The following is a 115343-nucleotide window of genomic DNA, read 5'->3' as shown; positions in this document are numbered from 1 at the left end:
AAAATAGCTAAAAAGTACAATGCAAATGTTAAGTTAGTAGAGGTTCCACCTGGACCACCAGTATTATCTACGATTGTTGCTGAGGTTTATGGTCCTGATTATGAAAAGCAAATTGAAATTGCCAATAATGTTCAAGATATTCTTAAAAATACAGATGATGTTGTAGATATAGATTGGATGGTAGAAGATGATCAAAAAGAATATCAATTTGAAATAAACAAAGAAAAAGCAATGTTATATGGTGTTGCTCCACAACAAATTGCTTATACAATGAATATGGCTTTGTCTAACAGAGCAATTACAACTTTATATGATGAAGCAGCTGTAAATCAGGTTGGTTTGGTGTTGAGTTTAGATGAAAAAGAAAAATCTACTATTTCTGATATTTCTCAATTAAAAGTAAAATCTAAAAAGGGAACAATGATTCCGATTGCAGATTTAGTAGAAATTAAAGAATCAATTGCAGCTAAAAGTATCTTTAGAAAAAACCAAAAACGTGTGGTTTATGTAATGGCAGATATGGCTGGAAAATTAGAAAGTCCTGCTTATGCAATTTTAGGAATGGAAGAAAAATTGAACAAAATTGAACTTCCAGAAGGTTATAAAATTAACGAAATGTATTTAGGTCAGCCAGATTTTGAAGACGATTATACTGTAAAATGGGATGGAGAATGGCAAATTACTCTAGAGGTTTTTAGAGATTTAGGAATCGCGTTTTTAGGAGCCATTATCTTAATTTATATTTTAATTGTAGGTTGGTTTCAAAACTTTAAAGCACCAGTGGTAATGATGGTTGCTATACCATTATCGTTAATAGGAATTATTTTAGGACACTGGATGATGGGGGCTTTCTTCACAGCAACATCCTTTATTGGAATGATTGCATTAGCAGGAATTATGGTAAGAAATTCGGTTTTATTAATTGATTTTATCAACTTAAGAACCTCTGAAGGAGTGCCATTAAAACAAGCAGCAATAGAAGCAGGTGCTGTTAGAACAACTCCAATTTTATTAACAGCAGGTACTGTTGTAATTGGTGCCTTTGTAATTTTATTTGATCCTATTTTTCAAGGATTGGCAATCTCATTAATGGGCGGAACTATTGTGTCAACAGTATTTACATTGTTAGTTGTGCCTTTGGTGTATTATATGATTGAAAAGAAAAATTATAAATAGTTTTTGGTTACACTTAAAATAATTCAAAAAATTAAACAATGAAATTAGTTTTAGTTACTGTAGTAGAAGAGTATGAAAAAGAGGTTTTAGAAATATTTAAAAAAGCAAATATTGAAAACTTTAGTAGTTCAGATATTGATGGATATAAGAATGTTCCTTCAGTTTTAATGGCTTCTAATTGGTTTTCTGCAGGAAAAAGTGGAAACGAATCTACGATGTTTTTTTCATTTACTAATAAAGAAAAGATTGATGGTTTGTTTGTTTTGATTGAAGAATTCAATAATAATTTAGAAACTAACAATCCGTTAAAAGCAATTGTAGTTCCAATAGAAAGATATATATAAACTTAAAAAATAAATAAAGATGTTAAATACATATTTTAGAGTAATTGTAGGAGTAATGGTTCTGTTAAGCGTTGTTTTAACGTATTATGTAAACATAAATTGGTTATGGTTTGGTGTGTTTATTGGTTTAAATATGTTACAATCTGCCTTTACAAAATGGTGTTTGTTAGAAGTTATTTTGATAAAATTAGGAGTTAAAAAATAATAATTGTTCTTAAAAAAAGAGGATGTCTTTTTAAAAAAAGCAACCTCTTTTGATATTTTAAAATATCACCTTTTTTATTTTTATTTATTCTAAATAAACAATTATATTTGCAAAATATTTTTTATAAATGATTGTTTTTTATACAAATACAAAACCCACTATTTCTCTATCAGACGTTTCTGTTTGTGATAGTGTTTGTAATTCAAATTGTATAAAACCTAAAAGTAAATGTTGTAATAAATACAAGAAAAAAGGCATCAACTGTAAGCGATGCCCAAATATTTTGCTTCAAAAAGCTTCTTAATGTTTTTTAGTCTAATGAAAAAACTGATATAAATGAAAATTTATATCAGCTTTCATCATATTTAAACTTACTATTCTACTAAATTATGTTATTCAATAATTTTCTAATTTATTTGAGATTACACTTTTTTAAATAATGGATCTGCACCAATTGTACCAATTAAGCTTTTTAAATAAGTTTCAGAAGCAACTTCTTTGTAATGTGTTTTAACTTCGTCTAAACGCTTATTAATATCCATTTCATTAACCAATTCTATATTGTTTGGTTTGCTAATAAAGTCTTCTAAATAGTTAATTTGAGCATCATAGAAAGCCAAATCTTTCTGTTGTTTAAGTTTTAAACGCTCTTGATACCAATCGCTATTTAATACATAGTCTCTATTAAAATACTTTCTTAACTCAGGTTCACTAATTTCTTTACCTTCAAACTCTCCGTAAGCCATGATATGTAGTAATATTTTTAATGGAGGTATGGCACCTTCTACACTACCATCTTCAAAATAATTTAAGGCTACTTTTTGTTGTGCTTCTACAATATTATTAATACCATCTACATAGTCTTCTAAACCTTGTAATTCAGGTTTTAACATTCGCTCGCTAAATACTGCAGTTGGTTCGTCAAAAATTCTATTTAAGCAGTATAAATCGAATTTTTTTGTTATTCTGTACCCTAATCTACTTGCTAAAACTTTTTGCCCTTCATACTCAAAATCTTCTAATTTTTCAAGAGAACCATTGGCAATTAAGTTTTTAGGGTCTCTATCTTCTGGAGTCATTCTTGCCCATATTTCAGGAATCAATAAACTTACATCATGGTCAATTTTATTTTCAGCACCAACATAGCCTGCTGCAGTGCTAAAACCGTTAGATTCTGTTAAAATATGTGACAATAAAGCGTTATTTAAATCTGATGTTGGCGTTAACATATTAAATGGTGCTTTTGTTAAAGCTCCTTCAGTACCTGCCCCAGTTGTTGATGGTGATTTACCAGTTAAACTGCATACAAAGTCCATAAATAATTCTGGAGCTTCTTGATAATGGATAGGATTATAAACCGCTAAAGGTCTAATTCCGTTTGCTTTATCTACAGGATTATTTCTTCTTCCTGGTAAAACCGCATTCACTACATGAATTACAGGGTTTTCTGGTTGAATCTTTCTACGTAATCGAACTCCAATATCAGAGATGTAAGAAGCTTCTATTTCTCTGTGGAACCTGTTTGGTTCTAAATAACGCGGGTTTTTGGTAGGTAAACCATCTTCAATAATTCTTGGATGGGATGGTAAAACAAACTGAATATTGTCATCATCACTATTAATTATTTCTAAAATAAAATCTTTAACAGGTTCTGTGTATTTATCAAAATTGATGGTATCTTCATAAATGTCAATTGCATCTTGTTTGGTTAACATTTCATAGTTGGTTAAGAATCTTCCATCAGAAATAATATCTAATTCTGCCCCTTTATCATACCCTCTTACAATAGCTTCATCCGGTCTTTGAAATAAATGCGCTTCACAGTTTGTCAATACTTTTACACTTGGATTGTTAAATTCAGGATTTAAATTTTTAAATTGATTTCTTGGTAAAGTAATAGACGCGGTAATATCATCTTCTGTCTGGATTTTTTCACTTGCAGAAAAATCGGAACGTAATTTGTTCAACATCCAATTTCCTTTTTGGTTGAACCCAATACGAACATAACTTCCCACTACTGGGTTGTTATTATATCTTAAAGAAGTACCCTCAACTCCATTTATAATTTCTACAGACATCATATCTTTCCAATTCAAATTTGCTCCATGAGCTTGTCTAAACATACGTTTTACAAGTAGTACCAAAGAACGAACGTGAACAGGAATATTACTGACAAATTCATTAAATTCATCTGAATTTTCTTCTGATGGGGTTAATAATTTAACAACAGAACCTAAAGTTCTTTTTTCACTTAAAAATGATCTAGATTCAGGTCTGTCAATTGTTTTATCTTTCCATCTAGTAGAGTAATTAAACTCTATAATTTCATCAGCTTTCTTAAAATCTTCTTCTAAATTATGAATGTTAAAATTGCTGTATGTAATTGCATTTTGCATCGATTTAGAAATCTCAGATTTACCACCACCAGAAACGGTACATGGTTTATGACAGAAAACTCCTTCCGGAAATGTTTCTACAATTCGCCATAATTTATTTTGAGGATGTTTTTCTAATCTTAATTTGTTTCCTGATGGATGGATATAAGTTTTAAAAGGAGATAAGATTAATTTTTGTTCTTTCCCATTAAAATCCCAAGAAATACAGTTTTTATTGATATCAAAATATGCAGTTTCTGGAATATAGACCACATTAGGATATTTTTTATCTACTGCATAATTTTCTGGTTTTACATCAATTTTATCAGCTAGTAAAGATTTTACTTCTTCAAAAGTGTGATCTAAACCATAGTATCTAAAGTAATCTTTACCATTAACAGTATCACCCATTACACGTCTTGCATAAGCAATAGCTCCACCAGCATGTTCCTCTTCCACTAAACCAAATAGATTAGCAGAGTAACTGATTTGTGTTTTGATTTCTTTTTTAGAGTATCCGTAGTAATTGTCTGCGATTAAAGTTATTACAACCCCACGCTCATCCCTACATGTAATTTTAAATGCGCCACCATCATTGTATAATTCGTTTTCATTTTTCCAACACATTCCGTCTTTACGTTGACGTTCTGTAGCATCATCAAAATGTGGTAAACCAACCTCTTTTTTCTTTAATTCTTTTAGATGAGGAGCTAAAATAATACATCCTGTATGACCTGTCCAATGATCTGTATCAAGAGCTGCATCATTTTGAGCAATTGTAGGATCGCCAGCATTACCAAAAATATTTTCTACAAAATCTAAATTACTAACTAAATTTCCTGGAGCAAAGAAGCGAACTTCTAGAGATTTTTTTGGTATAATTCCTTTTACTTCCGGACAAACTGTTGGTCTTAATAACATAGAAACCATTACTTTGGCTTTGTCTGTTTGACTATCTGTAAAAGGGAGGACTTTTAAATCGTCAGGAGCATTAAAAGCAGCATGAATAAAATGTGCTAATACAATTTTAGGAACTTCTTTTTTATCTAATGGTACTGGTAAACTACCCTCTACAATATGAAAAGTACCTTTAGTAGTTCTCTTATCATGTAAAGGATTGTTTAGGATACCTTGTTTTAATCGTTTTGAGTTTACCAAATCGCTTTTGAAAGAATTTCCATCTGGCGGTAAACTTGTTTCTCGAGCTTGCCCTTTTTTTGATAATATTAATGTGTTATTAGGAATTCTATAGGATTTATTAAAATCGATATCTTTTAAATAATCATTAATAAAATTTTGAATTCTTTTATCGGCAGGACAATGATGGTCTGCCAATAAACGAGATTTTTCTTGAATACTTTTTATTAATCCACCAGTAAGCTCTTGAAATTTAGGATTACAAAACTGGGTTTTACTTTGTGCTTTGTCTTTAAAAGTTGGTTCACCTAATGCTGCTAGTTGCAGGTTGGTAAACTGTATTATGTCTTTTCTTGATTCTTGCATGACGCTTCGCTTAATGTTAATAGAATAATTTCTACTACAAAACTATTACACAGAGCTTGTAAAAAAGCTGTCAAATGTCATGTTATTAAAGAATCTACGAATACGATTTAGAAGATTAATTTATTGTTAATCAGTGTTTAAAGGTGTGTTTTATTTAAATGCATTTAAACCAGTAACATCAAATCCTGTAATTAATAAATGAATATCATGAGTACCTTCGTAAGTAATAACGCTTTCTAAATTCATCATATGACGCATAATTGAATATTCTCCAGATATACCCATTCCCCCTAACATTTGTCTAGCTTCTCTAGCAATGTTTATTGCCATGTTTACATTATTACGTTTCGCCATAGAAATTTGAGCAGAGGTTGCTTTTCCTTCATTTCTTAAAACACCTAATCTCCAAGCTAACAATTGTGCTTTTGTAATTTCGGTAATCATTTCTGCTAATTTTTTCTGTTGCAATTGAAACTGACCAATGGGTTTACCAAACTGTTTACGTTCTTTACAGTAACGCAAGGCGGTATCATAACAATCCATAGCCGCACCAATAGCACCCCAAGCAATTCCAAAACGTGCAGAATCTAAACACCCTAAAGGTGCTCCAAGGCCAGATTTATTAGGTAATAAGTTTTCTTTAGGCACTTTTACATTGTCAAAAATAAGTTCTCCAGTAGCAGAAGCTCGCAAAGACCATTTATTGTGTGTTTCCGGAGTAGAAAAACCTTTCATACCACGTTCTACAATTAAACCGTGAATTCTTCCTTCTTCATTTTTGGCCCAAACTACGGCAATTTGTGCGAATGGTGCATTAGAAATCCACATTTTTGCCCCATTTAAAAGATAATGGTCTCCCATATCTTTAAACTTGGTTTCCATTCCTCCAGGATTAGAACCGTGATTAGGTTCAGTTAAACCAAAGCAACCCATCCATTCTCCAGAAGCTAATTTTGGTAAATATTTTTTGCGTTGTTCTTCTGTTCCGTATTTAAAAATAGGATACATTACTAATGATGATTGAACAGAAGCAGTAGATCTTACTCCAGAATCTCCTCGTTCGATTTCTTGCATAATTAATCCGTAAGAAATTTGATCTAAACCTGCCCCTCCATATTCCTCAGGAATATAGGGCCCAAAAGCACCAATTTCTGCCAAACAATTTATAATTTGTGTTGGGAATTCTGCTTTTTGGGCATATTCTTCGATAATTGGTGAAACATCACGTTTTACCCAATCTCGAGCAGCATCTCTAACCAACTTGTGTTCTTCAGTTAATAAATCATCTAAATTATAATAATCTGGCGCTTGGAATAAATCTTGCTTCATTAAAATAGTTTTATTTTAAACAAAAATAAATATAATTGTTTGTAATTAAACAATTATAACAATTAAAAATAAGGAACTTTTTTAAAGTTATGCTTTAGAAAACGTTAAAAAGTAATAGTTTTCTGTTAAGTTTGTAATAATGAAGCATACTTTAGGAAAAGAGGAACGTTTAAAGAGTAGAAAACTCATTGAAAAATTATATCAAGAAGGGAATTCTGTAAAAGCTTTTCCGTTAAGAATGATTTTTTTGCAGACAGAACATACTTCAAAATTCCCCGCTCAAGTTGGTGTTTCTGTTCCTAAAAGAAACTTTAAACTGGCGGTTCATAGAAATCGAATTAAAAGATTAATGCGAGAGTGTTATCGTTTGCAGAAAGCAATTGTTTATCATAATCTAGATAAACCTTATGTTTTTATGATTTCGTATATTGGGAAAGAAGAGTGGAACTATGATGAGCTTTTTTTAAAAATGGAAAAACTATTGACCTTATTTATAATGGAAACAAAACATACTAAAGATGAAAATTAATATTTCTAAAAAAACGATATTGGTTCTTTTGGTCGGAACAATTTTTTTATCGTTTTCTTTCAAATCTAAATTCTTTGAAGTTGCAAAACAAATTGAGATTTATAATACATTATTCAAAGAATTGAATATGTATTATGTGGATGAAATTAATCCAGCAGAATTGACTGATAAAGCGATTAAAAACACCTTAAAAGACCTAGATCCATATACCAATTTTTATAATGAACAAGATGTAGAAGATGCACGAATTCGAAGAGAAGGTGAGTATGGAGGTATCGGTGTTTCTGTGTATTACACAAAAAAAGGAATTCAAATTAGAGAGGTTTATAAAGGTTTTTCTGCAGATAAAGCTGGTTTAAAAGCTGGTGATATGGTGATTTCTATAGATGGACAATCTATTAAAAATATGGAGAGAGAGCAGCTTTCAATGTATTTAAAAGGGACACCAAATAGTAAGTTTTCTGTTGATGTTGATAGACAGGGTAAAATCCTAAAGAAAGAAATTACTAGAGATAAAGTAGTTGTAAATCCAGTTCCTTTTGCAGAAATGATAGATGAAGAAACAGGATATATCGTTTTAACACGTTTTAATAATAAAGCGTCATCTCAAGTAAAAAAAGCTTTTAAAAAACTTAAAAAAAAAGGTATGAAAAAGTTGGTGTTTGATTTACGTTCAAACCCAGGAGGATCCTTATTAGAGTCTATTAATATTTCTAATTTTTTCTTACCAAGAGGAAAAAAAATAGTGAGTACAAAAGCGAAAGTAAAAAAATGGAGCAATACTTATAGGAGTACCAATAAGCCTTTAGATTTAGAAATTCCGATTGTGGTTTTAGTGAACGGTCGTTCTGCGTCAGCTTCAGAAATCGTAAGTGGTTCTTTGCAAGATTACGATAGAGCTGTAATTATGGGGAAACGTTCTTTTGGTAAGGGGTTGGTTCAGCGCTACCGAGAATTAACTTATGGAACTCAATTAAAAATAACCATTTCTAAATATTATACACCAAGTGGAAGATGTATTCAAGAATTGGATTATGCAAATAGAAAAAAAGATGGAACAGTCCCTAAGTTTTCTGATCAAGGAATTCATGAATTTAAAACTGCTAACGGAAGAACAGTTTACGATGGTGGAGGTGTTTTACCTGATGTAATTATCAATGAATCTAAAAGAACAAAAGCTACAAGTAAATTACTGCAGTCAAAGGCTATTTTTAATTTTGTAACACAGTATTTTTACTCGAATTCAGAATTAGGTTCTCCAGAAAATTTTAAGTTTCAAGATTCAGATTTTAAAAAGTTTACTAATTATTTAAAAACAGACACCACTTTTGTAACCCAACAAGAAAAAATGTTTAAAGAAGCTTATAAAATTTCTAAAACTGAAAAAATCTCAAAAGAGTATAAGAAAATACAAGAGAAATTATTTGATATAAAAATTGAGGAAATTTCAAAAAATAAGGATATTATATACAAGGCTATAGAAGAAGAGATTTTAAAAAGATATTTTTATAAAGAAGGGGTTTATAAACATAATATAAAGAATGATAATACGATAAAAGAAGCCTTAAAATTACTACAGAATCAGGCTAAATATAAAGATTTGCTATCTGCTAAATAGTTTTATCTTTGTAACCCAAATTTTAGAATGGCTAAACTTAAAAAAATTGATAGAACTCGAGCTCAAGAATCGAGAAATTCCATAGAAAAACTATACATTTCTATGCGACATTTATTTAGTAGAGGGTTTTATAAGCCTATGGGAGTTTCAGGAGAAACTTTAAGAAAATCTTTATTATTACTTCGACCAGAAATTTATGGTTCTATTGCAGAGGACAAAATAGAATTAAACGGTTTAATTTATGTTATAGAAAGGCTACCTAGAGGTATTGAAGAATGTCAGTTTATTAGTTTAACTACAGATGAGGGATATAAAAATTCTCATTTCGAGACTATTATTCCGCCTAAAAGAAGAAGAAATTGTTACAGAATTGACAAAGACCAAATGAATATTGAGATTACAAGAGGTCGTTCTGAAATCTATGATATTCTCACACATTTAACGTTCTTATTTATCGAATCACACAAAATTCAGAAAAGAGTAACTGTTAGTGACGGTTGCGATTTTATAAGAGAATGGAAATATTTAGAAGATATTGTTATTCATCACAAAGAAATTTCTGAAGAAGAGAGAGAAATTGCCATTGCTCATCTAAGTAATATTTTAGGAAGAACTTTTGATGAAGTTTTAAATATTCATAAGGCGTTTTCTACTAAAGATAATCAAGATCGATTTTTCCAATTAATTTATTGGTTAGGTAAATTAGCGATTAATGAAGTTTTAGAGAATAAAAAACGTAAAATAACGTTCAGCTCAGTTTTAATTGAAGAAATTGGACATCATATTTATGGTGATATTTGGGCGCATAATATTAAAAAATCTTTAAAAGAGCATAAGCTTTTAAAAAGACCAATTCATATTATTAGTGCTAATATGCATAGTGTTTTAAATTCTATTTATGCACATAATGCATTACCAAAAGAGGCAGAAACAAATAAGGGTTTTGAACTGTATCAACTATTAAGCAATTCAGACAGTAAACCATTGCAAAAAGCAGTTAAAGAGTATGCGTCAGAAAATGGTTTGATTTACATTAAAGATACTTCAGGGACAAATATTAATGTTCAAATAATTGATACAGATAAAATTAATTTCGAAAAATCTCCATTTGAGAAAATAAATTCTGTGAAAGAAAACCCAGTTATTATTGTAATGGATTACGCTTTTGGAGAGCAAGCTTATGAGACAATGGACGAGTTGCTTAAACCTTATAAGAACAGTAAGAAAAAGAATCATTTAGATGTGAAATCTATTTCTATAATGGGTAAAGCAGGTATTTTAGAAGGTGGAAAAGGAGATATAATGATTCCTTCTTCGCATATTTTTGAGGGTACTGCAGACAATTATCCTTTCAAAAATGAGTTATCTAAAGAAGATTTAGAAGGTTTTGGTGTGCAAGTTTTTGATGGATCTATGATTTCTGTTTTAGGAACATCGCTTCAAAATAAAGATTTATTGAAGTTTTTCCATGATTCTACTTGGAATGTTATTGGATTAGAAATGGAAGGAGCTCATTACCAAAAAGCCATACAATCTGCTTCTAAAATTAGAGGAAATATTTCTGAAGATGTAAAAGTAAGATATGCGTATTACGCTTCAGATAACCCTTTAGAAACTGGAGCAACATTAGCTTCAGGCGGGTTAGGGATGACAGGAGTAACGCCAACTTATGCCATTACTCAAAAAATATTAGAGCAAATTTTAACAGTTTAAAACAGATTTTATAACCAAACTATAACCAATGTCAACAAAACAAAAAAACAACGAAGAAGAAGTAGAATTAGGCTCTATATTTGTAATTATTGGTAAAGGATTTAAGAATTTTTTTAACTTTATTGGAAATGTTTTTAAAAGTGTTTTTCACTTCATAATTTCAATTTTAATTTTTTTAAGAGCAAATATTATTAAAATTGGGATTGCTGCAGTTATTGGTGCAGGAATTGGTTTATTCTTAGAAATAAGAACTAATGATACTTTTGGATCTGATTTACTAGTAAGTCCAAATTTTAAGAGCGCAAGACAGTTATATAATAACATAAATTATTATAATGATTTAGTTAAACAAAAAAGAACTTTAGAGCTTGCAACTACTTTTAAACTAGATACTTTAACAGCAAAAAGCTTAAAGAAATTTACTATCGAGCCAATAGCAACAGAAAATGATATAATTAATTCTTACAATGATTTTATTTTAGAAGTAGACACTACAACTGTGAAAAGTTATAATTACGATGATTTTAAGTCTTCATTTTCTGAATATGATTATAAAGTTCATAAAATCACTGTCATTGCAGAGAAAAATGATATTTTTAAAAGTTTAGATGAGGTTATTATATCATCAGTAGTTCAGAATTCATACTTTAACAGAATTAAGGAATTAACAAATGAAAACCTTAATAGAACAGATTCTTTATTAAGAGTAAATCTAACTCAAATAGATTCTTTAAGAAAAGTCTATATGCAAGTCATGATTGAGGAGGCAAAAAAAGAATCTAACGGAACAAGTATTGATTTAGGAGGTGAAAAAAGAACAACCAAAGAATTAGAGTTATTTAAAACAAACAAAGATATCAATGATGACATCGAAGAAATTGTAGAAGATAAATCAGAAAAATATGAAGTAATTAATATAATATCTAACTTTCAACCTATTGGTTATGAAATAAAAGGAGTTACAAAAAACTATAGTTTTTTATTAGCTTTTTTAGGGGCAGGTTTAATTATTTTATTCTTGTTGCTTAAAAAATTAAATAATTACTTGAATAATTATAAGAATTAAGAATGCAAACAATTCTTATCACCGGAGGAGCTGGTTTTATAGGTTCTAATTTTATCCCTTTTTTCTTAGAAAAGAATAGAGATTGCAAGATTGTTAATTTAGATGCCCTAACTTATGCAGGAGATTTGAATAACTTAAAAGAAATTGTAACGAATTCTAATTATAGTTTTGTTAAAGGAGATATTTGTGATAGAGAGTTGTTAGAAGATATATTCCAAAAAAATAGTATATCTGGAGTAATCCATTTTGCTGCTGAATCTCATGTTGATAATTCGATTAAAAATCCAGATGCATTTATAAAAACTAACGTTTTTGGAACATTTAATCTTTTAGACGTAGCAAAAAAATATTGGATGAGTGCCCCAAATATCTTCAAAAAAGGATTTGAAAAATCGAGATTTCTTCATGTATCAACAGACGAAGTTTATGGAACTTTAGGAAAGACGGGGTTGTTTACCGAAACAACACCCTATGCACCAAATAGTCCTTATAGCGCTTCAAAAGCTTCTTCAGATTTTATGGTGAGAAGTTATTTTCATACCTACGGGTTAAATGTAATAACTACAAATTGTTCTAATAACTATGGGCCAAAACAACATAACGAGAAGTTAATACCAACTATTATTAGAAAAGCGATTTCTGGAAAAGAGATACCCATTTATGGTGATGGAAAAAACATTAGAGATTGGTTGTATGTATTAGACCATTGCAAAGGGATTGAGTTAGTTTACCAAAAAGGCGAATTAGGAGAAACGTATAATATTGGAGGTGAAAACGAAAGAGATAATTTATATATTGCTAATAAAGTTTGTGAAATTTTAGATAAAATACTTCCAAAAGAAAATTCGTATAAAAATCAAATTTCTTTTGTTAAAGATAGACCGGGACATGATTTTAGATATGCTATTAATGCTTCTAAAATTCAAAAAGAATTAAGTTGGAGGGCAGATGAAAATTTTGAAACTGGAATATTAAAAACCATTCAGTGGTATTTAAATAAATACAAAAGTATATGAAAGGAATAGTATTAGCAGGAGGTTCTGGAACAAGGTTGCATCCTCTTACTTTAGCAGTAAGTAAGCAATTGATGCCAGTTTATGACAAACCAATGATTTATTATCCTATTTCAGTTTTAATATTGGCAGGAATAAATGAAATATTAATTATTTCAACACCACAAGATTTACCTTTGTTTAAAAGGTTATTAGGAGATGGAGAAAAATTTGGATGTAGCTTTGAATATGCGCAACAAAAAGAACCTAAAGGTTTAGCAGAAGCATTTTTAATTGGAGAAAAATTTATTGGAAAAGATGATGTTGCTTTGATACTTGGAGATAATATTTTTTATGGATCTGGACTACCACGATTACTAAGAAATAATCTTAAACCGAAAGGTGGTGTTGTTTATGCTTATCATGTAACAGATCCAGAAAGGTATGGAGTTGTTGAATTTGATGTGGATTTTAAAGCTATTTCTATTGAAGAAAAGCCTACAAAACCAAAATCGAACTATGCGGTTCCTGGAATTTATTTTTATGAAAATTCTGTTATCGAAATAGCAAAAAATATTAAACCTAGTGATAGAGGTGAACTAGAAATAACAGACATAAATAAAGAATATCTAAAAAAAGGCGAATTAAAAGTTACCATTTTAGATAGGGGAATAGCTTGGTTAGATACAGGTACATTTGATTCGTTAATGCAGGCTGGTCAGTTTGTACAAGCGATTGAACAAAGACAAGGACTAAAAATAGGTTCACTAGAAGAAGCTGCCTACAGATCAGGATTTATTCCAAAAAAACAAATGCAAGGTTTGGCAAAAAAGTTGTTAAAAAGTGGTTATGGAAATAATTTATTAGAGATTTAATGTTAATAAAAAAAACATCATTAGAAGGTTGCTACTTACTGCAGCCAAAAAAAATTGAAGATCATAGAGGTGCGTTTATTTTAAATTTTAATAAGAAAGAATTTGAAGAAGCCATCAAACAAAAGGTAGATTTTGTTTTAGAAAATGAATCTATTTCCAATTACGGTGTTGTTAGAGGATTACATATGCAAAAAGGACAATTTAGTCAAGCCAAGTTAGTTAGAGTTGTACATGGTGCGATATTAGATGTTGTTGTAGATGCTCGAATTGATTCTCCTACTTTTGGTGAAACTTTTTCTCAAATTTTATCAGCAGAAAACAATTATCAGCTTTTTATACCAAGAGGTTTTCTTCATGGTTTTTCTGTTTTACAAGATAAAACGAAAGTAAATTATAAGTGCGATAATTATTACTTTCCAGCGGCTGAAGATGGGGTGGTTTTTAATGATTCTGATTTAAAAATTGATTGGAAAATTGTTGAAAATGATGTTATTTTATCTGAAAAGGATAAGAAACTACCATCTTTTAAAGATTTTAATTTTCAAATTAAATAAAATTTAGAGTTCAATAATGTTTATGAGAGAAAAAAATATTTAGTTTGATGAAATTTAAATTAATTAACTTATTAAAATCAAAATCTTTACGAAACTCTTTTTTTACAATATCAGAGGCTTCTAGTACACTTTTATTTGTAATAATATCTTATCCAATATTTTTAAATCTTTTAGGAGCAGAGAAATATGGTATTTATATTTTAATACAGAGTTTTTCTGTATTAGTTAGTATGTTTAATTTGGGAGGTAATTTTACAGTTACCAAGTTTATTTCTGGTTATAGAGGAGAAAATAAAACAGAAAAAATAAAAGAGTTTACAAGTACTATTTTTTTATTTCAACTTACAGTATCTATAATTCTTATCATTATAATTTTTCCATTTTTAAATAGTATAACTTCTTATTTTACTGAGAATGTTAATTATGAGATTTTTAAAAATGTTGTTTATTTTGCGATTCCTGTCTTTTTAATAGATTTATTTGAACAAAATTTTAATGGACTTCATAAAGGTTATGAAAGGTTTGATAGAGCCTTAAAAATGACACTATTTTCTAAATTAATTAAGTATTCTGTTCAAATAGTTGTTGTAATCTACTTAAAAGACTTAATAGAGGTTTATAAATTTACTTTACTATTTTCTTTGTTTTATTTTGTTTTCCATTCATTTATGTGTAAAAAATGGTATAATGATATATCTTTTTTTGTGCATAGTAAATGGAGTTGTTTAAAAGATTTTTTTAAATTTAGTATGTGGGTTTGGGCAATGAGTATTGTAACCCTTTTAACTTCACAAGCAGATAAATGGATTGTAGTTGGGTTATTTGATTTAAAAACATTAGCCTATTATGGTATTGGTGTTAGCATCTTTAATCAATTGCATATGTTGGTGTCATCGTCAGTTTCTTGGTTATTTCCAAAAATATCGTTTAATGGTATTTCTGATAAAATGTTGTTAGTTTATAAAAAAAGTTCTTTTGTATTATTATTTATTAGTGCTGTATTAACAGTTTTGCTACTAATAACTAGCGATTTTATATTTGAATTATGGTTAGGAGAAGAAGAGTATAGAAAAGCAGAAAAGTATATAAAGCTGTTTATATGTATTTTACCAGTTATTTCAACAACAATTATTCCTTATTATTTTCTTTTAGGATTAGGTAAAATAAAAGAATTATTTCTTTTAGGGTGCTTAACTTCTTGCATTTTAATTTCTAGTATATACATACTTTCTTCCAATACTAATTTGTATTTAGTAATTTCTTCTTTTTTAATTGTATATTTAATAATGTCTTTTATTTATCATTATAGAACCCAAAAATTACTTCGATTGACTAATAATTATAAAAATTACGCAATTATTTTTATATCTGGAGTTATATCTTTTTCTTTGTTTTATAATATATTGTAAAAGGTTATGAAAGCGAGTGCAAAAAAAATTATCAATTCATTAGGGTTTAATCTATCTAATGCTACCTCTAAAGAAGAAGTTATAAGTTTAATAAAAAAACTTAAACCTCACTATGTAGGAATAGATTTGATTAGACTTGGTGCAGAAGGAGATAGTGGTTATTTAGTGCCCAATGATTTAGAAAATATAGAAGCCTGTTTTTCTCCAGGTTGCGATAATAAGCTTCAATTTGAAGAAGATTGTTATCAAAAAGGAATGAAAATATTTGTTGCAGATAAAACAGTAGAAGCTAAAGATATACCAGATAAATTTTCTTTTTTAGATAAATTTGTAGGTGCAATTTCTAATGATGATTTAATTACAATGGAAGAATGGGTTTCTAAAAGTAATTTAAAAGAAGATTCAGATTTGTTGCTTCAGATGGATATTGAAGGTGATGAATTTATTAATATTTTAAGTATGTCTAAAAACCTATTAGACAAGTGTAGAATAATTGTTATTGAATTTCATGATTTAGATAAATTATTTAATAAGTTTTATTATAATGTAGCTTCTTCAGTTTTTAATAAATTATTGGAAAATCATATTTGCGTTCATATTCATCCTAATAATACAGCAAAGAACATAAGTGTATCTGGTGTAGAGATCCCTCCGTTAGCAGAATTTACTTTTATAAGAAAAGATAGAATACGTTCTAAATTAAAAGCTGTAAATAGTTTTCCTCATAAGTTAGATTCAGACTGTGTACCAGAAAATCAAACACAAGTATTACCAAAGATATGGTTTGAGTAAATTTTAATGTTTTAGGCTAAATTGAAATGATAAATAGTGATTTATTATCTGTAGTAACAGTTAGTTATAATAGTTCTAAAACAATTGGAAAGACGATTAAATCTGTTCTAAATCAATCAATTAAAAATTTCGAGTATATTATTGTTTATGGTAACTCAACAGATAACACATTAGAAATTATTAAATCTTTTAATGATAAGTTTAAACAAAAAGGAATTGAAGTTGAAATGTCCATAGAAGAATTGTATCAAGACGAAATGTTATATTTAGATATGTTGCTGTATATGAAAAAATTAGGATTTGAGTTATGTAGTTTAGAAAATGGTTTTTATGATCAGAATAGTGGTAAATTACTTCAAGTAGATGGTATTTTTTTTAAAACTAATACCAGTTTAAATGGATAAAACACTGTTTAGTGTTATTACTGTATCTTTCAATTCAGAAAAGACAATTAAAAGAACTATAGAGTCTCTTTTAAATCAATCTTTTCAAAATTTTGAATATATTATTATAGATGGAAAATCGACAGATAAAACTCTAGAGATTATAAAATCTTTTGAAAAAGAATTTAAAAGAAAAGAAATTTATTTTACATGGATTTCAGAAAAAGACAAAGGTATTTATCATGCTTTTAATAAAGGAGTCAAAAAAGCAACTGGAAAATGGGTTTCCTTTTTAGGTTCTGATGATTTTTATCTTTCAAATGCTTTGGAAAATTATTCAAAAGAAATTTTTAAAATAAAACAAGATATAGACTTAGTTTATTCTAATGTAGAGGTTAAAGATAGAAAAATAATAAGAGATATTTGGACTTGGAAAACTTTTAGGAAAAAAATGAATATAGCCCATGTTGGAGCTTTTCACAATATAAAGTATTTTAAAAAATATGGGTTGTTCAACGAAAATTATAAAATTGCTGGAGATTACGAGTTATTACTAAGAGCTAATAAAAAATTAAAAAGCCATTGGTTTGATAAAGTTACTGCCGTTATGGGAGATGGTGGTATAAGTAATGATAATATTATCGAAGTATATAAAGAAACCACAAACGTAAAAATTGATACTAAATCGCAAAGTAAGATTACTTCTAAAATAGATTTTTATATTTGGATAGTTAAGTACAGAATAAAAACTATAATTAATGAAATTACTCGATAAATATTTAATTACTAGCAGTGTTTTTGCAATATTTACTGAAGATTTTAGTTTTCATTATATTATAGATTTAAAACTTTTTTATTTAATTCTTATTTCCAATTTCTTTCTAATTTCATACAAATACAAAGTAACTGTAAATAAAAATATAATTGTCTTATTTTCCTTTTTTATAGCTCACGGACTTTTTTGTTACTTAGTATTTCAGAATCCAATTCAATCATTAATTGCTCAAGTTTTAGGTATTAGTATTAGTAGTGTCTATTTTTATAATCTTATTAAAATTTTTAAAGTTAATGTTCTTGTAGATGAATATTTAAAACTTTCTTTTTTCATTGCTATTATCTCAATACCAATGTTTTATTTGGGGATAAATGTTTTTACCTATAATAGATTAAATGGTATTTTATCAGAACCAGCTCACTATGCCGCAATTATGTTGCCTGCTACATATTTTTTCTTGAGAAAAAGAGAGTATTTAAAATTAGGAGTAATTGTTATTACAATTTTTTTGTCTAAGTCTTCAGTTGGTTTTATTGGATTGTTTTTAATTTTAATCATTCCTTTGATAAAAATTAAATATTTTTTAAAGTATTCTATTTTAGTAGTAGTTATAGTATTAACAGGTGCTTTTTATTTAAGTTCAAAATGGAATAATAAAATAACAGAAAATGAGAGTAACACTGTAGTTCGAAGATTAAAACAGACTCAAGAATCTTTTAAGGCTACTTATACAGGGAAATTTAAAAATTACACTAACTTAAGTACGTATGCTTTTTTAAGTAATTTTTTTATAGCCCAACAGATATTTATTCATAAACCTATTGGTACAGGATTAGGATCTTATAAACATGAGTATGATAAATATTATGAAAAACTATCACCTCCAAAATATTTAATTAAATTAAAACAATCTAAGATTAATAGAACAGATGCAAATTCTTTATTTTTAAGAATGATTGCAGATTTTGGATTCTTCGGAATTTTAATGATTTTCTATTTTATTAGGAGAAGTTATAATATTTTTAGGGATGATAAAAAGATATTTCAACAGAGTAGTTTCTTTTATCTATTTTCAAAATTATTAAGAGAAGGTCATTATTTTCCACCTGAGTTTTATTTTTTTTTAATAATTTTTATAAAAAACACAAATGAAGATATTACATGTAGTTGAGGATTTTTCTCTTGAAAGTGGAGGTCTAAGAACAGTTATTAAAGATTTAAATTATTATTTAAATAAAGAAAACTTTACTTCATATATATTGTCTGCTAAAGAAGAGTTAGGCGATAATATCTTTATTGTAAATACTAATAATAGTCCGTGGCTGTATTCGAAAGAATGGGAGGTTAAATTAAATTCTTTAAAAGAAAAATATAATTTTGATGTTGTTCACATACACGGAGTTTGGATGTATCCTCAATATATAGCATCAAAGTTTTGTATAAAAAACGATATACCATTTATAGTAAGTATTCATGGTATGTATGAACCATGGTTATGGGAAAAAGGGAAATTGAAAAAAAAATTGTATTTTAATCTTCTTACCAAAAAAGTATTTTCAAGAGCAAAATTATTACATGCAATTACTCCTTTAGAGAAAACGAATCTACAATCATTATTTAAAAATAATAATGTTATTGAAATTCCTAATTTAATAGAAGAGATTTCTTGTGAAGAAAAGGAACAGTTTAATATAAAAGATGATGTAAATTACATTCTATATTTAGGGAGGTTAGATGAAAAGAAAGGAATTGATTTACTTTTAAAGTCTTTTTCTAAATTGAATAATAGCGATTTTAAAATAGTTATTGCCGGAAAGTTGAATGATTATCAAAAAAGTTTAAAATTATTAATTAATAGTTTAAAACTAGAAGGTAAAGTTGAATTTTTAGGAATGGTAAAAGGAAAAGAAAAAATAGATTTAATAAAAAATGCTTTCGTTTTAGTTGCTCCTTCCTATTCAGAAGTAATAGGAATGGTTAATCTAGAGGCTGGAATATTAAAAACTCCAGTAATAACAACTTTTCAAACAGGTCTTAAAATGGATTGGAATTCAAATGGTGGTAGATTAATTAACCCTAATGTTAATGAATTATCAGATGTGCTTAAAGAAGTTCTAAGCTGGTCAATTAGTCAAAGAAATAAAAACGGGGAAAAGCTTTATAATTTTGTTGTTAAGAATTATTCATGGTCATTAAGATTTAAAGATTGGAAAAAACTTTACAAAAAATGTATACATGAGTAAACTCTATAAAAAAATAATAATTTTTCTTTTTTATTTAATAATGACCTTACCATTATTAAAACCTAATATAAGTTCTATTGCTGTAATAATTTTTACGATTTTTAGTATTCCAGCTATTTACAAAAGTAAATTTAAAATTAAAGACTTAAGAAAATATTTATTTTTAACGATACCCTTTTTTTTATTCTTATTCCATGAAGTTTTTTCTAAAAGTTTTAACGAAAAAACAGTTTTATTAGGGGTGCCGTTTCTTGTTTTTCCATTAATTATTTTTTTTAAACCCTATTTCATTACAATAAAGAATATACTTAAAAGTCTGGTTGTGTTTCAGATATCTACATTATTACAATGTATAATTTACTTGGTAGTTTTTTTAAAAAGCAATCACATTATTAGGTTATTAGATATAAGTAATGAGAATATTCCATTTTTTAGAGAGTTTGTAACTGCTAATTATTTAAAGGAAATGCACCCTACTTATTTTAGTTCTTTTTTATTATTTAGCATTACTATCTCACTTTTTAACTATTCTAAAAACAGAGTATTACATACTATTAACTTTTCTTTATCAATCTTTTTTATTTTACTTTTTAGCTCTAGGGTTATAATTATTATTATGTTATTAACACTATTTTCTTTTATTATTCTTAGCTTAAATAAAAGAATAGAAAAAAAAATATACAAAACATTAATCTTTGTTGTAATATCTTTAAGCTTTCTTTATGTTTTTAAGTTAGATGTTGTAAATAAAAGATTTATAGAGATTAAAAATCATATTAATAAACCCATTGTGGGAAATTATTACAACTCAACGAATACAAGAGTAGCTATATACAAGTGCAATGTCTTTTTAATGGAAAAATTGCCTTTTTGGGGTTACGGTGATTCTTTGCAAAAAGAATTAAATGATTGTTATGAAGAAACAAACGATAGTAATTTTTACAAATTAAATATTTATAACACTCATAACTATTATTTTCATATGCTTCTATACGGGGGCTGGATTTATCTGTTAATTTTTTTTATTTTTTTATTTTATCTTTTTATTAAGATAAAAAGTACTTTACTGTATTTATTTATCTTTATTCAGTTTATACTTGTTAATTTAACTGAAAATTACTTGTCTAGGCATTATGGTGTGTTTTTATTTTGTTATTTTACAGCAATTTTTATTTTTATAAATGAGCAAAGAAATACAAGAATTAAACAAATTTAATTTACCCACTAATTTCAGAGGTAGAAATGCTTTTGTAGTTCAATTATGGTGGATTATACAAGGTGTTTTTTTTAGAAATTCACCTCAGTTTATGTATGGTTTTAGAAATTTCTTACTCAGGCTTTTTGGTGCAAAAATTGGCAAAAATGTTATTATTAGACCCACAGTTAGAGTAACATATCCTTGGAAAATTTCTATTGGAGATTTTTCTTGGATTGGAGATGAGGTTAATTTATATTCTTTAGGAGAAATAGAAATAGGTAAAAACGTAGTTATTTCCCAAAAGTCTTATTTATGTACAGGTTCTCATGATTATTTAAAACCTAATTTCCCTATTTTTGTAAAAAAAATAACAATTCAAGATCAATGCTGGTTGGCAACAGATGTTTTTGTTGCTCCGGGTGTTACCATTAAAGAAGGTACTGTTGTTGGTTCGAGAAGTAGCGTTTACAAAGATTTGCCATCTAACAAAGTTTGTATAGGAACTCCGGCTAAAATTATAAGAGAAAGAATTAGTGAGTAGAAAAAAAAATATTTTAATAATTTCCCCTTTTTTTTATCCAGAACCAATATCCACAGGTAAGTTTAATACAGATTTTGCTACTGCATTATCTAGAAATGGACATTGTGTAACTATTTTATGTTATCATCCTTTTTACCCAAACTGGAAAATTAAAAAGAGTAACGATACAATAAAAGGAATTAAAATAATACGTGGAGGAAATTTCTTGTCTTTTACCAAAAAAAGCTTGATAAGAAGAATTATTTTAGAATTTAGTTTTACTTTTTTTATCTTAAGAAAAATTGCAAAGTACCAAAAAGGCGTAGATATTGTTATACCTGTTTTTCCTCCAAGTTTTGCTTTTTTTACCGTTTTACCTTTTCTAAATAAAAGTATTCGTAAAACAGGTTTGGTTCATGATTTACAAGAAATTTATTCCGAGAATCAAACAGGTTTTATTAATAAAATTGTTCATTATTTTATTCACATAATAGAAAAAAAGTGTTACCGTAATTGTGATAAGTTAATTTTTCTTTCAAAAGAAATGAAGGATAAAGCGAAGCACCTTTATGATTTAACAGAAGAGAAATTAGAGGTTCAATACCCTTTTATAACAATTAAAGATAAAATTACTGAAGATATAAGTGCACTTTTTAATAAGAATAGGAAAAGTATCGTATATTCAGGAGCTTTAGGTGAAAAACAAAATCCTGAAAAGTTATTGTTATTTTTTAATGAAGCTTCTAAAAAGATTAATAATTTAGATTTTTACTTTTTTTCTAATGGAGAAGAAATAAAGAAACTAAAAAAAATCAATAATAATCCTAAAATATTTTTCCATTCTCTTGTTAAAAGAGAAAACCTAGAAGAATTATATAAAAGAAGTGATGTTCAAATAGTACCTCAAAAAGAAGGCACCTCTGCAGGGTCATTACCATCTAAACTTCCTAATTTATTAGCTTCAGATTGTAAAGTTTTTTTAATTACAGATAAAAATAGTGAACTCCACAAGTTGTTTAAAAAACATAAGTTAGATTTTGTAACTACATCTTGGAATATAACAGATATGGTTTTTAAATTACAAGAAATTTTAGAAAAAGACATAGATTTTAAACATCAAAAAAAGATTGCTAAAAAAATATTTACAATTGAAGAAATGGTTAATAAAGTTTTGAAATAACTGTTTTCTTTAAATAAACAAGTATGTATTTAATTTTAAAGTTAATACCTTTGTTTTAAATTTAATATTGGATTGAAAAAAAGATATTCTCATTTTATAAGACCTCTTCAAGTAATTTTAGATCTTCTTTTAATAAACTTAATTGTTTATTTAATATATGATAAACAATATCTTAATATTTCATTTTTATCTTACATTTCTATTTTTTGGCTAATTACTTCCTATACTTTTGGTTTCTATAAAGTATACAGGTATACTCGGTTCTTAAGACTTTTTACACTTTTAGGAAAACAGTTCTTAATATTTATCTTAGGTTATTTTGCTTATTTTGGGATTTTTAGAGAAGGAGATATTGTTCATAACCAGTTTTTAATTCTATCGCTAATTATTATGAGTATTAGCTTTTTAAAATTCATTTCTTTTTTCTTATTAAAGACTTACAGGTCTTTAGGTAATAATTTTAGGACAACTATTGTAGTTGGTTTCGGGGATTCTTCAAAAAAAATCATTAACCTTTTTCAGAGTAAATCTAACTTAGGATATAAATATTTAGGTTTTTTTTCAGATAGAACAAGCAGAAATAAGCACTATTTAGGTACTGTTAAAGATGTATATAACTTTACAGAAGAAACTATTGTAGATGAAATATATTGTTCATTATCTGTGTTAAGTAAAGAACAAATAAAAAAAATAAATAAGTTTGCTATAGAAAAAAATATTGCATTAAAATTGATTCCAAATACCAATGAGTTGTATAGTAAAAATCAAAGTGTTGAGTTTTACGATGATGCTCTAATGGTATTGAATGTCAATAAACTGCCTTTTGAATTTGCTGAAAATTTCTATATAAAAAGAGTTTTTGATATCGTTTTTTCAATACTTGTAATTCTTTTTATTTTATCTTGGCTAATTCCTGTTATTTGGGTTTTAATAAAGCTAGAATCTAAAGGACCTTTAATTTTTAAACAAAAAAGAGAAGGTTTAAATGGAGAAGAGTTTGTTTGTTATAAGTTCAGGTCTATGAAAATTAATGACATGTCGGACAAAGTCCATGCTACAAAAAATGATAGTAGAGTTACTAAAGTTGGTGCTTTCTTAAGAAAAACAAGTATGGATGAATTACCACAGTTTTTTAATGTTTTAAAGGGAGATATGAGTGTAGTAGGACCTAGACCACATTTAGAAAGTTTATCTCTTGAATATCAAAAAGATGTAGAAGATTATTTAAAAAGACATATTGTTAAACCAGGAATTACAGGTTTAGCTCAAATTAGTGGTTATAGAGGTGAAATAAAAAAGAAGTCCGACATAAAGAATAGAGTTCGATTTGATATCTTTTATATAGAAAATTGGTCATTTTTTTTAGACATTAAAATTATTATTCAAACTGTTTTAAACGTTTTTAAAGGAGAAGAAAAAGCTTATTAAAATGATAACTGCTTCCATAGTATTATTTAATAATGACATAGAAATACTTAGAAAAACTATTGATTCTTTTTTAAAAATACAACATCAAAAAAAATTATACTTAATAGACAATTCCAAAACAAATGTTCTAAAAGATATTTATGTAAATGATGATGTTGAATATATTTTTGTCGGAAAAAATATAGGTTTCGGTAGTGCACATAATTTGATTTTAAATAAAATAAATTCAAAATTTCATTTAATTTTAAATCCTGATGTTGAGTTTTCTGTTAATGTGATTCCAGATTTAATACTTGAACTAGAAAATAAACCTGATGTTTCTTTTATTTCACCAAAAGTAATTTATCCAAACAAAGAATTGCAACATATTTGCAGAAGACATCCTTCTTTTTTTGACCTAATCAATAGAAGGTTAAATATATTTAAAATACAAGTTTTTAAAAACGAGTATAGAAATAAAAATTTAGAACAACCGTTTTATCCTGATTTTATTCACGGTTGTTTTATGTTATTTAAAACAAAAGATTTACAAAATTTAAAAGGTTTTGATGAGCGCTATTTTCTATATATGGAAGACGCTGATATTTGCAGAAAAATAGACAAATTAGGAAAAAAGAAGTTGTATTTTCCTAAAGTTAAAATTATTCATCAACATCAAAAAGGTTCTTCAAAACATTTAAAACTATTTTTTTATCACCTTTCTTCTGCAATAAAGTATTTTTTAAAGTGGGGATTCTAATATCAAGATAAATTAAAATATATTTGCAGTCATAACAAGAAATCACAATGAATGTACTTATTTTAGGCTCTGGAGGTAGAGAACATGCTTTTACTTTAAAATTAACTGAAAGCAAAAAAATAAACCAACTTTTTGTAGCACCAGGAAATGCTGGAACAGCTAAAATAGCGACCAATATTAATATCAACCCAACTGATTTTAATGCTGTTAAATCAACAGTCTTAGAAAAAAGAATAGATATGGTTGTTGTTGGGCCAGAAGCACCCTTAGTGGCAGGTGTTCATGATTTCTTTTTGGCAGATGATGATTTAAAAAACATTCCTGTAATTGGTCCTAAAAAAGATGGAGCAACTTTAGAAGGAAGTAAAGATTTTTCGAAACAATTTATGCAAAAGCATAATGTGCCAACAGCGAAATACAAATCCTTTACAAAAGAGAACTTAACTGAAGGCTTTGCATTCTTAGAAACTTTAGAACCTCCTTATGTTTTAAAAGCAGATGGTTTAGCAGCTGGTAAAGGAGTACTAATTTTAAATTCTTTGAAAGAGGCTAAAGCAGAATTAAAAGAAATGGTTTCCAATCAAAAATTTGGAGATGCATCGTCAACGGTAGTTATCGAAGAGTTTTTAAAAGGAATTGAGTTGTCTGTTTTTGTGTTAACCGACGGTAAAAATTATAAAATTTTACCTTCAGCTAAAGATTATAAAAGAATTGGCGAAGGAGATACTGGTTTAAATACTGGAGGAATGGGAGCCATTTCTCCTGTACCATTTGCAGATGATGCTTTTTTAAATAAAGTAGAAGAATTGGTGGTAAAACCTACTATTGAAGGATTAAGAAAAGACGGAATTGATTATAGAGGTTTTATTTTTATTGGGTTAATGAACGATAATGGTAATCCATCTGTGGTAGAGTATAACGTAAGAATGGGAGATCCAGAGACCGAAGTTGTGTTGCCAAGAATAGAATCAGATTTATTTGAGTTGTTTGATGGAGTTGCAAATCAAAATTTAGATGAAAAAAGTTTTAAAGTTACTTCTAAAACTGCAACAACAGTAATGTTAGTTTCTGGAGGGTATCCAGAGGCATATCAGAAACATAAAGAAATTACAGGCTTAGAAAACGTAAAAGAATCTTCTGTTTTTCATGCAGGAACTACAATTTTAGATAACAAGGTAGTTTCAAATGGGGGTAGAGTTATGGCAATTACCTCTTTTGGTGATACTATAGAAGAGGCTTTAGAAAAATCATATAGAAGTATTGATAAGATTCATTTTGATAAAATGAATTATAGAAAAGATATTGGTTTTGATTTAACATAATTGTATTTTTATTTGGGCGTTTTAATGGGCTTTCCATTATATCTTTTTTTTCAGAAAAAGAAAAAAAGGATGTCATTGCAATCCTTAACACGCTTATTTAACAACCAATTTTTTGCCCTTATTGTAAAAGTTATTATTTAAAAAATAGGTAGATTTAAATTGAAATAAAAATGAAACCTATCAGCAAAAAAATAATAATCGCACCTTTAAACTGGGGTTTAGGTCACGCAACACGTTGCGTGCCACTTATTAATGCGTTATTAGAAAACGGTTTTCAACCAATAATAGCTTCAGATGGGCAGGCTTTAAAGTTCTTAAAACAGGAATTTCCTAATTTAGAGTCTTTAGAACTTCCATCATATCAAATTTCTTATGGAAAAAATTTAAAGTTAAAATTACTTTTAAAATTTCCAAGAATTTATAAAGTTGTTCAACAAGAAAAAAAACGTATTCAAAATTTTATTGATAAAAATAACGATGTCGTTGGTATAATTTCTGATAACAGATTTGGGGTTTTCAGTAATAAAGTTCCATCCATTTATTTAACTCACCAAATAAAAGTATTCTCAGGTTTTTCGACTTTTATTACAAGTTATTTCCACCAAAAAATTATTAGAAATTTTGATGAGTGTTGGGTACCCGACAATATAAGATCTGAGTTTTCTGGTAGATTAACATCAATAAATAAATATAAGAACGTAAGATTCATAGGTGTCTTAAGTCGATTTCAAAAAGAATACTTCAAGAAAGAAATCGATATTTTGGTTTTATTATCTGGTCCAGAACCTAACAGAACTCTAATAGAAAGCAGATTAATTTCAGAATTCAGAAATGATACCAGAACTATCGTTTTTGTTTTAGGAAAAGTAGAAGATGAGCAAAAAAAATGGGTTTCAGAAAATATTACTTTTTACAATTATTTACTTTCCAACCAACTTGAAAAAATACTTAATTTAAGTAAAATTATAGTTTGTAGATCTGGTTATTCGTCAATCATGGATTTAGCTGTTTTGGAAAAAAAAGTATTCTTTATTCCAACCAAAAATCAACCAGAACAAGAATATTTAGCTAAGCATTTGGAAAATAAGAAGATCGCACCTTTTTCTACTCTAAAAGGTTTTTCAAAAGAAAAACTTTTAGAGGTTGATAATTATGATGGATTAAAATCTGAAGAAACAAAATTAAGTAAAGATTTATTTAGCCTTTTCAAGCGTAAAAGAAAACTCTGACCCTTTTCCAAAAGTACTTTTTAAAAGTATGGTTTCATTATGAGCTTCTACAATGTGTTTTACAATAGATAATCCTAAACCAGAGCCCCCTTGTTCTCTAGACCTACTTTGATCTACCCTGTAAAATCGTTCAAATAAACGTGATAAGTATTGTTGTTTAATTCCTTCACCATTATCAATTACTTTGATAATGAATTTATTTTGATTATAAGTATCGACGGCAATTGTTGTAGTGCCATTAGGCTTACCATATTTAATTGAGTTAACGACTAAGTTAATTATTACTTGTTCTATTTTTTCAATATCGCCTCTTACAAAAACTGGGAATTCATAAATTCTATCAAACTTCAAAGTAATGTTTCTTTTTTTTGCTCTCATTTCAAACAAATCAAAAACATTTTGAATAATTTCTAAAATATTAAAAACTTCGATATTTAATTTCATACCATCGGTTTCTAACTTGGCTATCATATCTAAATCTTTAATAACAGCAACTAATCGTTCAACACCTTTGTTAGCTCTTTGTAAATATTTGGCTCTTATATGTTTATCATTAATAGCTCCTTCCAATAAAGTTAATATATATCCTTGAACAGTAAATAAAGGAGTTTTGAGCTCGTGTGCAACGTTTCCTAAAAAATCTCTTCTAAAAGAATCTCTTTCAGTTAAACTTTTTATTTCTAATCTTTTACCCTCAACAAATTTTTGCATTTTTTTAGAGAGTTTATCAATGTCTGTTGTCACAGAATCGCTTCGCAAGTCTTTGGTATCTAAAAAAGAAACATCGTCATAAATCTTTTTTAAACGTCTGTAAATGAAATGCTCTGCTCTATATTGAATTATAAAAAAAGATATAATAAATAAAGCTATAATAGAAATAATTACTACACCAATTCCTGAATGTTTAGCAATAAAAAAATAAGATACTCCTGCAATTATAATTGATAAAAGAGTTAAATAAGCTGCAGACCAAATTGCATATGAATATGTTTTTCTAAATTTCATTGAAGTAAATCTATTAATCAGCTCCTTCTATGACAAATTTATACCCTACACCTTTAATAGTTTTAAAGTGATTATCGCCAATTTTTTCTCTAAGTTTTCTAATATGAACATCAATTGTTCTTCCACCAACTACAACTTCATTGCCCCAAACCGTATCTAAAATTACCTCTCTTTTAAATACTTTACCAGGTTTAGAGGTTAAAAGAGAAAAAAGTTCAAATTCTTTTCTAGGGAGTGATATTTTTTTGTCAGCTTTATAAACAACATATTCATCTCTATCGATAACTATATCACCAATTTTAAAAATTTCTTCACCTTCTTTTTTAGTTTTTAACCTTCGTAAAAGAGATTTTACTTTACTAACTAAAACCTTTGGTTTAATAGGTTTGGTAATATAATCATCTGCACCAGCTTCAAAACCAGCTACTTGAGAGTAGTCTTCTCCTCTTGCAGTTAAAAATGCAATAATAACATTCTCTAAAGATTTTATTTTTCTAATTTTTTCGCAGGCCTCAATCCCGTCCATCTCTGGCATCATAATATCTAATAAAATTAGATGAGGAATATTTTTTTTAGCAGATTTAATAGCTTTTTGTCCATTGTTAGCTGTAAAAATTTGATAACCTTCACTTTTCAGGTTATAGCCTACAATTTCTAAGATATCTGGTTCGTCATCTACTAATAGTATTTTAATATCTCTTTTATTCATAAACAGATTAAAATATGATTAACATCAAAAATAGTAATAATTATACTATCAAAACAACTCCTTAACAATCATTTAATCATTATAGTCTTTGGTTAACATTAATATAACTTAATTTTTTGGCAATTAACCATTTGTTAATCAGATATCAATAAGAAATCAACTCAAAAATTACTTATATTTACCTATATAATCAACTTAAATTCTTTTTTATGAAAAAAAAATACTTTTTTACTTTATTATTAACGCTTAGTTTTTTTTCAATTTCTTTTGCACAGCAAGTATTTTTAACAGGATATGTAGATGCTACTTGTACTGGTGCTAAACCTAGAGCGGTTGAAATTTATGTAAGCGGAACTGTAAATCTTACAGATTGGAAGCTTCAAAGGCAGTCTAATGGTGGTGGATATACCTCTAATATTAGCTTAACAAATTTAGGAACAATAACAGACGCTTTTGCTTATGTTACTAACGATAGTACATTATTTGATTTTGAATTTGGAATTAATACCAATGTAATTCAGAATAGTGGTATTAGCAGTAATGGTGATGATGCTTTTCAAATAGTCAATGCGTCAAATACAGTTGTAGATCGATTTGGTGAAGAAAATGTTGATGGTTCTGGTAAACCATGGGAACACGAAGACACTTACTACTATAGAAAAGATGGTGCAACTCCAAATGCCGGTACATTTGATGTTTCTAATTGGATAATAGGAGCTAAAAACCTTTTAGATAATACTTGCGGAACAACCTTAAAATCTTTAGTTCCTTTTGGTACTTTTAAAATGACAGCAACATCAAAACCATCATTAAAAATAGCTTCTCCTCTTGATGGTACTAAATTATCAGCAACTACTAATGTTAGTCTTTTAATTGGGGTATCAAATTTTAATGTTGCAGCAAATGGATCAGGAGATGGGTATATCAAGTGGAAAATTGATGGAGTTGCTCAAGCAGATAAGTTTAATGTAGCTGATGAAGTTATTACAGTTGTACCAGGTAATTCTTATACAGTATTTATGGAGTTGGTTGACAATTCTGGAAACCCATTGAGTTCTCCAGTATCAGATTCTGTTACTTTTACTGTCGAACTTCCGTGTCTTATTCAATTAGGGGATTCAACAGCATCATGCGATTTATCAACTAAAGAAACTGATACATATTCAGTTTCAATGAGTTTTAATGATGGAAACACAGGTACCAACTATACAATTACGGCAAAAGATGATAAAGATAATAATGTGGGTGTAATTGCTGGTGATAATCCGAATTCTTCTTCTTCAGGATCTATAATTATAAGCGGAATACCTGAAGGTACAAATATAACTGTAAAAGTTATAGGTGATGCAAGTAAAAGTAGTTGTGATTTTACAAGAAATATTACTAGTCCAATATGTAATCCGCTTCCGATATTCGAAACATTTTCCTATTCAGAGAATCAAAATTTAATTTCTAATTCTTTATGGAAAGACGCGAGTACATCAAATCCAACAAATGATATTCAAGTTATAAAGAATGATGATGGATTTGGCAATCCAATTTTAGGAAATTATTATGGATCTAATGATTTACCTGATCCTACAGGTAATTTTGTTAGGTTAGATGGTAAAGGAAGTGATCCTTTTATTGGTTTTGAAAGCAAAGCAAGCGGAGTTGTCTATGCTTCTTTCTTGTTTCACATAACCAATATGGATGGTTTTAAATCAAATGCAAATGGTGGCTATTTTGCTGTTTTAACTGAAGCATCTGGAAGTTTTAAAACGAGACTTTGGGTTAAAGATCCAACAGCAGGAGGAACAAACGAAGGTTTAACTTTTCAATTAGGAGTTAGCGTTAACGGAACAGCAAGCACTGTGGCATATAGCAGAAATTTTACAGCAAATTTAGCTGAACCGGTTTTTGCAGTTATTTCTTATGATTTTAGTAATCACGTTGCAAGTTTATGGGTAGTTCCTGATGCAAGTTCTTTTGGAACAAATACACCTCCAGCAAAAAGCGCTAGTGTCACAGCTACAGGAAATGAAATGGCATCAAATATAGGTAGGTTTCTTTTAAGACAAGATTCAGATTCTGAAACACCAACTATAGATTTTGATGAATTAAGGATTGGAACTTCGTGGAAAGAGGTTACTTCTAATGCAACAGTATCAATTAATAATAATGTTACATATGGATTCGCATTATACCCTAACCCTGTAACAGATAATATACTTACCCTAAAAAGTTTAAGTTCTAATTCTAAAGAAGTTCATATTTTTAATGTTTTAGGAAAAAGAATATTGTCTTCAATTTTTACTGGAACAAAGAAATATATTGATGTCTCTGAGTTAGATTCTGGAGTATATATTTTACAAGTAAAGGAAAATGGTAAAACTGCTACTAAAAAATTAGTAATTCAATAAATTATTAAAATTAAATAGATTTAAAAGAGCTTCGATAATTTCGAGGCTCTTTAATTTTTATTATCTTACCTCAAAAAAAGAAATAATAATGCTATGAACCTATCATTAAATCTCAGTGATGTCCTTTTTTTGGATATTGAAACAGTACCTGAAATAGAAAATTGGAATCAACTTTCTAAAGAAACTCAACAACTTTTTAGCAAAAAAACACAATATCAACGTAAGGACGATATTTCTGCTGAAGATTTTTATAATCGAGCAGGAATTTGGGCAGAGTTTGGAAAAATTATTTGCATTTCTGTTGGCTATTTTGTTACGATTAAAGACAAAAAACAATTAAGAATTACTTCCTTTTTTGGTGATGACGAGCGCAAAATTCTTACAGATTTTAAAATTTTATTAGATAAACATTTTGTAAAGAAAAGTAATGTTCTTTGTGCTCATAATGGAAAAGAATTTGATTTTCCATTCATAGCCAGAAGAATGATTATTCATCAAATAGACCTGCCTAAAAAACTTAATTTAATTGGTAAAAAACCTTGGGAAGTTCCTCATATTGATACTTTAGAGCTATGGAAGTTTGGAGATTATAAACACTATACATCGCTTAAATTATTAACTTCTATTTTAGGGATTCCGTCACCAAAAGATGATATAGATGGCAGTGAAGTTGCAATGGTGTACTATGAAGAAAAAAACTTAGAGAGAATCGTTAATTATTGTGAAAAAGATACAATTGCGGTAGCTCAAATTTTATTGCGCTTTAATAATCAAGAATTGTTAGAAGAAAAAGATATAGTTAGGGTTTAAAAGGTGATTTTTTAATTATTTTTTTTACAATAAGAATCAAACTAATACTTATAAGAAAGATGATATAGAACAAAATAAAAATCTTCCCAGTTACTCTACCATCTTTTAATTCTTCATTAAAAAACCAATCAATTTTGAAAAAAACTAAAGAGGAGAAATATATTAAGTTAGAAATAGTAAAATTTTTATTATTGATCTTAGTTTTGATAGAAAAAGGAAAACTAAAATTAAACCAATTAATAGATAAAGTGCAAAAAAATCCATTTTACTCTTCCATTTTCATTGAAAGCTCAAACCAACGCTCTTCTTTTTGTTCTAAATTATTAATAATTTCTTGTAATTCTTCAGATTTTTTGGCAATGTCATCAGGAGCGATTTCAACATTTAAAAATTGAGTTTCAATAGTTAGTTTCTTTTTTTGAAGTCTTTCTATTTCGGCTTCTAAAGCACCAAACTCCCTTTTTTCATTATAGCTTAGTTTAGATTTAGAAGTTTTCTTTTCTTCTTTTTCAATTTTGACTTCGCTTACAGTTTCTTTTTCATAAGGATAAGAGCTTTCATAAGTTCTAAAATCAGAATAATTTCCTGGAAAGTTTTCTACAACTCCATTACCTCTAAAAACAAAAAGAGCATCGACAATTTTATCCATAAAATAACGGTCGTGAGAAACAACAATTAAGTTTCCTGGATAATCTAACAAGAAGTTTTCTAGTACATTTAGTGTAACAACATCTAAATCGTTAGTGGGCTCATCAAGAATCAAGAAATTTGGATTTTGTATGAGAACGGCACACAAGTATAATCTTTTTTGTTCACCGCCAGAGAGTTTTTCAACAAAATCATATTGTTTTTTTTTGTCAAATAGAAAACGTTCTAAAAGTTGTGATGCAGATATTCTTCTCCCTTTTGTTAAAGGTATTTCTTCTCCAAATTCTTTTATGACTTCAATTACTTTTTGTCCTTCTTTTATTTCTATTCCTGCTTGAGTATAGTATCCAAATTTTACAGTTTCACCTAAAATTACTTTTCCAGCATCTATAGGAGAGGTTTGTGTAATAATGTTTAAAAATGATGATTTTCCTGTTCCGTTTTTACCAATAATTCCAATACGTTCTCCACGTTTAAAAACATAGTCAAAACCATCCAAAATTTTTAAATCACCAAAAGATTTATGGACTTTATGAAGCTCTAAAATTTTGCTTCCTAAACGTTCCATATTAATTTCTAGTTGAACTTGGTGGTCTTTTCTACGTTGATGTGCTTTTTCTTTAATCTTGTAAAAATCATCTGTTCTAGATTTAGATTTTGTTGTTCTTGCTTTAGGTTGCTTTCGCATCCAATCCAATTCTTTTTTAAACAAACTTTTAACTTTACCTAAATTTGTTGCTTCTAAAGCTAAACGCTCTTCTTTATTTTGAAGGTAATACGAGTAATTTCCTTTATACTTATATATTTTTCCTTCATCTAATTCTAAAATTTCATTACAAACACGTTCTAAGAAATAACGATCGTGAGTAACCATAAAAAGGGTGATTTTTTCTTTGGCAAAAAATGCTTCCAACCATTCTATCATTTCTAAATCTAAATGATTTGTAGGTTCATCAAGAATTAATAAATCGGGTTTATTAATTAAGACGATGGCTAAAGAAAGACGTTTTCTTTGTCCACCAGATAGTTTTCCTACTTTTAAAGTTAGGTCTTCTAATTTTAATTTTGATAAAATTTGTTTGTACTGCGTTTCAAAATCCCAAGCATTGTATTGATCCATCAAATCAAAAGCAACTTGATAAGCATCTGCATCATCAGGGTTTTTAAGTGCTTTTTCATATTGATTAACAATAGAGAGAATTTTATTATCAGTAGCAAAAATGGTTTCTTCGATGGTTAAATTTGGGTTTATATCATCTTTTTGAGCTAAATAAGCAATAGAAATACCCTTTCTACTAACAACTTGTCCAGAGTCGGGTACATCTAAACCTGCAATTATATTTAAAATGGAAGTTTTTCCACTTCCATTTTTGGCAACAAAAGCTACTTTTTGATCTTTATTAATTCCAAAGGAAATGTCTTCAAATAAAACACGTTCACCATAAGCTTTAGAAATACTTTCTATTGATAAATAATTCACAGAAATAAATTTAATTTTTACAAAGAAACAAAAAACCCAAGCTTAAACTTGGGTTTTGATATCATTTAATTTATAGGGAAGATTTTAGGGGGATTTAAAATTAAATGGAACTATGATATTGTAAAAATAGGGTAAATATAACCTCTTGTCAATCCCCAAAAACAGTGAAATTTCTATATCCCCAAAAACAGTGAGTGAACTCACTAAAAATGGTTAGTTTTAGTAATTCTAAATTTTTAGAATCTCTATATTAATGCTATATTGCACCCATATTATTGATAATAAAAAAGATATGAAAATAATAGTACCAATGGCGGGCATTGGGTCTCGCTTAAGACCTCACACATTAACTGTTCCTAAACCATTAACTGAAATAGCTGGAAAGCCAATTGTACAACGCCTAGTAGAAGATATTACTTCGGTTGTTAATCAAAAAATAGAAGAAATAGCTTTTATTATTGGGCCTTCTGCTAAAGGATTTCCTGCGGATACATCATCTAAATTGATTAAAATTGCTGAAAAATTAGGAGCCAAAGGTTCAGTTTATGTGCAAGAAGAAGCTTTGGGTACTGCTCACGCTATTTATTGCGCTGAAAAATCATTAAGTGGTCCTTGTGTTGTTGCTTTTGCAGATACTTTATTTAGAGCCGATTTTAAATTAGATGCTAATGCAGATGGAGCAATATGGGTTAAACAAGTTGATGATCCAAGTGCTTTTGGTGTGGTTAAATTAAATGAGGGTTACATTACAGATTTTGTTGAAAAGCCTAAAGAATTTGTTTCTGATTTGGCTATTATTGGGATTTATTATTTTAAAGATGGTGATAAAGTTCGTGAGGAAATAAAATATTTAATTGATAACGATTTAAAAGAGCACGGAGAATTTCAATTAACTAACGTTCTAGAATCTTTAAAGCAACAAGGTGCAAAATTTATTCCAGGTAAAGTAAATGCTTGGATGGATTGCGGTAAAAAAGACCCAACAGTAGATACCAATAAAAAGGTGTTAGCTTTCGAACAAGAAGCAGGGAATAATTTAGTCGCTGATAATGTGGTTTTGAATAACTCAGAAATCATACAACCTTGTTATATTGGAGAAAATGTAGTGTTGAATAATTCAAAAATTGGCCCTTTTGTTTCAATAGGTGCAGATAGTTTAATAGAAGACTCTACAATAGTAAATTCATTAATTCAAAATAACGTTAAAATTTCAAATGCCGATTTAGATAACGCTATGATAGGCAATCATGCAAAATATAATGGTAAATATACTTCTGTAAGTATTGGTGATTATACAGAATTAATATAAATGATTTACAGAATAAAGAAACAAAAGATAAGAAAAGAGAGACAACTTTATATTTTAAAATTGTCTCTTTTGTCTTTGTTTTATATTCTCTTTTCTTATAATAGTTTTGCTCAAGATAGCATTCCAGAAGCCAAAGATTTAACTGAAGAAAAAGAATTAAAATTTCAACAATTTTTTTTTAAAGCTTTATCTCATAAATCAATTGGAAACTATCAAAAAGCTCTTGAAAATTTAGAGAGTTGTAATCAGATTTTAGCTAATGATGCCTCTGTTTTTTTTGAGTTTTCAAAAAACTACCTTCAGTTAAATAAAACAGTACTTGCAAAAGAATACATTAATAGAGCTTTGCAGAAAAACCCAAATAATATTTGGATGCAAAAGCATTTAATTAAAATTCATATTAAAAGAAGAGATTTTGGAGATGCGATAAAGGTTCAACAAAGATTGGTGCTTAAAAATTCTAAAGAAAGAGAATTTTTACTTAGGTTATATTTGCAAAATAGAGATTATAAAAAAGCAATTTCTTTAATGGATGATATGGAAACAGAAAATGTACTTCCAATAAATTTTAAAAGGATAAAAAAAAGTTTAGAAAAAAGAAAAGGAAAATCAGTATCAGAAGAAAAAACAGAAGATACAACTCCATTAATAGATCAATTTAAAACAAATAAATCTTACCCTATTTTAAAACAAATTTTAAAGAATTCAGCCAATAATATCAAAGAATTATTAAAATATGCTACTATAGGAATTGAGCTTTTTCCCGCTCAACCCTATGTTTATTTGATGAAAGCAAAAGCATTAAATTATCAGAAAAAATATAAAAAAGCGTTAACTACTTTAAAAAATGGTATTGATTTTGTAGTTGAGGACAAAATGGAAGGAGATTTTTATAAAGAAATGATAAAGTCTTATAAAAGTTTAGGAAATAGTAAAGAAGAAAAAAAGTATCAAGAAAAGTTTAAAAAACTAAAGATCTAATACATGAGGTTTGTAAAATATTTCATTGTTTTTTTTATTGTTTTTGCTTCCTGTAAAACCAAAAGAAATGTAATGAGCTCTGGTAGTATTGCTAAAGAAATGTCTGCAAAAAAAGTAGCAAGAAAACATATAGCTTCTAATTTTGATAAAAAAACGGTAAATGCCAAATTAAAAGCTAATTTTAATAATGGAAAGCTAAAACAGAGTATTTCTGTTAGCTTAAGAATGAAAAAGGATGAGATTATTTGGTTAAAAGGAACCAAATTTATTACGATTTTTAAAGCTAAAATTACACCAACATCTGTGAGTTATTACTCTCCTTATGCTAAGAACTATTTTGAAGGTGATTTTACCATGTTAAAAAAACTATTGGGTACAGATATTAATTTTAATCAGCTCCAAAATTTATTATTAGGTCAATCTTTATTAAATGTAAAAGAAGTAAAACAAAATGTTACTATTGCTGATAACTCGTATATTTTGTCTCCTGAGAAACAAGCAAAATTATTTAATATTTTCTTCACCATAAATCCCTCGCACTTCAAATTAGATAAACAATCTATAGTGGATGCAGAAAAAAATAAACGTTTAGATATTATTTATCCTTCTTATGATGTAGTCGATAATACTATTTTTCCATCAGAAATTAAAATAAAAGCGAAGCAACCGAATAAATTTACTAATATTGATTTTATTCTTAAGTCTGTTGTGTTTGATACTAATTTTGACACGAATTTTTCTATACCCAAAGGATATAAACAAATTAAGCTGTAATGACAAATAAAAGTTTTTACATATTAATTTTATTTTTATCAATTGGTTTTTTTTCTATTTCTGCACAAACCAGAAAGCAATTAGAAGCACAACGTAAAAAATTGAATTTAGAAATGAAGCAGGTAAATAACTTGCTTTTTAATGAGAAGAAGAAAGAAAAAAACGCTCTCGAAGATTTAAAAGACATTAATAAGAAGATTAATGTTAGAGTTAAATTAATTGCCACAATTAATTCTGAGGCTACTATATTATCTAAAGAAATTTTAAATAATGAAACTAAAATTAAAAATTTAGGTAAAAAGTTAGCAGATTTAAAAAAAGATTATGCAGATATGATTTTTAAATCTTACAAGAGCAAGTCTCAACAAAGTAAAACAATGTTTTTGTTGTCTTCTCAGAATTTTTATCAAGCCTATAAACGATTGGAGTATATGAAACAGTATACTAAATTTCGTAAAAAACAAGGAGAAGAAATTGTTTTACAAACCAATATCATTCAAAAATTAAATGACTCATTATTGTATCAAAAGAGAGTAAAAGATACTTTAATTTTATCGGAAAAAAAGCAAAAAGCAGAAATAGAAACCGATAAGAAAAAGCAGGAAAAGTTAATTTCTACTATAAAAAAGAAGGAGAATAAATACAAAAAAGAACTTCAGAACAAAGTGAAGGCCGAGAAAAAATTAACGGCCAGAATAGATAAATTGATTAGAGCAGAAATTGCGAGAGCAAATAGAATAGCAAGAACAAAACTAAAATCGAAATCATCTAAAAAGAATGAGTTTTTATTGAGTCCAGAAGCCAAAGCTTTGGCTGCAAAATTTGAATTGAATAAAGGTAAATTGCCTTGGCCAGTGGAAGAAGGTTTAGTAGTAAGACGTTTTGGTAAACAACCACATCCTACATTTCCAGGAATAACAATTAATGGCACAGGTTTGCATATTGTTACAAAAAAAGGAAACAATGCTTTAGCAATTTTTAAGGGAATAGTATTGAATGTTATGGTAAGTTCTGAAGGAAGGAAAAATGTATTAATTCAACATGGAAATTATATATCTTCTTATAATAATTTAGAAGAAACAAATGTTAAAAAAGGAGATAATATAAAAACAGGTCAAAGATTAGGTGAAATATTTACAGACAAAATATCAAACAAAACAAAACTTATTTTTGTGTTATTTAAAAACACAACCCGATTAAATCCAGCCTCTTGGATGTTAAAAAGATAAGTTTATTTAAATCTTATCATTTTTTGTAAAATTTGAGAATTTGGCAAACTAATATAATCTCCTTTTTTAGTTTGTAAAGTGATAAAAAAAGCACCAATATCTTTAATTTCACCAACAATATCGTTGTCTTTTTCCATAATAGTTATGGTGTCACCAATTTTTACAGGATAATTTACAAATAAAATTACACCAGCGGTGATATTAGAAAGAATAGACCACTGTGCAAAAAAAGCAATTCCAAGAACTGTTAAAAAAGAAGAAACAAATAATAGAAATTGCTCATCGCTTACCCCCCAAATAAATGCAATTATGGTAATTGCAGTTACATAAAGTAAAATGGTAATAATTTTATTAATTGCTACAATTCTCGATTTTTGAAAACCAAACTTTATACGAATTTTTCGAAGAGAACTAGAAATAATTAAACGAACTAAAAATGCAACAACTAATATTGCAATTGAATAAATTAATTTATGATTGTCTATTTCCATACTTGTAAATTTAACTAAATAATGCTTTTAAGGCAGTAGCATCATTTGGATTTAATTTCCCGGCTAAGACCAAACTTAATTGTTTTCTTCTTAGAGCTCCATCAAAACGTTCTTTTTCTAAATCTGTTTCTGGTATTATTTGAGGAATCACAACTGGTTTTCCGGTTTCATCAACAGCAACAAAAGTGTAAATTCCTTCGTTTACTTTTGTTCTTAAACCTGATTGCCTGTCCTCAATCCAAACATCTACATAAATTTCCATAGAAGATTTAAAAGCTCTTGATACTTTTGCTTCTATAGTTACAACGCTTCCAACAGGAGTGGCTTTGTTAAATGCGACATGGTTTACAGAAGCAGTAACTACAATTCTTCTAGAGTGTCTTCTTGCAGCAATACTACAAGCTCTATCCATTCTTGCTAATAATTCACCACCAAAAAGGTTGTCTAAATAATTGGTTTCGCCAGGTAAAACTAAATCTGTTAGTACCGTTAAAGATTCTTTAGGGGTTTTTGCTTCCATAAAAAAATATTTTTACAAAGATAAGCATCACTCATTATAAAAGTAATATGTAACTACAGAAAGAAAGAAAAATTAGTCTAATTTCTTAATCAGTAACCAAGCATCTTCAGAAACAGTATCTTGAATTCTATACAAGTTGTTGGTTGCATCTCTTCTATTGGAGTAACTATTAAAAGTTACTTGAGTTAATCCCCATTTGTTTACTCCAATTATTTTAGCATCGAAACCCTTTGCTCTTAACTGCTTTACTTTTTTTTCAGCATTTTCTTTAAACTGAAAAGCCCCAGCAATTATATGAAAAGGTTTTTGTGGTGCTTTAGTAACATTTAAGTTGATTGTAGGTAAAGGATTAGAAATAACAAAAGTTGCTGTTTGAATTTTTTTCTCTAAGGCTTTTTCTTGTTCTGCTAAAACTTTTTTGTGTTGATTATTTTGATAGCCATTATAGCCAACGAAACTTAATGTTAATAAAATTGCAGCAGTGGCAGCATATTTTATAAATACAGGAATTCCTTTTTTGTCTTCTTTTTGAACAGCAGGAATTAAAGGTTTTACTTCTTGTTTATATCTAGATACTTCTGAAGAGTTAAAAGATGTTAAACCAAATGATTCAGTTAAATAATTAACTTTAGAATTTGGATCAAAAATGATTTGTTTTTCTTCGTTCAAGGATAAACTTCCTAAATTATCAATTAGAATGGTGTTAGATTGAATTTCGTTTTTCCATTTTATAACTGACAAAGATATAGCGGTAGAAGCCTTTTCAAAAGAAATGTTTTCTGAAGAGGCAATATAATTGGCTAATAAACCATCGTTATGTTTTAGATGACTGTTAAATGAAATCTGTTTAGTAGGTGGATAAAAGGTATGAGATGAGTTATCTAATTTTGCACCAACTCTATTGGTTACAAAACCTCCAAAGTCAGGTACAATTACACAGTCATATCTGTATAATAAATCGTTTATGTAATTCGCTATTGTCATTATAACAAAATTAAAAAAATAGCAATACCATTTTAAATAATTGTAAATAATTTATTCACAATTTAAGTTTTACTTTTAAAGAATTAAAAATCATTATTTTAGCTAAATAATAATTTCTATGAAAAGGTATTTTATATTTTTCTTACTGTTATGGAATGTTACTTTACATTCTCAAACTATAGAAGAAAACACTGTTATTCAAGAAAAATTAGAAGCATTAAAAAAAACAAAATACGATTCTACTAGAAGTATTTTGTATAACCAATTATCTCAAAAATCAGGTTTACTAAAATTAACAGAAAATCAAGAAAAATATGCAGACTCTGCTGTTTTTTATGCTGAAAAATCTAAGGTTCCTAAATTAATTATCAGAAGTTTTACATCTAAAATTAATGCAGCTATTGTAAAACAAGATACAACAACTGTGTATTATTTTTTTAGAAAAGGATTAAAGTTAGCTAAAGAGAAAAATATTTCTAAGCTTAATAATGATTTTCTGAAATTTAAAATCAGAGAAATTTATTATAGCATTCGTCAAGGAAAAATTTCATCAGAAAAAGGATTGTTAGAATTTAAAAATCTTTATGAAGAGATTAAAACAACTCAGAAATATGATATAATTACAGAGTTAGTAGGTAGAATTTCGTTATTACATAGAAATAGAAAAGAGTTAGGAAAAGCATTAAATTATAATAACCTAGAAATTAAATATGCTAAAAAAAGCAATAATTCAAAAGAGGTTGCCTCAGCAAAAATTACAGAATTAGATATTTCTTATCAACTAATTCCAAGACCAATAAAGTCTAAAGATGTTATTCCATTAATAAAAAAAGCTAAAGAAGCTGAAATTTATATGATAGAGAATGATATTTTAGATATTTTACCCTTCGCAAAATTATATCTAGCAAAGTTTTACATTCACGAAACGAGTTATAAAAAAGGAGAAAATGTTTTAAATTCTATTAGTGATAGTTTGAATGCAAGAATCGTTTTTTCAAAATATGAACAACTTTGTGAAATAGCAAAATCTACTAATAATCTTACTTCATATCGATTATATTCTTTAAAATTTAAACCCGTAGCTTATAAAACCAAAAGATCTTTTGTGGCTTTAAATGTACATAATTACTTGTTAGATTATTTTACCAAGAGTAATCAAAAAGATTCAGCAGTTTTTTATGCAGAAAAATTAGAAAATAATTTGCAACAAGTAGATACTACTCAGTTTTTAGATTATGTGTATTTTAGTTATGATGCACTTTCTAATCACTACATAGACATTGATAAAAATAAAAGTATCAAATACAAAACCTATGCAAACAGAATTACACAGCAAATAATTGCTAATCAAAAAGAGGCATTTGTAAATATTATTAAATATAGAGAAGAGGTAGAAAGTCTTCAAGAAAAAAATTCAACTTTAAGTGCTACACTTTCAGTAATTAAAAATAATTTGTTTTCAATTATTGCTATTTCATTCATTTTATTAGCCTTTCTATTTTATTACTTTAAAGCATATAAAAAGAGTGATAAAAAATCGAAAATAATTGAAGAGGAAAAAGAAGAAATTATAAAGAAAGTTGAAAGGAAAAACATCATTTTAAGTAATAAGCAAAAAATTTATTTAGATGATATTAAATATATAAAAGCAGAAAGAAATTATGTTGAGTATTATTATAAAGATAAAAAAATGTTAGATAGAAATCATTTAAAAAATGTTTTAGAGCAATTGCCTCCAAATTTCATCAAAACACATCGATCTTATATTATAAATAAAAATTTTATTAAGGTAATAAATAGCAATTCAGTTATTTTAGAACCCAATATAGAAATTCCTGTCTCTAGAACTTTTAAAACTAATTTAAAGGTGTAATTGTAATTCGTACTCAAATACTTGTCATTCGTCCCAAGAACCTTATTTTATTAAGTTTTTCAAATACTTTTAATGAAAAACCATTAAATTATGAAAACACAATTACACACATTCGTATTATTATTTTTAACAATTTATGCATTTTCTCAAGATCAAATTGGTGCAAAAATTGTTTTTTCTGAAGCAAAAGCAAATTTTGGTCAAAAAGCATCTATTAATAATAATGGAGATTATTTAATATCTTCTGCTCCATATCAATATAGTGGAGATCAAAAAGGATTTGCAAGAATTTATAACCTACAAAACAACAATTGGGTAAAATTAGGAAACGATTTGCTAGGAAATTCTGATGGCGATACTTTTGGAGTTGCAGTTGCAATGAATGAAGTAGGAAATACAGTTGCAGTTGGAGCTACGCAATTGGGTGATGGGAATTATACAGGCCCAGGTTATGTAAAAGTATTTAAATTTTCATCAGGACAATATGTTCAAATAGGAAATGATATTGTAGGAGAAACTAATGGAGATACTTTTGGAGGAAGAATTGCTATTAACGGTGATGGAACAAAAATTATTGTTGGAGCTATTTTTAATGATGCTAATACTGGTAATCAATTTGCTAGTAATGGTCATATTAGAATGTATAGTTTCGATGGTACAAATTGGAACCAAATGGGTAGTGAAATTGATGGTGATATGGCTAACGATAATTTTGGTGATTCAGTAGATATTAGTAAAGACGGAAATAGAATAGTAGCTAGTGGATCAGGATTTGATTCTGGTGGAGTTAACAAAGGTTTAGTAAGAGTCTTCGACTTTGTAAGCGGAGGTTGGAATAAAGTAGGTTCTGATATTATTGGAGCTTCAGATAATGATAGATTAACAAATGTTAGTATAAATGATGATGGAAACAGAATATCTTTTAAAGTAAAAGGAGTTGTTAAAGTATATGAATTTAACGGAACGCAATGGATGCAATTAGGGAATGATATTACTGGAATGAATAGTGATATTTTGACGTCTAATTTAGATAATACGGGAAACTTAGTCTCAGTCGCTTCAAGAGTAGCGGATAACAACAAAGGTTATATTCAATTGTATAAATACAATAATGGTTCTTGGACTCAGGTTGGAACTACTATTACTGGAGATGTTTCTGGTGATAATATAGGATCTTCTGTAGAAGTTAAAAATGGAAATTTAGTAGCTGGAGCTTCAGATTTTAATTTAAGTACAGAAGACTTTGGGGGTGTTAGAGCGTATAGTTTTAACTCAGTCTTGTCTATAGATGATAAATTTATGGCTAAAGTCAATTTATATCCAAATCCTGCTTCTGATCAAATTACTATAAGCGGAATTCAAATAAAAAATGTTGCTTTATATAATTTAAAAGGACAAAATATATTGAATTCACAACAAGAAACCATTTCTTTAAAGGGAATTTCTAAAGGAATGTATCTTTTAAAAATTACCAATTTAAAAAATAGAATTATACATAAAAAAATTATCGTAAACTAAATTTCCCTCAACTAAAAATTCTTTTATCAAAACGATAATGGTTCAGTAAGTAGCTTTTCAAAAAAAATATTCTTTTAACTTTTGTATCTTGTAAGCAATTGCTACAAGATGAAAGAAGAAAAGTTACTTGCTGTTTTAAGACTGCAAAAATGTAAAGCTATTGGTGATATTTTAGCCAAAAAACTTATTGTTAACATAGGTGATGTTGAGCAGGTTTTTAAAGAAAAACTTGCTATTTTATCAAAAATAAATGGAATAGGTTCACACGTTTTAAAAAATCTTTTTGATACTAAAAACATACAATTAGCCGAAAAAGAATTAAAGTATATTCAAGATAAAAAAATTGCTTTTTCTTATTTTTTAGAAGATGATTATCCTTCAAATCTTCACAACTGTATAGATAGCCCAATTTTGTTGTTTAAAGATGGGGATTTAGATTTTTCAAATAACAAAATTATCTCAATTGTTGGTACAAGAAATGTAAGTTCTTACGGACGTAGTTTTTGCAATGATTTGATTAAAGAATTAGTACAATACAATCCAATAATTGTTAGTGGTTTTGCTTACGGAGTCGATATTTGCGCACACAAAGCTGCCATAGATAACAATTTGCAAACCATTGCTGTTTTAGCACATGGTTTTGAGCAAATTTATCCTAAAGTGCATAAGAAGTATATTCATCAAGTAAATGAAAATGGAGGTTTTTTAACAGAATTTTGGAGTGAAGAAAAACCTTTAAGGGAAAATTTTTTAAAAAGAAATAGAATTGTTGCAGGAATTTCTAAGGCAACAATAATTATAGAATCAGCAGAAAAAGGAGGTTCATTAGTTACTGCAGACATTGCAAATTCTTACAATAGAGATGTATTTGCAGTTCCAGGTAGAACAACTGATTTATATAGTAGAGGGTGCAATAATTTAATAAAAAATAACAAAGCACATTTATTAAATTCTGCATTTGATATTGTAAAGATGTTGAATTGGGACATTCAAGAAAAACCAAAACCCATTCAAAAACAATTATTTGTAGAATTAAATGAAAATGAACAAAAGATTTATAATTTGCTTCATGATAAAGGTGTGCAATTATTAGATGTAATTTCCTTAGAATGTAATATCCCCATTTTTCAATTATCCTCTATTTTATTGAAAATGGAACTTAAGGGAGTTGTAAAACCTTTGCAAGGAAAGATGTTTGAAATAGCCTAAATATCCTTATTTTTGTAGTACACCTATTTTCAAAGAATGCCTACAAATCAAAAGTTAATATCAAAAAAGAAACCTACTTTTCCAATCAGTAAAGAACTTGATACGTTTTTAACCAAATATAAAAGGAGTACAAAAATTAGCATTTTGTACAACGATTTATTACGTTTTCAAGGGTCAGTTTCTGTATATGATAAGAACGATGAAGACACTCTTTGGGTAAGAACATATTATTCTGAGTGGGACAGAAAAGAAATAGATAGAAGCCTTAAAAAAATCTACACCATTTTACATTCTGATGGTAACGATAGTACAATTCCTTTTTTAAATGTAGATGCAATTGATTACTGTACCTTTGGAAACTCAAAGCCTTTTAGAATTAAAATTAGAAATATTTTAAATGATAATTTTACGTATTTCTATATTAAAAAAGCTGATGCTTCGCGTGTTTATGGTTTGGAGCTAGAACATTTATTATCGCCATATAATATCAATTATTTGGTATATAAAGATACATTAATAGAAGAGCATATTTCAGGAATTCCTGGTGATGATTTTATCAATAACATTCTTCCAGAATGTTCGTCTTCAGAAAAATCTCAAATTGCTAAAGAATTTGTAAAGTTTAAAGAACGTTGCATGATTCGGTTATTAGGAGACATGCGTTCTTACAATTATGTTATAACACCTATTCATGATTTTGATAAAATTATTTATAAAATTAGAGCCATAGATTTTGATCAACAATCTTATGAAGGTAGTCTAAAAGTATACAACCTTCAATTTATGAAAGAAAATTTTAAAATTATTGAAATGGTTGGTAGGAAATTACAAAACAGTTCTATTGAACAATATAAAATCGAAGAACGCTCTTTTATTGCTAAAAGAATGATTACAACACCCAATAGAACAGAAATGCTTATCGATTGTATGAAAAAAGATGCAATTTCACGTCCAGAAAATGTTGAGCAACTAAAAAAAGATTTAATTGCTTATGTAGGAGACGTAGAGTTTAAAAAGTGCAAATCAATGGGTGAAGTTTTAGAAACTATTTTAGCATTTGTAAAACGTAATTATTTAGATATTAGAAATAAAGATTTGTTTTAATGTTTTTGTTAAAAAAATGTAGCAAAGTATTAAAAACAGTCTGTTTCTTTATTCTTATAGTAATTTTTGCATCTTGCTTAAAACAAAATTCAAAATACTTTTTTAAAAAATCGTTCTATGTTTTTTACAATATTATTAAAGAAAATCATATTGAAAAAGATAATTTTGATTGGAGTAAAATTGAAAAAAAAGTAACTGATTCCATTCCGGTATTTAAAACCAATATAGATGTTACTAAGGCAATAAATTATGTTTTTTATTTAATTGAAGATGAACATAGTTTTTTTCTTTACGCTAAAAGAAAATCAAAGCATAAATTAAATTTTTTAATAAACGATTCTATTGTAATTCCAAAAATAACTCATAAAGTTATTAGAGATGATATAGGTTATATGAAAATTTTAGGTTTTGCTGCTAATGATAGTTTAAGTTTATTATATTCAAGAAAAATCCAAAAAGCAATTCATTATCTTGATAAAAACAAAGATTTATCGGGTTGGATTATTGATTTAAGAAATAATAAAGGTGGATTAGCAGGTACTATTTCTTTAGGATTATCAGATTTGTATAAAGACTCAATAATTGGTTATTCATTAGAAATAAATGGAAACTATTTGGAACATAAATTGATAAAAGGGGTGTATTCTTATGGCAATCAGAAATTGAAATTAATTGATAAAAACGAATTGAAGAATAAAAATAAACCAATAGTAGTATTAGTTAATCAAAATACTGCGAGTATGGGGGAGTTTGTTGCTGAATCTTTTAAGTTTCAAGAAGGCTCAATAATTATTGGAGAAAAAACTGCAGGCTTAACAACTAATCTTAAATTATATTCTTTTTCTGATAAAACGTTGTTGGGTGTTGCTACTTCTTACATGCTTAATAAGAATAGAGAAAAATTAAAAGATGGAGTAACTCCTGATATTTCATGTTTGTCTAAAGAATCTTTAAAAGTAGCTTCAGATTGGATTAAAAATAGATAAGTTTATCTCTTACTTCTAATACTCTCAATAACAACAGTTAATAAAATTAAACTACCTCCAATAAAAGTATTTTTATGAGGTACTTCATTAATAAAGATATAAGCAATTATAATTCCGAAAATAGGCTGAATACTTCCTATAATACTTGCTGTAGATACTGAGAAATACTGCAGCGAATTAACTAGCATTGTATGCCCTATTGCTGTAGTTAATAATGCAACCAATACTAAAAATGGAAACTGACTTCCAAAATTAGAAATATCACTAATAAACAAAACAGGTAACAGTAAAACGGTAACAATTATTAATTGAAAAAACATAATAGCGCTACTATTGTAGTTGGTTACATTTTTTTTTGTAATTAAATTTCTTAAGGCGTAGCATAATGCTGAAAAAACACCAAATAAAATACCTTTCACTTCATCTTTTTCAATAGAAAAATCAGGAACTAAAAAGTAAACTCCAACCAAAACTAATAGAGCTAATAAAACGTGGATAATATTTAGTTTTTGTTTTGCGAAAAAGGGTTCTAATAAGGCTGTCATTACAGGAAATGTAAACATAGATAGCATACCAATAGCAACATTAGAAAGTTTTAAGGCGTAAAAATAAGTAACCCAATGTGCTCCCATAAAAAAGCCACTAATTAGAAAGGAGATTTTATCTTTTTTTGAGTGAATAGTTAGATTTACTTTTTTAATTCTACAAAACAAATAGATAAAAGTTGCAGCAAATAATGCTCTAAATAAGATTATAGCTTCTGGAGGCATTGCAATATATTTTCCCAAAACTCCAGAAGTGCTAATAAATAGAGTAGCTAAAAGTAAAAATGATAAATTTTTGATATGATTGTTTTCCATAATTTTTTGAGTCATCGCGAACAAAGTAAAGTAATCTCACTAAAAATTAGATTATTTATTAAACTCGCTAAGACATTATATTTTTTGTAGAATTTCTAATGCTTTTTTTATAGTATCTATTTTAATAAAAGTAATGAGTAATCGCAATCCGTTTTTGGTTTGTTTTTCTTTCATAACACAACTTTTACTGTTTTGCTGAACGTATTTTAGCATTCTAGTAAATGCATCTGTTTGATAAAAATCACTTTGTTGGTTAGATACAAAATACCCAATCATTCTTTTTTGTTTTAAAATGATTTTTTCTAAGCCTAATATTTTAGCTAACCATTTTATACGAACAGAATCTAATAAATCTTCGACTTGTGTTGGAATTTCCCCAAATCTATCAACAATTTCAGTTTCAAATTTCATCAACTTTTCTTCTGATTCAATATCTGATAATTTTTCATACAAACTCAAACGTTCCGTTACAGAATTCACATAGTCATCGGGAAATAAAATTTCAAAATCAGTATCAATCTGCACCTCTTTTACAAATTCTTTAGGTTTAGATTTGTCAGTTTTATACAGCTCTTTAAACTCACTTTCCTTAAGTTCTTCAATAGCTTCTTGTAATATTTTTTGATAGGTGTCAAACCCAATATCATTAATAAATCCACTTTGTTCACCACCTAATAAATCACCTGCTCCACGAATTTCTAAATCTTTCATGGCAATATTAATTCCACTACCTAAATCAGAAAACAACTCTAATGCTTGAATACGTTTACGAGCATCATCAGTCATCATATGATAAGGAGGAGTTATGAAGTAACAAAATGCTTTTTTGTTGGAACGTCCAACTCTACCCCGCATTTGATGTAAATCACTCAAACCAAAATTATTTGCATTGTTAATGAAAATAGTGTTGGCATTTGGCACATCTAATCCACTTTCTATAATAGTTGTAGATACTAAAACATCAAACTCGTTGTTCATGAAAGAAAGCATTAATTCTTCTAATTTTTTGCCTTCCATTTGCCCATGACCAATCCCAATTTTTGCTGATGGAATTAATCTTTGTAATAAGCCAGCTACTTCCTTGATGTTTTCGATTCTATTATGAATAAAAAATACTTGTCCACCTCTTGAAATTTCATAAGAAATGGCATCTCTAATAGTTTCTTCAGAAAAGCGAATTACATTACTTTCTATAGGATGTCTGTTTGGTGGAGGGGTTTTGATAACTGATAAATCTCTTGCAGCCATCAAACTAAATTGTAAAGTTCTTGGAATTGGAGTCGCAGTTAATGTAAGTGTATCAACATTTTCTTTTAAAGTTTTGAGTTTATCTTTTACAGCAACACCAAATTTTTGCTCTTCATCAATTATTAATAAACCTAAATCTTTAAATTTTATTCGTTGATTTGTCAATTGATGTGTGCCAATAATAATATCTACACTACCATCATTTACACCATCAATTGCAGCTGTTTTTTGTTTTGCTGTTCTAAAACGGTTTAAATAATCAATCTTGATTGGAAAGTTTTTTAACCTTTCTGAAAAAGTTTTGTAATGTTGAAAAGCAAGTATAGTTGTAGGAACCAAAATAGCTACTTGTTTGCCATTGTCAACAGCTTTAAAAGCAGCTCTAACAGCTACTTCAGTTTTACCAAAACCAACATCACCGCAAACCAACCTATCCATAGGTTGTTCTTTTTCCATATCTATTTTCACATCTTGTGTGGCAGTATACTGATCTGGAGTATCTTCGTACATAAAACTACCTTCCAATTCATGTTGCATATGTGTGTCTGGACCAAATGAAAATCCTTTTTGTAATTTTCTTTTAGCATACAATTGAATTAAATTAAACGCAATATGTTTAACTCTAGCTTTGGTTTTTTGTTTGATTTTTTTCCAAGCTCCAGAACCCAATTTGTATATTTTAGGAGGTTTCCCATCTTTGCCATTGAACTTGGAGATTTTATGTAAAGAGTGAATGCTTACGTATAAAATATCACGTTCACCATAAACTAATTTTATGGCTTCTTGTTTCTTGCCTTGAACGTCAATTTTTTGCAAACCACCAAACTTTCCAATTCCATGATCCATGTGCGTTACATAATCTCCAATTTCAAGTTTGTTAAGTTCTTGCAGTGTAATGGCTTGTTTTTTTGCATATCCATTTTTTAATCGAAATTTATGATAGCGTTCAAATATTTGATGATCTGTATAACAAACTAATTTTGTGTTTACATCTACAAAACCTTGGTATAAAGGAAATACTAGAGTTTTAAAATGAACTTTTTGTTCAGCATCATCAAAGATATCATGAAAGCGTTTGGCTTGTTGATCGTTTGCACAAAAAATATAGTTGGTAAATCCAGCTTTGTGATGTTCGTTCAAATCATCAATCAATAAATTAAATTGTTTGTTGAATGATGGTTGGGGCTTTACGTTAAAACTAATTGAATGAAGTTCAGAAGAAAGTTCAGAATGGCGAGTACTTCCAAAACCAACTAACGTAAAATTTTGTATTTGCTGTTTTATATAATCGCCATTACAAAACAATTCATTAGGCTTTGCATGTTTAATTTCTTTGGATAAATCTTTAAAAGCATCTTCAGCTTTTTTGTAAAATTTATCTAACTTACCAGCTAATAAATCTATATTTTTTGCAAAAATGATTGTTTTAGAAGAAATGTATTTGATAAAGCTTTCACGATTTTCTTGCAATGTTTTATTTTCAACATTGGGCATAATCGAAACTTTTTTCAGTTTCTCTTTTGATAATTGTGTTTCTACATCGAAAGTTCTAATGCTATCTATTTCATCGCCAAAAAATTCAATTCTGTAAGGTTCATCATTAGAAAAAGAAAATACGTCTATAATTCCGCCTCTTACAGAAAAATCACCGGGTTCTGTAACAAAATCAACACGTTTAAATTTGTATTCAAACAAAACTTCATTTACAAAATCAAGCGACAAGTTCTCACCAACTGTAACTTTTAAAGTGTTTTTTTCTAACTCTTTTTTTGTGACTACTTTTTCAAATAAAGCAGTAGGATACGTAACAATGATGGCAGGTTTTTTTCGAGAATTAATTCTGTTTAAAACCTCTGATCTTAATAAAACATTGGCGTTATCTGTTTCTTCTATTTGATATGGTCTTCTATAAGAACCTGGATAAAAAAGTACATTTTTATCGCCTAAAAGTTGTTCTAAATCATTTAGGTAATATGCTGCTTCTTCTTTATCGTTAAGTATAAAAAGGTAGGGTTTGTCGGTTTTTTTAAAAGTTTCGGCAATTACAAAAGACAATGAGGATCCAACCAAATTCGAAATTTGAAAATGGTTTTTCTCTTGTTGAAGTTGTTTAATAATCTGCAAAACATCTGCAGATTTTTGGTATTGATTTACAACATTCTGTTTACTCAACTTTTTAAGTTTTTTGCAAATGTAAATCTTAACACAGAAAAAACGATTATATATTTTGATTTCTTTAAGAATACAATATATTTGCTTTTCGACAGTTTTAATATTGTTAAACCTTACCCCCTAGCAACAATGAAAAGAAATCGTACTCTTTTAGTAATCTTTTTCTTTGTTTTTTGTGTTAATCTATTTTCACAAAATCAAGAAAAAAAATGGATTCTAGCCTTTGGGTCTGCATCTGTACTTTATTCTTCAGAAAATTCTTCTGCAGTTGGAGTTAGGTATTTAGAATTATTTCCAAGAGTTGCCGTTGGAAGATATATGTTTAAAAACGTAACTTTTGTAGGAAGTATTTCTTCATCTAATGGAGCTACTCAAAAATACATAACTTTTGATGGAGAAGCCAGATATGATTTTGGTACTTCAGGAAATAGGATATCACCTTACATTTCAGTCGGTGGTAGCTTTATTGCTGCAAAACACCTAACCCCAACTATTAATCTAGGAGCAGGAGGTACACTTTGGATTTCTGATAAATTTGGATTAACTGGGCAGATATTATTTAAACTTAGTGAAACTAAATTTTCCAGTCAACGTTCTCATAATTTCGGAACAGCTGGCTTAGTGTATAGGTTTTCTCTCTCAAAAAACAATGAAAGTTCATCTGGTAGAAGTAAAATAAGAACTTCTAAAAGAAAACGTCTTTGGAATTCTAAAAATTAATTTCACTTCTTTTTTTTTAATTAAAAAACAACATATTTTAGTCCTATAAAGCCTCGGATGCCCTGGTTTGATGCATAAACATAAGTTGGGTCAAAAGTTAAAGCATTTGGATTGTTTGGTGTTGCTATTACTTGTCCGTTTGTGTCAAAAACTACTTGTTTATCAAAAGGGTCAAAAGAACGTGCAATACTATTTGCTTCGGGAGTAAAATTTAATAAGTTTTTAACACCTCCATAAATTTCCCAAGAATTACTAAATTTTTTAGATAGTTGAATGTTTTGAATGCTAAACCAAGGAGATTGAGGAGATCTTGGGTCTGTGTTACTTAATAGGGGTAATCGCATTGGTCCGTATATATTTCCTGTGTAATCGATTTTAAAGTTATTATTAAATTTGTAAGAAATAGACCAGACCCCGCTAAAACTCTCTGTTAAGGGTTGTCTTGTTTTTATTCCATTTTCTGTGATAGAAACATCCATTAAAGTTGCACCTGCATTAATGGCTAATCCATTTAAAAATATAATGTCCGTATTTAAAGAGATACCCTTAGAGACTGAATGTCCATCTAAATTAGCATAAATAATTTTATTTGGGTCAGAATCATAATCTGGTAAAATCCTATTATCAAAATAGGTGTAAAATATGCTTGCATCTAAAGTGATTATTGAGTTATTTGGATATAATTTTTTAACATAATTTACATTTATATTCCAAGATGTTTCTGGATTCAGCTCACCATCAAACTCAACTTCTCTTGCTCCAGTTAAAGCAGCGTGATCTTCTGTAAAAACATTGGCTACTCTAAACCCATTACCAACACTTAATCTAAAAATATCTGAATTATCAATAGAACTCCATTTGTAATTTACTCTTGGTGAGAAAATGCTTCCGTGCAAACTATTATAATCCCATCTTGCCCCTAGAAGTAATTTGTTGTTTTTATTTAAGCTGATTTCATCTTGAAAGAAAACTCCAGGCAAATGTGTAATTGAAGGTTGATTTTCTAATCCTTTAGTGTCTTTTGTAGCAAAAGTATTATCATCATAAAATGTATATCTGTAGGCTAGACCTAAAGTAAAATCGTGATTTTCTTTAATTTGTTTGTTAAAAATGAATTGCCCAAAACCAATAAATTGATCGGCATCATAAACATCGGTTCCGTAAACCGAATTTTGATGATGTCCGTTTGCACTAAACTGAAAATTTATACTTTCTGAGGTTGGTAATTGATAGGTTCCAAAAGTTTCCCAACGATTTGTATAGATGCTCTCTCCGTAAATAATATCTGTTCCTCTAAATTCTCTTCCCCAGTCGGTTTCCCCTCCCCATCTGTCTTCATAAACATATCTTCCAGCAACTGTAAATGTTTTTCCACTTTTTCTTTTAATATCAATCTTATTAAAAATTGATATTCTATTTTGCAATGTTAAGTCTGTAAAACCATCATTATTGTTGTCAATTCTATTCTGAAAATTAAAATAATTTATACCTAGCAAACCTTGAGTTTTTTCTGATAAATTATAACGTAAACCAATATCTGCATTTACTTCTCCCCAAGAACTACTAAAAGTATCTGTTGCTAATGCTGGTGAATTTGAAGGTTTTTTAGTGATGATATTAATAATTCCACCTACAGCTTCAGAGCCGTATAAAGTAGATGCTGGACCTTTAACAACTTCAACTCTTTCAATTAATGCTTGCGGAATTCCAGTTAAACCATAAACTGTAGAAAGTCCACTAACAATTGGCATTCCATCAATTAAAACAAATGTATAAGGGCCTTCTAAACCATTAATATGAATATCACCAGTATTACAAACGTTACAATTTAATTGTGGACGAACACCGTTTACATTTTGCAAAGATTCAAATATTGATGGTGTAGGATTTTTCTCAAAAAATGTTTTACTATACACCTCTATTGGCACTGGACTATTAGATTTAGTAACAGGTTTTAAAGTGCCAGAAATCACAATTTCATCTAAAGAATTACTCTCGTTTAAAGTAAAACTTCTTTTGATAGTTTTTCCGCCAAAAAAAGAAATTCTCACCGATTTTGGTTTAAAACCAATAGAACTTATAACCAATGTATATTTACCATCAGGTATATTTTTAAGTTGATAAAAACCGTTGTTATTAGTTGAGGTTCCTAATTTAGTTTTCTTTAAGTAGACGTTTACAAATGGAAGCGGTTCTCCTTTATTGGTAATTATTCCAGAAATACTATTTTGAGCGAAAATAGAATTCATCCCAATGCATAAAATACAAATTATTTTAAAAAACGATTTCATTTTTTATTAAATTTTCGACAAATATAATTTAATTTTTAGACTTGTCTAAAAATATATTTTGATTTAAATAAAAAGTTTATCTTTGTTGTCTAAAAATATTTAGGATGTTTACACTTTCTGAAGAAAATTATTTAAAAGCAATTTATCATTTAGAACTTGGTGCGGACAAAGGCATCAGTACAAATGCTATTGCAGAACAATTGGAAACAAAAGCTTCCTCTGTTACAGATATGATTAAAAAATTATCTGATAAGAAAGTAGTGGTTTATAAGAAATACAAAGGTGTAAAACTAACAGATTTAGGTAAAAAAATAGCTGCAAATATTGTTCGTAAACATCGTTTGTGGGAGGTTTTTTTAGTAGAAAAACTTAATTTTTCTTGGGATGAAGTACACGATGTTGCAGAACAATTAGAGCATATAAAATCACCTAAACTAATCAATCAATTGGATGCTTTGTTGGGTTTCCCTACTCATGATCCTCATGGTGATCCAATTCCTGATGAGAATGGGAATTTAAAAATAATTGATAAAAGCCTACTATCTGCATTACAAAAAAACGAAAGTGGAATATGTGTAGGAGTAGATGACTCTTCTTCAGGGTTTTTACAATTTTTAGATAAAAAAGATATTGTTTTAGGGAAAATAATAACCGTTTTAGAAAAAGAAGATTTTGACAATTCTTTAGCTATTCAGATTGATGGTAAGAAGCTATCAATATCAAATAAAATCGCAAATAATTTATATATAAAAAAGGTATGAGCACATTCGACCAATTAGTTGAGTTTGGAAAAGATCATCCAATTCAAGCTGCATTATATGCATCACTTTTTACTTGGGGATTGACAGCTGCAGGAGCTGCTTTGGTTTTTTTCTTTAAGAAAGCCAATAGAGCCGTTTTAGACGGAATGTTAGGTTTTACAGGAGGAGTTATGGTAGCTGCCAGTTTTTGGAGTTTACTAGCTCCAGCTATAGAAAATAGTCCAGGAGAAGGTTTTGTAAAAGTTTTGCCATCTGCAATTGGTTTTGCATTAGGTGCTTTATCTCTTTTTGGAATGGATAAAATATTGCCTCATTTGCATATCAATTTTAAAGAAACAGAAAAAGAAGGAGTTAAAACAGAATGGCATAGATCTACACTATTAGTTTTAGCCATTACATTACATAATATTCCTGAAGGTTTAGCAGTAGGTGTTTTATTTGGAGCAGCTTCTACCTTAGTTGGTGTAGAGCAAACAGAAATGATTATAGCTGCAATTTCTTTAGCAATTGGTATTGGAATTCAGAATTTTCCAGAAGGTTTTGCAGTAGCAATGCCTTTAAGAAGACAAGGTGTAAGTCGTTTAAAAAGCTTTTGGTTTGGACAATTGTCTGCAGTGGTAGAGCCAATTGCTGCGGTTTTAGGGGCTTTGGCAGTTTCATTTTTTACACCAATTTTACCTTACGCATTAGCATTTGCAGCTGGAGCAATGATTTTTGTTGTTATTGAAGAGGTCGTACCAGAAACACAAAGAGATAAATATACAGATATTGCAACTCTCGGTTTTATTGGCGGATTTATTGTAATGATGTCTTTAGATGTTGGATTGGGTTAGAATCCCATTAAAAATATATTTAAAAGCCAAACATAAACTGTTTGGCTTTTTGTATTTTGCAATAAAAATAGTTCTGTGCAACAACCATCATTTTTTCAAGTATATAATGCTTCTGCTGGTAGTGGTAAAACTTTTACTCTTGTAAAACAGTACCTTAAAGTTTTATTATCTTCTGAAGATATTTTCACATTTCATAAAGTATTGGCAATCACATTTACCAACAAAGCTGCTGGTGAAATGAAAGAACGTGTTTTGCAAAATTTAGAAGATTTTGCTGATGGGAAAGAGAACGATTTATATAAAATTATTATTGATGAAATTGCCATTGATAAAGCCACAATTCAAGAGCGAAGCAAGAAGATTTTAGATGCTATTTTACAAAATTATTCAGCTTTTTCTATTACTACTATTGATAGTTTTACACATAAAATCATCAAAAATTTTGCTTATGATTTAAGGTTGCCACTTAGTTTTGAAGTGGAGATGGATGCAGTTTCCTTATTAAATGGGGCTGTAGATGTATTAATTTCTAAAATAGGTACAGATAAAAAACTCACCAACCTTTTAATCGATTATTCTTTAGATAAAACAGATGATGATAAATCTTGGGATATTGCCAAAGATTTAAATGAATTTGCTAGAATTTTGTTGAATGAAGATGATGTGCAGCATTTCAGAAATTTAGCAGATAAAGAATTGGAAGAGTTTTTTAGTTTAAAGAGTAAATTACAGAAAATCAATTCTCAGATTGAAAAAGAGTTTAAAGATTTTGGAGATAAAGTTTTAGGTTTTATTGATGATAATGGGCTTTCTATAACCGATTTTAGTTATGGAGATTATCCTAAACACTTTCAGAAATATCAAAAATTACGTTTCTTAAAAAATGGAGTCATCAAGTTCGAAGGTCGTTTAAACAATAATATTGAAGCTGATAAAAATTTATACGGAGGAAAAACATCACCTTTAGCAAAAGATACCATTGATGATTTAAAAGAACAATTTTTTCAATATTATTATCAATCTAAAGAATTATTTGATTCGCAATATGCGTTGTATGTGCTCAATAAAATTGCGCTGAAAAGTATCATTCCTTTAGCGGTTTTAAATAATATTAATTCAGAATTAGAAAACATTAAAGAAGATAATAATATTCGGTTAAATGCAGAATTTAATCAGCTTATTTCAGATAATATTAAAGACCAACCTGCACCTTTTATTTATGAGAGAATTGGGCAGCGTTTTCAACATTATTTTATCGATGAAATGCAAGATACTTCTGTGTTGCAATGGCAAAATTTAATTCCGTTAATAGACAATGCTTTGGCACAAGAAAACAGTAATTTATTGTTAGTTGGCGATGGAAAACAAGCGATTTATAGATGGCGTGGAGGAAAAGCAGAACAGTTTATCAACTTAGGTTCAGATATTGAAAATCCTTTTCATATCAGTAAAGAAATTAAGCATTTAGAAACTAATTTCAGAAGTTTTTCTGAGGTTATAAACTTTAATAATTCCTTTTTTCAACATACAGCGAATTTTCTTCAAAATGAATCTTACAAAAAGTTGTTTTTAGAAGGAAATACACAAAAAGAAAATGCTAAAAAAGGCGGATTTGTATCCCTCACTTTTTTAGAAGATGAAAAAGATAAAGAAGAGAAAAAACTGCGATATCCAAAGAAGGTTTTAGAGAAAATAAATCAACTAAAAAAAGATTTTTCTTTAAATGAAATATGTGTGTTAACACGTACTAAAAAAGACGGAATTGCAGTTGCAAATTATTTGTCAGAAAATAATATTGATATTGTTTCTTCAGAAACGTTGCTGTTGCAAAACAATACAAAAGTCAATTTTATTATAAATTTATTACAACTATTACAAAATCCTAGTGATGAAGAAACACGTTTTGAGGTGTTGTATTTTTTACATCAACATTTAAAAATATCAGAAAAGAAACATATTTTCTTAAATCATTTTGCAAAATCGAATACTTTAGAGATAATTGAAGGAGTAAAAAATTATGGAGTTTCTTTTGAGGTTTCCAATTTTCAACAACTACCATTTTATGAGAAAATAGAAGCAATTATTCGAGGCTTTAATTTGGTAAATTCCTCAGATGCTTTTGTGCAATTTTTCTTAGATGTTGTTTTAGAACAACAGAGAAAAGGAACTGACGTTGGTGAGTTTTTGGAGTTTTGGGAGTTGAAAAAAGACAAATTAAGTATTGTTGCTCCAGAAAGCGCTAATGCTGTTCAAGTAATGACCATTCATAAATCGAAAGGACTAGAATTTCCTGTTGTAATTTTTCCTTGTGATGTTGAGATCTACAGGCAAATTAAACCGAAATCTTGGTTAAACGAGTTGCCAGAAACTTATAATGGTTTTAATGAACTGTTAGTAGATTACAGTAAAAGTTTAGAATTGGTAAGTAGTAGAGGTTTAGAAATTTACAATCAACAAAGAGAAGAATTAGAACTTGATAATTTTAATCTTTTATATGTTGCGCTTACAAGAGCTGTAGAGCAGTTGCATATTATCACAGAACATAAAATTTCATCGAAAGGAGAAGAAAACACTAACTTTTATTCGGGTGTTTTTATTAACTATTTAAAAGAACAAAATCTCTGGAAAGATGATGTTTTTGACTATTGTTTTGGAGCTGAAAATAGAATCGGTAAAAAAGAGAACAATAGCTCTGTTGTAGAAATTCATCAGAAATTTATTTCTACACCTTGGCAAGAACACAATATGGTTTTACTAGCTAGTTCTTCTAAATTATGGGATACAGACCAAGGAAAAGCTATTGATTATGGAAATCTTTTACACGAAATGTTTGCAAAAATAAATACTGAAAAAGACATTAACAAAGTTGTTGCGCAATATCATCAGCAGGGTTTTATAGATGATGATCAATTACTATCCATAAAAGAAAAGATTATTCAAGTTGTAAATCATCCTCAATTAAAACAGTATTATCAAAATGATGTCATAATATATAATGAAAGAGAAATTGTTGATGTTGACAATCAAATTATGATTCCTGATAGATTGGTTTTTGCAGATGATTCAGTGTCAATTATAGATTACAAGACAGGAAATCCATCCAAAGAACATCATCAACAAGTATTAAAGTATGAGCGAGTTTTACAATCAATGCATTTAAAAGTTGATAAAAAAATCTTAATTTATATCAATGATAAAATTGGTATTGTTGAGGTATAGTCAGTAAAAAGAAACTTTGTAACTTTGTTTTTCTTAAATCGATAAAAAATGTACGGAAAAATTAAGGATACTTTAAAAAATGAACTTCGAGATATTCAGGAGGCTGGTTTGTATAAGTCCGAAAGAATTATCACATCATCGCAAGATGCAGTCATAAAAATTTCTACAGGAGAAGAGGTTATTAACTTTTGTGCTAATAATTATTTAGGATTGTCTAACAATCCAGAAGTTATTAAAGCAGCAAAAGACACGATGGATTCTCACGGTTTTGGAATGTCTTCAGTGCGTTTTATTTGCGGTACACAAGATATTCATAAACAATTAGAAAAAAAGATTGCAGATTTCTATACCACAGAAGATACCATATTGTATGCCGCAGCTTTTGATGCTAATGGAGGCGTTTTTGAACCCTTACTGACAAAAGAAGATGCTATTATTTCAGACAGTTTAAATCACGCTTCCATTATAGATGGAGTTCGTTTGTGTAAAGCAGCGCGTTATCGTTACAATAATAACGATATGGATTCTTTAGAAGAGCAATTAATTGAGGCGAACAAACAAAACCATCGTTTTAAAATAATTGTTACTGATGGTGTTTTTTCTATGGATGGAATAGTAGCTAAGCTCGATGAAATATGTGATTTAGCAGACAAATATGATGCCTTAGTGATGGTTGATGAATGTCACGCTACAGGTTTTATTGGTAAAACAGGTAGAGGAACTGTGGAGTTAAAAAATGTGATGGATAGAATTGATATTGTGACAGGAACTTTAGGTAAAGCTTTAGGTGGAGCCATGGGTGGTTACACAACAGGAAAAAAAGAAATTATAGAAATTTTACGTCAACGTTCTCGTCCTTATTTGTTTTCTAATTCTTTAGCGCCAGCAATAGTAGGAGCTTCATTAAAAGTTTTCGATTTAATCACAAACGATACTTCACTTCGTGATCAATTAGAATGGAATACCAATTATTTTAGAACAGAAATGGAAAAAGCAGGTTTTGATTTGGTTGGTGCAGATGCAGCAATTGTTCCTGTTATGTTGTATGATGCAAAATTGTCTCAAGTGATGGCAAATAAACTATTAGAAAAAGGAATTTATGTAATTGGCTTCTTTTTTCCTGTGGTTCCAAAAGAAAAAGCAAGAATAAGAGTGCAACTGTCTGCAGCGCATACAAAAGAACATTTAGACAAGGCTATTTCTGCTTTTAAAGAAGTTGGAGAAGAATTAAAAATTATTTAGAATAGATAAAAACTTGCTTTTTTACGAATATTTTGTAGATTTGTCTTTGTAGATACGTTTTAAGAGTTTACTTTTGCGTATAATAATAACGAACTTTTAATTTAAAAATTTGATAATGAAACGATTAAAATTAGCTGTGATAGCTTTGTTTACGTTGGTAACAGTTAGCAACCTAAACGCACAGAATGAAAACAATCCTTGGGCCGTAGGTTTTGGAGTAAATGTTGTAGATTTTTACGATGGAACTTCTTTAACTGATCAAGCGTTAGATTTATTAGGTAGTAAAGACTGGAATATTCTTCCCTCTATATCTAGAATTTCTGCTGAAAAATATATTGAAAAAGGTTTTTCTGTTCAGTTAGCTGGTTCAATTAATAAAATTAAAACCGTAAGTGCAAAAAACGATTCTGATTTTTTATACTGGGCTGTAGATGCAATCGTTAAGTATGATTTGAACAATTTAGTGGGTGAAACTGCTTGGTTTGATCCTTATGTGTACTTAGGAGGAGGTTATACTTCTGCTGACTCAAAAGGTGAAGGAATGCTTAATGGTGGTGTTGGAGCCAATTTTTGGTTCAATGACAATATGGCCGTTAACTTTCAAACAGGAACTAAAAGAGGATTTTCTCAAAACGTACAAGCGCATTACCAAACGACTTTTGGTTTAGTATTTGCTTTTGGAGGAAAAGATACTGATGGTGATGGAGTTTATGATAAAGATGATGCTTGTCCAGAAGTTGCAGGTTTAGAAGAATTTAATGGTTGTCCTGATGCTGATGGAGATGGTGTTAAAGATTCAGATGATGCTTGTCCTAATACTGCAGGATTAGCTTCTATGAATGGTTGTCCAGATTCAGACGGTGATGGAGTTGCTGATAAAGATGATATGTGTCCTAACTCAAAAGGAACTAAAGCTAATAAAGGTTGTCCAGATTCAGATGGAGATGGTGTTGTAGATAAAGATGATAAATGTGCTTCTGTTGCAGGACCAGCTGCAAATGCAGGATGTCCTTGGCCAGATACTGATGGTGACGGAGTTTTAGATAAAGACGATAAATGTCCTAATGTAGCAGGTGTTGCTTCTGAAATGGGTTGTCCAGAGAAAGTAATTACTAAAGAAGCTACAGATGCTATTGCTTTTACAGCTAAATCAATTTTATTTAACTCAGGAAGAGCTTCTTTCAAGCCAGGAGTTACTAAACAATTAGACGCTATAGTTGCTGTAATGAACAAGTATCCTAAAGCTACTTTCGCAATCGAAGGTCATACTGATAGTTCAGGTGGTGCTCCTCTAAACTTAAGATTATCTGAGAAAAGAGCAAACGCTGTTAAAAAGTACTTAGTGAAAAATGGTGTAGATACTACAAGATTAGAAGCTAAAGGTTTTGGTGAAGGATCTCCAGTAGATACTAACAAGACTAGAGCTGGTAGAGCTAACAACAGAAGAGTTGAAATTAAAGTAACGAACTAATCAGTTATTTAAATATAATTCAAAAGCCTCATCAATTTGATGAGGCTTTTTTTTGTATTCATAATAATCCTATTTAAGTAAAAAAACTTTTTTAGTTTCAATCAAAAAAATTACCTTTGCATCCTGAAAATGAGAGAGAAGTCTCATATATAAATAATAATTTTAATTAGATACATAATGTCTACAATAACAGGTAAAGTTTCTCAAATTATTGGGCCAGTAATTGATGTTGAATTCAATACAGAAAATGAACTTCCTAAGATTTACGATTCTCTAGAAATTAAAAAAGCCGATGGTTCTATATTAGTATTAGAAGTTCAGCAACATATTGGAGAAGATACAGTAAGAACTATCTCTATGGATGCTACAGATGGATTAAGTAGAGGAGCAGAAGTAGTTGCAACTGGAAATCCTATTCAAATGCCAATAGGTAATGATATTTATGGACGTTTATTTAACGTAACAGGAGATGCAATTGATGGTTTAGGAAATCTAAAGAAAGAAGGTAAAGATGGTTTACCAATTCATAGATCTGCACCTAAATTTGAAGACTTATCAGTATCTACAGAGGTTTTATTTACAGGTATTAAAGTAATCGATTTAATAGAGCCTTACGCAAAAGGAGGTAAAATTGGATTATTTGGTGGAGCTGGAGTAGGTAAAACAGTATTAATTCAAGAATTAATTAACAATATAGCAAAAGGTCACGGTGGTTTATCAGTTTTTGCAGGAGTAGGTGAAAGAACTCGTGAAGGAAACGATTTACTTAGAGAAATGTTAGAATCTGGAATTATCAAATATGGTGATGATTTTATGCATTCTATGGAAGAAGGCGGATGGGATTTATCTAAAGTTGATAAGCCAGGAATGAAAGACTCTAAAGCTACTTTCGTATTTGGACAAATGAACGAACCTCCTGGAGCACGTGCAAGAGTTGCTTTGTCAGGTTTAACTATAGCTGAATATTTTAGAGATGGAGCTGGTGAAGCTCAAGGGAAAGATGTACTTTTCTTTGTAGATAATATTTTCCGTTTTACACAAGCAGGTTCTGAGGTATCTGCACTTTTAGGACGTATGCCATCTGCAGTAGGATATCAACCTACATTAGCAACAGAAATGGGAGCAATGCAAGAGCGTATTACATCTACAAAAAAAGGTTCTATTACTTCTGTGCAAGCAGTTTATGTACCTGCGGATGATTTAACAGATCCAGCGCCAGCAACAACATTTGCTCACTTAGATGCAACAACTGTATTATCTCGTAAGATTGCTGAGTTAGGTATTTACCCTGCGGTAGATCCTTTAGATTCTACTTCTAGAATTTTAACAGCTGATATTTTAGGTGACGATCATTATAATTGTGCACAAAGAGTAAAGGAAATTTTACAACGTTATAAAGAATTACAAGATATTATTGCAATTTTAGGAATGGAAGAATTATCTGAAGAAGATAAATTAGTTGTTCATAGAGCAAGACGTGTACAACGTTTCTTATCTCAACCTTTCCATGTAGCTGAACAATTTACAGGTATCCCAGGAGTTTTAGTTGATATTAAAGACACTATTAAAGGCTTTAATATGATTATGGACGGTGAGTTAGACAAATACCCTGAGGCTGCTTTTAACTTAAGAGGATCAATTCAAGATGCAATTGATGCTGGAGAAAAAATGTTGGCTGAAGCTTAAAAACATAAAATATGTATTTAGAAATTGTAACACCTGAAGCTATTTTATTTTCATCAGAAATTGATTCATTATCAGTTCCTGGGGTAAATGGAGAGTTTCAAATGCTAAATAATCACGCACCAGTTGTTTCTAATTTAAAAGAAGGAACTGTTAAAATTCATGTTCATTCTCAAAGTAATTTAGAATTAGATGATTTAAATGGAAAATTAGTTCCTGATGAAGCTGATGATATGATTTTAACTTTAGCTATTAGTTCTGGTACTTTAGAGTTAAATGAAAATAAAGCTATTATTTTAGCAGACTAAATAATACTATATAAATTTTTAAAAATCTCAAAACGTATTTTCGTTTTGAGATTTTTTTTTAACTTTTCTTAAGAAAAATAAATTTTACAAAAAAAGAGTAAATTTGCACAATGGAAGAAACGAATAGACAAAGAAAGATAGCTGGAGTTTTACAAAAAGATTTGGTAGATGTTTTGCAGAAAGCAGCACAAGATGGAATGAAAGGTGTAATTATTTCGGTATCAAAAGTATCTGTTACTTCAGATTTAGGGATTGCTAAAGTGTACTTAAGTGTTTTTCCTTCTGAAAAGAGAGACGAGATTATAAAAGGAGTTCAATCTAATACAGTCTTAATCCGTCACGAAATGGCCTCTAGAACAAGAAATCAATTAAGAAGAATGCCAGAGTTATTGTTTTTTGGTGATGATACTTTAGATTACAATGAAGGAATAGATAATTCTTTACAAGGAAAAGATGAGAATCCCATCTTGAATCCTGACATTTTACCCAAAAGACAAAAAAAATAATTTCATTTTTTTGAACTTTCCATTTTACATAGCTAAAAGATATTTATTTACTAAAACGAGTAATAATGCGATTAATATAATTTCTATTATAGCTTCTTTTGGCGTTATTATAAGCTCCTTAGCATTATTTATTATTCTATCAGGTTTTTCTGGTTTAAAAACATTTAATTATAGTTTATTAGATGTTTCTGACCCTGATATAAAAATCACATCGACAAAAGGAAAATCTTTCATATTTAGTAATGTTTTAGATAGTGTTATTGCTAATCATAAACAGGTAAAAGAAAGTGCTAATATTATTGAAGAGAGAGTGTTTTTAGAGTATAACAAAAAAAATGAAATTGCTTATATAAAAGGAGTTGCTGAGAATTATCAAAAGATTACCCTAATTGATTCAGCTATTAATGTGGGAACTTGGATTCAAAAAAAATTTGAAAATACAGCTGTAATTGGAGAAGGTATTTCTAGAAAACTATCTCTAGGGATATTAAATTTTGGTGACCCCTTATCTGTAATGATACCAAAACCTGGAACCGGTTTTATTAACCCTGTTAATGGATTTTATACATTAAAAACTCAAATAGTTGGCGTGTATTCTGGAAATGAAGATTTTGCTAATAAATATGTTTTTGTAAATTTATCGTCAGCAAGAAAGCTGTTACAATTCAAGGAAAATCAGATTACTGGTATAGAGATTAAACTTCAAAAGAACAGCAAACCAGACAGAGTAGCCAAAGAACTTAAAAGCCAATTAGGAATTGAGTTTAAAGTGCAAACAAAAGAACAATTGAATGAAGTTTTTTATAAGGTTATTAATACTGAGAACTTTGTGTCTTATTTAATTTTTACCTTAATTGTAATTATTGCATTATTTAATGTAATAGGTGCTATTATTATGATGATTATTGATAAAAAACATAATCTAAGAACACTGTTAAATTTGGGTTCAACGATTAAAGAAATTAAGCAAATTTTTGTATTTCAAGGATTTTTGTTGACTGTATTAGGAATGTTTATTGGTCTAATACTTGGAATATTACTTGTTTTTGCTCAAAGAACTTTTGGGTTTTTTGAAATTGTACCTGGTTTACCATATCCTGTAGAATTTAGATTTTTAAATCTTACTATTGTTCTAGCTACAATAACAATTTTAGGCTTTATAGCTGCTAAAATTGCTAGTAGTAGAATTAATAAAGAGTTTATAGAAAGGTAAAGTTCTATTTCTTTATAAGTATGGTTTAAGAACTCCCTTTCTTTTTTTAAGTTGTTTATCTAGATCGCTAATGGTATGTTTTACTGCCAATTCAAAATTCTTTTCATTTGATGAAGCAAAAATCCTTGGGCCCGCTAAACTTAATTCCATTTCACAAATTTTACCTATTTTTTTTAGAGAATTTTCTCTTTTAAAAAATACGTTTGCGCTTATTATAGAGTTATACTTATTTGCTAAATTTTCTAATTTTGCTAAGGTATAAGATTTCATTGTTTCACTTGTTTGCATATTGACAAACTGAATATTTACTTTCATAATTTTCTCTTTTAAATTAGATATCTAAAAGTAATTATTATTCAAGTTTTTAGATATGATATTTATCAATCTACTAGAAAATAATTATGAAATAAAAGTTATTTTATTTCTGGAATGCTACTATTTCCAAATTTTGCTTCTACTTCATCAAAAGCAGAAAAGACATCCATTGGGTCATCTGAGGTAACCATTTTCATTCTATAGTCTTTAAAATGAGGTATTCCTTTAAAGTAATTGGTGTAGTGTCTTCTAGTTTCAACAACTCCTAAACGTTCTCCTTTCCAATCGATAGCCATTTTTAAATGTCTTCGGGCAATTTTTGTTCTTTCAGAAATTGTAGGTTTAGGCAAGTGTTCGCCAGTTTTAAAAAAGTGTTTTACTTCGTTAAAAAACCAAGGATAACCAATTGAAGCTCTACCAATCATTGCGCCATCTAAACCGTATTTATCACGCATTTCCATAGCTCTTTCAGGTGTTGTAACATCTCCATTACCAAAAACAGGAATATGCATTCTTTGGTTGTTTTTTACAGCAGCAATTGGTTTCCAATCTGCATCTCCTTTATACATTTGCGCACGTGTTCTACCGTGAATGGAAATAGCTTTACAACCTACATCTTGCAACCGTTCAGCTACTTCAACAATTCTAATAGAATCGTGATCCCAACCTAAACGAGTTTTAACTGTAATCGGTAAATTGGTGTGTTTAACCATAGCTTCTGTAAGAGAAACCATTAAGTCAATATCTTTTAAAATACCTGCTCCAGCACCTTTTGAAACCACTTTTTTAACAGGACAACCAAAGTTGATGTCAATAATATCTGGATTCGATTTTTCAACGATTTCAATCGTTTTTAACATTGAATCTAAATTAGCGCCAAAAATTTGAATTCCTACAGGTCTTTCTTTTTCGTATATATCTAATTTGATAATACTTTTAGCTGCATCTCGAATTAGTCCTTCAGAAGAAATAAATTCTGTATATACAACATCAGCACCATTTTCTTTACATAAAGCTCTAAAAGGAGGGTCTGAAACATCTTCCATTGGAGCCAATAAAAGAGGGAAATCTGGGAGTTCTATGTTGTCTATTTTTACCAAAACTAAGTTTTTGGCAAAAATACTATTTTTTTGTTAAGAGAATCTTTTTAAAAAACTCTTACAATATTAAAACCAAAAAATAAATCGCCTTCGGCAGCAGTTATAAATGCAGGTTCATTGGTAGATTGAGCGTTGGTAAATAATAACTGAAAAATATGCCCGCCAGTTTCTATATCAACACCAAAAGCATATCCATCAGAATATGGAGAATTATTTGGTCTGCTTATATTGTAAATATATTCAGCGTTTAAGCTTACTCTTTTGCTAATTTTTTGTCGTCCGCCAAAACCAAGCGCAAACTGATTGTGTTTTGCTTCAGGCACAATATTTAAATTTTGTAAATTTTGTCTCACATAACTTGGTGCAATTTCAAAAGAAAAATTTTCAGAAAAACGTCTTGAAATTAATAATTGAGCAGCATAACTATATCTATCTGTTGATTTTAAGCTAGGAAAATTTGTTTCATCTAATAAGGTGTTAATGTTTATAGTTCCATAACCTGTAAGATTTACAGGAAATTTATTGGATTGTTGTGCCAATCTAAATTTGACAGAACTTGCAAAAGTTCTGTTATAAGACTCTCTACTTATAGTAAATTGTGTGCCTTCCCAAAAACTATAGGCTAATTGAATTTTTGTATTGGCATTATCTAAACCAAAAAAGGTATCAAAACCATCTTTTAAAGCACCAAATCTGTGAGAAACATACAAATATAAATCTCCTTTTGCACCTACTTTTGTAGATTGTAAATTCCCAATTTTCATCGCTTTAAAAGCTGGTAATTCAAAAGAATTTTCATTTTTAGTTTCTTCGTTTAATTCATCCATTAAATCATCTTGAGCAATTAAAAAAAATGAATTCAGAAAAATAAAAGCAAAAAGAAATATCGTTTTTTTCATAATATTTATGGTGTAAGTAAACATTGATCTAATTTTAATTCTTCTAATAAATCGTCATAACCAATTACACGACCTTTTAGTATTATATTTTTATTCGTTTTTAAGGTTGAAAATTTGACATCTTCTCTAAATTGACAATAAATTTGATTTTCTAAAGTGATGCCCTTATCGTCTTTTGATGTTATATTCCCTTTTAAAACAACAACTTTGTTTTGCCAATTTTTTGCGTTTTCTTGTACTTTTTTCATAAAATCTGAAGCAAAACCATCAAAAACAACCTCTTTTGTTTCAATTTTTGCAGGAGCTTTCATTGCATAGTTGTAAACAAAAAAACCAATTAATAATCCAGTAATAATAACAAAGAGTATTATTTTATTTTTTTTCGACAAGCTCATAATTTAAAGTAACGTTTATTTTATCAGCAATTTTTTTTCTAACGATTGATGGAATATTAATTTTAAAATCTTGAGGTTCTACAACAAAATTTGACATCAATTTAATTTTACCATCTTCCAAACTAACTTTTGCAGTGGTTTCAATTTCTTTTTTTACACCTCTAACTGTTAACGTTCCTGTTAGTTTATATTCTTTTTTATTGTTACTATTTTTAAAATCAAAATCATTTAACTTTCCTCTAAAAGTAGCTTTTGGAAACTTGTTAGATTCCATATAATTTTCATTAAAATGTTCTTGCATTAAAGCTACTTTGAATTGAAACGCATTTATAAAAAGTTGAGCAGCAATATCTCCTGTATCTGTTTTTAGAATAACAGTTGTACTATTATTCGTTGCTTCTACAGGTTCAAAAGCTTCTACAGATGCTTTAAAATTAGTGTTTCCAGAACGTGTGAAATATTTTTGCGAAAAAAGAGATATACTGCAAAAAAAGACAATAAAAAAAAGATGTTTTTTCATAATTTTAGATTTAGTTTTCTAAAAACCCATCAGTTTTCCATTTATCAATTATAGCCCTTGTTTGAGCTGGGAGTAAACCACTTTGAGGCATTGGCCTTGTTATGTCGTTCATTCTGCTGATTAAATTCCCAGATTCAGCAGAATTTTTAACTTGAGAATAATTAATTAATGGATAATGACTTGCTTGACCACCACTAATATGACAACTAATACAATTGGCATCAATAATAGATTTTACATTATCATTGTATGTTATCTTTTCTATAACAGGTTCGGGTTCTTCTTCTAGAGGAATTACTGTTGTTGAACAGTTGTAAAACCCAAAAGAAATAACAGAAATAAATATAGATTTATAAATAATTTTTTTCATAGATATAATTATTTGATTATCAAATATATAAAATAAATATGTTAAAAGTTGATTTCAGCTTCAACCTTTTTGTTTTGTCTTTTTACTACAACCTTAGTTTTATCTCCCTTTTTAAAAACAGATAAAGCTCTCATATAACTCATCATATTGGTAACTAAACTGTCTCCCAATTGTATCACAATATCTCCCTTTTGTAAACCGGATTTTTGAGCGGGTTTGTTTTCAGAAATTCCATCAATTCTCATTCCTTTTCCATCAAACATGTAGTCAGGTACAACACCTAAACCAACCTTAAAACGAACTTGACTGCTCTCATTTTTAGTTTTTCTGAATGCTAATTTACCATTATCATTTAAATCAGAAATTATGTTAAAAATATAATTACCAATTATTTCCATTCCTTTATAATTCAATTTTTCAGAATCGTCTCCAGGTTTATGATAGTCATCGTGCTGTCCCGTAAAAAAATGCAATACAGGAATGTCTGCTAAATAAAAACTAGTATGATCACTTGGTCCAACTCCAGACTCTTTTTGAATTAGTTTAAAATTATTATTATGAGATCTAAGAGTCTGTTTAAAAATTGGCGAAGTTCCTGTGCCGTATACAGCCAAAGTAGAATCTTTTTTTAATCTACCGACCATGTCCATATTAATCATGTAAGACACTTTTTTAACATCTATTGTTGGGTTTTTTACAAAATAATTAGAGCCTAACAACCCCATTTCTTCTCCAGAAAAAGCTATAAATAAGTAATTATTATTAATGTTTTTATTTTTTAGTTTAGCTGCTAAATTTAGCATAATTGCTACTCCAGAAGCATTATCATCAGCTCCATTGTGTATTGCTTTAATAGAATCTCTATACAATGAACCATCTCCTCCATACCCTAAATGATCGTAATGAGCACCAATAATTACTGTGTTTTCTGCTTTATTATCTAAAAAACCTATAATATTATTTCCTGTTATAGATCCATCACCATTTACATCAAACTTTACTTCATCATGCGGATTTGTTTTCGGTTTAAATGTAAAAGCTTGTAAATATCCGTTAGTCCCCTTTTCAGATAGTTTCAATTCTTCAAATCGTTTACGAATATAATCTGCAGCTTTTTTTTCGCCTTCAGTTCCTGTTTGTCTGCCCTCTAGTTTATCAGAAGCTAAAAAAGAAACATCTTCTTTAATACGGTTTTCTTGATTTGTATTTTTTTGACAACTTATAAAAACACACAAAAAGATTAAAAATAAAAGGTTTCTCATAGTGATATATAGTATTTTTGTTACAAATAAAACCGATTACAGATGAAATTTAGAGTACTTTTTTTGGTAATTGTAACATTGTTTATTACTTCTTGTAAAAATAAGAAAAAAGAAAAAGATGATGCTTACTCAGGTGAAACAAAAAAATGGCAAGGTGGTTTAATTTATCCAGAAGAAAAGCATTTTAAATCATTAAAACAAATCACTTTTGGAGGTGATAACGCAGAAGCTTATTGGAGTTTTGATGACAAACAAATTATATTTCAGTCAAACAATAAAGGTTGGGGAGTTAATTGTGACCAAATGTTTTTAATGAATGCTGATGAAACGTTTAAAAATAAAAAACCACCAATGATTTCAACAGGTTTAGGAAGAACAACTTGTGCGTATTTTTTACCAGGAGATAAAGAATTCGTCTACGGTTCAACGCATCTTGGAGGAAAAGAATGCCCAGATGCACCTTTAAGAAGAGAGGGTAAATATGTATGGCCAATTTATGATTCTTACGATATTTTTGTAGCAGATTTAGAAGGAAATATTACTAAACAATTAACCACTGAAAAAGGGTATGATGCAGAAGCAACTGTTTCTCCTAAAGGAGATAAAATTGTATTTACATCAATGAGGACAGGTGATTTAGAATTATTTACAATGAATATTGATGGTTCTGATGTAAAACAAATAACCAATCAATTGGGTTATGATGGTGGTGCTTTTTTCTCTCCGGATGGTACAAAATTGATTTTCCGTTCTTCAAGACCAAAAACAGCAGCAGAAATTAAAGAATATCAAGATTTATTGAAAGAAGGTTTAGTACAACCAACTCAAATGGAATTGTATATTTGTAATGCTGATGGTACAGGTTTACGTCAATTAACGGATTTAGGAAATGCTAATTGGAGTCCGTTTTTTCATCCTTCAGGAAAAAAGATTTTATTCTCATCTAATTTTGAATCTGAAAGAGGTTTTCCTTTCAATTTATATATGATAGATTTAGATGGAAAAAATTTAGAAAGAATAACACACGGAGAAACTTTTGATGCCTTTCCAGTATTTTCTAACGATGGTAAAAAATTAATTTTTTCTTCTAACAGAAATAATGGAGGTGGTAGAGATACCAACTTGTTTATTGCAGAATGGCAAGACTAACAGGATTGTGATTCTGAAATACATCACAAGAGATACCAACTTGTTTATTGCAGAATGGCAAGACTAAGGTAGAGTGTAGTTTTATAACTAGATGAGTTTTATCATAAAATATTTCAATAATATTTATTAATTTAATGCATTATTAAATTACAGATAAATTTATGGGAGCTAAAGAAAGTATTTTACGAAAAATTAGAATTTTAATAACCAATCAATTTGATTCTCCAGAAGAAGCTTTTCAGTTTTTTGATTCAGATAAAAATGGAAGGTTAAAAAAAACTGAAATAAAAAAACTTTTAAGAGATGCTGAAGTAAATGGATTTATTAGAAGTTTTGTAGCCAATGAGTTGCTAAAAGGCTATGATAAATCAAGCGATGATACCATTAGCTGGGAAGAGTTTAAAGTTGCGATTGCAGAACTTGAAAGAGATTATTAAATATTCATCCAATTTTTTATCTTTTCATTAAAACTTCTACCAGAAGTAACGCTTGTGGCTTTTTTATCGTTTAAGGTAATGATAAATCTGCTGTTAAAATATTTTTGAATATCATGTACATGGTCTTTGTTGATAATAATACTTCTATGAACACGAATAAAATTATCGGGTAATTTCTCAGCTAAATTACTTATAGACTCTGTACTTAAATAATTTCCTGATTCGCTATTTATGTTTGTATAATTATTGTCTGATTGAAAAAAATGGACATCATCTAATTTTATAAAAATTAATTTATCGTTTTTCTTTACAGTAATAGAAGTCATTTTTTTTACTTCATTTTTACTATTAATTTGTTTTAAAACACTTAAAATTTCTTCGGATGTTTTATTGTGATGAAAAGAATTTAGTTTTTTAACCGTTTTTGAAATTCGTTCCAATTTTACGGGTTTTACCAAATAATCGATACTATTGGTTTCAAAAGCTTCTAAAGCATATTGGTCATAGGCAGTACAAAACACTACAATAGGTATTTTAGATAATTTTTCTAAAAGCTCAAAACCACTGCATTCTGGCATTTCTATATCTAAAAAAATAAGGTCAGGCTGTAACCGCTCTATTTTTTCTTGAGCTTCAAAACCATTTTTTGCAGTATCGATAATACGAAAGGTTTCTGGAAACTCTGATAATAAATTTTGCAAACCTACTCTTGCTGGAGCTTCATCATCAATAATAATGGTAGTATAAGGCTTGTTCATTTTAAATGTTTTTAGGTAAGGTAATTACAATTGTTTTTTCTGGTGAATTGGTCCAATTTAAAGTAGCCTTATCTCCATAACTTAAACGTAACAAATCGAAAACCGTTTGCAGACCATGACCGCTTAACAATCCGTCAGGAAAATCTGGACCGTTATCTGAAACAGATATGATAATTTGTTCGGTTTTTTCTTTAATTTTTAATCGAATTTCACCTTGCGCAGCTTTTTTTGAGATACCGTGTTTTACTGCATTTTCGATTAAAGGTTGAATTAAAAACAAAGGAATCTTATGATTTTTAATAGCGTTATCTACTTCTACAATAAATTGTAATCGGTCTCCAAAGCGAATCTTTTCAATTTCTAAATAAGCTTCTACCATTTCTATTTCATCTTTAATTGTACTCATTTTTTGACCTTTTCGGTTAATGGAATATTTAAATAAATCAGATAAAGAGTACGCCATTTTTTGCGTTTTTTCGGCATCAATTTTTGCCAAACTTGCAATGGAGTTTAAAGAATTGTATAAAAAATGAGGATTGATTTGTGCTTGAAGCGATTTTAATTCTGCTTTCGTTTTTAGTTCTCTTAGGTTAGATATTTCTAATTCATTGTCTAAGATTAGCTTTTTTTCTTTAAAAATAAAGTAACTAATTAAAGCTCTTATAATTGCAATAATCATTAATACAACAAATGAGTTTGCTAACATTTTATAAATTTTTTGATTATTCACTCTTTCTCCAGCACTTATCATAGCCAAAATACATAGAAACACAAAAGGTAAAAATCCTGTTGAAGCAAATATGAAAAAGGTTTTTACTAAAATAGAATTAGCTTTTTCTTGAATCTTGGTTTCAATAAAACGAAATAAAAATAAAACTGGAAGAGCTAGTAACGAGAAAATAATTGTTGAAATGATGGTATCGAACCTGATAAAAGGAACCTTACTATAATCATCTGGAATTGTTAAAAAATCGAAAGAGGAAACAGATAAAATAATGATAATATCAGCAAAAAATAGAAACGTAATCATCAAAATTCCAAATCGTAACCAATCTTTTTTAATTTTAGTTGATAAGAATTTTTTTAATTTTCCGAGAAAATAAATAGAAAATAATATTAAAAGTAAAGCTGGTAAAATAATAACAGAAAAAGGATTTCTAACCCACCATAATTTATGATTACGAGCTTCTGCCATATCTTTATTTATAGATGCTATCACATGTTTATATCGAACTTCGGCTATTTTAAGGTTATCTTTAAAATTAGGCTTATAAACCTCTTTTATAATAGCAATGTCGTTCTTATTTAATAGCTTGGGAATTTTATTAGGATTAAAAAAGCTGGCTCTTTTTGCTTTTCTATTTACTAAAGAGAAATGACCAGAAATCAATACCCTTGCAATCTCAACTTTTATAAGTTCTTCAAAATTTATATCTATATTCCTTTCATAATTATATATTTTAATAGTTGCATTATGAATAGATTGTTTAGGACCAAACATAAATCTAGATTCTGCAATATTGTTTCTTTTAGAGTTTGTGGTATCTATAAAATTTATTCTCAAATTATTTTCAAAAGGATTTTCAGAAAATTTAATAGATATAGTTTCGGTTAATGAGTCTAATTTATTTAATGCTCTAGCAATGTCTAAAGAGTCTTTTGATGTGTAATTTCCTTTTAATTTAACCTTTATATCTTGTTTCCATTTTCTAAGAGGTGTGTAGAACTGATTCTTTATTTCAACAATTTCCTCCCAAGGAACTTTAGGAAGTTTTTCAGTTTCTTGAGAAAAGAATTGAAACGTAATTAATAGAAAGCATAAAGAATAGAATAACTTTTTCATTGTAGTAAAATTAAATAATTATACCACAAAAAAACAATCATTATAATATTTATAAAATACTTTTCTTGTAAACTGCAAATATTGCGTGTAAACTGTTTTAACAAGGTTGTTTGTCAATAACAATTCTAGTACATATTTAACTATATTTGCAAAAATAAGTTGAGAGAATACGAAGTATGAAAAACATCAGAAACTTTTGCATCATCGCACATATAGATCACGGTAAAAGTACCTTAGCAGATAGATTGTTAGATTATACAGGCTCTGTAACTGAGCGTGAAAAACAAAATCAGTTATTAGATAATATGGATTTGGAGCGCGAACGTGGAATTACCATAAAGTCGCACGCAATTCAAATGGATTATGAATTAAATGGAGAAAAATATATTCTAAATTTAATTGACACTCCAGGTCACGTAGATTTTTCTTACGAAGTTTCTAGATCTATTGCCGCTTGTGAAGGTGCTCTATTAATTGTAGATGCTGCTCAAAGCATACAAGCACAAACGATTTCAAATTTATATTTAGCTTTAGAGAATGATTTAGAAATTATTCCTGTGCTGAATAAAGTAGATTTACCATCTGCGAACCCAGAAGAAGTTACAGATGATATTGTAGATTTATTAGGTTGCGATCCTGAAGAAGTAATTCACGCAAGTGGAAAAACTGGTTTTGGGGTTGATAATATTTTAGAGGCCATTATAGATAGAGTTCCTGCGCCAAAAGGAAACCCTGATGCGCCATTAAAAGCATTAATTTTCGATTCGGTTTTTAACTCTTACAGAGGTATTGAAACCTATTTTAGAGTGATTGATGGTTCTATTAAAAAGAATCAGCAAATAAAATTTATGGCAACTGGTAAAGAATATAGTGCTGATGAAGTGGGTACTTTAAAACTAGAGCAAGTTGTTAAAAAAGAAATAAAAACAGGTGATGTTGGGTATTTAATTACCGGAATAAAAACTGCAAAAGAAGTAAAAGTTGGAGATACAATTACCGATTTTGCAAATCCAACAACCGATTTAATTGATGGTTTTGAAGATGTAAAACCAATGGTTTTTGCTGGTATTTATCCTGTAGATACAGAAGATTATGAAGAGTTGCGTAACTCTATGGAAAAACTGCAATTAAATGATGCTTCGTTGGTGTTTCAACCAGAAAGTTCAGCAGCTTTAGGTTTTGGTTTTCGTTGTGGATTCTTAGGGATGTTGCATATGGAAATTATTCAAGAGCGTTTAGAACGTGAGTTTAATATGACTGTAATCACCACAGTTCCCAACGTTTCTTATTTTGCGTATACCAACAAAAACCCCAAAGAAGCCATTATTGTAAATAATCCGTCAGATTTACCAGAGCCATCTAAATTAAATAGAGTAGAAGAGCCATTTATTAAAGCTTCCATTGTAACGAAATCAGATTTTGTGGGGCAAGTAATGAGTTTGTGTATCGAAAAACGAGGGCAAATTGTAAATCAGACGTATTTAACTACACAAAGAGTAGAATTAATTTTCGAAATGCCTTTGGCAGAAATTGTATTCGATTTTTATGATCGTTTAAAAACAGTTTCTAAAGGATATGCTTCTTTCGATTATCATCCAATAGGTATGAAAGAATCTAAATTAGTGCGTGTAGATATTTTATTAAATGGAGATTCTGTAGATGCGCTTTCTGCACTTTTACACGCGGATAACGCTTATACTATTGGTAAAAAGATTGTAGAAAAATTAAAAACATTAATTCCAAGACAACAGTTCGATATCCCTATTCAAGCTGCAATTGGAGCAAAAATTATAGCCAGAGAAACTACCAAAGCTTTACGTAAAGATGTAACTGCAAAATGTTATGGTGGAGATATTTCTAGAAAACGTAAACTATTAGAAAAGCAGAAAAAAGGGAAAAAGAGAATGCGTCAGGTGGGTAATGTAGAAATACCGCAAGAAGCATTTATGGCTGTTTTAAAGCTGAATGATTAATATCTTTAGAATAGAGAAATTAGATAAAAGAATATAGAAAGAGCCTTTTTGAGAAATCAAAAAGGTTCTTTATTTGAAGCTATTTCCAGCTTTTCGTTATATCTTTTTATACTGAATCAAGTTTAGCCTAAAAAGGATACGGTTTTAATCAGGGTTAAACTAATTGCTTTTATTGATAAGTAAGAGCTCAACCAATGTTCATTGGTCTAAAAAATTAAATAAATAAAAGCTTCAATAAAATCGAAGCTAGATAAAAGTTTTATAAAAATCATTTTTACAATTAGTCTCTACTAGCCATTAACCTTAAAACCCAATAAGCTAACATTGCTAATGAACCTAAAGCTGCAACTAAATAGGTTCTAGCAGCCCATTTTAAAGCATCTTTAGAACTTGCGAATTCTTCTCTACTTACAATATTTTTATTTTTTAACCATGCTAAAGCTCTATTACTTGCATCATATTCTACAGGGAGAGTTATAAAACTAAATAAAGTAGCTATTCCCATTAATACTACACCACCAGCTAAAACCCAATATCCTAAGTTAGATGCAGCTCCAAGTAATAATCCACCCATAACTAAGTATTGTGAAAATTTAGAAGAAACGTTTACCATTGGTACTAAATTAGAACGCATTTCTAACCATTTATAAGCTTTAGCGTGTTGAACAGCATGTCCAACTTCGTGAGCAGCAACAGCAGCAGCAGCAGCGTTTCTTTGATTATAAACAGCTTCGCTTAAATTTACTGTTTTGTCTTTTGGGTTGTAATGATCAGTAAGTCTACCTGGAGTGGAAATGACTTTCACATCATAAATGCCATTATCAGCTAACATTTTTTCTGCAATTTGAACTCCACTCATTCCATTTCTGAGCTCAACTTTAGAATATTTCTTAAATTTTCTTTTTAAAGTATTACTCACTAACCAGCTAAATAGTGATATTACACCAATTATTATATAGTATTCTATACCTATTACCATAATTTAAAATGTTTTAAATTGTATATCATTTTTGTTTGATAAATTTACAACATAAAGTATTCCATTTTATTGTTTGGAATATAAAAATGACAAAATGGCAAATAAACCTCGCATCCTACTTATTTACACTGGCGGAACCATTGGAATGATTAAAGACTATAAAACCGGAGCCTTAAAAGCATTTGATTTTAGTCAGATTGTTGAAAAAATTCCAGAATTACAACAGTTAAATTGTAATATTAAAAGTGTTTCCTTTAAAGAACCTATAGATTCTTCTAATATGAATACTTCGTATTATCTAGATATCGTAGAGATTATTGAAGAAAACTATACAAAATTTGATGGTTTCGTAATTTTAACAGGATCTGATACAATGTCTTATATATCTTCAGCGATAAGTTTTATGTTAAAGAACCTTAAGAAGCCAATTATTTTTACAGGCTCGCAATTACCTATTGGAGATTTAAGAACAGATGCGAAAGAAAATTTAATTACTTCGATTCAAATTGCTGCAACTAAAGAAAAAAACAAACCAGTAATTTCTGAAGTTTGTTTGTATTTCGAGTACAAATTATACAGAGCTAACAGAACAACAAAGATTAGTGCAGAACAATTTGAGGCTTTTAGTTCTATGAATTATCCACCATTAGCAGAAAGTGGTGTTCATTTAAGTTTTAATAATCACTTGATTCATCAACCAATAAAAGATTATAATGAGTTGATTGTTAGAAAAGATTTAGTTGATGATATTGTAATTTTAAAACTATTTCCTGGTATCAGTAAACAAGTAGTAAGAAGTATTTTAGAAATTCCAAATTTAAAAGGCGTTGTATTAGAAACCTTTGGTTCTGGAAATGCACCTACAAAAGCTTCATTTATTCAAATGCTTAAAGAGGCTATTGATAGAGGTGTCAAGATTGTAAATGTTACACAATGTATTGGAGGTCAGGTTATTCAAGGTCACTATGAAACTAGTGTTGCCTTAAATGATATTGGCGTAATTAATGGTAGAGATATTACAACCGAATCAGCAATTGCCAAATTGATGCATTTATTATCTAAAAAAATATCAACAAAAGAGTTTACATTTTTATTCGAAAAATCTATGAGGGGTGAAATGACAGATAAAAAAATATAATTTTTAAAAGTAAACTCCGCTTAACAAATTGAGTGTTTTTTTTTAAATGTTCAAATATTTTTTGTTACTTGGCACTCTCTTAAACATAATAAGCTGTTTTTTTACTTTTTTAGAGTTAAAATAACCAACTTATTATTTTTTTGAGTTGAAAATTTATATCTTTAACCCGTTAACTATTAAAATAATTATAACAACGATGAAAAAAGTAGTAAATATCCTATCAATAGCAGGATTTATGTTTTTTGGAGCAATTCAATCAACTTTCGCACAAGAAGCAGCTGAAGAAAAAACTTTCCACCAAGAATTAAAACAACGTTTTATTGAGGGTGACCCAGGATTTATGGGAATTGTATTAGTAGCCTTAATTTTAGGTTTAGCCATTGCAATAGAAAGAATTATATATTTAAACATGGCTTCTACAAATACTAAAAAATTAGTGGCAAGTGTTGATGATGCTTTAAGTTCTGGAGGTGTAGAAGCTGCTAAAGAGGTTTGTAGAAATTCAAAAGGACCTGTTGCTTCAATCTTTTATCAAGGATTAGATAGAGTAGATGAAGGAGTAGATGCAGCTGAAAAAGCAGTTGTTTCTTATGGTGGAGTACAAATGGGATTATTAGAGAAAAATGTATCTTGGTTATCTTTATTTATTGCTTTAGCACCGATGCTTGGTTTCATGGGTACTGTAATTGGTATGATTCAAGCTTTTGATATGATTGCAGTAGCAAATGATATTTCTCCTGGAGTTGTAGCAGTTGGTATTAAAGTAGCATTATTAACTACTGTATTTGGTTTAATTGTAGCAATTATATTACAAATCTTTTATAACTACATAGTTTCTAAAATCGATAGTATAGTAAATAGCATGGAAGATGCATCTATTCAATTGATTGATTTATTAGTAAAATATAAAAAGTAGGATACATTATGAAGAATAATATATCGAAAATTTTAAGCATTTTCATTGCTGTTATAGCTTTGATTGGAGCATTTCTCTTCATCAGAATTTTTATGACTGATGCAGATGATACTGAAGCTTTAAATAGCGCAGTAAGTAGTATCGTTTCTTTTTCTACCATATTAATATATTTTGCTATTGGAGCAACTGTAATTCTTTCTTTAATTGGGCTTTTTACAAATCCAGATAATTTAAAAAAGACATTATTAAGTGTAGCTATGTTAGGTGTAGTATTGGTTTTTGCATACTTCTTAGCAGATAGTGAAGCTGTTTTAGATTCACAAGGAAAAGTGTTAGAAGGTGGAGAAGCAGGATCTTCTACAAACCAATGGGTGGGTACTGGAATATGGTATAGTGTAGCCTTAGGTTTTGTAGCAAGTATGTTTTTTGTTTACGATTTAGTAAAAGGATTAATAAAATCATAAAAAGATGGCAAGAAGAGATACTCCAGAAATTAATGCAGGTTCGATGGCAGATATTGCTTTCTTGCTTTTAATTTTCTTTCTGGTAACAACTACTATGAATGTAGATTCTGGTGTTTCTAAGAAATTATCTGAAAAACCACCAGCAGATTATGTTCCACCTGTAATAAAAGAAAAGAACATCTTTGAAGTAAATATTAACAGAAATAATGAGCTTTTGGTAGAAGGTGAAAGAATGGAAGTTAAAGACCTTAAAGATGCTGCTGTTAAATTTATAGATAATGGTGGAGGTGAAGGAAAGGTCGAGAATGGTGTAGCCACTGGGCCTTGTAATTACTGTAAAGGTGAAAGAAGTGAGAAATCATCAGATCATCCTAATAAAGCGATTATATCTGTTCAGAGTGATAGGTTAACTGAATATGGAACTTATTTAACAGTTCAAAACGAATTGTTAAGAGCGTATGCAGAATTACGAAACAGACTATCGCTAGAAAGATATAAAATTCCTTTTCCGGAGTTGGAAGAAGCTTATAAAGATGATAGAGATAATGAAGATTTAAAAAAGAAAGTAGAAGATATCAAAACAAGTTATCCTCAAATTATTTCTGACGCTGAACCTACATCTAATTAATTTTTAAAATATAACAATATGTCTAAGTTTAGAAAAAAGAAGAAAGGAGTGCCAGCAGTTAATACTGCAGCATTACCAGATATTGTTTTTATGTTGTTATTTTTCTTTATGGTAACAACTACCATGAGAGAAACTTCTTTACAGATAGAAGCTCCAAGATTACCTTCTGCAACAGAGGTTAAAAAATTAGAACATAAAAGTTTAGTTACAACGATATATGTAGGTAAAGCTAAAGATGCCAAATATGGTACTAGTTTTAATAGAATTCAGTTGAATGATAAAATTGCAACTGCAGATCAAGTTCCTGCATTTATTATTAATGCTAGATCTAAAGTTTCTGAAGCAGAAGTGCCATTTATGACAACTTCTATAAAAGCAGATAAAGAATCTAGTGTTGGAACTATAACTGATATCAGATTAAAATTAAGAGATGTAAACGCTCTTAAAATTAGTTATTCAGCTTCTAAGGCTGCTGCTAATTAATTTTTTAAATGTAAAAATAAGAAAAGGGATGATTCATTAGAATCATCCCTTTTTATTTACAACTATATTTTTTCTTTGCAATCGAAATATTGTATATTTATATAACGTTATTTTTCTATGTATAAATTTGTATTCTCTATATTTTTAACTCTCTTGGGCTTAAATTGTATGGCTCAAAAAGATTCTTTACAGCTTGGAGATAGGTATGCTGAAGATCAAATTTATGCAACTATTTCTTATGCACAGTTTTACAATCAACCTAGTGTAATTACAAGAAGTAGTTTCTCTTTTGCATTATCATCAGGATTCATAAAAGATATTATTTTAAATAAGAAAGGTACCTTTGCAATCGCAATGGGTGTAGGATATGGTTTTGACTCTTTTAACCATAAATTGAAAGTAGATGAAGTAAATAATACTAGTGTTTTTTCTTCTGATAATTCAATTTCTTCCAATTTTTTTAAATCCCATAATCTAGAATTTCCATTAGAAATCAGGTGGAGAACTTCGAACGCAAATAAATATAATTTTTGGAGAGTTTATACAGGGGTGAAATTTCTGTATAATTTATCCAATACTTTTGATTACTTAGACAATAACAACATGCAATTTAGTTATAGAAATATATCATCTTATAATAAATTCCAATACGGTTTAACAATTTCTGCGGGTTATGATGAGTTTAATATAAATGTATTTTACGGGATGACTCCTGTTTTTAATAACGCTACAATTAATGGCGAAAATATACAGACTAAAATTATAAAGTTTGGTCTGATTTTTTATGTACTATAAAAAATAGTTTACAATTATTGGAGCTATAAAACCTAGAAAAAAACCAATATAAACTTCTTTTTGAGTATGCGCTTTTAAATGAATTCTAGCGCTAGCTAATAGCCCTGAGAGAAGCAAACTAATAATAATAACTATAGTAAAACTTTTACTGTACTTTGTATGTAAGATTAGAAAAAAACCTACCGATATACCTAAAGATAAAAGGTGAATACTAGTTTTAAATTTAAAAATAAAGAGCACATAAATAATTGCTAAACCAAAAGAAGTTGCATAAAACAATAACCCTAAATCCGATAAATTAGGGGTGTAATCTAAAGTATTTCCTAATAAATAGAATAATACAATCATCATTGCAATCGGAATTTTCCGTTCTTTTATACTTTCTGCTTTAAATGATTTTATTAATTTTAATCTTTTAAAAAGTATAAGAATTATTAGCGGTATTATATATGTTGTAACAAAAATAAAACCCAGTACTGTAAGTTTTTGATTACTATCAAACCGATTTGGTACTAAAATAAAATACAAGAGTACACCAATTGTTGGGATTACAATTGGATGTAACATAACAGATATGAATTTGTGGAACTTCACTAAATTTCTTTTCGTAAACGTGCTACAGGTAAGTCTAATTGCTCTCTATATTTGGCAACCGTTCTTCTTGCTATAGGATATCCCTTTTCTTTTAAAATCCCAGCAAGTTTTTCATCAGTTAAAGGTTTTTTCTTGTTCTCTTCTGCAATTACATTTTCTAAAATTTTCTTAATTTCTTTGGTAGATACATCTTCACCTTGGTCATTTTTCATTGATTCAGAAAAGAATTCTTTAATCAATTTTGTACCATAAGGTGTAGAAACATATTTACTATTGGCTACTCTAGATACGGTAGAAACATCCATGTTAATTTTATCTGCGATATCCTTTAAAATCATTGGTTTTAACTTACGTTCATCACCAGTTAAAAAATATTCATATTGATAATGCATAATGGTGTTCATTGTAACCAAAAGTGTTTGTTGTCTTTGTTTAATCGCATCAATAAACCACTTAGCAGCATCTAATTTTTGTTTTATAAAAAACACAGCATCTTTCTGGGATTTACTTTTTGTTTTAGATTCTTGATAACCTTTTAGCATATTATTATATTCTTTCGAAATATGCAATTCAGGTGCATTTCTAGAGTTTAAAGTAAGATCTAATTCACCGTCGGTAATTTTAATTGAAAAATCGGGAACAATTTGTTCAGCAATCTTATTATTACCTGCATAAGAACTTCCTGGTTTTGGATTTAATTTAGAAATTTCGATATTAACTTCTTTCAATTCTTCTTCAGAAATATTGAATTTTTCAAGTAGTTTCTTGTAGTGTTTTTTTACAAAATGATCAAAAGCTTCTTCTAAAACAGATATCGCTAAACTTCTATTTTTTGTTTTTTCTTTTCTTTTTAATTGAATAATTAAACATTCTTTTAAATCTCTTGCTCCAACACCAATAGGGTCTAAAGTATGAATCACTTTTTTTAGAACTGAAACCACTTTTTCTTCAGTTGTAAAAACATTTGCAGTAAAAGCTAAGTCATCTACTAAATCTAAAACATCTCTTCTAATATAACCGCTATCATCAATACTACCCACTAAAAACTCTGCAATTGATTTTTCTTCATCATTTAAACTATACGTGTTTAATTGATTTTTTAAAGACTGATGAAAGCTTGTTCCTGCTGCATAAGGCACGTTTTTTTCTTCATCATCTGAAGAGTAATTATTTGCTTGAGTTTTATAACTAGGAACTTCATCATCGCTTAAATATTCGTCAATGTTTATGTCTTCTGCTTCAATTTTTTCATTGCCAGTATCATCATATTCATCAGCTAATGAATCTTCAAACGAATCGGGTTCTTCTTTACCAGTATCTAATGCAGGATTTTCCTCAATTTCTTGTTTTAATCGTTCTTCAAAAGCCTGTGTAGGCAATTGAATTAACTTCATCAATTGAATTTGTTGAGGTGATAATTTTTGTAAAAGTTTATATTGTAAGCTTTGTTTTAGCATAGATTTAAATATACAAAAAAAGGTTTAAAATTCAGCATTTTGAGGCGTTCTTGGAAAAGGAATTACATCTCTAATATTACTCATTCCTGTAACAAATTGTACTAACCTTTCAAAACCTAAACCAAAACCAGAATGAACAGCAGTTCCAAATTTACGTAAATCTAAATACCACCATAATTCCTCTTCTGGAATGTCTAATGCTTTCATTTTTTCACCTAAAACATCATAACGTTCTTCTCTTTGAGAACCTCCTACAATTTCCCCAATTCCTGGGAATAAAACATCCATTGCTCTTACTGTTTTGCCATCATCATTTAAACGCATATAAAATGCTTTAATGTTTGCAGGATAATCAAATAAAATTACCGGACATTTAAAGTGTTTCTCCACTAAAAAACGTTCGTGTTCAGATTGTAAATCTGCTCCCCATTCGTTAATTGGAAACTGAAATTTTTTCTTTTTATTGGGTTTAGAGTTTCTTAAAATGTCAATTGCTTCCGTGTAAGAAATTCTCTTAAAGTCATTGTCTACAACAAATTTTAGTTTCTCTAACAAACTCATTTCACTTCTTTGAGCTTGCGGTTTACTTTTTTCTTCTTGTGTTAAACGTTGGTCTAGAAAAGCTAAATCATCTTTACATCTTTCTAAAATAGCATTAATCACATATTTAATAAAATCTTCTGCCAAATCCATATTGCCATCTAAATCCATAAAAGCAACTTCGGGTTCAATCATCCAAAATTCGGCTAAATGACGTGTTGTATTCGAATTTTCAGCTCTAAATGTGGGGCCAAAAGTGTACGCTTTTCCTAAAGACATCGCAAAGGTTTCTGCTTCTAATTGACCAGAAACCGTTAAGTTGGTTTCTTTGCCGAAGAAATCTTTTGAGTAATCGATATTTCCATTTTCATCAATTGGTGCTTCATTATCTTTAAAAGTAGTAACTCTAAACATTTCTCCCGCACCTTCTGCGTCTGAACCGGTTATAATAGGCGTATTTACATAATTAAAATCCCTTTCTTGAAAATATTGATGCACAGCAAAAGACAACTTAGAACGTACACGCATCACTGCACTAAACGTATTGGTTCTCATACGTAAATGAGCATTTTCACGTAAAAATTCAAAACTATGTTTTTTGGGTTGAATTGGATATTCATCAGGATTAGAATCACCTAAAATTTCAATTTCAGATACTTGAATTTCTACAGACTGTCCTCTTCCTTGACTTTCTGCTAAAGTTCCTTTTACAGCAATAGCTGCACCTGTATTTATTCTTTTTAAAGTTTCTTCTGGTGTGTTTTCAAAATCGATAACACATTGTATATTATTAATAGTAGAACCATCATTTAAAGCAATAAAACGATTGCTTCTAAATGTTCTTACCCATCCTTTTAATTGTACTTCTTGTAATAATGCTTCTGTCTGTAAAATTTCTGCAACGCTTGTCTTCATCATTGTTATAAAAAATAAAATATTAAAAAGTAAAGATACTTTTTTGCAACAGAATGAGCAATGAAAGAAATGTCAATAAAAATATAAAATTTAATAAATAAATAACGTGCTTATTCTCAGTGGTTTTCGTTTTTTTTTTTAACTTTGGGTAAAACTATAGTTATGAAAAATAAAATTACACTTCTACTTTTATTTTTAGTACCGTTTCAAATGGTATTATCTCAAGTACCACAAGAAGAAAGAGAAGCCTTAATATCTTTATATAATTCTACTGATGGGACCAACTGGTCCTATAGGACTTTTTGGAATACTAATGCAAATGTTGGAGAATGGCATGGTGTTAAAGTTGAAAATATTAATGGTCAAGACCATGTAACAGAATTAAAATTAATTGCTAATAATTTAAAAGGAGAAATTCCAGATTTATCTGGTTTAAAAAAATTAAAGTATTTATATCTTCATAATAATAAAATTTCAAAATTTATTGATGGAAGCTGGGATTTACCTGAATTGACTCATTTGTATATAAATAATAATCAACTAACTAATATTCCCAATAATATAGGTAATATACCAAATTTAATGGATTTACAATTAGAAAATAATTTAATTACTTCTTTACCATTAATAGACAAACCTTTAGAGAAAATTCAAATATTAAATTTAAGTAATAATAAGTTTGAAACTATTTCAGACGGTATAGGAGCTTTTACAAAAATTATAAAGTTATATATAAGGAACAATCCATTAAAAGAGGTTTCTCCAAAAATTGCCAATTGTAAAGATTTACTAACATTAGCCATTCATTTTGATGGTTATCAAAACTTTCAGTCTGCCATAAATAGTTTAACTAATTTGCAAAAAATAGATATACAAGGCATAAAAGACCATGAAGTAGATATAAGAAATTTAAAAAAACTTAATGTTATTAGTTTTAACAGAACTAAACTAAAAACCATTAAAATTGGTGTTGAAAATACTATTAATTTAAACTATTCTAGCAATCCAACTGATTATACAATAAGATCTTACTTTAAAGAAGATAATCCTTATTTAACCTGTTTGGAAGTTGGTAATAGAACTAATGATTGGCTTGATTATATGCAATCAGAAGGTTGGGCTTATACATTTCATAGCGGTGTTGTACCTGTTGAACAATGTACAGGAAATTATTATGTTTCTAATGATGAAAGAAGTGCTCTAAAAAAAGTTTTAGAAAGTGGATATAATGATGATTTCTCGTATATTCTTGATTCAAATTTTAACGTTGGAACTATTCAGGACTTGTATTCGGTTAATGTTTCCCATGACTTTAGCTTAAATTCTACAAATATTACATCATTAAGATTTATTGATTTTGAAGGGGCTTTAAATTCAGAAATTAAAAATCTTCCAGAATTAAAGAGTTTGGTATTTTATTATCATGTTAATTCTACAAAAATTCTTTCTAGCTTACCTTCAGAAATTGGAGAGCTAACAAAACTAAAAGAGATTTATTTAAAAGATACTAAGCTAATAGCGTTGCCAAATGAAATAGGGAACTTAACCTCATTAGAAAAATTTACACTGAATAATAACAGTGTAATAGAATTTCCTAACATAAGCAACCTTTCTAATCTCAAATATTTAAACATTTCTAATAATAAATTGACTTCTATACCCGGTCTTGAAGGATGTACAAAGTTAGAATATTTAAACTTTAGTAGTAATAAAATTACAAGTTTAATGCCTGATATTGGTCCACTAGAAGCTTTATCATATATAAATGGTCAATTAAATGAACTTATTGAGGTGCCAGATAATTTAGGAAATCTACTTTATTTAGAAGAACTACATCTTTCTTATAATAAAATAAAAGGTTTTATAGACTTAAGTAATAATTTAATCTTAAAAAAATTAACTTTAAAAAATAACAAAATTGAAGGTTTAAAATTAGATGCGCCAGCATCTAATTTCAGGTGGGACGCTATAAACTTACAAGAGTTACCATACTTAGGCTGTGTAGATGTTGCAACTCCTTGGGTAAATGCTTGGAGATCTAGATTGTATGTTGCGAATAGTATGCCTGGTTTAATAATTACGGCAAATTGTTCTGAAATAAAGACCTTAAGTGCTGAAGCTCGAGAAACCCTTTCTAATTTTTACACAAGCACTGGTGGAGGTACAGATTGGATTGGTGAGAACTGGGAATTAACAGATGTAGCCTTTTCTGGTAATTTGGCAATCTGGGAAGGTTTAGAGTCGGAGGTAATTGATAATGAAGTCCAAGTAACTAGAATTCTTTTGGCAGAACATGGCTTAACTGGCACCTTTAGTTTAAGTAATTTACCAGAATTAATTGATTTAGATTTAGGTGGAAATTACTTTAATGAAGAAACTCCTTATTTTGGTGAAAATTTAAATAAATTAGCAACAATTCGTTTAGACAACAATAACTTTTCGGGAAACTTAAATGTTAATAACTTTATTTCTTTACCCTCTTTAGATAACCTGAATTTATCTAACAATAAATACTCGGGCCCTATACCATCTTCAATAGGAGACTTGTCAAGTATTAGATATCTTAACTTATCAAGTAATAATTTTATAGGAGATTTTCCTGACTTTTTTTATGACATAACTTCTTTAATTGAATTAAATTTAAGTTACAATAATCTTTCAGGAAGTTTGTCAGATTCAATTGGAAGATTAACTTCTCTAGAAATTTTTAATATTGGTTATAATAACTTTTCAGGAAGATTTCCTGAAACAATAGATAATATTAAAGGTCTTAATCAGCTTTATATAAATAATAATAGTTTTGAAGGAAATGTATTAACCTCTAATATTGATAATTTATATAGAATTAATGTTAATAACACAAATATTAGTGGTCTAAAAATAAATAAAGCTCCCAGTCATTATAAAAATAATTATGGAAGTTTTCATGCTAGAAATAATCCTAATTTAGGGTGTATAGAGGTTGATAACTCACATGTAAATTTATGGAGCTCTTATTCACGAGATTCTAGTGTTTCTTTTGATTCTGGAGTTGTTTTTTCTGATAATTGTAATTATACTTTATCTATAAAAGAGGATCTTTTAGAGAATCAATTTCTAGTGTTTCCAAACCCAGTAGAAAATGTATTAGAAATTAAAACTTCAAACAATATTAAAATAGATAACCTAGAAATCTACACGTTATTAGGGGAGAGAATTAAATCTCTTAAAAAAATAACTAATACAATAGATATTACTAATTTATCAAAAGGTATTTATCTTTTAAATATTTATACAGCACAAGGTAAAGTCACTAAAAGAATAGTTAAAAAGTAAATTTATTTTTCTTTTTCTTCTGGAGGAAAAATTTTCATTGCTGGTTCTTTAAATACTTTTTTGTTTGCTATTTTCTTCTCAAAGGATAATAATAAAGAAGGTAGTAAAAGTAAGTTAGAAACCATTGCTAATAAGAGGGTTATAGAAACTAAACCACCCAAAGCAATTGTGCCTCCAAAACTTGATAGTGTAAAAGTTAAGAAGCCAAAAAACAATACAATAGAAGTATAAAACATACTTACGCCAGTTTCTCTTAAAGCTGCATAAACAGAGGGTTTAATTCGCCATTTATTAGCAATTAATTCTTGTCTATATTTGGCTAAAAAGTGAATCGTATCATCTACAGATATACCAAAAGCGATGCTAAAAACTAATATAGTAGATGGTTTTATTGGGATGTCAAAGAATCCCATTAATCCAGCAGTAATTAATAGTGGTAATATATTTGGAATTAAGGATATAAAAATCATTTGTGGAGACCTAAACATCCATGCCATAAAAATGGCAATTAAGAAAATAGCTAATGATAAAGAAATGACTAAGTTTTTTATTAAATAATTTGTTCCTTTAATAAAAACTAGAGCTTTTCCAGTTAATGAAACATCGTACTTTTCTGATGGGAATTCTTTAGCAATAACCGCTTTTAAACGTTCTTGAATAGCATCCATTTTTTCGGTGCCGATATCTTTCATAAAGGTTGTTATTCTTGCGTAACGTCCTGTCGAATCAACAAAATTTTTCAACATACCAGCATCACTATTAGAGTTTTTGGTATATGCAAAAATGTAACTTTGTTCTTGTACTGTTGGTAATTGATAATATTTTGGATTTCCTCTGTAATATGCTTGTTTAGAGTATTTTACTAAATTAGTAACGGATACTGGTTTAGAAAGTTCAGGAAAAGATTCTATAGTTTCATTTAACTCTTCCATCTTTTTTAAAGTAGAAAGTTTCATGACTCCTTTTTCTTTCTTAGTATCAATTAAAATCTCTAGAGGCATAATACCACCAAACTCACTTTCAAAGAATTTAATGTCTTCATAAAAACTTTCGCTTTTGGGCATATCTTCAATTAAACTCCCAGAGACTTTAATTTTATACACACCAATGATTCCAGCAATAATTACAATTACAGTTGCAAAATAAATAGTAATTCTATGATTTCTAACCATTCTTTCCATCCAATCTACTACATTTTCTATCCATCTTCTTTCAAGATGATTTAGGTGTTTTTTCTTTGGAAGTGGCATAAAACTATAGATGATTGGAATGATCAATAATGCCAAAATGAAAATACTGATGATATTTACAGAAGCTAAAATTCCGAATTCTCGAAGTAAATTGCTTTTTACAAATACAAAGGTTGCAAAACCAGATGCAGTTGTAATGTTGGTCATTAAAGTGGCATTTCCAATTTTAGAAATAACACGTTGTAACGCTTTGGCTTGTTGTCCGTGTTTTTTAATTTCTTGTTGATATTTATTAATTAAAAAGACAGCGTTAGGTACGCCAATTACAATAATTAATGGTGGAATTAAAGCAGATAAAACTGTAATTTCATATCTAAATAATCCAATAAAACCAAACGCCCATGTTACACCGATCATTACAACTAGAAGCGTAATAAAAGTGGCTCTATAAGAACGAAAAAAGAAGAAGAATATTAAAGCTGTAATAAGTAAAGCTCCACCAACAAATTTTCCAATTTCATCTTGTATGTTTTGAGCGTTTAGGGTTCTTATATAAGGCATTCCAGAAACACGAACATCTAAATTGTTTTCTTTTTCGAACTTATCAATTATTGGAATTAAAGTATTAAAAATAAAATCTCTTCTTACAGGAGTATTGATAATTTCCTTTTTGATGTATATAGCTGTTTGAAGAGTTCCGGTTTCTTTATTGTATAATAAATTATCGTAGAATGGGAGTTTTTCAAAAAGTTGGTTTTTTATATTTTTAACTTCTTTTGAAGTTGTTGGGTCTTCATCATACAAAGGCTCTAAAACAAATTTTCTTTTTTTTCTATCTACTTTTAATTTTTGAACATCTGCAATAGAAAGTGTAAAATCAATTTCATCTAAGCTGTCAAATTTCCTGACCAAATTATTCCAAGCATTAAATTTTTTAGGTGTAAAAACTGTAGAGTCTTTAATACCGAGAATAACTAAATTGCCTTCTTCCCCAAAAATTTTTAAAAACTGATTGTATTGTAGATTTGCTTCATGATCTTCTGGTAAAAGATTTGCTTCTGTATATGAAAATTTCATATACTTCATTTGAGTTGCTAATAGACCGGTAATTATAGCTATACCTAATAAAACCAAGTAACGATTTCTTAAGATAACACCAGCAGCTTTTGTCCAGAAATTCATTTAAAAAAATTTACGCAAAGGTAAGTTAAATTGAGTTTAAGTTTAAAAATGAAAAAGAGTGCTTAAAAACACTCTTTACATTTTATATTTTTATATTGTTAAGATTTCTGTCTCTTTAGTAGCTAATTTTCCATCAATTATTTTAATATAATTGTCGGTCAAATCTTGAATATCTGCTTCTGAATTTTTCTTCATATCATCAGAAACATCTAATTTTTTTATATCATTATTTGCTTCTTTACGAGCATTTCTTATACCAACCTTTGCATCCTCAGCTTCAGCTTTAGCTTGTTTAGCTAAATTTTTTCTACGTTCTTCTGTTAATGGTGGTACATTAATCATAATAACATCACCATTATTCATTGGGTTAAAACCTAAATTAGCAACTTGAATAGCTTTTTCGATTTCTTGTAACATATTTTTTTCCCATGGTTGAACACTTAATGTTCTAGCATCTGGAGTATTTACATTGGCAACTTGACTCAAAGGAGTTTGAGAACCATAATAATCTACCATAACTGTACTTAACATTGCTGGTGTGGCTTTACCTGCTCTAATCGTTTTTAATTCTTTTTCTAAATGAGCAATAGCCTTATCCATAGCTTCTTTAGCAGTATCTAAAATAAATTCTATTTCTTCGTTCATTTTTAGTAAATTTTAAAAGATTATATTTCCAATTATCATTGGATTGATTTAATAGAATCTCTAAAGTATAATCTTTAGAGAAGGTTTCTTCAATTATTGATTATCAACAACGGTACCAATTTTTTCTCCGGATAGTAATTTTACTAAATTCCCTTTTTTATTCATATCAAAAACTATAATTGGCAATTTGTTTTCTTCACTTAATGTAAATGCAGTCATATCCATCACTTTTAAACCTTTATCTAAAACCTCTTTAAAAGTAATGTTTTCAAATTTTATTGCATCTTTATTTTTTTCAGGGTCAGATGTATATATTCCATCCACTCTTGTTCCTTTTAAAATAGCATCCGCGTTTACTTCGATAGCTCTTAAAACTGCAGCTGTATCGGTTGTAAAATATGGATTACCAGTGCCAGCTCCAAAAATTACTACTCGTCCTTTTTCTAAATGCCTAATTGCTTTTCTCTTAATGTAAGGTTCTGCAACTTCTTTTATTTCTAATGCAGTTTGTAGTCTTGTATGAACACCTTCATCTTCTAATGCACTTTGTAAAGCTAAACCATTAATACAAGTGGCTAACATCCCCATATGATCACCCTGTACTCTGTCCATACCATTACCTTCTCCAGCAACACCTCTAAAAATATTTCCACCACCAATAACTATAGCAACTTCTATACCATTATTTACAACTTGTTTTATTTCTTTTGCATATTCAGAAAGTCGTTCAGGGTCTATTCCGTATTGTCGATTACCCATTAAAGCCTCGCCACTTAATTTTAGTAGCACTCTTTTGTATTGCATATTTTGTTTTGAAAGTTGTGCAAAATTACCATTTTTTTTCGAGTTTCCTTTTTTTTGATAAATAAAAAACCTCGCAAATTTGCGAGGTTTTTAAATATTATTTTATGGATGAGATTATCCTAAAGTAACTCTTTTAAAAGAAGATACTTCTACATCACCATAAATTTTTACATATTGTGCAACGTTTTTCTTTTCATCTTTAATAAAAGTTTGGTCTAAAAGACATTGTTCCATATCTAAAGTGGTATTATCTGCTATGAATCTTTCCATTTTACCTGGTAAGATTCTATCCCAAATTTTCTCTGGTTTACCTTCAGCAGCTAATTGTGCTTTAGCAGCTTCTTCTGCTTTTGCTAAAACTTCTGGAGTTAATTGAGACATTGAAATAAATTGAGGAACATTTTTTAATGTTTTTCCTAATCTTCCTAATTCAATATTATCTTTTTCGATAACTGCAATTCTTGCTTCAGTTTCTGCAGTAACATAAGCAGGGTCAAAATCTTTATAAGATAAAGTAGTAGCTCCCATAGAAGCAACTTGCATTGCAATATCTTTAGCTAATGTTTCAGCATTATCTACAGCAGCAGATAAACCTACTAGAGCAGCAATTTTACCAATGTGAGTATAAGCACCTACATAAGCAGCTTCTATTTTTTCAAAAGCAGTAATATCTAATTTTTCACCAATTACACCAGTTTGTTCTACCAATTTATCAGCAACAGACATTCCACCAAAATCGGCAGCTAAAAATTCTTCTTTAGTAGAATAGTTTAATGCAATATCTGCAAATTGACCACCCAAAGCAACAAACTTTTCGTTTTTACCAACAAAGTCAGTTTCACAAGCTAAAACAATAGCAACACCTTCTGTTTTTGCATCGTTAATTCTTGTTACTGCAACACCTTCTGTAGATTCTCTATCAGCTCTTTTTGCAGCTATTTTCTGTCCTTTTTTACGTAAAATATCGATTGCTTTGTCAAAATCACCTTCTGCTTCTACTAATGCCTTTTTACAGTCCATCATTCCAGCTCCAGTTGCTTCTCTTAATTTTTTTACGTCAGCAGCACTAATTTTTGCCATTTTTAATCCTTTTTTAGAAACGTTAGTTTCTTTTATTAAATTATTTTTTTTCTTCTGTAGTAGTTTCTGTTACTTCTGCAACAGCTTCTTCTTTGATAGGGGCTTCTTTAGCCTCTTTTGTTTTTTCCTTACCCGCTTTTCTTTCAGATAAACCTTCTGCAATAGCATCTGTTACAAAGCCTAAGACTTTGTCAATAGATTTAGAAGCATCATCATTTGCAGGAATTACAAAATCTACCTGTCTTGGGTCAGAGTTTGTATCAACCATTGCAAAAATTGGAATGTTTAATTTTTGAGCTTCAGCTACAGCAATATGTTCTTTTTTGATGTCTATTACAAATAAAGCACCTGGTAAACGAGTCATATCAGAAATAGAACCTAAATTCTTTTCTAATTTTTCTCTTTGACGGTTAATTTGTAATTTTTCTCTTTTAGACAGAGCATCAAAAGATCCATCAGTCTTCATTCTATCTATAGAAGCCATTTTCTTTACAGCTTTTCTAATAGTAACAAAGTTAGTTAACATACCACCTGGCCATCTTTCTGTAATGTAAGGCATGTTTACTGCTTTCGCTTTATCAGCAACAATATCTTTAGCTTGTTTTTTTGTTGCAACGAATAAAATTTTACGACCAGAGTTAGCAATTTTTTTAAGAGCTTCTGAAGTTTCTTCTATCTTAGCTGCAGTTTTATACAAATCTATGATGTGTACACCATTACGTTCTGTATAAATATAAGGAGCCATGTTTGGATCCCATTTTCTAGTTAAGTGCCCGAAATGAACACCGCTTTCTAATAATTCTTGAATGTTTACGTTTGCCATTTTTTAAATGTGTTTACTTTCTGTTTTTTTGAAATCAATAGTTAAGTAGTCTTTCGAGTCTTAACTATTTAGATACTAAACTGTTATTTATATTTGATAACAGTAATCTAAACAATATATTAACGTTTAGAGAACTGGAATTTCTTACGTGCTTTCTTCTGACCGAACTTTTTACGTTCTACCATTCTAGGGTCACGAGTTAATAATCCCTCTGGTTTTAATACTGCTCTATGCTCTTCGTTAATAGCTACTAGAGCTCTTGTTATTGCCAAACGAATTGCCTCAGCTTGTCCAGTTACACCACCACCATAAACATTTACATTGATATCGTAAGATGTTAAGTTTTCTGTTAACATTAGTGGTTGTTGTACTTTATATTGTAAAGTTCCTGTTGTAAAGTAACTTTTAAAGTCTTTTTTGTTTACTGTAATGTTACCTTTTCCTTCAGAAAGATAAATACGCGCTACAGCAGTTTTTCTTCTACCGATTTTGTGAACTGTATCCATTATTTGTAATCGTTAAGGTTAATAGCTTTAGGTTCTTGACCTGCGTGTTTGTGCTCGCTACCTGCATATACATACAAGTTTCTATATAAAGCGCTACCTAAAGTGTTTTTTGGTAACATTCCTTTTACTGCTTTTTCGATTAATCTTGTAGGATCTTTCTCAAACATTTCTGTTGCAGTTAACGATCTCTGACCTCCCGGATAACCAGTGTGTCTGATATAAGATTTATCAGACCATTTTTTACCTGTAAGGTTAATTTTCTCTGCGTTGATAATAACCACGTTATCTCCACAATCTACATGAGGAGTAAAGTTTGGTTTGTATTTACCTCTAATTAGCTTTGCTACTTTAGAAGCTAGACGACCCAACGTTTGCCCGTCTGCATCAACTAAAACCCACTCCTTGTTTACGGTAGCGCTGTTTGCTGATACTGTTTTGTAACTTAATGTGTTCATAATTACACTTTTAGTCTTTGTTCTATATTTATAATATTACTTTTCCTTAAAAAAGGAGTGCAAATGTACTATTATTTATTTGATTGACAAATAGTGATTTAGTTATTTTTTAACTTTTTAAAGTGTTAAAATTTCAAAGTAATTATTAACATAACCTTATGAAAATAGAAAAGTACTTTTGTAAAAGCAAAAATTAGTTTTAAATCATTATTTTTTCAAGTCAACTACCAATATTTTATGAAGCTACGCCCATATCTTCTATTTGTATGTATTTGTATTTCTTTCGGAGTTTCTGGTCAAGAATCAACAGCAATATCACTACCTAAAAGAGTTTATACAACAAAAAAATTAAAAAAAACACCAGTCATAGATGGTGATATTTCTGACGAAGGTTGGAATATTGTTGAATGGTCATCTAACTTTACAGAGAAAAGACCAGATGAGGGAACTCCTCCAACTTATCAAACAAAGTTTAAAGTAATGTACGATTCTAAATATCTTTATATTGCTATAAGAGCTTTTGATGATGAGCCAGATTTAATTCAACAGCGTTTGAGTAGAAGAGATGGTTTTGCAGGTGATAGAGTAAATGTAATCATCGATAGTTATCATGATAAAAGAACAGCTTTTGTTTTTACCACAACAGCAGCAGGTGTTAAAGGTGAAGAAATAATATCCCAAAATGGCAATAATTGGGATTCAAGCTGGAATCCTATTTGGTATACAAATGCTAAAGTAGATGAGAAAGGATGGACTGCAGAAATGAAAATTCCATTCAGTCAATTACGATTTGGAAAAGCAAAAGAGCAAATATGGGGTTTTAATGTTAATAGAACTATTTTTAGAATTCAAGAACGCTCTCTTTGGCAAAGAATACCTAATGATCAAGCAGGTTTTGTAAGTGAAGCCGGAGAATTACATGGCTTAAAAAACTTAGTATCTCAAAAACAACTAGAAATTCAACCTTTTTCTGTTTTTCAACAAGATATATATCCAGCAGAAGTAGGTAACCCCTATAGAGACGGAAATGATTTTAAAATAAACGCAGGTTTAGATGCCAAAATTGGAATAACTAATGACTTAACATTAGATTTGACAGTAAACCCAGATTTTGGTCAGGTCGAAGCTGATCCAGGCGCGATTGCTTTAGATGGATTTCAGATATTTTTTAGAGAGCAACGTCCTTTTTTTGTAGAGAATTTTAATATTTTCGATTTTGAATTTGCTAACGGAAGTGATAATCTTTTTTATAGTAGAAGAATTGGTAGAAACCCTCATAGAAGTGCCAATATACAAACTGGCGAGTTTGCAGATGTTCCACAGAATTCAACAATACTAGGAGCAGCAAAGTTTTCAGGTAAAACAAATGAGGGTTGGTCAATTGGTGTCTTAGAAAGTTTAACAGCAAATGAGTTTGCTACCATTAAGCAAACTAATGGGTCTGAAAGAGAAGAAATTGTTGAACCAATGACTAATTATTTTGTGGCTAGGGCTCAAAAAGATTTTAATGAAAGAAACTCTTTTATAGGAGGAATTTTTACAGCGACAAATCGTTTTTCGGATGGTAATTTTACAGAACTTCATAAAGCTGCTTACACTGCTGGTATAGATTTTCAGCATAACTGGAAAAACAGAACTTACTATATAGATGGTAATGTTATTTTTAGTAATGTTCAAGGAACTGAAGAGGCTATTACTGCTACTCAACGAACATTACGTCATAACTTTCAAAGAGTAGGTGCTAGTCATGTTTTTGTTGATAATAATAAAACAGCATTAACAGGAACAGGAGGTAGAATAGAAATTGGTAAAAATGGCGGAGATAATTGGCGTTTTAATGGAGGAGTAATTTGGCGCTCTCCAGAACTAGAGTTAAATGATGTTGGTTTTTTAAGAAGAACTGATGAAATCATTCAGTTTAGTAACCTAAATTATTTATGGCAAGTTCCCACAAAAACTTACAGAAATATCGATTTGGGTTTTGAGCAAAGTACTTTTTATGACTTTGAAGGAAATTTGAATAGAGTTAGATATGAAGTTAGAGGAGAAATAAGCTGGATAAATAATTGGTGGACAGAATCAGGTTCTGGTTTAAGTACTAATTATTTTGATAACTTCTATTTAAGAGGAGGTCCTCGATTTAGAAGGCCTAACACAGGGTATTGGTATTTTTTCTTCGGTTCTGATAGAAGTAAATTGTTCAGTTTTACCCTAGGGTATTCCAATAGATTTACCTCAGAAAATGTAGTTGGTAGAGATCGCTTTGCAATACGTACCAATTATCAACCAACCGATGCATTAAGTATGTCTTTAGATATAGAATATGCTAATTTGTATGATAGAACCCAATATGTAACAGAAACAAAATTTAACAATGCAACAAGGTATATTTTAGGTAGAATTCAAAACCAGACCTTAACCACAACATTACGATTAAATTATAGTTTTACACCAGATATTTCGCTTCAATTTTATGGACAACCATTTATCTCTAAAGGGACTTTTACAGATTTGAATTATGTTTTAAATCCTACAGGAAATACAATAAATGATAGAATTTCTGTTTATGACAGTAATCAAATTAATCTACAAAAAGATGTTTACTTGATTGATGAAAATAGAAATGGTAATGTAGATTATAGTTTCTCAAATCCAGATTTCTCATTTGTACAGTTGCAAACTAATTTAGTAGCAAGGTGGGAATATATTCCAGGTTCAGAATTATTTTTTGTATGGTCCAGAGGCTCTGTTGGAAATGTAAACCCTTCTAATGATTTACTTGGTAGCGTTTCAGATCAAGTTTTTAATCAGCCAGCAAATGACACTTTTTTAGTGAAAGTTACCTATAGATTTACTAGGTAATTTCATTAAAAAGTGGCGCGTTGTAAACGATCATTAATTGACTTTCCTAAATCATTATTAGGGAAACGTTCAGCAATAATAATATCTAAATTTTGAAGATCTAATTCGTGTAAACTGCTGTAAAGGTTAGTTGCAGCTTCCTGTAAAGATTTTTTCTTAGATAAGATAATCTCAGTCAAAGCATCATTGTTTAAAGATTGATAAAAAACAAGCACGCCAACTTTTTTATTTGGATGTTTTTTAACTTCTGATGCCACATCATCAACTAAAAAAGTACGTGTAGATGGAGCATAATGTCTTGCTAACATTCCTGGTGCATCAGGTTTATGTTCTTTTTTATTTTTAACAGTAATTTTACCAATAACGGCTTCAATTTCTTCTAAAGCCAATGCACCTAGTCTGTAAATAATAGGTTCATCATCTTCAAAACCAATAATAGTAGATTCGATACCATTGGTACAAGCACCACCATCTAAAACCATTTCAATATCATTTTTAAAATAACGCGCTACATGTTCTGGTTTTGTTGGACTAATACTTCCAAAAGGATTAGCACTTGGAGCAGCTAAAGGAAACTTTAAATTTTCTAACAAATTTAAAGTTAAAGGGTGATTTGGAATACGTACAGCAACAGTGTCTTTGCCTGCGGTAATTAAATCAGGAATTTTTGATTTTTTTTTTAAAACTAACGTCATAGAACCTGGCCAAAAAGCATCGGCTAATAGTTTTGCTTTATTAGGAATGTGATTAACGATGTTATCTAATACTTCGACAGAAGGTATATGAACAATTAAAGGATTAAAAAAAGGACGTTTCTTTGTGGAAAAAATACTTTTTATCGCTTTTTCACTAAAAATATTTCCAGCTAACCCGTAAACTGTTTCTGTGGGTATGGCAACTAATTCTTCATTAGATAATAACTGAACAGCTTTTTGTATGTCTTTAGAAATAATACTCATAATTTTCGTTTGCAAAATTAAGGATAAAAAAGAATTGATGCATATCAAAAAAATGAATAAAAGAAATTTATTTTTCTGAAGCTATTTTTAATCCACCATTTTTAAATAATTCATATGCAGATTGATAGTAAGCAATGGTTTCTTTTAATAGAATAGAATCTGTTTTTGTCTTTGTGAGTTTATTCTTTTCTTTATTCCAATAATAAGTAGTATGTTGTTTTTGCGTGTCTAAAATTAGTAATTTATTAGGTTTTAAAAGTCCAACTTTTCTGTGATTTCCAACAAAAGCACGTTCTTCTTCAAGAGACATTTTAGAAATATCTTTTCCAAAAAGTTTGTTTTCATAACTCCAATTTAAATAACCAAATAGTGTTGGGAAGATATCTATTTGAGAAGATAATTTATCAATTTGTCTTGGTTTTTCATTTTTTAAATTAAAAATATAAGCTGGAATATGATGATTTTCAACGTTGATTTCTGTTCTTCCTGCACTGTAGCAACAATGATCAGCCATAACAACAAAGACAGTGTTTTTAAACCAAGGTTTTGTTTTTGCTTTTTCAAAGAATTCCTTAAATGTTTTGTCTGTATATTTTATTGCGTTTTCTCTTGTGTTCTCATCCGAATTAATAACCCCTTTCGGGAAAGTATATGGTTGGTGGTTAGAACTGGTCATTACAAAATTAAAAAAAGGTTGTTTGGTTTTGTGTTGTTGGTCTGCATATTTTAAAAGCTTGTTATACAAATCTCCATCACAAGCAGCCCATGCATTCTCGAAAGTAACTTCATTATCTTCTATTCTTGTTCTTTTTGTTGGAAGTTTAGTGTTTATACGATGCGATTTTTTTCTGTCAATAATATCGAATCCATTATAACTAAAATAATTTGTCATATTGTCAAAATGTCCATCTCCACCATACATAAAAGTTCGAGTATACCCTTTTTGTTTAAATATTTCGCCTATGGTAAATAAGTTGTGGTTGCTTTTTCTTTTTACAATACTTCTTCCAGGTGTTGGAGGAATTGCTAAAGTTATTGCTTCCATACCTCTTATAGTTCGTGTTCCAGTTGCAAATAAATTGGTGAAAAATATAGATTTATTTGCTAAAGAATCAATTGCAATCGCCCAGTTTTCATTATTACTAAAACTAGGCATAAAACGTGCGTTTAAACTTTCTAAACCTATAAAAATTACATTAGGTTTTTGTTCTTTACCATTGTTTCTTGTAAATCTAATAATGTCTTTAGAGTCTGATAAAAGACTATCATTTTCTGCGGTAATTTTATTTCTTAAAATGGTGTAATTTTCTGAAGAATCAATGGTTTGATAAAAATCTTTAAAGTTTAGTTCATTACTTTTATAAGCTGCAAAAAAAGAGTACAAACCCGATTTTGCCAACTCATTTTCATTTACATTATCAAAAACTTCAGCTTGCGTATTTTTAATGTTAAAATGAAATAAAATAAGAATAGTTATTATAATTGAAGATGGGATTAATTTGGCTTTAAAAGAGTCTGAATTTTGAAAAGTATTATTGTATGCATTCTTATGTTTTGCATATCGAATGGATAAAAACAAGATTAAAAAAATAACACCAATTAATAAAGGAATAGGAAAAGTCTGGTGGATATTTTCAACAACTTCATAGGTGTATAATAAATAGTCAACCGCAATAAAATTAAACCTACGTTGATATTCTTGCCAAAAAGGGATTTCTGCTAAAAAAGAAAAAATGATTACAAAAAGAAATAAACCATAAGCAAAATTGGTGATGATTTTGTCTAATTTACTCCCGTGTAATTTTGCAGGAATAATTAGTAAATAAACAACGTAAAGTGCTAAAAAATAAGTTAACGAGCCAATATCATAAAAGAATCCGATTGCAAAAATTTTGATAAAATTGAGTATTGAAAAATCAATTAATTTTATCGAAAAAAAGTACAAACATACACGAATCAATATTGCAAAAAACAAGAAAGTTATTGCAAAAGTTTTTAATAAACTATGTCGTTTTGGGAATAACATTTCTACTTTTTAATGCGCTTCCAACCAATTTTCACCAATTCCCATTTCTACATCTAAAGGGACCGTCATTTTAAAGGCATTTTCCATTTCGTGTTGAATGATAGGTTTTATCGTTTCTAATTCATCTTTATGTGCATCAAAAACCAATTCATCGTGCACTTGTAATAACATTTTAGATGTAAAATTCTCTTGCTCAAATCGGTTATGAATGTTAATCATTGCTAGCTTAATAATATCTGCAGCAGAACCTTGAATTGGTGCATTTACAGCATTTCTCTCTGCTCCAGATCTTACCATTGCATTTCTAGAGTTGATGTCTTTTAAATACCTACGTCTTTTTAAAATGGTTTCTACATATCCGTGTTCGCGAGCAAAATCTACTTGCGATGACATATATGCTTTTAACTTTGGATAGGTTTCATAATAGGTGTCAATCAATTCTTTGGCTTCACCTCTAGATAAGTCAGTTTGGTTGCTCAATCCAAAAGCAGAAACTCCGTAGATAATTCCGAAATTAACCGTTTTTGCATTGCTACGTTGTTCGCGAGTAACATCATTTATATCAACATTAAATACTTTTGCAGCGGTAGAAGCGTGAATATCTTCGCCATTTTTAAAAGCATTTATCATCGTTTCTTCTTCACTTAGTGCAGCAATTATTCGCAATTCAATTTGGCTATAATCCGCAGCTAATAATACATGATTTTCATCTCTTGGAATAAATGCTTTACGCACTTCACGACCACGTTCTGTTCTAATAGGAATGTTTTGTAAATTAGGATTGTTAGAACTCAATCTTCCTGTTGCAGCAACTGCTTGGGCATAAACTGTATGAATTCTTCCTGTTTTCGGATTGATTTCATTCGGTAAAGCATCAACATAAGTGCTTTGTAATTTTTTATACTGACGATATTCTAAAATATCTCTAATAATTTGATGGTCTTTGGCTAAGTAAGATAAAATCTCTTCACCTGTTTTGTATTGTCCAGTTTTGGTCTTTTTTGGTTTGTCAACCAACTTTAAATTTTCGAATAAAACAATTCCTAATTGTTTGGGTGATGCAATATTAAACTCTTCACCTGCTTGTTCGTGAATTCCTTTTTCTAATCCGTTGATGTCATCTGTTAAGGCAACAGACAATTCTTTTAAGAAATCAGTATTTACATTAATACCCTCAATTTCCATAGCTGTTAAAACAGAAACCAAAGGCAACTCAACATCATTAAATAATTTAGTTACGTTACCGCTTTCTAATTCTCCTGTAAAATGTTGTTTTAGTTGTAGGGTGATGTCTGCATCTTCTACTGCATATTCAGTTTGGTCAGCAACTGGAACAACTCTCATTGATAACTGATTTTTTCCTTTTTTACCAATCAATTCTGTAATTGAAACAGGTTGATAGTTTAAATAAGTTTCAGACAGCACATCCATATTATGCCTCATATCTGGATTGATCAAATAATGCGCAATCATTGTATCAAACAATTTACCTTTTACGGGCATATTGTAATTAGATAAGACTTTAATATCGTATTTTAAATTATGACCAATTTTTTCAATATCAGATTCAAAAAAAGGTCTGAATTCTTCTAAAATAGTTTTGGTTTCTTCTTGATTTTCAGGAAAAGAAACATAATATCCTTTACCAACTTCGTATGAAAATGCAATTCCGATTAATTCTACTTCTAACGCTTTTAAACCAGTAGTTTCTGTATCAAAACAAACAGAAGTTTGTTGCATTAACTTTTTCAATAATAATTTTCTCGATAATGGAGAATCTATATGTTGATAAAAGTGGTTGGTGTTTTCAATGGTTTTAAATCCTGATGCAGTTTCTTCTTCAGATACATTTCCTGTTCCTGGAGCTGCAAATAAATCGAATTGACCATCAGTGTTAGATGTTGGTTTTTTTGGAGATTGCTTCGTTTCACTCGCAACGACATCTGAGTTTTGAGTTGTAGTTTCAGTAGCAAACGTTTTTAAGAAATTAGTTAGTAGATTTCTAAACTCTAAATCGTTAAAAATTTCGGTTACCTTTTCTTTATCAGGTTGGTCTAAAGTAAAATCTGTTGCATCAAAAGTTACAGGAACATCTAGCATTATAGTAGCTAGTTTTTTAGATAGCAAACCTAATTCTCCGTTAACTTCTACTTTTTCTTTCATTTTCCCTTTCAATTGATCTGTGTTGGCTAACAGGCCTTCCATAGAACCAAATTGAGCTAAGAATTTCTTCGCAGTTTTTTCTCCAACTCCAGGTAAACCAGGAATATTATCTGCAGAATCTCCCATCATTCCTAAAAAATCGATGACTTGTTCTGGGGTTTCAACTCCAAATTTTTCTTGCACTTCAGGAACTCCCCAAATATCGTAACCACCTCCAAAACGAGGCTTGTACATAAAAATATTTTCTGAAACCAATTGTGCAAAATCCTTATCAGGCGTTACCATAAAAGTTTTGTAGCCTTCTTTTTCTGCTTGTTTAGAAAGTGTTCCAATTACATCATCTGCTTCAAAACCTTCTTTAACCATTATTGGAATGTGCATTGCTTTTAAAATCTCATAAATGTAAGGTACTGCAACTTTAATGGCTTCTGGAGTTTCATCTCTGTTAGCCTTATAGGCTTCAAACATTTCTACTCTATCAACACTTCCACCTTTGTCAAAACAAACCGCTAAATGATCTGGTCTTTCACGTTTAATTACGTCTAAAAGGGAATTCATAAACCCCATAATTGCAGAGGTGTCTAAACCTTTAGAATTGATTCTTGGGTTTTTAATAAAAGCGTAATATCCTCTGAAAATTAATGCGTAAGCATCAACTAAAAAAAGCCTTTTTTGATCTGACATTTTACTGTTTTGGTTGTTAAAAATGATAATAAAAGTTGAATCTAAATCAAGATTCTTGATAGTTTTGAAAGGTACAAAACTTTAACAAGACGTTAAAATTCATTCGCTATTTAAAGAAGTATCTTTGTTAACATTTTAAAAATATTCTATGCCACGTTGGGTTTTTCCTTTAATCATTTTAACTGTTGTTGTTGTTCTTGTAGAATTTTATACGTTTCAAGCCTTTAAATCAGTTTCGAAAAGTAAAATTATTCGTTTTTCCTTTCTGTTAGTGAGTTTAGCAGTTTATATTAATTTTTTTATTACCGTTTTTACATATGATAGAAGTAATGGGCAAACGCCACAATTTCAAATGGCAATGGGGCTATTGCTTACGGTATCTATTCCAAAGTTAGTAGTAATAATTGTGTTGTTTGGTGAAGATGTTTACAGGTGGATTGTAAAGCTAATTTCAGCAATTTCATCCAATGAAACACAACCATTAGCAGGAAGAAGAAAGTTTATTTCGCAGTTGGCTTTGGGGTTGGCTGCAATTCCGTTTGCTTCGTTTATTTATGGAATCATTCAAGGAAAATACAATTACAAAGTATTAAAATATCAGTTGAGTTTTAAAGATTTACCTGATGCTTTTGATGGTTATACGATTACACAGATTTCAGATATTCATTCAGGAAGTTTTACCAATAAAGAAAAAATTCAATATGGAGTAGATTTAATCAATCAACAAAAATCGAATTTGATGTTATTTACGGGAGATATTGTAAATAATAAAGCAGATGAAATGGACAATTGGATTGATGTTTTTGCTCAATTAGAAGCCAAAGAAGGTAAATATGCCATACTTGGAAATCACGATTATGGTGATTATATGAAATGGGAAAAACCAGAAGATAAAGTCAATAATTTTAAAGCGGTTAAAGACATTCATAAAAAAATCGGATTCGATTTGCTGTTAGACGAACACAGATATATTGAAAAAGATGGACAAAGAATTGCACTTCTAGGAGTAGAAAACTGGGGAAAAGGATTTAATCAGGCTGGAGATTTAGAAAAAGCTTCATCAGGGGTTCAAAAGGAAGATTTTAAAATTTTGATGACACACGATCCAAGTCATTGGGAATATAAAGTAAAAGAAAACGATTTTAATTACCATTTAACCTTAAGTGGTCATACTCACGGATTGCAAATGGGCATTGAAATTCCTGGTTTTTTTAAATGGAGTCCATCAAAATATGTTTATAAACAATGGGCAGGCTTATACGAAGAATTTGGTAGGTATATAAACGTAAATAGAGGGTTCGGTTACCATGCCTTTCCCGGACGAGTTGGGATATGGCCAGAAATAACAGTTATAGAACTTAAAAAAGCCTGATTATCAGGCTTTTTAAATACTTTTATTTATCTTTGTTTATTAACTAACATTAATATTTATACGTTTTTCCCCCTTAAAAACTTTATATTATGGCAAAATTTGGTGAATTAATTGGTGTAGAAAAGCCCGTTTTAATTGATTTTTATACAGAATATAACGATGATGAAAATCCGTTAGATACCTTAAGAGATGTTGCTGCTGCATTGGGTGAAAGTGCTAAGGTAATTAAAATTGATATTAATAAAAACGAAACTCTTGCTGATGCCTTAAGAGTTAAGGGGAATCCAACTTTTATGATTTATAAAAATGGAGAAATGAAATGGCGTCAAACTGGTCATCAAGACGCTAATACTTTAATTGGTTTGGTGCAACAATATCTTTAAATTTGACCTTTCTCTGCTCATTTTTTGTCATACTTCAAAAAAAACTTAAACAAACTGATGAATCAGCGCTAAACTTGTGCGTTAATGTTTTACTTTATTTTTGAGAATTTATATCCTTTTTCTGAAAATTTTTTTAAAATGATAGGGAGTGTATAACGCATTCTTTCTGCTGCTTTTATGCTATCGTGAAAAACAACAATACTTCCATTTTTTGTGTTTTTTAAAACGTTTTGTAAACATTTTTCATTAGAAATAGAGGTGTCAAAATCAGCAGATAAAACATCCCACATAATAATTTGATAACCTTTTTCTATAAGTATTTTAGCTTGTTTGTTTTTTATTTTTCCGTAAGGAGGTCTGAATAACTTGTAGTGTTGCGTCTTGAGTTTTTTTGTTTTACTTGAAATGATATTTTCACATTCTAAAACATTTTTTACATAAGAGTCAAGATTACTTTTCCAACCTTTTAAATGGTTTTGAGTATGATTTCCTATAGAATGACCTTCTAATAGAATTTGATTAAAAATATCTTGGTGGTTTTGTATGTTTTTACCAATGCAAAAAAAAGTAGCTTTTGCATTGTATTTTTTTAGCTCATCTAATACAAATTGAGTGATTTCTGGTGTTGGACCATCATCAAAAGTTAAGAAAATTTGTTTTTTTGCTGAATGAAAATGCCACGTGTATTTTGAGAAAAGTCTCATCATAACACGTGGCGTTCTGGGGAAATAAGCTTTCATTAACGATTTACTTTACTTCTTCTTCGGGTAAAAGATTACTAAAAAGTTTAACTGTACTTATAAATTCTTTTTGTAGTGTATCTAAATATTCTTTATCGGTTTCATTTTGTTCTGCTTGAGAGATAATATTTCTATACATATACAAATTGGTGTCAATCTCATCAAAAATTAGATTTGTATAGCTTTCTGAAAAAGTACTTAACCAAACTAGTCTTTCTTTAAACAAATCAATTAAAGTCTTAGAGGTTTCTCTAGCTCTCTCTAAGTTTTTTAATTTATAATAAGCTTCTGGATATCCTAATGATAGACTGTAATGGTCAAAATCTTCAATAGGCATTTTATCTAATGATAAATCTAAAACATCTATCGCTTTAATGGTATCTCCTTTTTTAGCAAAAGTTTCTGATAAACGCATTAAACTATTCCTTTTAGAAATAGCATTTCTTTTGGTTTGTTCATCTAAATAAATCTTTCCGTCGTTAATATTTCTCCAATTCCACTTCTTAACATTCGTATACATTTTTTCAGGATCAATTCTTCCCATGTCAAATAAACTCTTTTTACCCATTGGAGTTTTTATAGGGACTAGTTTGTAAGATAAACCATCTAATTGTAAATAATCTTTTAACCAAATGTACTCTTCATCAGCGTTAGCACCACCTGTAAAATAAATAGGTCTTTCCCAATCGTTATTGGCTAAAATATCTAACATTAAAATACGATTTTTAAATAATGCTCTATCATCTATAGTAATATCAATATAAGGAACTATTTTATCAGCATCTTTTCGAGCTACAATTCCGTTAGCTAAAACTTTTTCTTTATTAACAGGAATTCTAATTCTATTAGTTGGGTAGTATTTTTCTTTGGTACCGCTTTCGGTTTCTACATAAGTAACTTCACTGTCGGATGCAATCCAACGCATAAAATTCTTAATAGTTATTATAGAGTCTTTGAAGCGTGGATGTTCTACAGAATACGCTACGTCTAATGTTCCGTATTTATATTGATCGTGTTTTAGTTGAGATGGAATTGGTGGTGCATTATAAGTAGCACGTTTCATTTGATCTATATACCAATCTGTTGCAAAAAGCGAAGTATTTACTAATTTAATATCCGTCCTTATTCCTTCTACTTCTTGCATATACCAAAGGGGAAAAGTATCGTTATCTCCAATAGTAAACATAATAGCATTTGGGTCACAAGATTCTAAATATGCTTGTGCATTTAAATGTGTAGTGTATCTGTTGGAACGATCGTGGTCATCCCAGTTTTCGAAAGCCATTAAAGATGGTACTGCCACAAAAGAGATAAATGTAACTGCAACTGCCATTGATTTTTTAGGGCCGAATTTTTTTAAATATTCATACAAAGCTAAAACACCGAAACCAACCCAAATTGCAAAAATATAGAAACTACCTACTACTGCGTAATCTCTTTCTCTTGGTTCAAAAGGTTTTGGATTTGTGTAAAATATAATAGCTGCTCCGGTAAATAAGAAGAATAATAGTAAGGTAAAGAAGTTTTCTTTGTCCCACTTTATTTGGAAAAGCAAACCAATAATTCCTAAAATTAACGGTAAAAAATAGTATTTGTTTCTTCCTTTATTGTTTAAAACCTGACTAGGTAATTGTTTCTGAGAGCCTAATCTAGCTTCATCAATTATAGGTATTCCGCTAATCCAATTTCCATTAAAAATATCTAATTTTCCTTGAATATCATTCTGACGTCCAACAAAATTCCACATAAAATAGCGACCATACATGTATCCGAATTGGTAGCTAAACATAAATTTTAAGTTCTCGCCAAATGTGGGTCTACGTTTACTATTAGCAGGTATTCCAGCTATTTGTTTGTATTCTTTTTGTGAAGCAGGATTTACCATTCTAGGTATAAACCCCTTGTGTTTATCAGACCAATTTGGTACAACATCTTTGTAATTGTTTACAATTTCATATCTACCATTTCTTTTCTCGTATTTAGGTTTGTCGTCTTTGTAAGGTTTATTTTTATCTTGCTCCCTAGAGTATGAGTTTGAGTAATAAGTATCGTAAAAAACATTGGCATCACCATATTGTTCACGCTCATAATACGCTAATAATTCGCGTGCACTCGATGGGTCGTTCTCATTAATAGTGGTGTTTGCATTGGCTCTTATAGGTAACATCATCCAAGATGAAAAACCAATCATAATAAACAATACAGAAAGAATTATTGTGTTGGCGTTTACTTTGTTTTTTTTACGTGTATAATTCAATCCAAAGTAAAATAAGACAACTAAAATAATTCCTGCAATGATAGAACCCGAGTTATAAGGCATGCCAATAGAATTGATAAAAAATAACTCAGATGCACTAAAGAATTTTAAAGTAAATGGAAATAAGAATTTAAAAACTGCTGCTAAAACTAAAACAGAAATTACGGTTGCTATTGCAGTAGTTTTTAAGTTGATGTCTTTATAAGTCTTAAAGAAATACAACATTACAATTGCTGGTATTACTAAAAGAGATAAAATATGGACTCCAAAAGATAAACCTACAACAAAACTGATTAAAATTAACCATTTGTTACCTCTTGGTGTATGTATTTCGCTTTCCCACTTTAAACCCAGCCAAAATAATAATGCCATTAAAAATGATGACATAGCATAAACTTCTCCTTCTACTGCGCTAAACCAAAAGCTATCAGAGAAAGTGTAGGTTAAAGCACCTATTAAACTACTACCTAAAATAGCAACATAGCTTCCTTCTGAGATTTCTCCCACTTTTAAAACCATTTTTTTTGCCAAATTAGTGATGGTCCAAAACATAAATAAAATGGTAAATGCACTAGCCAAAGCAGACATAAAGTTTACCATTTTAGCAATTTCAGCAACATCTGAAGTAAACATTGCAAAAAATGCACCTAACATTTGAAAAAGCGGTGCTCCAGGTGGGTGCCCAACTTCTAATTTTACTGAGGTAGAAATATATTCTCCACAATCCCAAGCACTCACTGTAGGTTCTAAGGTTAAAGAGTATGTAATTAAAGCAATTACAAATACTAACCATCCTAAGATGATGTTCCATTTTTTAAAGTTTGCTGATGTCATAGTTGCAAAATAATCTGTGGGCGAATTTACTAATAAATATGAATAAAAGTAATTGAGTTTTATTTTTATAAACGACAAATTCTTCACAAAAGTTTGTTAAAGTCAAAAATTGTATAAAAATGTTTGTAAAATTAAAAGTTTGCATTAAATTTGCACCCGCATAAAAGCATTGGCCTATGGTGTAATTGGTAACACACCGGTTTTTGGTACCGACATTCAAGGTTCGAGTCCTTGTAGGCCAACAAAAGTCCTAATAAATTTTTTATTTATTAGGACTTTATTATTTATATCCACTTTTTTAATAAATTAGTGACTTAAGTCCAATAGTTGTATTGCAATTACAGAAAATCTGCTTAATTTTGTAGATATATATATATTATGTTTAATCCCCCCCAAAAAACGAAATTATTTTTCGGAATAATTCGTTTTAAAGAATTTACTTTTTTACTGTTTACTATATTTTTTGTTATTGTATGTACTCAAACTTACGCTCAAAGTATCAAAACTGGTGTTACTTTTCAGTGGAACGATATTCAAACTGCAGGTAATCAACCCGCAACAATAAAAAGTATTACGGTAAATGGAAGTGTGTATGACGATTTTAGAGTACCTTCTAATTATATTTTAACTCAATTAGGTTCATCCGGTAATGGTGCAAATAATATTAGAAAAAATTCTGTAGAACTTGAGTCTACAAGTACAAGCGGTACTTGGAATGCATCTGCATTAACTGCCTTTCAAGATAGAAATCTAACTCATTATTTTGAAGCCAATGGAAATGGAGATGATATTTGTAATGATGTAAATCCAGATTTATCTAATACTCAAATACAAACTCTGGTATTTACCAATACTATAACCAGCGCAGGTTCAATTTTAGCAGTAACAGAAAGAAATGCAAATAACTGTATTTATATAAGAATATACGGTATACCAAATGGTGGTGGACCAGAGCAGCTTTTGGGTACAACATATGTAATTCAAGATAGTACAAGATGGGGGTTTGGAGGTACAGGAAGCAGTGGTAATTTAGGAACCACAAACGCACTTGCTGCTCCAAGTGGAGGTTCTGATTATTGGTTGGCAGATAGAGTTGTGGAAAGTAATGCGAATACGTTAGGTATTGCACTTTTTGATATGGAAAATATTGTTCCTATTGGTACTGAAATTACCAAAATTCAATTTATTGGAGCAACAAACGATCATGCAGATGGTAAAGTTTTTGTGTTAAATAAAAACTCCGATGGCGATGGTACAGACAATGATGATGATTTAGACGATGATAACGATGGTATTTTAGATACAGACGAGCAAACTTGTTCCGATACTACAGCATCAGCAGCAAATGCAGCTTTTAATAAAAATGGAGTTAGTAATAGCAATGATATACTTAATTCTAATTTAAATGTAGGTGCTGAGTTTAACGCCGTTAACGATGAACTAATTATAGATTTAGGAGAGTATATTCCGGCAGGAACTACTCTTAAATTCGATTATTTTGCAAGTAATACAGCTTCTAAAACAATTACAATAGAACAAACTACTTTTGATGGTTTAACCAATTCCAATACTTCAACAATAACTAAAACCACAACAGCAGCAGAAGATTTAGATTACGTTTTATCAGCGCCAACAAAATACATTCGTATTTTTATGACTGCACGCTCAGGGGGTAGAATAGAAGTTTCGTATTTAGAAATTCAACCTTTCCAAAAATGTGTCGATAAAGATACAGATGGAGATTTATTACCAGACCATTTAGATACAGATGCAGATGGTGATGGTTGTCCAGATGCTTTAGAAGGAAACGGTGGTTTTGTTGCAAGTCAACTAGATGCAACAGGTGCAATAGATATTTCTATAACAGGTACAGATTCTAATGGAGTACCTAATATAGCAAATGGCGGACAATCTGATGTAAGCTCTACAAATGCAAATGTAACAAGTAGTTTATGTGATTATGATGGTGATGGAATTCCAGAAAATGTAGACATAGACGATGATAATGATGGTATTTTAGACACTACAGAAAGTGGAGGTTATAATCCAGATGGCGATGAAGATGGAGATGGAACTGTAAACTATTTAGATAACTCAGACAATACTCCTGGTAATGGTAATCAAGGACAAACAGAGTACACAGATTCTAATTCAGATGGTATTCCAGATGTTTATGATTTTGATGGAGATGGTGTACCAAATCATAGAGATATAGACACCGATAACGATGGTATTCCAGACAATATAGAAGCACAAACCACAAGTGGATATTTACCACCTTCTGGAAATGACGTAGATCAAGATGGTTTAGATGATACTTACGACATCACTCCAAATGGTAACAGTAATGGTGCAGGCTCAATAGGGCTTACACCTGTAAACACAGACAATACAGACAATCCAGATTATTTAGATTTAGATTCTGATAACGATGGTATTAACGATATTACAGAGAATGGAGATGCAGATAATGTGGCTTTAGGTTCAGACACAGACGGTGATGGTTTAGACGATGCTTTCGATAGCGTAAATGATTCTGGTATTGTTGGGGCAACCGTAAATGATGGAATCAATCCACCAAGTGGATTAAATTTAGGAGATGCAGATAGTGATTTAGCAACCGGTGGAGATGTAGATTATAGAGATATTCCTGGAATAGATACAGATGGCGATGGAGTTGCAGATGCAGATGATTTAGATGATGATAATGATGGTATTCTTGATACTATAGAATGTAATGCTTCTATAGATAGTAGCGAGAAATTAGGTGGTTTTTTAGCAACTACAGGTACAACTTTTACCAGAAAATCAGGAGTCGTTAACAATCTTACTTTTTCATCATCTCCAGTTGGGCAAAATGGAATATATACTTATACACATGTTAGAGAAACTCAAGTAGAAGCCACTAATATAAGAACCACATTTTTTAGAAATGGTCAAGGATCTGGAGGAACAGGAGTTACAAGTTTAGGAATTGTTGATATAGATGCAGATATGGTTTCTGAAACAACAGTAAGTGGAAAAAATGTAATTTCTAATTCAGTAGATTTTAGAGATTTTGACGCTGATATATTTACTTTTACTTTACAAACGTGGTCCACTTCTGGTCAGTATACTTCACCATCAAGTATAAATCTAGTAGTTACTTCAGGTACCGGAACTTTATCTGCAGTTACAGATTTAGGAAGTGGTGTTTTTCAATATACGGTAACTGGTGCAACTAACAATAATACTAATCTTACATTGTCTTCAGTTTCTGGGGCACTTATAAAAAGAATTGTTTTTACAGCAACAGATATACCAAATTATTCAGGAGATAGAATACAATTTGAGTTTATTAATAATATTGGTTCTTGTAGTGATACAGATGGTGACGGTATTTTAGACTCTTTAGATTTAGATTCTGATAATGATGGTATTCCAGATGTTATAGAATCTGGTGGTGCAGATGCAGATAGAGACGGAAGAGCTGATGGAAATGTTGGAACTTCTGGTAATACACAAGGTGTACCAAGTTCTACAGCAGGTGGCGCAGGTACAGGAAACACACCAACAACAACAGCAGATGGAGATGCAATTCCAGATTATTTAGATATAGATGCAGATAATGATGGTATTCCAGACAATATAGAAGGGCAATCTACAAGTGGTTATGTAGCACCAAGTGGTGTTGCAACTACAATTACAGATGCCAATATGAATGGTGTAGACGATAATTATGAAAACGGTGCATTAATAGGTTTAGACCCAACAAATACAGATGGAGATGCAGATCCAGATTATATAGATCCAGATTCTGATAATGATTTAGTTTTAGACATTAACGAAAATGGAGATGGAGATGCATACAATGCTACAGATACAGATGGTGATGGTTTGGTAGATGCTTTTGATGACAATGATGATTCATCAATTACGGGTTTTACGGTTAACGATAATCATAACCCACCAAATGGAATTAATTTAGGTGATGCAGATAATGATGCAACAACAAGTGGAGATGTAGATTATAGAGATGTACCTGGAGATTCAGATAATGATGGAATTACAGATGCAGATGATTTAGATGATGACAATGATGGTATTTTAGATACTGTAGAGTCTGGGGGTAATGATCCAGGTGGTGATGAAGATGGGGATGGAACTCTAAATTATATAGATACTTCGGATGATGGAAATGGAGGAGACAGTTCGACAACAGATTATACAGATGCTGATGCTAACGGAATTCCAGATGTTTATGACAATGATGGAGATGGCGTTCCTAATCATTTAGACTTGGATTCTGATAACGATGGAATTCCTGATGTAATAGAATCTGAAGGTATGGATCTAGATAGAGATGGTAGAGCAGATGGTGCAGTAGGTACTTCTGGTAATACTGAAGGTGTACCTAGTACAGCAGGTACAGGTAACTCACCAACAGCAACTGCAGATGGAGATGCAATACCAGATTATTTAGACATAGATGCAGATAATGATGGTATTCCAGATAATGTAGAAGGACAAAGAACAAGTGGTTATGTTGCTCCAAGTGGTGTCGCTTCAGATATTACTGACTCAAACAATAACGGTTTAGACGATAACTACGAAACTGGTGGAAACATTGGTTTATACCCAACAAACACAGATGGTACTGACAATCCAGATTATATAGATACAGATTCTGATAACGATGGCCTAAATGATATTGCAGAAAACGGAGATACAGACAATACCTTGGCAGGCACAGATACAGATGGAGATGGTTTAGATGATAATTTTGATGATAATAATGATTCTGGAATCACAGGAGCTACTGTAAATGACAACCATAATCCACCAAATCCAAGTAATTTAGGAGATGCAGATAATGACTTTGTCTCAGGAGGTGATGTAGATTATAGAGACATTCCTGGGTTAGATTCTGATAATGATGGTATTCCAGATTCAACAGATTTAGATGATGATAATGATGGAATTTTAGACACAGAAGAAAATAAATGTAATTTTACAGATGAAATAGATACTAATCCAGCATTATATTCTCAAGGTTTAGCAACTTCTTCAGATTTTACTACTTTAAACGGACAAAATT

General features: G+C 29.4%; 94 protein-coding genes and 1 tRNA gene (1 of these 95 running past the window's edge). 59 read left to right on the top strand and 36 right to left on the bottom strand.

Features of this window, described 5'->3' with window-relative positions:
* The 3 genes in view from DIS07_RS04000 to DIS07_RS03990 are tightly spaced (at most 38 nt apart) and all read left to right on the top strand, a layout consistent with a single transcriptional unit that may run on beyond the window.
* On the top strand, positions 1–1176 hold the end of the coding sequence (locus DIS07_RS04000) for an efflux RND transporter permease subunit (protein WP_109403950.1). The gene continues 2019 nt to the left of window position 1, outside the view; only the last 1176 of its 3195 coding nucleotides appear in the window; the start codon falls outside the window, past its left edge; its stop codon occupies positions 1174–1176.
* 38 nt (positions 1177–1214) lie between these two features.
* Positions 1215–1520 carry a hypothetical protein gene (locus DIS07_RS03995; RefSeq protein WP_109403949.1) on the top strand — a complete coding sequence of 102 codons (306 nt, stop codon included), beginning with the start codon at positions 1215–1217 and terminating at the stop codon, positions 1518–1520.
* Between the two features lie 19 nt (positions 1521–1539).
* Positions 1540–1725: a YgaP family membrane protein gene (locus DIS07_RS03990; RefSeq protein ID WP_109403948.1), complete on the top strand. Its 186-nt coding sequence runs from the start codon at positions 1540–1542 to the stop codon at positions 1723–1725.
* Between the two features lie 422 nt (positions 1726–2147).
* On the opposite strand, the gene DIS07_RS03985 is transcribed toward DIS07_RS03990, so the two are convergent.
* Together DIS07_RS03985 and DIS07_RS03980 are read right to left on the bottom strand one after the other, a co-directional pair.
* Entirely contained in the window at positions 2148–5603 is a 3456-nt protein-coding gene (locus DIS07_RS03985) for a hypothetical protein (RefSeq protein WP_109403947.1), read from the bottom strand.
* A 150-nt stretch (positions 5604–5753) separates the two neighbouring features.
* The gene (locus DIS07_RS03980) at positions 5754–6932 is read right to left on the bottom strand and encodes an acyl-CoA dehydrogenase family protein (protein WP_109403946.1); all 1179 of its coding nucleotides are present in this window, start codon (positions 6930–6932) and stop codon (positions 5754–5756) included.
* A gap of 139 nt (positions 6933–7071) precedes the next feature.
* On the opposite strand from DIS07_RS03980, the gene rnpA reads away from it, so the two are divergent.
* The 20 genes from rnpA to DIS07_RS03880 all read left to right on the top strand — a co-directional run bounded on the left by rnpA (position 7072) and on the right by DIS07_RS03880 (position 27497).
* Positions 7072–7461, top strand: coding sequence for a ribonuclease P protein component (rnpA, locus tag DIS07_RS03975; RefSeq protein WP_109403945.1), 390 nt, complete (start codon positions 7072–7074; stop codon positions 7459–7461).
* Positions 7451–9079 (top strand): S41 family peptidase, encoded by a 1629-nt coding sequence (locus DIS07_RS03970; protein ID WP_109403944.1) that lies wholly within the window; start codon positions 7451–7453, stop codon positions 9077–9079. The genes rnpA and DIS07_RS03970 overlap by 11 nt, the downstream gene beginning before the upstream one ends.
* A gap of 27 nt (positions 9080–9106) precedes the next feature.
* A complete protein-coding gene (locus DIS07_RS03965; RefSeq protein ID WP_109403943.1) occupies positions 9107–10792 on the top strand; it encodes a DUF6909 family protein in 1686 nt (561 codons plus the stop codon).
* Positions 10793–10820: 28 nt separating this feature from the next.
* Positions 10821–11858 (top strand): hypothetical protein, encoded by a 1038-nt coding sequence (locus tag DIS07_RS03960; RefSeq protein WP_109403942.1) that lies wholly within the window; start codon positions 10821–10823, stop codon positions 11856–11858.
* A 2-nt stretch (positions 11859–11860) separates the two neighbouring features.
* Positions 11861–12874 carry a dTDP-glucose 4,6-dehydratase gene (gene rfbB / locus DIS07_RS03955; RefSeq protein ID WP_109403941.1) on the top strand — a complete coding sequence of 338 codons (1014 nt, stop codon included), beginning with the start codon at positions 11861–11863 and terminating at the stop codon, positions 12872–12874.
* Positions 12871–13725: a glucose-1-phosphate thymidylyltransferase RfbA gene (gene rfbA / locus DIS07_RS03950; protein ID WP_109403940.1), complete on the top strand. Its 855-nt coding sequence runs from the start codon at positions 12871–12873 to the stop codon at positions 13723–13725. The genes rfbB and rfbA overlap by 4 nt, the downstream gene beginning before the upstream one ends.
* Complete coding sequence (rfbC, locus tag DIS07_RS03945) at positions 13725–14279, top strand: dTDP-4-dehydrorhamnose 3,5-epimerase (protein WP_109403939.1); 555 nt, start codon at positions 13725–13727, stop codon at positions 14277–14279. Before rfbA ends, rfbC begins: the two co-directional genes overlap by 1 nt.
* Positions 14280–14326: 47 nt before the next feature.
* Positions 14327–15688 (top strand): lipopolysaccharide biosynthesis protein, encoded by a 1362-nt coding sequence (locus DIS07_RS03940; protein WP_109403938.1) that lies wholly within the window; start codon positions 14327–14329, stop codon positions 15686–15688.
* Between the two features lie 6 nt (positions 15689–15694).
* Entirely contained in the window at positions 15695–16480 is a 786-nt protein-coding gene (locus DIS07_RS03935; RefSeq protein ID WP_109403937.1) for a hypothetical protein, read from the top strand.
* A 26-nt stretch (positions 16481–16506) separates the two neighbouring features.
* Positions 16507–16884, top strand: coding sequence for a glycosyltransferase (locus DIS07_RS03930; protein WP_109403936.1), 378 nt, complete (start codon positions 16507–16509; stop codon positions 16882–16884).
* Entirely contained in the window at positions 16877–17638 is a 762-nt protein-coding gene (locus DIS07_RS03925) for a glycosyltransferase family 2 protein (RefSeq protein WP_109403935.1), read from the top strand. Before DIS07_RS03930 ends, DIS07_RS03925 begins: the two co-directional genes overlap by 8 nt.
* A complete protein-coding gene (locus tag DIS07_RS03920; protein ID WP_109403934.1) occupies positions 17622–18809 on the top strand; it encodes an O-antigen ligase family protein in 1188 nt (395 codons plus the stop codon). Before DIS07_RS03925 ends, DIS07_RS03920 begins: the two co-directional genes overlap by 17 nt.
* Positions 18787–19881: a glycosyltransferase gene (locus DIS07_RS03915; RefSeq protein ID WP_109403933.1), complete on the top strand. Its 1095-nt coding sequence runs from the start codon at positions 18787–18789 to the stop codon at positions 19879–19881. The genes DIS07_RS03920 and DIS07_RS03915 overlap by 23 nt, the downstream gene beginning before the upstream one ends.
* Positions 19874–21097: an O-antigen ligase family protein gene (locus DIS07_RS15240; RefSeq protein ID WP_109403932.1), complete on the top strand. Its 1224-nt coding sequence runs from the start codon at positions 19874–19876 to the stop codon at positions 21095–21097. The genes DIS07_RS03915 and DIS07_RS15240 overlap by 8 nt, the downstream gene beginning before the upstream one ends.
* On the top strand, positions 21063–21620 hold the full coding sequence (locus DIS07_RS03905; RefSeq protein ID WP_109403931.1) for a putative colanic acid biosynthesis acetyltransferase: 558 nt from the start codon (positions 21063–21065) through the stop codon (positions 21618–21620). Before DIS07_RS15240 ends, DIS07_RS03905 begins: the two co-directional genes overlap by 35 nt.
* The gene (locus DIS07_RS03900; RefSeq protein ID WP_109403930.1) at positions 21613–22779 is read left to right on the top strand and encodes a glycosyltransferase; all 1167 of its coding nucleotides are present in this window, start codon (positions 21613–21615) and stop codon (positions 22777–22779) included. The genes DIS07_RS03905 and DIS07_RS03900 overlap by 8 nt, the downstream gene beginning before the upstream one ends.
* Positions 22780–22851: 72 nt before the next feature.
* Positions 22852–24207, top strand: a complete 1356-nt coding sequence (locus tag DIS07_RS03895) for an undecaprenyl-phosphate glucose phosphotransferase (RefSeq protein WP_109403929.1) — start codon at positions 22852–22854, stop codon at positions 24205–24207.
* Between the two features lies 1 nt (position 24208).
* Positions 24209–24946, top strand: a complete 738-nt coding sequence (locus DIS07_RS03890) for a glycosyltransferase (protein WP_109403928.1) — start codon at positions 24209–24211, stop codon at positions 24944–24946.
* A gap of 47 nt (positions 24947–24993) precedes the next feature.
* The gene (purD, locus tag DIS07_RS03885) at positions 24994–26268 is read left to right on the top strand and encodes a phosphoribosylamine--glycine ligase (protein WP_109403927.1); all 1275 of its coding nucleotides are present in this window, start codon (positions 24994–24996) and stop codon (positions 26266–26268) included.
* 170 nt (positions 26269–26438) lie between these two features.
* A complete protein-coding gene (locus DIS07_RS03880; RefSeq protein ID WP_235869088.1) occupies positions 26439–27497 on the top strand; it encodes a glycosyltransferase in 1059 nt (352 codons plus the stop codon).
* Here DIS07_RS03880 and DIS07_RS03875 read toward each other — a convergent pair.
* Together DIS07_RS03875 and DIS07_RS03870 are read right to left on the bottom strand one after the other, a co-directional pair.
* Positions 27462–28502 carry a sensor histidine kinase gene (locus DIS07_RS03875; RefSeq protein ID WP_109403926.1) on the bottom strand — a complete coding sequence of 347 codons (1041 nt, stop codon included), beginning with the start codon at positions 28500–28502 and terminating at the stop codon, positions 27462–27464. The genes DIS07_RS03880 and DIS07_RS03875 overlap by 36 nt on opposite strands.
* Before the next feature lie 13 nt (positions 28503–28515).
* A complete protein-coding gene (locus DIS07_RS03870; RefSeq protein WP_109403925.1) occupies positions 28516–29211 on the bottom strand; it encodes a response regulator transcription factor in 696 nt (231 codons plus the stop codon).
* Positions 29212–29420: 209 nt separating this feature from the next.
* Here DIS07_RS03870 and DIS07_RS03865 point away from each other — a divergent pair, with 209 nt between their 5' ends.
* Positions 29421–31613: a T9SS type A sorting domain-containing protein gene (locus tag DIS07_RS03865; RefSeq protein WP_109403924.1), complete on the top strand. Its 2193-nt coding sequence runs from the start codon at positions 29421–29423 to the stop codon at positions 31611–31613.
* 93 nt (positions 31614–31706) lie between these two features.
* Complete coding sequence (locus DIS07_RS03860; RefSeq protein ID WP_109403923.1) at positions 31707–32423, top strand: 3'-5' exonuclease; 717 nt, start codon at positions 31707–31709, stop codon at positions 32421–32423.
* Between the two features lie 265 nt (positions 32424–32688).
* Here DIS07_RS03860 and DIS07_RS03855 read toward each other — a convergent pair whose 3' ends face one another.
* A complete protein-coding gene (locus tag DIS07_RS03855; RefSeq protein ID WP_109403922.1) occupies positions 32689–34551 on the bottom strand; it encodes an ABC-F family ATP-binding cassette domain-containing protein in 1863 nt (620 codons plus the stop codon).
* A gap of 292 nt (positions 34552–34843) precedes the next feature.
* On the opposite strand from DIS07_RS03855, the gene DIS07_RS03850 reads away from it, so the two are divergent.
* The 4 genes from DIS07_RS03850 to DIS07_RS03835 all read left to right on the top strand — a co-directional run bounded on the left by DIS07_RS03850 (position 34844) and on the right by DIS07_RS03835 (position 38844).
* Positions 34844–35860, top strand: coding sequence for a sugar phosphate nucleotidyltransferase (locus DIS07_RS03850; RefSeq protein WP_109403921.1), 1017 nt, complete (start codon positions 34844–34846; stop codon positions 35858–35860).
* Positions 35861–35929: 69 nt separating this feature from the next.
* Entirely contained in the window at positions 35930–36841 is a 912-nt protein-coding gene (locus DIS07_RS03845; protein ID WP_235869087.1) for a tetratricopeptide repeat protein, read from the top strand.
* A gap of 72 nt (positions 36842–36913) precedes the next feature.
* Positions 36914–37615: a DUF4292 domain-containing protein gene (locus DIS07_RS03840; RefSeq protein WP_235869086.1), complete on the top strand. Its 702-nt coding sequence runs from the start codon at positions 36914–36916 to the stop codon at positions 37613–37615.
* Positions 37615–38844, top strand: a complete 1230-nt coding sequence (locus tag DIS07_RS03835; RefSeq protein WP_109403918.1) for a murein hydrolase activator EnvC family protein — start codon at positions 37615–37617, stop codon at positions 38842–38844. Before DIS07_RS03840 ends, DIS07_RS03835 begins: the two co-directional genes overlap by 1 nt.
* Before the next feature lie 2 nt (positions 38845–38846).
* Here the strand turns inward: DIS07_RS03835 and DIS07_RS03830 are convergent, their stop codons facing one another.
* From DIS07_RS03830 to DIS07_RS03820, 3 genes are all read right to left on the bottom strand, one after another.
* Positions 38847–39335, bottom strand: a complete 489-nt coding sequence (locus DIS07_RS03830; protein WP_109403917.1) for a mechanosensitive ion channel domain-containing protein — start codon at positions 39333–39335, stop codon at positions 38847–38849.
* A 10-nt stretch (positions 39336–39345) separates the two neighbouring features.
* Positions 39346–39855, bottom strand: coding sequence for an acyl-CoA thioesterase (locus tag DIS07_RS03825; RefSeq protein WP_109403916.1), 510 nt, complete (start codon positions 39853–39855; stop codon positions 39346–39348).
* A 72-nt stretch (positions 39856–39927) separates the two neighbouring features.
* The gene (locus DIS07_RS03820; protein ID WP_109403915.1) at positions 39928–40839 is read right to left on the bottom strand and encodes an HU domain-containing protein; all 912 of its coding nucleotides are present in this window, start codon (positions 40837–40839) and stop codon (positions 39928–39930) included.
* 118 nt (positions 40840–40957) lie between these two features.
* Here DIS07_RS03820 and DIS07_RS03815 point away from each other — a divergent pair, with 118 nt between their 5' ends.
* The 5 genes from DIS07_RS03815 (at position 40958) to DIS07_RS03795 (ending at position 47529) form a co-directional block, all read left to right on the top strand.
* Complete coding sequence (locus tag DIS07_RS03815; protein ID WP_109403914.1) at positions 40958–42712, top strand: LytR/AlgR family response regulator transcription factor; 1755 nt, start codon at positions 40958–40960, stop codon at positions 42710–42712.
* Between the two features lie 90 nt (positions 42713–42802).
* Entirely contained in the window at positions 42803–44230 is a 1428-nt protein-coding gene (locus tag DIS07_RS03810; RefSeq protein ID WP_109403913.1) for a T9SS type A sorting domain-containing protein, read from the top strand.
* 108 nt (positions 44231–44338) lie between these two features.
* Positions 44339–45439, top strand: coding sequence for a DNA-processing protein DprA (gene dprA, locus DIS07_RS03805; protein ID WP_109403912.1), 1101 nt, complete (start codon positions 44339–44341; stop codon positions 45437–45439).
* Between the two features lie 36 nt (positions 45440–45475).
* A complete protein-coding gene (locus tag DIS07_RS03800) occupies positions 45476–46543 on the top strand; it encodes a hypothetical protein (RefSeq protein ID WP_109403911.1) in 1068 nt (355 codons plus the stop codon).
* A complete protein-coding gene (locus DIS07_RS03795) occupies positions 46543–47529 on the top strand; it encodes a S41 family peptidase (RefSeq protein WP_109403910.1) in 987 nt (328 codons plus the stop codon). The genes DIS07_RS03800 and DIS07_RS03795 overlap by 1 nt, the downstream gene beginning before the upstream one ends.
* Positions 47530–47531: 2 nt before the next feature.
* Here the strand turns inward: DIS07_RS03795 and DIS07_RS03790 are convergent, their stop codons facing one another.
* Both DIS07_RS03790 and mfd read right to left on the bottom strand, forming a co-directional pair.
* A complete protein-coding gene (locus DIS07_RS03790) occupies positions 47532–48389 on the bottom strand; it encodes a DMT family transporter (protein ID WP_109403909.1) in 858 nt (285 codons plus the stop codon).
* Between the two features lie 75 nt (positions 48390–48464).
* Positions 48465–51809, bottom strand: coding sequence for a transcription-repair coupling factor (gene mfd, locus DIS07_RS03785; protein ID WP_109403908.1), 3345 nt, complete (start codon positions 51807–51809; stop codon positions 48465–48467).
* Positions 51810–51938: 129 nt separating this feature from the next.
* On the opposite strand from mfd, the gene DIS07_RS03780 reads away from it, so the two are divergent.
* Positions 51939–52529, top strand: a complete 591-nt coding sequence (locus tag DIS07_RS03780; RefSeq protein WP_146190706.1) for a hypothetical protein — start codon at positions 51939–51941, stop codon at positions 52527–52529.
* A gap of 20 nt (positions 52530–52549) precedes the next feature.
* Here the strand turns inward: DIS07_RS03780 and DIS07_RS03775 are convergent, their stop codons facing one another.
* Positions 52550–54820 (bottom strand): TonB-dependent receptor, encoded by a 2271-nt coding sequence (locus DIS07_RS03775; RefSeq protein ID WP_109403906.1) that lies wholly within the window; start codon positions 54818–54820, stop codon positions 52550–52552.
* A 104-nt stretch (positions 54821–54924) separates the two neighbouring features.
* Here DIS07_RS03775 and DIS07_RS03770 point away from each other — a divergent pair, with 104 nt between their 5' ends.
* The 9 genes from DIS07_RS03770 (at position 54925) to DIS07_RS03730 (ending at position 66056) form a co-directional block, all read left to right on the top strand.
* On the top strand, positions 54925–55581 hold the full coding sequence (locus DIS07_RS03770) for a metal-dependent transcriptional regulator (RefSeq protein ID WP_109403905.1): 657 nt from the start codon (positions 54925–54927) through the stop codon (positions 55579–55581).
* Positions 55578–56414 (top strand): ZIP family metal transporter, encoded by an 837-nt coding sequence (locus DIS07_RS03765; protein WP_109403904.1) that lies wholly within the window; start codon positions 55578–55580, stop codon positions 56412–56414. The genes DIS07_RS03770 and DIS07_RS03765 overlap by 4 nt, the downstream gene beginning before the upstream one ends.
* Positions 56415–56489: 75 nt before the next feature.
* Positions 56490–59633 (top strand): UvrD-helicase domain-containing protein, encoded by a 3144-nt coding sequence (locus DIS07_RS03760; protein WP_109403903.1) that lies wholly within the window; start codon positions 56490–56492, stop codon positions 59631–59633.
* Between the two features lie 48 nt (positions 59634–59681).
* Complete coding sequence (gene kbl / locus DIS07_RS03755; protein ID WP_109403902.1) at positions 59682–60875, top strand: glycine C-acetyltransferase; 1194 nt, start codon at positions 59682–59684, stop codon at positions 60873–60875.
* A gap of 115 nt (positions 60876–60990) precedes the next feature.
* Positions 60991–62346 carry an OmpA family protein gene (locus DIS07_RS03750; protein WP_109403901.1) on the top strand — a complete coding sequence of 452 codons (1356 nt, stop codon included), beginning with the start codon at positions 60991–60993 and terminating at the stop codon, positions 62344–62346.
* A gap of 177 nt (positions 62347–62523) precedes the next feature.
* Positions 62524–64032: a F0F1 ATP synthase subunit beta gene (gene atpD / locus DIS07_RS03745; RefSeq protein ID WP_109403900.1), complete on the top strand. Its 1509-nt coding sequence runs from the start codon at positions 62524–62526 to the stop codon at positions 64030–64032.
* An 11-nt stretch (positions 64033–64043) separates the two neighbouring features.
* Positions 64044–64337 (top strand): FoF1 ATP synthase subunit delta/epsilon, encoded by a 294-nt coding sequence (locus DIS07_RS03740; RefSeq protein WP_109403899.1) that lies wholly within the window; start codon positions 64044–64046, stop codon positions 64335–64337.
* A gap of 110 nt (positions 64338–64447) precedes the next feature.
* Positions 64448–64843 carry a 30S ribosome-binding factor RbfA gene (gene rbfA, locus DIS07_RS03735; protein WP_109403898.1) on the top strand — a complete coding sequence of 132 codons (396 nt, stop codon included), beginning with the start codon at positions 64448–64450 and terminating at the stop codon, positions 64841–64843.
* Between the two features lie 10 nt (positions 64844–64853).
* A complete protein-coding gene (locus DIS07_RS03730; RefSeq protein WP_109403897.1) occupies positions 64854–66056 on the top strand; it encodes an ABC transporter permease in 1203 nt (400 codons plus the stop codon).
* A 12-nt stretch (positions 66057–66068) separates the two neighbouring features.
* Here DIS07_RS03730 and DIS07_RS03725 read toward each other — a convergent pair whose 3' ends face one another.
* The 7 genes from DIS07_RS03725 to DIS07_RS03695 all read right to left on the bottom strand — a co-directional run bounded on the left by DIS07_RS03725 (position 66069) and on the right by DIS07_RS03695 (position 70917).
* Positions 66069–66371 carry an HPF/RaiA family ribosome-associated protein gene (locus DIS07_RS03725; protein WP_109403896.1) on the bottom strand — a complete coding sequence of 101 codons (303 nt, stop codon included), beginning with the start codon at positions 66369–66371 and terminating at the stop codon, positions 66069–66071.
* A gap of 98 nt (positions 66372–66469) precedes the next feature.
* Positions 66470–67471 (bottom strand): tRNA dihydrouridine synthase DusB, encoded by a 1002-nt coding sequence (gene dusB / locus DIS07_RS03720; protein ID WP_109403895.1) that lies wholly within the window; start codon positions 67469–67471, stop codon positions 66470–66472.
* A 47-nt stretch (positions 67472–67518) separates the two neighbouring features.
* Positions 67519–68370, bottom strand: a complete 852-nt coding sequence (locus DIS07_RS03715) for a DUF5777 family beta-barrel protein (RefSeq protein ID WP_109404539.1) — start codon at positions 68368–68370, stop codon at positions 67519–67521.
* Positions 68371–68375: 5 nt separating this feature from the next.
* Positions 68376–68765, bottom strand: a complete 390-nt coding sequence (locus tag DIS07_RS03710) for a hypothetical protein (protein WP_146190705.1) — start codon at positions 68763–68765, stop codon at positions 68376–68378.
* Positions 68743–69285: a YceI family protein gene (locus tag DIS07_RS03705; RefSeq protein ID WP_109403893.1), complete on the bottom strand. Its 543-nt coding sequence runs from the start codon at positions 69283–69285 to the stop codon at positions 68743–68745. Before DIS07_RS03705 ends, DIS07_RS03710 begins: the two co-directional genes overlap by 23 nt.
* 10 nt (positions 69286–69295) lie before the next feature.
* On the bottom strand, positions 69296–69655 hold the full coding sequence (locus DIS07_RS03700) for a hypothetical protein (RefSeq protein ID WP_109403892.1): 360 nt from the start codon (positions 69653–69655) through the stop codon (positions 69296–69298).
* A gap of 41 nt (positions 69656–69696) precedes the next feature.
* On the bottom strand, positions 69697–70917 hold the full coding sequence (locus DIS07_RS03695) for a M28 family peptidase (protein ID WP_109403891.1): 1221 nt from the start codon (positions 70915–70917) through the stop codon (positions 69697–69699).
* 42 nt (positions 70918–70959) lie between these two features.
* Here DIS07_RS03695 and DIS07_RS03690 point away from each other — a divergent pair, with 42 nt between their 5' ends.
* Together DIS07_RS03690 and DIS07_RS03685 are read left to right on the top strand one after the other, a co-directional pair.
* Positions 70960–72066, top strand: coding sequence for a TolB family protein (locus tag DIS07_RS03690; RefSeq protein WP_109403890.1), 1107 nt, complete (start codon positions 70960–70962; stop codon positions 72064–72066).
* Positions 72067–72227: 161 nt separating this feature from the next.
* Positions 72228–72503 carry an EF-hand domain-containing protein gene (locus tag DIS07_RS03685; protein WP_109403889.1) on the top strand — a complete coding sequence of 92 codons (276 nt, stop codon included), beginning with the start codon at positions 72228–72230 and terminating at the stop codon, positions 72501–72503.
* On the opposite strand, the gene DIS07_RS03680 is transcribed toward DIS07_RS03685, so the two are convergent.
* Together DIS07_RS03680 and DIS07_RS03675 are read right to left on the bottom strand one after the other, a co-directional pair.
* On the bottom strand, positions 72500–73261 hold the full coding sequence (locus DIS07_RS03680) for a LytR/AlgR family response regulator transcription factor (RefSeq protein ID WP_109403888.1): 762 nt from the start codon (positions 73259–73261) through the stop codon (positions 72500–72502). The two genes, DIS07_RS03685 and DIS07_RS03680, sit on opposite strands and share 4 nt — an antisense overlap.
* A 1-nt stretch (position 73262) precedes the next feature.
* The gene (locus DIS07_RS03675; protein WP_109403887.1) at positions 73263–75104 is read right to left on the bottom strand and encodes a sensor histidine kinase; all 1842 of its coding nucleotides are present in this window, start codon (positions 75102–75104) and stop codon (positions 73263–73265) included.
* A 176-nt stretch (positions 75105–75280) separates the two neighbouring features.
* Here DIS07_RS03675 and lepA point away from each other — a divergent pair, with 176 nt between their 5' ends.
* Complete coding sequence (gene lepA / locus DIS07_RS03670) at positions 75281–77077, top strand: translation elongation factor 4 (protein ID WP_109403886.1); 1797 nt, start codon at positions 75281–75283, stop codon at positions 77075–77077.
* Positions 77078–77357: 280 nt separating this feature from the next.
* Here the strand turns inward: lepA and DIS07_RS03665 are convergent, their stop codons facing one another.
* Complete coding sequence (locus tag DIS07_RS03665) at positions 77358–78056, bottom strand: zinc metallopeptidase (RefSeq protein WP_109403885.1); 699 nt, start codon at positions 78054–78056, stop codon at positions 77358–77360.
* A gap of 94 nt (positions 78057–78150) precedes the next feature.
* On the opposite strand from DIS07_RS03665, the gene DIS07_RS03660 reads away from it, so the two are divergent.
* From DIS07_RS03660 to DIS07_RS03635, 6 genes are all read left to right on the top strand, one after another.
* Positions 78151–79194, top strand: a complete 1044-nt coding sequence (locus DIS07_RS03660) for an asparaginase (RefSeq protein WP_109403884.1) — start codon at positions 78151–78153, stop codon at positions 79192–79194.
* A 196-nt stretch (positions 79195–79390) separates the two neighbouring features.
* A complete protein-coding gene (locus DIS07_RS03655) occupies positions 79391–80110 on the top strand; it encodes a MotA/TolQ/ExbB proton channel family protein (RefSeq protein ID WP_109403883.1) in 720 nt (239 codons plus the stop codon).
* Between the two features lie 8 nt (positions 80111–80118).
* Positions 80119–80574, top strand: coding sequence for a hypothetical protein (locus DIS07_RS03650; RefSeq protein WP_109403882.1), 456 nt, complete (start codon positions 80119–80121; stop codon positions 80572–80574).
* Positions 80575–80578: 4 nt separating this feature from the next.
* Positions 80579–81202 (top strand): ExbD/TolR family protein, encoded by a 624-nt coding sequence (locus DIS07_RS03645; protein ID WP_109403881.1) that lies wholly within the window; start codon positions 80579–80581, stop codon positions 81200–81202.
* A gap of 18 nt (positions 81203–81220) precedes the next feature.
* Entirely contained in the window at positions 81221–81685 is a 465-nt protein-coding gene (locus DIS07_RS03640; protein WP_109403880.1) for an ExbD/TolR family protein, read from the top strand.
* Between the two features lie 168 nt (positions 81686–81853).
* Entirely contained in the window at positions 81854–82480 is a 627-nt protein-coding gene (locus tag DIS07_RS03635) for a porin family protein (protein WP_235869085.1), read from the top strand.
* On the opposite strand, the gene DIS07_RS03630 is transcribed toward DIS07_RS03635, so the two are convergent.
* The 3 genes from DIS07_RS03630 to asnS are packed head-to-tail and all read right to left on the bottom strand — an operon-like array spanning position 82475 to position 85989.
* Entirely contained in the window at positions 82475–83047 is a 573-nt protein-coding gene (locus DIS07_RS03630; RefSeq protein WP_109403878.1) for a hypothetical protein, read from the bottom strand. The genes DIS07_RS03635 and DIS07_RS03630 overlap by 6 nt on opposite strands.
* Positions 83048–83073: 26 nt before the next feature.
* On the bottom strand, positions 83074–84531 hold the full coding sequence (gene rpoN / locus DIS07_RS03625) for an RNA polymerase factor sigma-54 (RefSeq protein WP_109403877.1): 1458 nt from the start codon (positions 84529–84531) through the stop codon (positions 83074–83076).
* A gap of 24 nt (positions 84532–84555) precedes the next feature.
* A complete protein-coding gene (gene asnS, locus DIS07_RS03620) occupies positions 84556–85989 on the bottom strand; it encodes an asparagine--tRNA ligase (protein WP_109403876.1) in 1434 nt (477 codons plus the stop codon).
* Between the two features lie 159 nt (positions 85990–86148).
* Between asnS and DIS07_RS03615 the strand changes: the two genes are divergently transcribed.
* Positions 86149–89301: a leucine-rich repeat domain-containing protein gene (locus DIS07_RS03615; protein ID WP_109403875.1), complete on the top strand. Its 3153-nt coding sequence runs from the start codon at positions 86149–86151 to the stop codon at positions 89299–89301.
* A 2-nt stretch (positions 89302–89303) separates the two neighbouring features.
* Here the strand turns inward: DIS07_RS03615 and DIS07_RS03610 are convergent, their stop codons facing one another.
* From DIS07_RS03610 to rplM, 7 genes are all read right to left on the bottom strand, one after another.
* Entirely contained in the window at positions 89304–91673 is a 2370-nt protein-coding gene (locus tag DIS07_RS03610; protein WP_109403874.1) for an efflux RND transporter permease subunit, read from the bottom strand.
* Positions 91674–91763: 90 nt separating this feature from the next.
* Positions 91764–92318, bottom strand: a complete 555-nt coding sequence (gene frr, locus DIS07_RS03605; RefSeq protein WP_109403873.1) for a ribosome recycling factor — start codon at positions 92316–92318, stop codon at positions 91764–91766.
* Between the two features lie 93 nt (positions 92319–92411).
* Complete coding sequence (gene pyrH, locus DIS07_RS03600; protein ID WP_109403872.1) at positions 92412–93122, bottom strand: UMP kinase; 711 nt, start codon at positions 93120–93122, stop codon at positions 92412–92414.
* Between the two features lie 114 nt (positions 93123–93236).
* Entirely contained in the window at positions 93237–94202 is a 966-nt protein-coding gene (gene tsf / locus DIS07_RS03595) for a translation elongation factor Ts (RefSeq protein WP_109403871.1), read from the bottom strand.
* A 40-nt stretch (positions 94203–94242) separates the two neighbouring features.
* Positions 94243–95025: a 30S ribosomal protein S2 gene (rpsB, locus tag DIS07_RS03590; protein WP_109403870.1), complete on the bottom strand. Its 783-nt coding sequence runs from the start codon at positions 95023–95025 to the stop codon at positions 94243–94245.
* 119 nt (positions 95026–95144) lie between these two features.
* On the bottom strand, positions 95145–95531 hold the full coding sequence (gene rpsI / locus DIS07_RS03585; protein ID WP_109403869.1) for a 30S ribosomal protein S9: 387 nt from the start codon (positions 95529–95531) through the stop codon (positions 95145–95147).
* Entirely contained in the window at positions 95531–95986 is a 456-nt protein-coding gene (gene rplM, locus DIS07_RS03580; protein ID WP_109403868.1) for a 50S ribosomal protein L13, read from the bottom strand. The genes rpsI and rplM overlap by 1 nt, the downstream gene beginning before the upstream one ends.
* 237 nt (positions 95987–96223) lie before the next feature.
* On the opposite strand from rplM, the gene DIS07_RS03575 reads away from it, so the two are divergent.
* Positions 96224–98848 carry a DUF5916 domain-containing protein gene (locus tag DIS07_RS03575; protein WP_109403867.1) on the top strand — a complete coding sequence of 875 codons (2625 nt, stop codon included), beginning with the start codon at positions 96224–96226 and terminating at the stop codon, positions 98846–98848.
* A 5-nt stretch (positions 98849–98853) separates the two neighbouring features.
* Here DIS07_RS03575 and DIS07_RS03570 read toward each other — a convergent pair whose 3' ends face one another.
* From DIS07_RS03570 to polA, 3 genes are all read right to left on the bottom strand, one after another.
* A complete protein-coding gene (locus DIS07_RS03570; protein WP_109403866.1) occupies positions 98854–99807 on the bottom strand; it encodes an L-threonylcarbamoyladenylate synthase in 954 nt (317 codons plus the stop codon).
* 67 nt (positions 99808–99874) lie between these two features.
* Complete coding sequence (locus tag DIS07_RS03565) at positions 99875–101833, bottom strand: LTA synthase family protein (RefSeq protein WP_109403865.1); 1959 nt, start codon at positions 101831–101833, stop codon at positions 99875–99877.
* Between the two features lie 9 nt (positions 101834–101842).
* Positions 101843–104680, bottom strand: coding sequence for a DNA polymerase I (gene polA, locus DIS07_RS03560; protein ID WP_109403864.1), 2838 nt, complete (start codon positions 104678–104680; stop codon positions 101843–101845).
* A 148-nt stretch (positions 104681–104828) separates the two neighbouring features.
* Between polA and DIS07_RS03555 the strand changes: the two genes are divergently transcribed.
* A complete protein-coding gene (locus DIS07_RS03555; RefSeq protein WP_109403863.1) occupies positions 104829–106052 on the top strand; it encodes a metallophosphoesterase in 1224 nt (407 codons plus the stop codon).
* A gap of 89 nt (positions 106053–106141) precedes the next feature.
* The gene (locus DIS07_RS03550; RefSeq protein ID WP_109403862.1) at positions 106142–106435 is read left to right on the top strand and encodes a thioredoxin family protein; all 294 of its coding nucleotides are present in this window, start codon (positions 106142–106144) and stop codon (positions 106433–106435) included.
* Positions 106436–106524: 89 nt separating this feature from the next.
* Here DIS07_RS03550 and DIS07_RS03545 read toward each other — a convergent pair whose 3' ends face one another.
* Both DIS07_RS03545 and DIS07_RS03540 read right to left on the bottom strand, forming a co-directional pair.
* Entirely contained in the window at positions 106525–107175 is a 651-nt protein-coding gene (locus DIS07_RS03545) for a polysaccharide deacetylase family protein (RefSeq protein WP_181374526.1), read from the bottom strand.
* A 7-nt stretch (positions 107176–107182) separates the two neighbouring features.
* Complete coding sequence (locus DIS07_RS03540; RefSeq protein WP_109403861.1) at positions 107183–110266, bottom strand: glycosyltransferase family 117 protein; 3084 nt, start codon at positions 110264–110266, stop codon at positions 107183–107185.
* A gap of 170 nt (positions 110267–110436) precedes the next feature.
* Between DIS07_RS03540 and DIS07_RS03535 the strand changes: the two genes are divergently transcribed.
* Together DIS07_RS03535 and DIS07_RS03530 are read left to right on the top strand one after the other, a co-directional pair.
* A tRNA-Gln gene (locus DIS07_RS03535) sits at positions 110437–110508 on the top strand.
* 136 nt (positions 110509–110644) lie between these two features.
* Positions 110645–115343: beta strand repeat-containing protein (locus DIS07_RS03530; protein WP_219930515.1), on the top strand; the 4699-nt coding region annotated here is incomplete at its 3' end.

Origin of the sequence: Polaribacter aquimarinus, from assembly GCF_003129485.1 — a bacterium.
Classification (GTDB): Bacteria; Bacteroidota; Bacteroidia; order Flavobacteriales; family Flavobacteriaceae; genus Polaribacter; species Polaribacter aquimarinus.
Note: the sequence above shows the minus strand (reverse complement) of the source record. Positions and strands in the feature narration are given on the sequence as shown.

Coding starts and splice junctions, on each gene's coding strand:
- DIS07_RS03995 (WP_109403949.1), top strand. CDS start 1,215: ATGAAATTAGTTTTAGTTACTGTAGTAGAAGAGTATGAAAAAGAGGTT.
- DIS07_RS03990 (WP_109403948.1), top strand. CDS start 1,540: ATGTTAAATACATATTTTAGAGTAATTGTAGGAGTAATGGTTCTGTTA.
- DIS07_RS03985 (WP_109403947.1), bottom strand. CDS start 5,603: ATGCAAGAATCAAGAAAAGACATAATACAGTTTACCAACCTGCAACTA.
- DIS07_RS03980 (WP_109403946.1), bottom strand. CDS start 6,932: ATGAAGCAAGATTTATTCCAAGCGCCAGATTATTATAATTTAGATGAT.
- rnpA (WP_109403945.1), top strand. CDS start 7,072: ATGAAGCATACTTTAGGAAAAGAGGAACGTTTAAAGAGTAGAAAACTC.
- DIS07_RS03970 (WP_109403944.1), top strand. CDS start 7,451: ATGAAAATTAATATTTCTAAAAAAACGATATTGGTTCTTTTGGTCGGA.
- DIS07_RS03965 (WP_109403943.1), top strand. CDS start 9,107: ATGGCTAAACTTAAAAAAATTGATAGAACTCGAGCTCAAGAATCGAGA.
- DIS07_RS03960 (WP_109403942.1), top strand. CDS start 10,821: ATGTCAACAAAACAAAAAAACAACGAAGAAGAAGTAGAATTAGGCTCT.
- rfbB (WP_109403941.1), top strand. CDS start 11,861: ATGCAAACAATTCTTATCACCGGAGGAGCTGGTTTTATAGGTTCTAAT.
- rfbA (WP_109403940.1), top strand. CDS start 12,871: ATGAAAGGAATAGTATTAGCAGGAGGTTCTGGAACAAGGTTGCATCCT.
- rfbC (WP_109403939.1), top strand. CDS start 13,725: ATGTTAATAAAAAAAACATCATTAGAAGGTTGCTACTTACTGCAGCCA.
- DIS07_RS03940 (WP_109403938.1), top strand. CDS start 14,327: ATGAAATTTAAATTAATTAACTTATTAAAATCAAAATCTTTACGAAAC.
- DIS07_RS03935 (WP_109403937.1), top strand. CDS start 15,695: ATGAAAGCGAGTGCAAAAAAAATTATCAATTCATTAGGGTTTAATCTA.
- DIS07_RS03930 (WP_109403936.1), top strand. CDS start 16,507: ATGATAAATAGTGATTTATTATCTGTAGTAACAGTTAGTTATAATAGT.
- DIS07_RS03925 (WP_109403935.1), top strand. CDS start 16,877: ATGGATAAAACACTGTTTAGTGTTATTACTGTATCTTTCAATTCAGAA.
- DIS07_RS03920 (WP_109403934.1), top strand. CDS start 17,622: ATGAAATTACTCGATAAATATTTAATTACTAGCAGTGTTTTTGCAATA.
- DIS07_RS03915 (WP_109403933.1), top strand. CDS start 18,787: ATGAAGATATTACATGTAGTTGAGGATTTTTCTCTTGAAAGTGGAGGT.
- DIS07_RS15240 (WP_109403932.1), top strand. CDS start 19,874: ATGAGTAAACTCTATAAAAAAATAATAATTTTTCTTTTTTATTTAATA.
- DIS07_RS03905 (WP_109403931.1), top strand. CDS start 21,063: ATGAGCAAAGAAATACAAGAATTAAACAAATTTAATTTACCCACTAAT.
- DIS07_RS03890 (WP_109403928.1), top strand. CDS start 24,209: ATGATAACTGCTTCCATAGTATTATTTAATAATGACATAGAAATACTT.
- purD (WP_109403927.1), top strand. CDS start 24,994: ATGAATGTACTTATTTTAGGCTCTGGAGGTAGAGAACATGCTTTTACT.
- DIS07_RS03880 (WP_235869088.1), top strand. CDS start 26,439: ATGAAACCTATCAGCAAAAAAATAATAATCGCACCTTTAAACTGGGGT.
- DIS07_RS03875 (WP_109403926.1), bottom strand. CDS start 28,502: ATGAAATTTAGAAAAACATATTCATATGCAATTTGGTCTGCAGCTTAT.
- DIS07_RS03870 (WP_109403925.1), bottom strand. CDS start 29,211: ATGAATAAAAGAGATATTAAAATACTATTAGTAGATGACGAACCAGAT.
- DIS07_RS03865 (WP_109403924.1), top strand. CDS start 29,421: ATGAAAAAAAAATACTTTTTTACTTTATTATTAACGCTTAGTTTTTTT.
- DIS07_RS03860 (WP_109403923.1), top strand. CDS start 31,707: ATGAACCTATCATTAAATCTCAGTGATGTCCTTTTTTTGGATATTGAA.
- DIS07_RS03850 (WP_109403921.1), top strand. CDS start 34,844: ATGAAAATAATAGTACCAATGGCGGGCATTGGGTCTCGCTTAAGACCT.
- DIS07_RS03840 (WP_235869086.1), top strand. CDS start 36,914: ATGAGCTCTGGTAGTATTGCTAAAGAAATGTCTGCAAAAAAAGTAGCA.
- DIS07_RS03835 (WP_109403918.1), top strand. CDS start 37,615: ATGACAAATAAAAGTTTTTACATATTAATTTTATTTTTATCAATTGGT.
- DIS07_RS03830 (WP_109403917.1), bottom strand. CDS start 39,335: ATGGAAATAGACAATCATAAATTAATTTATTCAATTGCAATATTAGTT.
- DIS07_RS03825 (WP_109403916.1), bottom strand. CDS start 39,855: ATGGAAGCAAAAACCCCTAAAGAATCTTTAACGGTACTAACAGATTTA.
- DIS07_RS03820 (WP_109403915.1), bottom strand. CDS start 40,839: ATGACAATAGCGAATTACATAAACGATTTATTATACAGATATGACTGT.
- DIS07_RS03815 (WP_109403914.1), top strand. CDS start 40,958: ATGAAAAGGTATTTTATATTTTTCTTACTGTTATGGAATGTTACTTTA.
- DIS07_RS03810 (WP_109403913.1), top strand. CDS start 42,803: ATGAAAACACAATTACACACATTCGTATTATTATTTTTAACAATTTAT.
- dprA (WP_109403912.1), top strand. CDS start 44,339: ATGAAAGAAGAAAAGTTACTTGCTGTTTTAAGACTGCAAAAATGTAAA.
- DIS07_RS03800 (WP_109403911.1), top strand. CDS start 45,476: ATGCCTACAAATCAAAAGTTAATATCAAAAAAGAAACCTACTTTTCCA.
- DIS07_RS03795 (WP_109403910.1), top strand. CDS start 46,543: ATGTTTTTGTTAAAAAAATGTAGCAAAGTATTAAAAACAGTCTGTTTC.
- DIS07_RS03790 (WP_109403909.1), bottom strand. CDS start 48,389: ATGGAAAACAATCATATCAAAAATTTATCATTTTTACTTTTAGCTACT.
- DIS07_RS03780 (WP_146190706.1), top strand. CDS start 51,939: ATGAAAAGAAATCGTACTCTTTTAGTAATCTTTTTCTTTGTTTTTTGT.
- DIS07_RS03775 (WP_109403906.1), bottom strand. CDS start 54,820: ATGAAATCGTTTTTTAAAATAATTTGTATTTTATGCATTGGGATGAAT.
- DIS07_RS03770 (WP_109403905.1), top strand. CDS start 54,925: ATGTTTACACTTTCTGAAGAAAATTATTTAAAAGCAATTTATCATTTA.
- DIS07_RS03765 (WP_109403904.1), top strand. CDS start 55,578: ATGAGCACATTCGACCAATTAGTTGAGTTTGGAAAAGATCATCCAATT.
- kbl (WP_109403902.1), top strand. CDS start 59,682: ATGTACGGAAAAATTAAGGATACTTTAAAAAATGAACTTCGAGATATT.
- DIS07_RS03750 (WP_109403901.1), top strand. CDS start 60,991: ATGAAACGATTAAAATTAGCTGTGATAGCTTTGTTTACGTTGGTAACA.
- atpD (WP_109403900.1), top strand. CDS start 62,524: ATGTCTACAATAACAGGTAAAGTTTCTCAAATTATTGGGCCAGTAATT.
- DIS07_RS03740 (WP_109403899.1), top strand. CDS start 64,044: ATGTATTTAGAAATTGTAACACCTGAAGCTATTTTATTTTCATCAGAA.
- rbfA (WP_109403898.1), top strand. CDS start 64,448: ATGGAAGAAACGAATAGACAAAGAAAGATAGCTGGAGTTTTACAAAAA.
- DIS07_RS03725 (WP_109403896.1), bottom strand. CDS start 66,371: ATGAAAGTAAATATTCAGTTTGTCAATATGCAAACAAGTGAAACAATG.
- DIS07_RS03715 (WP_109404539.1), bottom strand. CDS start 68,370: ATGAAAAAAACGATATTTCTTTTTGCTTTTATTTTTCTGAATTCATTT.
- DIS07_RS03710 (WP_146190705.1), bottom strand. CDS start 68,765: ATGAGCTTGTCGAAAAAAAATAAAATAATACTCTTTGTTATTATTACT.
- DIS07_RS03705 (WP_109403893.1), bottom strand. CDS start 69,285: ATGAAAAAACATCTTTTTTTTATTGTCTTTTTTTGCAGTATATCTCTT.
- DIS07_RS03700 (WP_109403892.1), bottom strand. CDS start 69,655: ATGAAAAAAATTATTTATAAATCTATATTTATTTCTGTTATTTCTTTT.
- DIS07_RS03695 (WP_109403891.1), bottom strand. CDS start 70,917: ATGAGAAACCTTTTATTTTTAATCTTTTTGTGTGTTTTTATAAGTTGT.
- DIS07_RS03690 (WP_109403890.1), top strand. CDS start 70,960: ATGAAATTTAGAGTACTTTTTTTGGTAATTGTAACATTGTTTATTACT.
- DIS07_RS03685 (WP_109403889.1), top strand. CDS start 72,228: ATGGGAGCTAAAGAAAGTATTTTACGAAAAATTAGAATTTTAATAACC.
- DIS07_RS03680 (WP_109403888.1), bottom strand. CDS start 73,261: ATGAACAAGCCTTATACTACCATTATTATTGATGATGAAGCTCCAGCA.
- DIS07_RS03675 (WP_109403887.1), bottom strand. CDS start 75,104: ATGAAAAAGTTATTCTATTCTTTATGCTTTCTATTAATTACGTTTCAA.
- lepA (WP_109403886.1), top strand. CDS start 75,281: ATGAAAAACATCAGAAACTTTTGCATCATCGCACATATAGATCACGGT.
- DIS07_RS03665 (WP_109403885.1), bottom strand. CDS start 78,056: ATGGTAATAGGTATAGAATACTATATAATAATTGGTGTAATATCACTA.
- DIS07_RS03660 (WP_109403884.1), top strand. CDS start 78,151: ATGGCAAATAAACCTCGCATCCTACTTATTTACACTGGCGGAACCATT.
- DIS07_RS03655 (WP_109403883.1), top strand. CDS start 79,391: ATGAAAAAAGTAGTAAATATCCTATCAATAGCAGGATTTATGTTTTTT.
- DIS07_RS03650 (WP_109403882.1), top strand. CDS start 80,119: ATGAAGAATAATATATCGAAAATTTTAAGCATTTTCATTGCTGTTATA.
- DIS07_RS03645 (WP_109403881.1), top strand. CDS start 80,579: ATGGCAAGAAGAGATACTCCAGAAATTAATGCAGGTTCGATGGCAGAT.
- DIS07_RS03640 (WP_109403880.1), top strand. CDS start 81,221: ATGTCTAAGTTTAGAAAAAAGAAGAAAGGAGTGCCAGCAGTTAATACT.
- DIS07_RS03635 (WP_235869085.1), top strand. CDS start 81,854: ATGGCTCAAAAAGATTCTTTACAGCTTGGAGATAGGTATGCTGAAGAT.
- DIS07_RS03630 (WP_109403878.1), bottom strand. CDS start 83,047: ATGTTACATCCAATTGTAATCCCAACAATTGGTGTACTCTTGTATTTT.
- rpoN (WP_109403877.1), bottom strand. CDS start 84,531: ATGCTAAAACAAAGCTTACAATATAAACTTTTACAAAAATTATCACCT.
- asnS (WP_109403876.1), bottom strand. CDS start 85,989: ATGATGAAGACAAGCGTTGCAGAAATTTTACAGACAGAAGCATTATTA.
- DIS07_RS03615 (WP_109403875.1), top strand. CDS start 86,149: ATGAAAAATAAAATTACACTTCTACTTTTATTTTTAGTACCGTTTCAA.
- DIS07_RS03610 (WP_109403874.1), bottom strand. CDS start 91,673: ATGAATTTCTGGACAAAAGCTGCTGGTGTTATCTTAAGAAATCGTTAC.
- frr (WP_109403873.1), bottom strand. CDS start 92,318: ATGAACGAAGAAATAGAATTTATTTTAGATACTGCTAAAGAAGCTATG.
- pyrH (WP_109403872.1), bottom strand. CDS start 93,122: ATGCAATACAAAAGAGTGCTACTAAAATTAAGTGGCGAGGCTTTAATG.
- tsf (WP_109403871.1), bottom strand. CDS start 94,202: ATGGCAAAAATTAGTGCTGCTGACGTAAAAAAATTAAGAGAAGCAACT.
- rpsB (WP_109403870.1), bottom strand. CDS start 95,025: ATGGCAAACGTAAACATTCAAGAATTATTAGAAAGCGGTGTTCATTTC.
- rpsI (WP_109403869.1), bottom strand. CDS start 95,531: ATGGATACAGTTCACAAAATCGGTAGAAGAAAAACTGCTGTAGCGCGT.
- rplM (WP_109403868.1), bottom strand. CDS start 95,986: ATGAACACATTAAGTTACAAAACAGTATCAGCAAACAGCGCTACCGTA.
- DIS07_RS03575 (WP_109403867.1), top strand. CDS start 96,224: ATGAAGCTACGCCCATATCTTCTATTTGTATGTATTTGTATTTCTTTC.
- DIS07_RS03570 (WP_109403866.1), bottom strand. CDS start 99,807: ATGAGTATTATTTCTAAAGACATACAAAAAGCTGTTCAGTTATTATCT.
- DIS07_RS03565 (WP_109403865.1), bottom strand. CDS start 101,833: ATGTTATTCCCAAAACGACATAGTTTATTAAAAACTTTTGCAATAACT.
- polA (WP_109403864.1), bottom strand. CDS start 104,680: ATGTCAGATCAAAAAAGGCTTTTTTTAGTTGATGCTTACGCATTAATT.
- DIS07_RS03555 (WP_109403863.1), top strand. CDS start 104,829: ATGCCACGTTGGGTTTTTCCTTTAATCATTTTAACTGTTGTTGTTGTT.
- DIS07_RS03550 (WP_109403862.1), top strand. CDS start 106,142: ATGGCAAAATTTGGTGAATTAATTGGTGTAGAAAAGCCCGTTTTAATT.
- DIS07_RS03545 (WP_181374526.1), bottom strand. CDS start 107,175: ATGAAAGCTTATTTCCCCAGAACGCCACGTGTTATGATGAGACTTTTC.
- DIS07_RS03540 (WP_109403861.1), bottom strand. CDS start 110,266: ATGACATCAGCAAACTTTAAAAAATGGAACATCATCTTAGGATGGTTA.